The organism is Campylobacter ureolyticus (assembly GCF_027277485.1).
Classification (GTDB): domain Bacteria; phylum Campylobacterota; class Campylobacteria; order Campylobacterales; family Campylobacteraceae; genus Campylobacter_B; species Campylobacter_B ureolyticus_B.
On sequence record NZ_JAPXGQ010000001.1, the window covers coordinates 1 to 115,343 of the forward strand.

Below are 115,343 nucleotides of genomic sequence, written 5' to 3' on the forward strand. Positions count from 1 at the left end.
GTTATGAATTAGATATAGATGGTGAAACTTTAAATGTTAAAGATATCTCATCAAAAAGAATTAAATTTGATAGTATAGCTTACTATAAAACAAATACAGATACAAATCTATATGCAAGAGCAAGATTTATATATGAACTTGATGGTAAAAGTGGTATTTATGCACCTAATATGAATAAAGATATAGAAAGTACAACTAAAGGCTTTAGTGGTGGAGGTGAACTTGGTGTTATTTATAGTATAAAACCTCTATCAAATATAAGCTTTGGTGTTGGAGCAATGGGTGGTAAAATAGATGAACTTAGTGCAAATCTTAGATTTGTGTATGGGTGGTAGTAAATCTTTATTAAAACTCAAGAACCTTTAAAATATGATTTAAAGGTTCTTATATTTTTAAAGATTTAAAATTGCGATACTAGAAAATTTTCGATCTTATTTAGTAACCTCTTTTCCCATAAACCAAAGTCCAGTTACTAAAGCAACTCCAAAAGTTGCCATTATAATTGGCGGAACCTCAGCAGTTGGATTTATGGTGTTATTTGCCAAAGTATCAATTATTGCAGCAAATGGACCAACGGCGTTTGCAATATCGTTTGACCTATTCACTAAGTTCATCAAAATTTTTTTTAAGTTTTATTTAAAAATTGAATCTGCGCTCATATATAAAAAAGCTTCCATATTAGCATTTGGATAAACTTCTTTCATTAAATTTATAAACTCATCTTTATCTTTTGCAACATTTAAAATTTCTTTTGTTTTTTCAAGATATGAGATGGTGAATTCAACTCCATTTTGATCGATTGGCAATAAATGTGATGATAAAACTAGGCTATATTTTCTTAGCTTTTTCCATTTTTTAAGAAGTGATTTTACTTCATCTTTACTGTGAATTAAAAGATGAGAGTTGTTTGCAGCTAAATGTGTAAAATAAACTCCATAATCTTTAAAATCAATATCTATCTCAGGTGGAAAGCCCTCTTTATTTGCTTTAACATCTACTTTAATTCCTTCAATTTCGTTTTCTCCATCTTTTAAAAGATTAGTTGAAGTAATTGCTGATTTTATCATATCCTCACCAGCTCTTTGCTCGAATAAATCTATAAAAAATGAAATTTTTCCACTTTTTACAAACTCATCTAGAGCTTCAAAACCGTAAATTTTTAAACCATTGTAGCTATTATCAGCTATTGGATGAGTTGCTAAAATCACAGCTTTTAAAGGCTTATCTAAAGTTTTTATATAAGAATTTAAAGCTTTTGTTGATTTATATGTTTCTTGTGGGTCGATCAAAATTAAAAAATCATTAAATTCCAAAATATTTGAAACACTTCCTAAAGCTCCTGTAAATGGGTGAACTTTTAAGGTTTTGTTTTCTGCCTCAGAGGCAAAACTAAAAGTCGTAAAAACTAAAAATGTACTAATAAGTGCTAGTAAAATTTTTTTCATGAAAATCCTTTCTTTTAAAATATCTATTATTGTATAGGATTTTAAAGAATGTTTTATAAACATATTTAAAATTTTAAAATACAATCTTCAACATCACAAATCCAACTGAGCTTATCACAGCTGCTGCAGGTAAAGTTATAACCCAAGTTAATGCAATTGGTTTCATTAAAGCCCAATTTGCCTGTGCGTTTACCACACCAATTCCTAAAACTGCTCCAACTAAAATGTGAGTTGATGAGACAGGAAGTCCTAAAATTGATGCACTCATTACCACACTTGCTGCGGCTAGTTCAGCACAAAAACCAGATGCCGGATGAATTGTTGTTAAGCTTGTTCCAACTGTTTTTATAACCTCTTTTCCCATAAACCAAAGTCCAGTTACTAAAGCAACTCCAAAAGTTGCCATTATAATTGGCGGAACCTCAGCAGTTGGATTTATGGTGTTATTTGCCAAAGTATCAATTATTGCAGCAAATGGGCCAACGGCGTTTGCAATATCATTTGACCCATGTGAAAAGGCAAACCCAGCAGCAGTAAAAACTTGAAGCCAGGAAAACATTAAAAAGGTTGATTTTGATAAATCAGACCTTCTTAAAGTTTTTGCAAAGATAAACATTGCCATCCAAGTTGCTGCACTAATCATCGCTATTATCAAGTAATTTTGCAAATTTGAAAGACCCAACTCTAAATTTTTAAGCCCCTTAAATATAAACATACTTGAAATTATCCCAACACCAAAAGCAGCAATTGCAGGAATTCCCATTTCAAGTGCCTGATGGGATTTCAAAGATTCTTTTTTTGCGTCAAGTTCGTGTATTTTTTTAAAATACTCAGTATCTAAATCATTTGGATCAAAATTGGGATCTTTCATAGTGAAAATATCCATATTCATAGCTTCTGTGAATTTAACTTTTTCAGTCTCACTAAGCTCATCAAAAATTTTTTTATGTATTTTTTTTAGCTCTTTTTTCTTTTTTTTAATTTTTTCTATTTTAAGTTCTGCGATAGCATTATAATTTAAAATATATTTTTTAACAGACTTATAAAGCACAAAAGAACAAATTCCACCTAAAAGTGGTGATAAAAACCAAGATATTACAATTGAACCTATTTTTGACCATTTTACCAGTGATAAAACAGAAATTTCTTTTATATCAAGCATAAAACCAAGTGTTAAACTAGCTCCAACTATCGCTCCAACTATCGCATGAGTTGTAGAAACTGGCCAACCTTTTTTTGTGGCTAAAAATATCCAAATCGAAGCTGAAAATAAAGCACTTATCATTATATAAACAAAATCTATTGGTGAGGTTGATAAACTATTTAAATCTACTATGCCACTTCTAATTGTATCAGTTACATTTGCCCCTGCTAAAACAGCTCCACTTACCTCAAAAACAGCAGCTATTAATAGAGCTTGTGTCAGAGTTAAAGTCCCTGCTCCAACACTTGTTCCAAAAGAGTTTGCAACATCATTTCCACCGATATTAAAAGCCATAAAAAGACCAAATACCGAAGCACATAAAAAAATCATTGTATTTGTGGAGCCTACAAATTCATATCCCCAAACTATAAAAAACCAGCACGATAAGGCAAAAATTCCACCAAAAAAAAGGTTAAGCCTTGAAAACTTCATATTTTTCCTTGCTTCTAAAAGTATGCAAACTATTTTATCTAAATTTAGCTAAAATTTGGCTCTTTTTAAATTTAAAAGTTTTGTTTTATAAATTTTTAACTATAATGCTTTAAAAAGGAAAAAATTTTGAAACTAATTTCTTGGAATATAAACGGCATAAGGGCAGCTGTAAATAAAGATGCTTTTGCCTGGATAGAGGGTACAAAGCCTGATTTTTTGGCTCTTCAAGAGGTAAAAGCAGATCAAGAACAAATCCCAGCTGAAATTTATAACTTACCATTTAAAGAGATAAATTTAAACACTGCAAAAAGAAGTGGATATTCAGGCGTTATGAGTCTTTCAAATTTTGATACAGAGTGTTTTAAATCTCTTTTTAACAATGATGATGAGGGAAGAGTTTTAGAACACCGCTTTAAAAATGTAGTATTATTTAACATCTATTTTCCTAATGGACAAAAAGATGATGAAAGACTTAATTATAAGATGAAATTTTATGATGATTTTTTAAACTATATTGTAAATTTAAAAAATGAAGGAAAAGATATAATAATTTGTGGCGATGTAAATACAGCTCACAAAGAAATCGATCTTAAAAACCCAAAAGCAAACTCTCAAAGGAGTGGATTTTTGGATATTGAAAGAGCTTGGATTGACAAACTTATAAAAAGTGGATTTATAGATACTTATAGATTTTTAAACCCCGAAGACATAAAATACTCTTGGTGGACTTATAGATTTAACGCAAGGGCAAATAACGCTGGTTGGAGAATTGATTACTTTTTTATAAGCAATAGCCTAAAAGATAAATTAAAAAATGCCTTTATAATGAATGAAATTTATGGAAGTGATCACTGTCCTGTTGGCATTGAGATAGAAATTTAATGTAGAATTTTATAAATTTTATCTTTTTAAAATTAAATTTAAGATATAATCGTAATCTTTTAAAACAGAATTTAGGATTTTCATGCAAAATAAAAAACTTTGGAGCAATAAACTTACTTATATTTTAACTGCTGCTGGTGCAACTATCGGATTTGGCTGTACTTGGAGATTTCCGTATTTAGTTGGAGAAAATGGGGGTGGAGCTTATGTGCTACTTTTTTGTTTAGCGATGATTGTTCTTGGAATTCCTATGATTTTGGTTGAAAATGTAATTGGTAGAAATGCTATGAAAAATAGCGTAGATGCATTTTCAAAAAGCAAATTTTGGAAAATTACAGGATATTTAGCACTATTAGGGGCTTTTGGAATACTTGCGTACTATATGGTTTTAGGTGGATGGGTAAGTGCATATATAGCAAATATATTAGGTGGAAATTTTGACCTAGGAACTGCAATAACCTCAAAAGAATACACAGAAAATTTTTATATAAATCATATAGAAAAAAGCCCATTCATGATAGCGGTTTATACTTTTATATTTGTTTTAATAAACTGGTATATTTTAAAAAAAGGTATAATTGATGGAATTGAAAAATATGTTAAATTTTTAATGCCATTTTTATTTTTATGCTTTATAACTGTAATTATAGGAAATATTTTTTTAAGTGGCTTTGAAGAGGGAATTAATTTTTATTTAAGTGTTGATTTTTCTAAAATTGATGCAAAATTATTAATAAATGTTTTAGGGCAAGTTTTCTTTGCTCTTTCGCTTGGATTTGGCGTTATGATAACATTATCAAGCTATCTTTCAAAAGATGAGAATTTGATACAAACAGCAACTATCACAGGAGTTGTAAATACTGTAATTGCAATAATGGCCGGATTTATGATATTTCCTGCTATCTTTACAGCAGGACTTTCACCAGATAGTGGCCCAAGTCTTGTTTTTGTAACGTTGCCAGTTGCTTTTTCGCATATCCCATTTGGAAATTTGCTTGCCATTGTATTTTTTTTAATACTTTTGGTAGCTGCACTCACAACTTCACTTACAATTTATCAAGTAATAATTCAGGTTTTAGAAGAAAAATTTAATTTTTCAACTAAAAAAGCTACTGCCTTGACACTTTTTTTTATATTTATTTTTGGAAATCTCCCATCAATCTTAGCTTATGGACCATTTGAAGATATAAAAATTTTAGGGCGAAATATTTTTGATGCTTTTGACATGATAAGTGCAAATTTCTTTTTTGTTATAACTGCTTTTTTATGCTGTATTTATGTTGGTTGGGTTATGAAAGATGAAGCAGTATATGAAATAAGCAATGAAGGAAAACTTAAAAACCCATTTATAAAAATTTGGTTTTATTATGTTAAATTTATACTTCCACTTATAATTTTAGTTGTATTTTTATACGGACTTACTGCAATTTAATTTAAAATAACAGTTTTTTTTAATAAAACTTTAAAGTAAAAAATAGTAACATACCCATAAATTATTTTTTAATGATTTTAACTATCAATCAAAATGAGGACTTTATGAGAATAATTCTAACTATTTTTACACTTATTATCTCACTTTGCTTTGCAAGAGTTGATGATTATTTTAAAGAAACAGAAATCATCAAAGGCCTAATAGACCAAAGTATTGACATTTATGAAAATGGCGATAACCTAAAAGCAAAAAAACTTGTCGAAGATGCATATTTTCAACATTTTGAAAATATGGAAGGCACAATAGGTAGAAATGTTGGTCGCAAAGCCATTTCAATGGAAAGAAAATTTACAAATTTAAGAAGATATTATAAAGATAGTGCTGATATAAATAAAATAAAAGCTTTGATTGATGGGCTTTATTTTGATCTTGATGAAGTTACTCCAATTATTCAAGATGGCTTTAGACTAAAAGCTGAAGCAAGTGACTTAAACTACGATAAAGAAGCAGCTATAAAATCATCAATAGAAGCAAATGCTAAAAGAGAAGCAGAGGCAGATGATATATTTGCAATGCTTTTAGGAGAAAGCAATAATTCAAATAATGCGCTAGATAAAAATGAAACAAAAGATGAAAATATTCAAACAATAACACAAAATACAAATAAAAAAACATCAAATTTAAATGAAGATGATATAACCGCGCCAACCTCTAATGATGAAGTTGTAGCTAATCTACAAGCAGCTTCAGCCCTAAATCCTAAACTACAATCTTTACATGATGAATTTTCATTAAAGCTTGATGAGGCGGCTATTGCATTTAGAAATAAAAATTTACTTGAAACAAAAAGCCTTATAAACAAAGCATTATTTGATGATTACAGAAACACAAAGCTTGAAATTGCTATCTCAAATTTTACTAAACCAAAAACAGATCAACAAATTCAACAAGCTTTAAGAAACGTAATTAGATCTTTAGATGATGAAAATCTAACAGAACACGACATTAGAGAAAAATTTGAAAATATTAAAGATACTCTTTTTGATGCTATGCTTTTAATACCTGAAGAAAAAATAGCAGATATTAAAGTCAGTGGATTTAACGAAGATGAGTTTAAAAACAAAGACTACTCAAAAGTTGCAGATGATATAAAACTTGCAACTGATAATATCCTAAAAAATTATGATAAAATGCCAAAAGAGGCTTTAATTGATGAGCTTCAAAGTACTTATTTAGATATTTTTGAAGCATCTGGCATGGAAAATAAAATAGGAGCAGTTGATAGCACACTAAAATTAAATATAGAAAGTTTATTTACTCATGGTGTTGCGCTCATAAAAAGTGGAGCAAACAAAAAAGAACTAAAAGAAAATTTTGATAAATTAAATACATTATTAGTTGGCTCTCTTGATAAGGTCAGCAATACATCACCTTTATTCTTATTTTTAGCAGCGTTTGGAATTTTATTAAGAGAAGGACTTGAAGCACTAATTATCGTAGTTGCAATTGTTTCATATCTAATTCAAAGCGGAAATAAAAATAGGCTTAATATAGCATACTCTGCCTTATTTACAGGTGTCTTTTTAAGCTTCGTAACTGCATTTTTAATATATTACTTTTTTAGAGCTTATGCTGGACAATTTAGAGAATTATTAGAAGGAATTACATTTTTAATAGCAGTTGTATTGCTAATTTATGTAGGATTTTGGATGCTTCACAAAGCAAGAGATAAAAAATGGGCAACTGCTTTAAAAACAGGAGCAATGGATGCTATAAGCAAAAATTCAGCAAAAACACTATGGATAACAGTATTTTTGGCTGTATTTAGAGAAGGTGCTGAGACAGTATTATTTTATCAAGCACTTTTATTTGATGCTTCAACAAGTGCTGATTTTAGTGCTATTTTTGCAGGGCTTGGTGTTGCTATGATAGTTTTAATTGCACTATATTTCTTATTAAAAGCAGGAGCAGTAAGAATTCCTATCAAGCTATTTTTCAAAGTAACTTCATATGTTATATTTTATATGTGTTTTGTATTTACTGGAAAAGGTATAGCAGAACTAGTTGAGGGAAAGATTATAACCCCTACACTAATTACTCAAGAGTTTAAACCAATAACTTGGCTTGGTGTTTATCCTTATTACGAAACATTAATTCCACAATTTTTAGTTCTAATAATATTAATAATAGGTATTTTAATAACAAATAAACTTCAAAAAAAGGAGAAGACAAAATGAGAAAAAGTTTATTAAGTGTTGCACTAAGTAGTGCAGTTTTAACAAGTTTAGCATTTGGTGGTGAAGTTCCAATCGGAGATCCTATTGAAATGCACGGCATGGAGATAGCTGCTGTTTACCTACAACCAATTGAGATGGAACCACGTGGAATTGATCTTGCAGCAAGTCTAGCAGATATCCACCTTGAAGCCGATATTCACGCTCTTAAAGGTAATCCTAATGGCTTTCCTGAAGGTTTTTGGATGCCTTATTTAACAATTGCTTATCAATTAACAAATTTGGATAATGGTAAAGTTAAAAAAGGAACCCTTATGCCAATGGTTGCAGATGATGGTCCTCACTATGGTGCAAATATAAAAATGGATGGCGGAATTGGAAATTATGAGTTAGTTTATGCAATTCAAAACCCTGAAAAACAAGGTTTTGGTCGCCATGTTGATGAAGAAACTGGCGTTGGTAAATGGTTTGAACCTTTTACAGTTAAATATAACTTTAAATACACAGGTACACCTGATAAATAAACTAAGGGGGTAAAAACCCCTTAGAAAAGAGGTTTTATGAGTATATTTTTTGTTCACATATTGGATGCTTTTTTACCATTAGTTTTTTTTATAACACTTTTTTACTTAAAAGAAAAACTTATAAATTTAGTAAGCTTAGTTTTTAGTGCTTTTGTTTTTGGATATTTTGCATATTTCATTGCATTAAAATATCCATATGGATTAAGAAATTTGTATTTATTTACAAATTCAATGTTAGCTTTTTTATTTATAATAAGCCCTATCTTACTCTTTAAGATTCCTAAATTTATTAAATTTATAGTTCTGTTTTTGATTACTTTTGGTTTTGGTGTTAAATATTTTTATATAAGCAACGGATATGCAATATTTGATAATACTTTACTTGATAGCCTTGGGATTAAAAACTTAGGTTTTATTCTTCTTGGGATAGTATTTTTCTTTGTGTTTTATTTTTGTTTTAAATTTAGCAGAAAAAATATCAACAAAAAGGCTTTTTTAATACCAGTTGGAATTATTTTTATAATAATAAATTTATCATATTTTATATCTGAAGTTTTGCTCATATTAATGAGAAAAAATGTTATAGAAACCGATACCAATATTCTTTCCTTTGTTGCTAAATCACTTCATTATGAAAAATCATTTTGTTATTTTTATATAGCAGTTTTTATTTTATTTGGAATTTTAACTTTTTTTAAATTTATAAAAAATAGTAAAAAAACTAAAATTTTAGATATAAAATTTAGAAAAGAAAAAGCTTATAATAACTCTATAAAAACAAACTTTTTTTCCATAATCTTATCATCAATTATAGCTTTAACAACATTACTTTATTATGATTTACACGCTTCAAGACCCCTTATGATAGATGAGCCTACTATAATTGAGCCTAATGAAAATGATGAGTTTTCTTTTGACATAAATGAGCTAAAAGATAACAAACTCCACCGCTATGCTTATATAAGTGATGATGGAAAAACAATAAGATTTTTTTTGATAAATAAATATCCTGATAGACTAGTGCCAACTGCGGTTTTTGATAGTTGTATGATATGTGGTGATAAAGGATATGTAAAAAGAGGTGATGAGCTTATATGTGTTGCTTGCAATGTTAGGATTTTCCTTCCATCAGTTGGAAAAATGGGAGGATGTAACCCGATACCTTTTAATTTTAAAATAGAAAACAATAAATTGATAATTCCATTCAGTGAAATTATGCTTGGAGCAAACTATTTTAGCGAAGTAAGACAAAAACTAGTAACTGATCCAGTAAGCAAAAATAAAATTATAAATCTAAAAGCAAAATTTAACTATGTTTATGGGGATAAAACTTATTTCTTTGAAAGTGAAGAAAACAAAAAAGAATTTTTAAAAAATCCTGAAAAATATGTTAAAAAACTCACAAAAGCAAATTTTAGAATAGAAGGGTACAAGGAGGTTAAAAATGATTTTTAAAATAATTTTATCATCTATTAGAGGTGATATGAAATTCCTTTCATTTTTAACTATATTTTTAACCACTTTGCTTATCTCTTCAATGTTAAATATTACTTTAAGCATTGGAAATGTTGTATCAAAAGAATTAAGAAGCTATGGCTCAAATATATTAGTTTTACCAAAAGGTAATTCTTTAAGTATAGATGTTGGCGATAAAAAATTTCAACCCTTAAAAAATGAAAACTATATAAGTGAAAGCAACCTCCATGCTATTAAAGAAATTTTTTGGAGAAACAATATAATCGGCTTTGCGCCATTTTTAACAGCTACAATTGATGGAAAAAACATAGTTGGAACCTATTTTGATAAAAACGTAAAAGTTACTGATGAAGAAGACTTTACAACTGGTATAAAAACGATTTATCCATTTTTTAAAATTGATGGTAGATTTCCAAAAGATGATAGTTTAGATGAGGTTTTAGTTGGAAGTGATTTGGCCACAAAGCAAAATATTAAACTAAATGATGAAATAAATATAGAAAATTATAAATTAAAAGTGGTTGGAATTTTAGAATTTGGTGGAGAATTTTCCAATAAATTTATCACCTCTTTAAAATTTACTCAAGAGCTTTTGAATTTGCAAGATAAAGTTGAAAAAGTTGAAGTATCAGCTCTTACAATACCTGAAAATGACCTTGCTCTAAAAGCTAGAAAAAACCTTGATAGTCTAGATCAAGTAGAGTATGATTTATGGTATTGCACAGCTTATGTAAGCTCAATTGCATACCAAATAAGCGAAGATTTAAAAGGTGCAGATGCAAAAGCACAAACTCAAATAAGCGATGCTGAAAGTAGTGTTGTGACAAAAATTCAAGCCCTAATGCTTGTAGTAAGTCTTATTTCACTAATTGTTTCAAGCATAGCAATTTCATCACTCATGACATCTGAAATTTATAGAAGAACTAAAGAAATAGGACTTTTAAAAGCTCTTGGTGCAAACAATTTTCAAATTTATTTAAATTTTGCACTTGGAAGCGTTTTTGTTGCCATAATCTCATCCTTAGTTGGAGTTGCTTTTGGATATTTAGTTTCAGAGATTATTTCATATTTTATTTTTTCACATTTTATAAGCATATCTTTTATAGTCATACCAATAACTTTATTTTTTGCTGTTTTAATAGCACTTATTGGATCACTTTTGCCTATGAGAAATGTTATAAATCTACTTCCAGCGGAGGTTTTATATGGAAGAAAATAATAAATTTTTTCTAAGCTCTATTTTTAAAAGCTTAAAAGTTGGAAGTAAAAGAGTTTTTGTTATTTTTATAGCTATTTTTATTGGAACTTCTGTAAGTTCTGGGTTTTTAGGTATTTATTTTGATATTGACACAAAAATGAGTAAAGAATTAAAAGCATATGGAGCAAATTTTATTATAACTCCACAAAATGGAAATTATATAAAATTTAATGATTATGAAAAAACTATTAACAAAATAGATAAAAATTTACTTTTGGGAATAACACCATATTTATATGGATATTATAGTTTTGGCATTGGCAATGGAATCATCGCAGGAGTTGATTTTCAAGGGCTTAAAAAGACAAAACCGTTTTTAGAAGTTAGACAAGGAAGTATGAATTTAAGTGATTTTTCGCAAGACTCAGCTTTTCTAGGCATAAATTTAGCAAAAAGTTTGGAAGCTAAAATTAACCAAACCATCACTATAACAAACCCTAAAAACTTAGTTTCTAAAAATGTTATCGTAAAAGGGATATTTTACGGTGGCGATGAAAGTGATGAGCTTATGTTTGTAGATATTTCAGTAGCTCAAGCTCTTGATGAGGAAAAGATCATAAACTATGCAAACGCAGTTATAAATTTAAATTTTGATAAAATTTCAAATTTAAGTAAAGAATTAAGCAATGATTTGATAAATGCAAAACCAATAGCTCAAATTTCACTCTCAGAAGGGGCGATGCTTGATAAGATAAAAGGACTTATGGCATTAATTGGATTAGTTATTTTAATAATCAGCTCAACTAGTGTAAATACAACACTTAGTTCAATTATTTTCTCAAGAAAAAAAGAAATTGCTCTAAATTTGGCTCTTGGTGCAACAAAAAAAGATATTGTAAAACTTTTTGGAACCGAGATAGCAATAATTACTATTTTTAGTGCAGTTTTAGGTGCATTTAGTGGTTATATTCTAGCTCAAATTTTAGGAATGATGATATTTAAAGCAAGTATTGATTTTAGAATTTTATCAGTTATAATTGCAGTTTTAATTTCACTAATTTGTTCGTTTATAGCAGCATTTTATCCAATAAAAAAAGCTATTAAAATCAATCTTGCAGATACACTTAGAGGAGAATAAATGGAAAATGTAATAAGTTTAAAAAATATATTTAAAAGCTTTAAAGATGTTCATGCATTAGAGGATATAAGCTTTGATGTCCCTAAAAATCAATGGCTAAGCATAATGGGACCAAGCGGAAGTGGTAAAACAACTTTAATAAATATTTTATCACTAATGGATAATCCAACAAGCGGTATTTACGAGCTTTTAGGAAAAAATGTTGCAAATTTATCTCAAAATGAGCATTTAAAAATAAGACGTGAAACAATAGGACTTATTTTTCAACAATTTCATTTAATACCTTATTTAAGCGTTTTAGAAAATGTTATGCTTGCCCAATATTATCATTCAAGTGTTGAAGTTGAGGATGCAAAAGCTATGCTTGATATGGTTGGATTAGGTCATAGATTTACCCATTTGCCAAGTCAATTAAGTGGTGGTGAGCAACAAAGAGTTTGTATTGCAAGGGCCTTGATAAACAATCCTGAAATTTTAATAGCTGATGAGCCAACTGGGAACTTGGATGAAAAAAATGAAGGTGTAGTGCTTGAGCTTTTTCAAAAAATAAAAAAAGATGGAAAAACTATTATTTTAATAACACATAACCCAAGCTTAGGAAAACAAGGCGATAGAATGATAACCCTATCACACGGAAAACTTATCAATGATGAAAAAATTAATTAGCATTTTTTTAAATTTATTTTTTTTTAGCTTGATTTTATCAGGTTGCCAGAAAGATTCAAGTGCAGACATTGGAGAGATGGCACCTGAAATTTCAGCTACAACCATAAATGGCAAAAAGATGAGGATTCATCAACAAAATGATGTTAATAAAATAATTGTATTTTGGCAATATGGCTGTTTAAGCTGCACACAAATACTTCCAAATTTAGATGAGTTTTTAAAACAAAATCCGGGTGTTTTTAAAGCTTATGCAATAAATTCAGTAAATGATGAAAAGATTATCAAAAACTATTTTGATGAGATGAATTTTTCTTCTATTGTGGTTTTAAAAGATGATCTTAAAATAAGCTTTGATAGATACGGTGTAAAAACACTTCCAAGTATTTTTATAATAGATAAAAATGGCACTATAAAAGATAAAATTTATGGAGATATTGGTTGGAAAAATTTAAAAGCAAAATTATCTTATTTTTTATAATATTGTTTATTTGTGGATGCAATGATGGAATTTTAGCACTAAATTCAAAAGAACCATTTTATTTTAAATTTAAAAACAGCGAACTTACTCTTACAAATCATGATAGTTTCGGTCTTATTTTTATAACAAAAGAGTGTGGTGCTTGCAAGGAGCAACTTAAATATTTAAAAAATAGTAAATTTAATTTCATAGTTGTGCTTGGAGATGCAAAAGATATGAATGATGCTTTAAATTTCACAAAAGATAAAGATATCAATTTTCCACTTATTTTTGATAAAGATAGCGTTTTGTTTTTATCAAATGCAGTTGGTGGGATAAGCGGTGTTCCTGCAACTTTTATATACAACAAAGACAATAAAAAAAGATTTTTAGGACTTACTCCAAAAAGTGTTATAGAAAAAGAGTTTTAATAAACTTGAAAAATATTTTGATATAATCTAGCTTTTAAGGAAAAAAATGAAAAAAAAGCTAGTTATTTTTACTATTTTATTTACAGTTGTAGCTTTATTTTTATTAGTTTTTAATAAAAAAGAAAAAGATATAAAAACTGAATTTAGCCTGGACTGCTATTTAAATATAGAAAATTGTGAAATTTCATATAAAGATAAGCAGGTTTTATTTTCGTTTTCCAATAAACCAGTTCGTGCAATGACTCCAAACACTTTAAAAATTTCAAATTTAGAAGGAAATTTTACAAATTTAAATGCCAAAATAAAAGGCTTAAATATGAATATGGGAACCTTAAAAACAAATTTTATCAAAAAAGATGAAATTTATGAAGGTGAGTTAATTTTTAGTTCATGCTACAAGGATATGCTTTATGAAATTTCATTTTTTGATGACGAAAAACCTTTAAATTTGAAGGTTTTTGTAGTTATAACTCTTTAAATTAATAGGTAAAAATGGATAAAAAAGTCTCAAAATTTATAAGTTTTACAATCTTAACACTATCTCTTACAACAATTATGGCTGGTGCTGCAATAGCTCCAGCACTTGGGATGATAAGTGAACATTTTAATCAAACTAGTAAAATTTTAGTATCACAAATAGTTTCAATTCATAGTATATTTATTATTTTTAGTGCATTCTTATTTAGCTTTTTAACCAAATACTTAAATGCTAAAAATATAGCTATTTTAGGACTTTGTCTTTACATAATAGGTGGAGTTGGAGCATCATTTTTTGATAATATTTGGATAATTTTATTTTTAAGAGCAATTTTAGGAATTGGGGTTGGTTTCATTCAGCCACTTACAAACGGACTTATTGGTTTTTTATATGATGATAAAGACAAAGTAAAACTCCTAGGTTTATCATCAGCGATGTCAAGCCTTATGGGGTTAATAGCAGCACCACTTTCAGCCTATCTTGCTGCTATTTCTTGGAATTATAGCTTTTACATCTATTTTTTAGGTGTTTTTGTTATGGTTTTTGTAGTTTTGTTTTTGCCAACCGTTATACTTAGACAAAATAAAAATAAAACTACAAATTTAGAGGTTTTAAAACAAATCTATCCATTTTGTATAGCTGTTTTTTTAACTATGCTTACTTTTTATTCTTTTCCTACAAATTTTTCAATAAATATACTTGAAAAAGGTTTTGTAGAGCCAAAATATATTGGGCTTCTTATGGCTCTTCAACATTTTTTTGTTATTTTAGTAGGAGTGTTTTTCGCTAGAATATTAAAAATATTTAAGGAATATTCTAAATTTATTTTTGGTGTATTTTTTGGAACTGGATTTTTAATGCAATTTCTAGCATCAAATTTAAATTTTATATTTATAGGACTTTTGCTTGTTGGTCTTGGACATGGCTTTTTGATGCCATTTATAATGTCAAGAGTAAGTATTTATGTAAAAAAAGAAAATATGGCAATCGCAATGAGCTTAATGAGCATATTTTTATATTTAGGACAATTTGTAAATCCTTATTTGATTAAATTTATACTTATTTTATTTTCATCCAACTCTTCAAATTTAGCATTTTTAATGAGTTTTATTTTTAGTATAATTTTATTTTTATGGTTTTTTTATATAGATCGATTTTATTTTGAAAAATAACCTTTTTTAGGCACAAAACTAAAAAATTAGAGTATAATCCCAAAATTATTTCATTAAAAGGAAAAGTTTTGGAATTTAAAGTAAATGGTGTTGATTTTCATAAATTTAATATCGACACAAAACCTGTTATGGAAAAATATCTTCTTACTCTAGGTGAGGATTTGGAAGTTGATATAAGCGATTATACTTTTGCTGCAAATTACATTTGGCTGTCAAATGTAAGTGGATTTTACGCAATTATCGAAGATAGTTTTTGTCTTTTTGTAATGACTGGAACTGAACTTAGTATGCTTTTACCACCAATTGGAAAACTTAAAAATCTTAAAAACGCTATTTTAAAATGTTTTGAAATTATGAATCAAAACAACTCTTCTAAGTTTTTTTCTCATATTGACTATGTTGCTGAATGCGTGCTTGATAAATTTGCAAAATCCCTAGATGAAACAGCTGATATTTTCGATGTTTTTGAAGATTTTATTTTTGAAAAAAAACTTGCAGATTACATCTATAAAAGTGATGATTTGATAGAACTAAAAGGAAATGCCTACCATACAAAACGAACTGAAATCAACAAATTTAAAAAAACATATCCAAATTTTGAAGTTTTTCCATTAAACGTTGAAAAACATAAAAACGATATTTTAAATCTTACAAATTTATGGGCACAAGAGCGTATAAAATATATGCCAAGTGTTGCAAATGGTGAATTTATGGAAGGAATTTATCAAGAGCAAGCAGCAATAAAAAGAATGCTAAATCACTATAAAGAACTTGAATTAATAGGTATAGTTTTGTATATTGATGGCGTTTTAAAAGGCTTTACAGTTGGCGAAAAAATAAATGAAGGTGTTGCAAGTGTAATAATAGAAAAAACAGATTTTGAAGTTTTAGGTTGCGCGCAATTTATATTTAGAGAGTTTTCTAAAGTTTTAAAAGAGCATTTTGAATGTGATCTTATAAATGTCGGAGATGATATGGGCTTTGAAAATCTTAAAAAAGTAAAGATGAGTTATCGCCCTCACAAACTCGAAATAAAATACTCAATTTATCAAAAATAAAATGATAAGAAAAGCAACTAATAGCGATATAAAAGCACTTTTAGAGATAGAAAATGAAAGCTTTAATGAGTTTAAGCTAAGCAAATCTTCATTTTATTATCATATAAAAAGAAATTTTTTATATGTTTATGAGCTAGAAAGCGATAAATCTATTTTAAAAAAAAGGGAAATTCTAGGATATTGTTTAGTATTTTCATATCTTAAAATTCCTAGAATTTACTCAATCGCAGTTAGTAAAAAAGCTAGAAATTTAGGTATTGGTTCAGCTATGCTTGAGTTTTTAGCTCTAAAGTTTAAAACTCTAAGACTTGAAGTAAGAAGTGATAATAAAGCTATACATTTATATGAAAAATTTGGCTTTAAAAAGGTAAAAATTTTACCAAATTACTATGAAGATTGTGATGGGATTTTAATGATTAGATAAAATCCCAAATATTTTAATTCAAAAATTTCAAATAATTTAAAATTTGATTAGAAATTTTAGTATTTAAAATTTCCATCATTGTGTTAGTACTATTTGTGTTTTTATCGCTTTGAAAGTATAAATTTGTCTCATAAATCTCACCATCAATATTTATTTGAAGTGAAATTTCTGCATCATAAACATAGCTATTAGTAACTGATGAGTAATAGTCATCTAAGGCATCCAATCTATCGTATCCAAAATATCTAAAATTTATACCACTTACAACAAATGGATCAATATCTTTTATATAATTTCGTCTGAAAAAGTTTAAATTTCCTCTGATTTTGGTGGAAGCCTCACTTTTATCGCTGACTATCTCATAGCCATTTTTAGCTAAATTTAGTGAAACGGCCTGTGTTAGATTGCTATCGACACTACTTGTATTTGTAAAATTAACATAAGCCGAGTTGTTATTAGGAGCATTTTTTATAAAAATTGGTTTTGAACTTTTTACAACACTTCTATCGGTATAGGTTTTACCAGCACAACCAAAAAATAAAATAATGCTAAAAAATAAAATTATATATTTTTTCATAAGTTTAAATACCTTAAAATTTGATTTGAGACTTTTTCTTCAAGCTCATTTAAAGCACTTTCAAAAGAACTACCCTCTTTGCTTTGATAATTAAAAAGTGTTTGATAAGTTTTTATATCTTTTAGGCTTTTTACTTTTGCAAAAAAAGAAATTTGAGCTTCATAAGCAGCACTATCAAAAATATTAGCACTTGTTCCAAAACCAATACCAAAATTTGAAAAACCACTACCTAAACCAACGCCAATCCTAGGTGATGAGCCATTCGATAGATTTATTTTTTTAAAATAGTTTAAATTAATTTTTATAATAGTATCTGCAAGATTTTTATTATCTATTACACTATAACCATTTTGTAATAAACTCGAAGCAAGTTTTTTATCTAAATTACTACTAGTTTGGCTTGTATTTGTAAATTTGATATAAACTTTTTGGCTTTTTGGCTTTTCATCTATAAAAACAGGCTCGCTCTGACTTAAAATACCGGAATTTTGAGCTTTATTAGCAGCACAACCAATAAATAAAAATGACATTAAAAACAATATAATATATTTTTTCATCTTTTTATCCTTTTGTTATTTTAGATAAATTTTAGCATAAGTTATAAAATTTAAGAATATATTTTATTTTTAAATAAATTTAAGTTTTGGAAACTTTCGTCTCCAAAACTTTTTAATTAATATTTTGTAGCTGCGTTTCTTAAAGTAACCCTAGTTCTGTAAATGTTAGAAACCTCAGTTGCATCACCAACTAAAAGAGCATTTGTCGAGCAAATAGCCGCACACATAGGTATTTTACCCTCAGCTATGCGGTTTTGTCCATAAAGTTCTCTTTCTTCGTGTGAGTTAGTCTCTTCAGGGCCACCTGCACACATTGTACATTTATCCATTTCACCCTTTATCCCAAAAGCTCCATCTCTTGGAAATTGTGGTGCACCAAATGGACATGCATATAGACAATATCCACAACCTATGCAAGTCTTTTTATCATGTAAAACGATACCATCTTCTCTAACATAAAAACATTGAACTGGACAAACTTGTGCACAAGGTGCATCAGTACAGTGCTGACAAGCTATAGTTGTAGCTATTTCTTTCCCTGGAACACCCTCGTTTAAAAGTAAAACCTTTCGTCTATTTATACCAATTGGTACTTCATGGGCCGAAGAGCAAGCTACTTGACAACCATAGCAACCTATACATCTATCATTATCCACATAAAATTTTAATCTTGCCATAATGCTCTCCTTATGCCTTTTCTAATCTACATAAACCTGCATTAAACTCTGAAATTTGAGTAACAGGGTCAAAACCGTAGTTTGTTATTGTATTTGAACTCTCACCTATTATATAAGGCTTCGTTCCCTCAGGGTATCTGTGACTTAAATCAACTCCTTGCATAACTCCAGCAAAGTGATATGGTAAGCAGATATTATTTGGTGTTACTGAATAAGAATAGTAACATTTAACTTTTATCTTAGTTCCTTGCGGAGCGTGTATCCACATCATATCTCTATCTTTTATGCCGTATTTTGCAGCTAGACTTGGATGAACATGAGCAAACATTTCAGGTGTTATGGATGCAAGGTATTTAGAAGTTCTTTCTATCATTCCAGCTCCACTTAAATTTACAAATCTAAGTGAACTCATAACAGTTGGAAACTCTTTACTCCAATCTTTTTCTTGTTGCTCGCTTATAAACTTACTTGCAACACGGAAATTTCTTTCCTGATCTTCCCATGTTGGGTATTTTTGAACTAAATCCCATCTTGGTGAGTGAATCGGCTCTCTATGTTTTGGAATTTGATCGGCAAACTCCCAAACAATAGCCCTTGCTCTTGCATTTCCACATGGACAAACTCCAGCTTCTCTACATTTTTTAGCAATAATTCCACTATAATCATCACTCCAGCTAGATCCCATTTTTCTTTTTTCATCTTCTGTTAAAGTTATGCCTAAAACTTTTTCAATGTTTTCTTTTGTGATTTGTGGATATCCACCTTTTACTTTTGAACCAGGTAAAGTTATGCTCTCATCAGCTAGTTGATTTACCCCATTGTGCTCTAGCCCAAATCTATTTCTAAAGCCCATACCGCCCTCTGCATAAGGTTTAGAAACATCATAAAGTATTGGAGTTCCTGGATGCTTTTCATCCCAGCAAGGCCATGGAAGTCCGTAGTATTCACCCTCAACTGGACCTCTTCCCATTTGTGTATCAGGATCAAAGTTGTGCCAATTTTCTTGGTGTTTTCTAAGTCTTGCGGCAGTTCTTCCATTATTTCCTATACTTTGAGTATTTCTTGCTATCTCATCAGTTGCATCATCAGGCCACTTAAAGTCATCTTTAACTTGTTTTATCTCACCATCAACAATACCCATCTTCATACCGCGCACATACTCATCATAAAAGCCAAATTTCTTAGCAAACAAAAACATAACTTCTTGATCTTCTTTGCTCTCATAGATAGGCTTTATAATTTGAGTTCTCCACTGAGCGGCTCTATTTGTAGCTGTTACATAGCCCTCGCTTTCAAACTGAGTTGCAACAGGCAAAACATAAATTCCATCAGGTCTATCGCTAAGGATTGCAACTTCATTTAAGAATGGCTCTGCGACAACTAACATATCTAGCTTATCAACTGCTTCTTGAATTTTTACAGTATGAGCCATGGAGGTAATTCCTGTTCCTTGTACCCAAAGAACTCTTAAATTTCCACTTGAATATGTTTTTTCCTCTTTTAAGACACCTTGCCACCATTTTGCAAGTGAATATCCCTTTTCATTTCGCCAATTTCTATCTTCAGGATTTGCAGGATCGTGGTAAAAATACTCTTTAAAATTTGTTCCTTTAACTGGTTCGCCCAACTTCTCTCTAGGCTCTTTGGTTGAAACAGCAAATCTTTTTACAAACTCGTCAAAATCAACACCCCAGCCTTTGCAGTGATGTTTCCATGCGCTATCGCCTAAGCCATAATATCCTGATGTGCTATCAGCCAAACAGTTCATATCAGTAGCGCCTTGAACGTTATCGTGACCTCTAAGGATGTTTGTTCCGCCACCTTCTTTACCCATATTTCCCAATACTAATTGAAGTATTGATAAAATTCTTGTATTTGAGTGACCAACTGAATGTTGGGTGATACCAAGTGACCAAAACAAAGTTGCTGGTTTTGTAGTAGCAAACATTCTTGTAAATTGGATTAACTCTTCAGTTTTACAGCCTGTTACATTTGCGACTTCTTCAGGAGTCCAATGTTTTGCTTCTTCTTTTATCTCTTCAACACCATAAGTTCTAGTTCTAATAACCTCTTTATCTTCCCAACCATTTTTAAAGATAAGATGAAGCATTCCATAAATAAATGCTATATCAGTTCCAGGCCTTATTCTAATAAACATATCAGCTTTTGCAGCTGTTCTTGTATAAACAGGATCTACCACAACTAAAGTTGCGTTATTTCTATCTTTAGCTTGAAGAATGTGTTTCATAGCACCAACTGGGTTTGCAACTGCTGGATTTGCTCCAATTACTAACATCATCTTAGCATTTTTAGCAACATCTCCAACGTGATTTGTCATAGCGCCATAACCCCAAGTATTCGCCACACCGGCGACTGTTGCACTATGTCAAATTCTAGCAACGTGATCTATATTGTTTGTTCCCCAAAATGCTGCAAATTTTCTAAAATAAAATGCCTGTTCATTTGAAAATTTAGCCGAACCTAGAAACTCAACTGAGTCAGGTCCATCCTCTTGGCGGATCTTCATCATCTTATCGCCGATTTCATTTACAGCGGTCTCCCAGCTAATCCTCTCCCACTTGCCATTTACCTTTTTAAGTGGATATTTTAGCCTCATTTTAGACTTTGTTAAATCAATTTGATCAATTCCTTTTGAGCAATGACTTCCTTGACTTATTGGATGATCTATCGCCATATCTTGTCTTATCCAAGTATTTGACGCCTCATCCACCTCAGCAACAACTCCACATCCAGCTGAACAAATAGAACAAATTGTCTTTTTCATAACAGAGTTTGGAAATGGATTTTTAATCTCTTCAGAAGTTGCTTTTCTTAGTGTTTCATTTTTTCCAAAAGCACTCGTTGCCCCAACGGCTCCTGCACCAAGAGCTGCGAGTTTTAAAAAACTTCTTCTTCCTATATTTGTTTGACTCATATTTTATCCTTTAATGAGCAATTCTATAGTATTGTTCCCATAAGTTATTTTTCTTATAAAGAACCTCTTTTTTGACAGCTTTTCCACAAACCACGCCACTACTTGCACTTGTGGCACAATCATCTGATAAAGTTGTTGCACAATTTTTTAATCCCTCATTTGCAATCGCTGCTGTAGCGCCTGCAACTGCACCGATTTTTAGAGATTTTCTTAAAAAATCCCTACGATTTTCAGTCATAATCATCCTCCTTGCATGAAATTTTGATTTAACCAAATAAAGATATATGCTAAATTTGCATAATTTTATGTAAAATATTTTGAATCCTACGCTATATAGCACTATCCATTATATGCTATTTTAGCAGATTTGTAATTAAAAATATATTTTAATTATGCATTAAATAAATTTATTAAGCTTAATTTTATTATTCACCCCAATCAAATTTTTCTTTTGTGGTTTTTAAATTTGATAAATATGGCTGTTTTTCTATCATTTCTTTTGCTACGCTTGGTTTTATTTTTGGCTTTTCAACAGCTAGAATAGATCTTTCAAGCTCAAAAAAATTTTGCATTAAATTCGCCAAATGCAAGTAAAAATTAGATTCTTTACTCTCTTTTATAAAATTTATAAACTCATCTATAAACTCATTTATCACATTTATAAAAAGTTCTGTGCTTAAAAATGCGTTTGTATTTACTTCATCTTTTAAAAGTGATGACATTAGATAAAAAATAAATCCTATAAAATCCTCACTATCTTTGCAAAGCTCACTATTTTTTCTAAATTTACTCTTTCGCAAAGTATCTAAAACTAACTTTTTAGCAAGCCCCTCATCTCGCCCTTCTTTATAAAATGATGCAGTTAAAGGGATATTTGAGTAAGAATAATCATATAAAAGCCTATTTTGCTCAGCTCTAAACTCATCAAAACTAAACTTGCTAAGAGCTTTAAAATCATCTAAATTTTCATTAGCAATTGGGGAATTTTTTAAATAATCAAGCTGTTTTTTCCAAAGGTTAAATTTTTCATCTTTTTCACTGAAAAAAAACGGTATTGCAAAAAATTCATAATAATAACTTCTACCTAAAGTCATATTTTTATCTTTCATTTTGACTCCTTTAAATTTCATCTTGCATTTCTTTAGCTTCTTTAATCTGCTTTTGAATCATTATCTTTGCCTTACAATCCGCACAGCAATAAAGTGTTTTTATTCTATCTGTATCACTTCCAAAAAGTGGCGTCATCATATTTGCTATTTTTAAAATTGATTTTGTAGTAGCAAACTCTTTTCCGCACTCAATGCATTTAAAAAGCTCATCTTTTGCCAAAGTTTGATACTCAAAATACTCTTTTTTAAGCTCCATTTCACCACGTTTTAAAAATATTGTCTCTTTTTCAGCACAACTTTGTATGCAGTATCCACAAGTTGTGCAAAGTGAGGCGTTAAATTTGATAGAATTATCGCTCTCATCAGCAATTAGCGCACCAACATTACAGGCTCCAACACAGCTTAAACAAAGCGTACAGGTATTCTCATCAATGTTTACTTTTCCATATCTTACCCACTCGCCACTTTTTGCAACGCCAAGATCATCATCGCCTACAATATTCAAAACTCTTTTTGAAAAAATCTCTCTTTTTGATAGAGTTCGCTCATTTATGTGAAATTTAAGCCCATCTATAAATTTGAGTTCCTTTGCCTCTTTTCTAAGCTCAATCTCATCTTTTGCAACCAAAATCCCAACTTCGTTAAACTTAGCTTTTATTATTTGATTGACCAAATCTATAGACTCTTTAACTCCTGGTGCGATAACATCACTAAAAAAGATCAAATTTGCTCCACTTTCTTGCAAAAGTGTCATAAAATGAGTCTGGCTTAAAAACTTCTCTCCTTCTATGGCAAAGGGCAAAACTCCCTCATCAAGGGTAACATCACAGGTTTCCAGATCCATAATCCTTGGTGTTATAACTATTTTTTTATCTTTAAATTTCAAAGCCACATCATAAAAGGCCTCGCTTGGCATCTTTGCATAATCAATCGCCCCACTTGGACAAACACTCACGCATCCGCCACATCCAACACAATCAATATGTGAAAAAACTAGCTCTTTTTTTTCATCATCTTTTAAAATCGCAACCGTTGGGCAGATATCAACACATTTTGCACAGTGCTCGCTTCTTCTTTTGTGGTATTGACAAATTTTATCATCGTAAGTTATAGCGCTTTTATAGTGGTAAATTGGCGTTTTTTCATCTAAATATTTTAAAATTTCCTCATCTGTTAAAATGCCAATATCCAAAGTTCCACTTTGTCTTAGCATATACTCTTTTATCCCATCAACTAAAACAAAGTCGCTTTTTACCTCAAATTCGTCATTTGCACTCAAAACTGTTGTGTATAAATCGCCAATTTCGCCGTATAAAAACTTAACTTCAGCGTGAGTTAAGTTTATCACTTTATAGCCATTTTGCTTTAAAATTTCAGTCAAATTTGTGCGGTCTTTATCGCTTATTAAAATAATATTTTTTCCAACATTCTTTTCATAATCCATATCTTTTGCCAAATCAAAAACACTGGCTCTTGCTTTGTATAAAATGTTTAAATTTTTAGCTTTTTGTAAAACGCTATCTTTACTGTTTTTTAGATAAAAATCAATCTCAGGTGCGTAAATTTCAGCCTTTAAATTTGGTGAATTACTAACTAGATAGTGCTCATCATTTGGTGCTTTTAGCTCCTCTATCTCATCAGGAATCACAACTTCTAGCCCGCTATTTAAATATGCAAATTCTTTCATCTATCTTCCTTGATTGCAAATTAGACAATTTTATAATGATTGTTTTAATTTGAATTAAACCATAAATTAGTAGCTGCTAATAATCATAAATAATTTAGATCTTTATCCACGCAACATTTTCATAAATTTCTCTATCTTGCAGTGCGCCATCTACATCAAAACTGTAGCTTTTACCTAAATGGTTAAATCTATACCCAGTTATCTCACCAAACAAAGGCAGTTTTTTTATCTTTTTATAGTGATTTTTTACAACTTTTGAGATAAATTGGAGCTGTTTATCTAAACTTTTAAAAACCAACTCTTTTTTATCAAAATAAAGATATCGAACGCCTTGCATCATCGCTAGCATAAAAATAGGCTCGGTATTTCTTTTGAAATTTGTATCGATATAAATATAACTATTTTTATATTTATTTACCTCATCGTTTAGCTTTTTTGCCTGATTTAACTCATCTAAAATATCTAAGCCATAAATTTTGGCTAGTTTTAGAACTAAATTTTCAGAAGTGTAAAAATAGTCATAATACCCATTTTGCAAAAACTCATCCAGACTTTTTGCCTGTGCGATTTTTAAAAGAGCTTGATTGAGCTTATCTAAACTATAGTAACCTAATTTTTTAGCTAAATTTAAGCGCTCATCTAAATTTGTAAGATTTGTTTGAAGTGTTTTAAATATCATTTATTATCCTTTTTAAAATTTTCGCCGATACATTTTTTGCGATTAGTAATTATAGCTAAATTTTTTTATCTTTTTTAAAATAAAAATAAAATGATATAATCATATTTATGAAAAAAATAGTCTTAATTTTATTTATTTTTTCTTTATCTTTTTCAAAAGAGCAAGGAGTGTTATCCTCTTTTTGCCTAAGTGGAGCAAATGCCCAAATGGGCGAAAGCATTAGAAATTGCGCAAAGATGTATTTTGATGATTATAATTCAAAAAACAAAAATAAAATTAAATTTAATACTTTTGATGATGGGTTTAACTCAGATATTTTTAGAGAAAATATTTTATCAAATTTAGGTAAAAATACCTTTGTTTTTATGCCTTTTGACACGGCAAATTTAAGAAGTATTGCTCCTAAAATTATAAATAAAAATATAATTGTTTTTTCACCTGTTTATACACCAAATTTTTTAAATTTTAGCGTATTTAAGGGCGTTATAAAAACATTTCCTTCGTTTGATTATGAGATAGAAAATGCGATGAAATTTTTTGTAGATACAAAAAATCTAAGTAAAATTTCTATTATTTATCAAAGCGGAGAGCATGGGGAAGAGGCTTATAATAGCCTTGCAAAAGCCCTAATAAATAGAAATTTAAGCATATTTTCAAGCTCAAGCTATAAAAGAAACTCAAATATAATTGAACCGATTTTAGAAAATATTGATTTAAATAGTGAGCTTGTAGTTTTTGCACTTTTAGATAGGATTTCATTAGAAATTGCAAAAAAATTAAGTAAAAAAAATGAAAATATAAAATTTTTATTTCTAAGTTCTGTTAATCCAATTTATTTTAAAGAACTCAAAAATGCTTATGTTTCTTCATTTTCTCCAGTCTTAAAAGAAGATGATGAGCTTTTAAAACTATATAAAAACTTACTTGTTAAAAATAATTTAGATGAAAAAAATTGCTCTTATAATGCGTTTTTAAATGCATTTTTAGTCTCAAAAATATTTGAAAGCCTAAATTTCAAAGATAGCCCTAAAAATTTAGTAATAAATAGAGCAAATCTAATTATAAATAGATATAAATTTTATGAAAAGCAAAGAATAATTAAATTTAATGGTGGCAAAATAGAAATTTTATATGAGAATTAAATAATGAATTTATTAGTAGAACTTGTAAAAAAATTAGATTTTAGAAGAAATATAAATTTGCTTGTTATTACAATATTTGTTGCAATTTTTTCTATACTTTTAGTATTTATATTATTTATATCAAATTTGAAAAATGTAATAAATGATATATATCATTACAACATTTCACCAATTACAAGACTTGAAAACATAAGAGATATTTACAGCTCAAATATTGATTTTCTTATAACAAAATTTGATACAACTTACAATAAAACATATATCGAACTTACTCGTGACAGCATAAATCAAATAATTTTTGAATGGAACGAATATAAAAAAATACCAGAATTTAATGAAAACACACTAACTTTCAAAGAAAAACTAAAAAGAATTTTTTTTAAAACAAGTGAAAATTTTCCATATAACTACTATAAAGCCGACCTTGAGAATAAAATCACAAAAACCTTAGAAGAGGTTGAAAAAACTATTTTAATAGCTTGTGAAGTCGATATACCAGTAGCTGAAATGATGCATTTAAAAAAAGAGTTAATTAGCATAAACACAAACGCACATTTACTTTTAATCCATCACCTAAAAGAGATAAATAACAAAAAAACAAGAACTGATTACCGCTATATTCAAAGTCTTAAATTTCTATCTTTTTCACTAATTATTACTATAGTTTTCTTTTTTATGTTAGTTTTTGCACTTACAATAAATTCTAAAAAAATAAATGAAAAACTTGAAAAAAGCGTTAAAAGAAAAACAAAGGCTTTAAAAGAGCTAAATGAAAATTTGGAAAAAAGACTTGAAAAAGAGCTAATAATTTCTAGAAAAAAAGATCAAACCATTTTTTTACAATCCAAAAATGCAAGCTTAGGTGAAATGCTTGAAAATGTATCTCATCAATGGCGCCAACCTTTAGGAGCAATTTCTATGATAATACAAAGCTTTGAAACTAAACTTGAAAAAAATAAACTAACTCCTGAGTTTGTAAAAAGCCAAGTAAATGAGGCTATGATTTTAGCAAATGGAATGTCACAAACCTTGGAAGATTTTAGAAGTTTTTATAGCCCAACAAAAGCTAAAAAAACATTTGAATTAAATGAAGTTATAAACGATGCAATAAGACTTACTAAGTATTTACTTCAAAAAAAAGAGATTGAACTGATTTTTGATAAAAGTCAAGATATAACAATATACTCTTTTAAAAATGAGCTTTTGCAAGTTTTGATAAACATCATAAACAATGCAAAAGATGCAATAGATGAAAAAGAAGATATTAAATTTATTTGGATAAAACTTAAGAAATTTGAGAGTTTTGCTAGAATTGAGATTATGGATAATGGTGGTGGAATTGATGATATCATAATAGATAAAATTTTTGAACCATATTTTACTACAAAACATAAAAGTTTAGGAACTGGTATTGGGCTTTATATGAGTAAAAACATCGTTGAAAAGCACCTAAAAGGAAACTTATATGTAAAAAATGTTATACTTGGAAGAAGTAAAAAAGAGTATAAATGTGCAAATTTTATCATAGATTTGCCACTAAAGGATGAGTCATGAAAAAAAGAAATTTAGATATATTGTCAAATTTTGATATTTTATACATTGAAGATGAAACACATCTACTTCATCAAACAACAACTGTTTTAGAAGATTTCGTAAGAAATTTATATCCTTGCCAAAACTTAAAAAAAGCCTATGAAGTGCTTGAAAATAAAAATATTGATGCAATAATTAGTGATATTTTACTTGAAGAAGCAACTGGGATTGAACTTTTAAAAAATTTAAGAAAAGAAGATAACGATATTCCTATGATTTTCACCACAGCTTATACAGATACAAAATATCTTCTTGAGGCTATAAAATTTGGTGCAAATAACTACCTTGTAAAGCCAATAAATATAAAAGAACTCTTAAATTCACTTTATGATGTGCTTTTGCCAAAAATAAAAGATAAAGAAATTGATAAAAATAAAAATATTATAAGAATGGTGGCTTTGGTAACTGATACAAAAGCAGTTGAAGTAATAAAGTTTATTATTAATAATCTGGATGAAAACTTAGTATTTAACCACACATACAACGACATTATGGACAATATAGATGTTAGCAAACCCACCATTATAAAACTTTTTAAACAGCTTGGCGATTTAGAAGTTTTAGTAAAATTACAAAATGCAAAATATCAGTTTAACCCATCAAAATTAAACAATGTGGAGATTTAATGAAAATAGACTTACCAAAAGTGGATAAAATCGCAAATTTGGCTGAATTTAAAGACTATTTTTATCCACTTGTTTTAAATTTAACCAAACAAATTATCGAAAAAGAGAGAAAAAAAGCTCTTTTAAATTTAGAGTATAAAGATGAACAAGGCATTATTGAGGCGATAAAAAGTGAGTATGAAATTTATGAGAATTTAGAGCTAAAACCATTGATAAATGCAACTGGTGTTGTGATTCATACAAATTTAGGAAGAAGTGTTATAAATGAAGAGTTACTCAAAAGAGCCCAAAAAACAATAACTTCTTACTCAAATTTGGAATATGACTTAAAAACTGGAAAAAGAGGTCTAAGATACAACTACACAGCAAAGCTTTGCTCCATGCTTTTTGACTGTGAGGATGCTTTGATCGTAAATAACAATGCAAGTGCTGTTTTTTTAGTCTTAAATACATTTGCCAAAAATAGTGAAGTTATCGTTAGTAGAGGCGAGTTAGTTGAGATTGGTGGAAGCTTTAGAATACCAGAAGTTATGGCAAGCTCAGGTGCAATTTTGCATGAAGTTGGCACGACAAACAAGACAAATTTAAACGATTATGAAAAAGCTATAAATGAAAACACAAAATTGCTTATGAAGGTTCATCAATCAAACTTCAATATTCAAGGTTTTAGTCAAAATGTAAGTGCGGTTGAAATCTCAAATTTGGCTAAAAAGTGCGGTTTAATAAGCTATTATGACCTAGGAAGTGCTTATGTAAATGAGCTTCCATACTCTTTAAGCGCTCATGAACCACCACTTAAAAAGGTGCTTGAAAGTGGTATAAATTTAGTTAGTTTTAGTGGCGATAAGCTTTTTGGAAGTGTGCAATGTGGGCTGATTTTGGGTAAAAAAGAGTTGATAGATGAACTTAAAAAAAATCAACTCTTAAGAATACTACGAGTTGATAAGATAACTCTAAGTATCTTAAATGAAACCCTAAAAGCCTACATCAACAAAGAATTTAACCTCATCCAAACAACTCATCAAATTTACAAAGACATTGATGAGCTAACTGATATGGCAAATTTAGTAAAAGCAAATGTAGCCACGCCATCAAAAGTAGTAAAAACAAAAACTTTTATAGGTGGTGGAACGCTTCCTTGCAAAGAATATCCTAGCATTGCATTGGCTTTTTTGGGAAACCCGATAGAGTTAGAGCAAAAATTTAGAGAAAAAAGAGTTATTGGAAGAATTGAAAATGATAAATTTATGCTTGATTTTAGAAGCATAATGGATAAAGACTTGCAAAATCTAATCAAAATTTGCAACGAAATTTTTAGAGAACAGCCTTAAGGATATTTAATGCAAAGTATGATAATTGGCACCGCAGGACACATAGATCACGGCAAAACTTCACTCATAAAGGCGCTAAACGGATTTGAGGGTGATGAGATGAAAAGCGAGATAGAAAAAGGCATAACAATTGATTTAAGCTTTTCAAATTTAAAAAAAGGTGATGAAAATATCGCTTTTGTTGATGTTCCTGGACATGAAAACTTAGTTAAAACTATGATTTCAGGAGCCTATGCATTTGATGCGGCGATGCTAGTTGTAGCAAGTAATGACTCTCTTATGCCTCAAACTAAAGAGCATATCCAAATTTTATCGCTCCTTAATGTAAAAAGCTTGATTTTATGTATCACAAAGTGCGATCTAACAAGCAAGAGCGAGCAGGTTAGCGCCCAAAATGAAACCCTTAAATATATAGAAAATTTTAAAAACTTAGAAGTTTTAAAGACCTTTTTTGTAAGCATAAAAGATGAGCTTTCCATAGCTGAGCTTAAGAACTTTTTATTTACATTAAAGCCTAAAAAACGTGAAGAAAGTGCCTTAACAAGATACTATATCGATAGAGTTTTTAGCTTTAAAGGAGTTGGGACAATTGTCACTGGAAGCTTGATAGAGGGCACTATAAAAGAAAACGAGAGGCTTTTTTGCCTAGATATAAATAAAGAGTTTTTAGTAAAAAGCATTCAAGTCCATGATGAGTTTACCAAATTTGCCACCCATCCAAATAGAGTCGCGCTAAACTTGGCAAATGCAAAAACAAGCGAGCTTAAAAAAGGCTATATTTTAAGTAAAAAAGGCTTTTTTAGAGGCTTTAAAGAAATTGATACTGTCTTTTATGGAGAGATCTCTCATGCAAGTGAGGTTATTTTTTGTGTTGGAAGTAGGCAAATCGCGGCAAAAGCTTTGGTTTTAAGTACAAAAGAAGAGCAAAGTTTTGTAACTTTTAAATTTGAAAAAGAGCTATTTTTGAAATTTAACGAAGCTTTTGTAGTGCTTGAAAACTCACGTGTGATTGGTGGTGGAAGAGTTTTAAACCCAATTAGCGAACCACTTAAAAAATCTCAAAAAATAGAGTTTTTAATGCGCCTTTTAGAAAAAGATTTTAAAAAAGTTTTTGAGATTTTAACCGCCACTCACAAACACGGCTTTGGACTTATCTCATCATTTCAAAGATTTGATCTAACCCATGAAGAGGCTTTAGAAGTCGCAAACTCGCTAAATCAAGTATTTGTTGATAAAGAGGGGCTTTGTATTTACGGCCTTGAAGCTTTAAGCGATTTAAAAAAAATAATTAAGTTTATAATAGAAAAAAATAAATTTGCTGTTATTTCGGCTCAAAGTATTGCCATTAAAATAACCTGGACAACAAATGAGTTTGCAAATTTTGCTCTTGATGAGTTAGTAAAAGAAAAAATTTTAGAAAAAAACAATCTTTTATATGTTAAAAAAGGTGTTGAATTAAACAGCATTGAAGAGAATTTAACCGATAAAATTTTTAATATTTTAGAAAGCTCAAAACTCACTCCAAAAGCTCCTTATAATATATATGATGACTTAGATATTGATAAAATTGTAGGTGATAATATTTTCAAAAGCTTAACAAAATCTAAAAAAATAGTTCGCCTAGCTCATAATCTTTTTGTAACTTCATCAAATTTAAATCTTGCTATGAAAGAAATTAGAGAAATTATCAAAAAAAACGGCTTAGCAAATGTTCAAATTTTAAAAGAAAAACTTGGTCTTAGTCGTAAATTTGCAATAGCATATCTAGAATATTTAGATAAATTTGATGATATCAAAAATGTAGATAATGATAGAATGTTTATAAATTTTAATTAAATTGTTTAATATTTAATTATATAATCTAACAAAATTTTTAAAAAAAGGTGAAAAATGAAAAAAATAGTTTTAACTTCAATTATCGCAGCAAGCTCAATGTTTGCAGCAACTGATGCAGAAATTAAAAATTTCTTTGAGCAAATGGTACCAGGTCATGCTATGAGCGTAGAAGTAGAAAAGAGAACTCCAATCCCAGGATTAGATGGATTTGAAGAGGTTATTTATAAAGTAAGCCAAGGTGATTTTAGCCAAAAAGATGCAATTTATACAAAAGGTGATTTTATAGCCCAAGATCTTTTTAACATTAAAACAAAAAAAAGCTATAAAGAAGAGTTTATAAACGGTATGATAAATGAAAGTATTGCTGAAATCTATAAAAAAGAAGAGGCAAAAAATATAATCAAACTTGGAAATGATCCTAAAAAAGAAACTTTAATTATGCTAAGTGATGCGGATTGTCCATTCTGTAAAAGAGAAATAGCAAGCATAGAGAATAATTTAAAAGAAAATAATTATGAAATAATTATGACTTCTATCCACGGACCAGCTTCTCATGCAAAAAGTGCTAAAATTTACGAAGAAGTAGCTAAAGCAAAAAATGATGCTGAGAAAATAAAAGTTCTTAAAAAATACTATGCTGATAATATCCCAGCAGTTGAGGGAGTAGATCAAAAAGAAATCGATAGACTTAACTCTTTAGCTGAGAAATACTTCAAAGCTGGCGTTCAAGGCGTTCCATATATTGTAAATAAAAAAGAACTTGTAAAATAATAAAATATTAAAGTCCTAAATTTTAGGACTTTAAAAAACAACTAATGAGTTGGAATTTTAACTGCTTGAGTGCTATTTTGATCTTTTAAAAACTCGCTAAAATTTGTTTTATTGCTTTCATTTTTATTTGTATTGCTAACATTTAAATCACTTGTTGCAAAAATAAAGCTAAAAAATAGCGAAAATAAGATAATTTTTTTCATATTTTTTTCCTAATTTGGGTTAAAATTTAAAAGTCTTGCTTTTTTTAAAAACATATTTAAAGCTTTCTTTTCTTTTATGCTAATTTTATAACTTATATAATTTAAATACCATAAAATTTCAGATTTCTTGACACCTCTTGATTTGGCGTATTCGTTTAAAATATATTGAGGAATTTTTACTTTCTTTTTTAAAAATGAATTTGCTAAATTCTCATAAGCTTTTTTTGAGTCTATAAGGCAAAAAACAGCAAAAACAAATGGCAAATTTGTTTTTTCATGCCAAATTTTTCCCATATCATAAAATTTATCAAAACCCTCATCAAGATAACATTTTAATGCCCTATCGCCTATTACAACACTTCCATTTAAGCCTAAAACTTTGCTTAACATATTTGATGTCACAGAGGCTGGATCTAAGCTTTTAGCTGAGTTTTTTCTAACTAAAACACTTTTAACATCTTTTTTTGCGATAATTCCCATATTTAATTTTTTATATTTTTTTCGCCTGCTTTCAATACTTGATATAACAGCAGCATCAACACGCCTATTATAAAGCTTTTTACAAAGCACACTTGGGACATCTTTTTTAAACTCAATACCCTTTTTTACATAGCTTGGAAGCGGATATTTTTTTAAAAATACATGAAAAGGAAGTAAATTTAAATAATCAATCTTTCCAAATAGCATCTTACTCCTTATACGCTAAAACAAGGTTTATGGCAAAATTTCCGTAATATAAAATAGCTCTATCGCCATTTATTGAGATAGAAACTTCATCGCTTGATAAAATTTGGCTTTTTGGGTTTTTTCTTAAAAGTTTAAATTCATTAAAATTTGCATCTTTTAAAACCGCACTTTGAAATCCATCACTACTTCTAAGCTCTACCACAACACCATTTAAACCTATAAAATAAATAGCCTTTTGATTTTGTAAATTTAATGAGTCTTTAGAAGCACAACCAATAAATACAAAAATAAAAAAAGCTATAAAAAATCTCATACTAACTTAAGGTATTAAAAACCCTATCTCCAGCATCTCCAAGCCCTGGAACAATATAGCCCTTTTCATTTAAACCCTCATCTATAGCTGATACATATACATTAACATCCGGAAATTTTTCACTAAATTTCTTAAGTCCTTCTGGTGCTGCTATGATAGAGATAAATTTAATATTCTTAACTCCTTTTTGTTTTAAAAACTTAACTGCCTCAATAGCTGTTCCACCAGTTGCAAACATTGGATCGATTATAATTGCGGTTCTATTTTTATAATCGTTTGGAAGTTTTGCATAAAAGAAATTTGCTTCTAGACTTTTTTCATCTCTTTGAAATCCCAAAAATCCAACACTTGCATCAGGAATAATCTTAAACACTGCATCAAGCATACCAAGTGCAGCTCGTAAAATCGGGCAAATCATAACTTTTGTTTTTAGTTTTTTGCAATTTGCAGTTGAAACTGGTGTTGAAACTTTTACATCTTTTAATTCTAAATCTCTGCAAGCTTCAAAAATTAAAAGATATGTTATCTCATCAATAAGCATTCTAAACTGAAAAGGATCGGTTTTAACATCTCTTAAAAAAGTAAGTTTATGCTCTATTAAAGGATGAGTTATGTGCTTTATATTTTTCATATTTTTCCTTAAGCTTTATGATTGTTTATAATTTTTTCTCTTATATCCCATAGCTTTTGAGATAAATCTACTTTGTAACTTTGTGGTTTTATGTTTCTTAAATACTCTTCCCACATAGTTTTAAGCTCAGATTGTGTAAATTTAGCTATCTCTTTTACACTTTTTTTCTTGCCTACAAATTTGCCATCTATAAAAAGTGGTTTTAAAAGCTTTTTAGCATAAAAATTTGAAAGTTTTTTTCTCTTATATGTATAAAGTGGGTGAAAAATTTCTACTTCATTAATATCTTCTAATTTTTCATCATCTAAGGTTATAAGATCTGCTAAAGCTTTGTTTGTGTCTTTATCATAAAATCTATATACTTGTTTATATCCTGGGTTATTTATCTTTCTCGGATCATTTGAAATTTTCATTTTAGGCACAATGTTACCATTTTTTACAACCCCGCTTAATTTATAAACCCCGCCAAGCGATGCATCATCACTTGAAGTTATCATCCTTGTTCCAACACCCCAACTATCAATCTTTGCTCCACCATCTTTCAAATGTTGTATGCTATACTCATCAAGGTCATTTGAGCCAACAATAATAGCTTCTTTAAAACCAGCATTATCAAGCATAATTCTAGCCTCTTTACTCAAATACTCCAAATCTCCAGAATCTATCCTAATGCCAAGAGGCTTAAAACCTTTTTCTTTTAACTCTTTAAAAACTGTAATTGCATTTGGAACACCACTGCTTAAAGCATCATAAGTATCGACAAGCAAAAGAGCATTGTTTGGATAAATTTTTGCATAAGCCCTAAAACTTTCAAGTTCATTATCAAAACTTTGAACCCAAGAATGAGAGTGTGTTCCAGCTACTTTTATATCAAATTCTTTTGCAGCTTCAACATTTGAAGTTGCCACACAACCACCTACTATTGAAGCTTTTGCACCATAAAATCCAGCGCTTCTGCTTTGAGCTCTTCTTAGTCCAAATTCCATAACGCCATCACCTGCTGCACTTCTTACAATTCGTGAGCTTTTTGTAGCAATTAATGTTTGAAAATTTACAATATTTAAAATAGCAGTTTCAATTAGCTGAGCTTCTAAAATATTTGCTTTTACTCTAATGAGTGGCTCATGTGTAAATACAACACTTCCCTCTTCCATAGCATAAATTTCACCGCTGAATTTAAACTCTTTTAAATAATTTAAAAACTCTTTGCTAAAAGAATTTAAACCCTTCAAATACCTTATATCATCATCGCTAAATTTTAAATTTTTAATATAATCAACCACTTCATTTATACCACAAAGTATGGCATATCCACCATTGCTAGGATGTTTTCTAAAGTAAACATCAAAAATGGCTACGGTATCTTTTTTTTCTTCAAAATACCCTTGCATCATACTAAGTTGGTAAAAATCGGTAAAAAGAGCTAAATTTTTCATAGTTTTATTTTTTTAAGCTCTTCTTTATAAGCTTTTTCATCAAATTCTTTAATGCCGGCTACGCCACCCTCAAATGCAGCTTTTGCAACTGCTGGAGCAACAGCAAATAAAACTCTTTTATCAAAAGGATTTGGAATTATATAATCCCTTCCAAAAGAAATTTTATCTACACCTATCATCTTGCAAACTTCGCTTGTAACCTCTTCTCTTGCAAGTTTTGCTAATGCTTTTGCAGCTGCCATTTTCATATCTTCAGTTATATATCTTGCTTCAACATCCAATGCGCCTCTAAAAATATATGGAAAACCTAAAACATTATTTACTTGATTTGGATAGTCACTTCTTCCAGTTCCAACCATCGCATCATCTCTTACTTCTTTTACCTCTTCTGGATAAATTTCAGGCACAGGATTTGCAAGAGCAAAGATTATTGGATCTTTTGCCATTGATTTAACCATATCTTTTGTTAAAATTCCACCCTTGCTAAGTCCTAAAAACATATCTGCGCCATTTATCGCATCATCTAAAGTTCTAGCTTCTGTTTCAATGGCAAATTCTTTTTTCTCAGATGATAAATTATCTCTTTTACTATGAATAACACCTCTTGAATCAAGCATTAAAATGTGCTTTACGCCTACATTTTTATACATTTTAGCGCATGCTATTCCAGCTGCTCCACTTCCACTTACTACTATTTTTATATCTTCTGGTTTTTTTCCATTGATTTTTAAAGCATTTATTAACCCAGCTGTTGTAATAATGGCAGTTCCGTGCTGATCATCGTGCATTACAGGGATATTTGTGCTTGCTTTTAGCTCTTTTTCGACATAAAAACACTCAGGTGCTTTAATATCTTCTAAATTTATTCCACCAAATGTTGGAGAAATTGCTCTGCAAATTTCAACTAATTTTTTAGGATCTGTTTCATTAATCTCAATATCAAAAGCATCTATTCCTGCAAATTTCTTAAATAAAACAGCTTTTCCCTCCATTACTGGCTTGCTTGCACTTGCTCCAATATCTCCGAGACCTAAAACTGCAGTTCCATTGCTAATTACTGCTACTAGATTTTTTTTATTTGTATATTTATAAGATAGGCTTTCATCAGCTTCTATTTCTTTGCAAGGTTCTGCAACTCCTGGACTGTAAGCCAAAGTTAAATCGCTTGCACTTTCAAAAGGGGTTTTTACATTTATTTCAATTTTTCCACCAATATGATAATTTAAAGCTTCTTCTTTTGTGTATTTTGCCATTACTATAACTCCTTAGATTTGTTTATTAAATTTTTAATTCTTTGTTTTACCTCATCGCTTCCTAAAATTTCAAGCACTTCAAAAATAGATGGACTTACGCTATTTCCAGTTATTGCTATCCTTAATGGCTGAGCTAAGTCTTTTAGTTTTGCTTCATTTTTTTCTAAAAATTTATTTGTTAGCTCCTCGTATTCCAAAGCATCCATATCTTTATCTAAAATTTCAGAAAAACTTGCAAGCAATTTTAAACTATTTTCATTAATAAATTTTTTATAAGCTTTTTCATTATAGCTTTGTGGTTTTATAAGGATAGAATTTGCCATCTCTTTCATTTGTAAAAGTGTGACTGAGCGTTCTTTTATACTATCTATTAAAAGTTTTGCATGTTTTACCTCATCTAGGTTAAGGTCAAATTCTTTTAACTCATGAGACAATCTTTCAAAGCTTGCATTTTTTATGTAGTGTTGATTTAGCCATTCTAGTTTGCTTTGGTTAAAGCTACTTGAAGATTTTGAAAGATTATGTGGATCAAAAAGCTCTTTTAACTCTTTCATTGAAAAAATTTCATCATCACCATGACTCCAGCCAAGTCTTACTAAGAAATTTAATAAAGCCTCACTTAAATAACCCATTTTTTTATATTCCATAACATCTGTTGCACCGTGTCTTTTGGAGAGCTTTTGCCCATCAGGTCCGTTAATCATCGCAACATGATAAAAATTTGGAGTTTTAAAACCAAGTGCCTCATACAAAATAATTTGTTTTGGTGTATTTGAAAGGTGATCATCACCTCTAATTACATCAGTTACGCCCATTAATGCATCGTCAATTACAACTGTAAAATTATATGTAGGACTTCCATCACTTCTTGCGATTATAAAATCATCTAACATATCATCAACATTAAATTTAACTTCACCTTTTACGCCATCTTTAAATTCTATAGTTCCACTAATTGGAGCTTTTATACGAATTACTGGATCAATGCCTGCTGGAGGTGTTCCTTTAAAATCCCTATATCTTCCATCATATTTTGGACGAATTTTCATCGCTTCTTGACTTTTTCTAAGCTCATCAAGTTCGTCTTTAGTCATATAACATTTATAAGCTTTACCTTCATCTAAAAGTTTTTGTATATATTTTTTATATATGTCAAATCTATCACTTTGATAAACAAGCTCACCATCATAGTCAAGCTTGCACCATTTAAATGCTTCTATAATCGCATTTGTAGCTTCTATCTTATTTCTCTTTAAGTCAGTATCTTCAATTCGAAGTAAAAATTTTCCATTATTTGTTCTTGCATATAAGTAGTTATAAAGTGCCGTCCTAAGCCCACCGATATGAAGATATCCAGTCGGAGAAGGAGCAAAACGAGTTACAATCATAATTTTTCCTTTTATTTCCAAATTTGTAAAATATTTCGCTATAATTTGTCAATTATAGTCTTATAAGCTTAAAATAAAGGTTTTTTTATGAAAAAAAAGTTAATTTTTTTACTTATGCTTGGCTTTAGTGTGGCCAATGCAGGTATGGTAAATTGGGTTGTTGCAAAGGTAAATAATGAACCAATTACAAATTTTGAAGTTTTTGATACAATGAAAAAAATAAAAACTTCCAATCAAGATACAGCATTACAATTTTTAATAAATGAAAAACTAAAAGCCTCAGAAATTAAAAAAAGAGATATAAGAGTTGCACCTTACGAGGTTACAAATGCAATTGAAGAAATTGCTAAAAAAGAGGGAAAAACACCTGAAGAGTTTAAAAATACTCTTATAAAACAAGGAGTAAATTTCGATGAGTTTAGATCAAATTTGGCAAAAGATATACAAACTCAAAAACTTTTAGGCGGAATTTTTGCAAAAGCTGATAAAAAAATAACTCCTGAAAGTGTAAAGCAGTTTTATGAAAGCAATCCCATGCTTTTTATGAGTTTTGAATCAGTAAATGCAACTAGATTTGCCGCTAAAACAAAAAAAGAGATTGAAAATGTTATACGCGGAAAAGTAGGAGCATCTGTTTATTCTCATAAAATTACAATCCCAAAATCATCTCTTAATGAGCAAACTGCATTTGCTTTTTTAAATATGAAAAATGGTGAATTTACTCCTATTATGGACCATCCACAAGGATTTTATGAGGTTTTAAGAATTGATTCTAAAAATGGGGTTAAAAAAGTAGATTTTGAAACTGCAAAAGATCAAGTTTTTGAAATGTTTGCTAAAAATGAAAGACGAAAAACAGTTGATGATTACTTTGAAAAACTAAGAGCAAATGCCATCATAGAAGTTTTACCTCCTAGAAAATAAACCTAAAAGTCTGCTAAATATTAAAATTTTAAATAATATAAATTCTAAAAAGCCAAGTTGTTCTTGGCTTTTATTTTTCAAAATATCTTGCTAACGAAACACATCAAAGAAAAATTAATTTTGTTTTAATAAGGTAATGATATAATTTATCATTATTATTTTCAATTTAAAAGGAGTGTAAATGAACATGCGAAATCATATTCATTTTTCTTGGCAAGAGAATAAAATTTTCTCTTTAGTTTGTGCAGTATTTATTTGTTCTAGTTTAAATGCTTCACCTATTACAAATGAGTTATTAAAAGACCCAGAACCAACTGTAGTCTATAAAATTGGCGATTATAACAAAGTTAAAATTTTTAATGATAAATCTAACAGAGTACAAGGACTAATTAAAAATGGTGAAGTCACAAGCACTATAGATGGAAAACTTGAAGGTAAAAGTAAAACATTAACCATAAAAGGCAAAGAAGAAACAAAAAAATCTCCAGTTTATTTATATTCTACAACAATAGGTGCTAATGAAAATACAGAAGTAAATTTATATGGTTTAAAGGGACAACATTTTCTTATAGGTGGAAAAGGTATTATCAAAAAAGATGATAAAGGTGATAAATTTCTTGACTTTATGGCTTCAGATAAAAACGCCGTAGTAAATGTTTCATTTTTAGAAGCTAAACATAATCCAGCTAATAATTCATGGAGTGATTATTATAAAGATCAAAAAGCAGGTGTTTTTAATATAGATATATTAAATGGAACTTTGAATCTCAATACTGGCAATAAATCCCGTAGTAGAGCAACAGCTGAAAAAATAAATGTAATAGGTAAAAATTCTATATTAAATGCTAGGTTAAACCAACTATGTCTTTTTTGATAGATGAAGGTGGAAAAGCAAATTTTGCTGATACTTATGTCTATTCGCCTGAAATTTTAGTAAAAAACGGAAAGCTAAATGCTGAAAATGGAGGGATTTTACAAACACAAAAATTTAATGTAGGCAAAGACGGAGAAGCTAATATAAACAATGTCAAAATAAAAGGTACAAATAATAAAAGTGTAAATAATACCATAGATATAGATGGTGGAAAACTAAATGTAACAGACCCTAAAATACAAGCTAAAACTTTTAAAATAACAAACAATGGTGTTGTAAACTTAACTAGTGAAAAACCTGCTGATGAAAAACTCTTAAATGAGGACAAAGCAAAAGATGAAGCAGTATTTATAGAATATGGAGGTGGTATAAATGTAGATAGCGGTAAATTTATAGCAAAAAACCTACCTTTATTCAACAAAGGCAGCATAATAATAAAAAATGGAGAACTTGATATAAAAGATTCAAAAATATCAACATCTCAAAATTTCTATGTAAAAGAAGGCGGAAAAGCTACCCTAGATAATACAAAATATACGGGACAAATGGGAATTAATGTAGAAAAAGGCGGTGAATTTAAAGCAAAGAATAAATCAAATATAAATTTTACAAATGAACAGAGTAAAATAAGTGGAAAGGCAATATTTGATGATTCTACTATTAATTCAGCTACTATTTTCATAAGAGATGGTGGAGAGTTTATAGTTAAAGATTCAACTGCTAAGATAAAGCAAGTAACCGCCCAAAAAGGAGGTAAAGCTGAGTTTTTAAACAGCATCATAGAAAAAAAAGGGAGTTATTCTTGGAGTGCCGATGGTGGGGATATTAGTTTTATAAATTCAAATATAAACAACATCAGTAGCCTAAGTGCAGAAAAAGACGGAACTATAAATTTAGTTAATGCAAAAATAAATGATATTGGCGGAATCTTCGTACATGACGGAAAATTTAATGCTATAGATTCTGTTATAAATTTAAAAAATCACTTTGTAATAAGAGATGACAAAGGAAAAGCCATTCTTGATAATTCCAGCTTAAAAGCTAGTTCCTTAGGCGGACATATAGATTTAAAAAATAAAGTTACTCTCGATATAGAAAAAGATAAATACACATATAGATCTAACGGGGCAGATCATTCTATAGACATTTATGCAAATGTAGAAAATGCAACCGATATCATTAAAAAAGGTAAAAGTAATCTTACATTTAAAGATTATAAGGATAATTTTAAAGGAAATTTAAATATAGAAGATGGTAGTTTGACTTTAGATGGTGATTTTACATTAGCAAAGGATAAAACTTTATCAATGAAATATCAAGGTAAAAATGATGGTATTTTAAAAGCTAATAAAATGGACTTAAAAAATGGAAATCTTTTTGTAAATTTACAAAATGATGCAAGTGGCGATGAAACCACAATAGCAAAAACCAAAAATGGTTTATCTTTTGACAAAAGCAAGGCGAAGTTAGAGGATAATAGCTTAGATAGTGCTTACTCCCTAATTCAAAAAGACAATGATCTTATCCTAACAAAAAAAGCTCTTGATGGTGGGCTAAAACTAAGCGAGCTTGACCATGTCATAAAAAAGGATTCAAAAGTATATGTTGATAATGGTCCTAATTATATAGATGATGCACATAAGAATAGTCAAAATGACAAAAACGAAAAAGGTCAAATAGTTAAGGTAAAAACAGAAGGTGCAAAACTTGTAATAGCAGATGTAAATGTAAAATCAAAAGGTGAAGGTGAAAATAAAGATAATGAATCTTTTGATATAACAAAAGACTCATATCTTCTTATAAATAATTCTAAAAGTAAAGTTGATGGGCTTAATATCTTAGAAAACTCCACTTTAAAACTTCAAGAAGAAAGCGATATCACAGCTACAAATTTATATGTAGATAAAACCTCAAAAATGAGTATGGAAAAAAGAGACTCCGCAGGCAGAGATGACAAAGTTAATATGAGAGTAATAAACGCAAAGCTAGATGGCATAGCAAATATAGGCAAAGATTCAACTTTTAAAGCCGAAAATTTAAATCTCGGTCAAAATTCCAAAATAGATAGTAAAGGCACACTTGAAACTAAAAACTTAAATTTGACTGGTTCAAACATCGAAGCTTTAAATTTAAAAATAGATGAAAAAGCAACTATGAGCGGTGGTAATCTTAATATAGAAAATGCAGAATTTAATGGAGAGATAACAATAGATAATAATACAAATTTAAAAGCTAATATTTTTAAAGCTGAAAATGGAAACCTTAACATTAATGATGCAAATATTGACTTAAAAGACGCAACTATAAATAGCAAAGTAGATGTTAAAAATTCAGCTATGAAAACTGAAAGATTAAGTCTTGCAGGAAATAGTACATTTGATAATGTAAAATACACAACTAAACATTTTGAGTTTAAAGATGGCAACCTTCTTATAAAAAACTCGGTGTTCAATACAACAGGAGATAGTTCTTTTATAGTATCAGGTGATGCAAATATAGATAACTCACAAACTAGCCACATCAATATGACATTAGGCAAAGATAGTAAAACAACAGCCACTATAGATAACAAAACAACTTTAACTGTTAAAAATACTCTAACTTTTGGACCTATTGATGCAACTTTAAACTTAAACAATGATGCCATTTTAAAAGTATCAAAAATAGCAAAAGGTACAGGTGGATCTCACAATATAAATGTAACAAATTCCACAGTTGAACTTCTTGATGGTGGAGAATTGTTTAGTGACTTTAATGACAATGATTTAAATTTTAAAATTAAAAATGCTATTTTTAAAACAGATGGTGAAAAAACAATAAACCACTCTATAAGTGGTGAAAATTTCACAAAAATTGGTAAAGGCACTATAAAAACTCCTTTTAAAAACTGGAAAAATACAAAAGTAAAAGAAGGAGTGTTAAACTTCACTGATAATGTAGTTTTTAAAAATGAAAAATTGGCTATTTCAAATGGTGCAATAGTTAAAGGCGATAAAGACGTAACTTTTGAGAAATCATCAACACTGGAAATAGGAGCAAAAGGCGATGGTATAAAAAATATCCAAACTGGAAAATTAATCGCCAATACATTAAAAATAGATGGTGCAACTCTTAGTGTAAAAGATGAAGCAGTAAAAAATTTAAAAAATGGCAATATTATAAAACGAAATAAATTTTTAAAACATCAAACACTAAATGGTTGGTTTAATCCTACTATTTTAGAAGATCTTGCTTTTTATGATTTGAGCTTCACTAAAGAGAAAGATATTTTAATAGGCGTGGTTCCAAGAGCAAAAGATATGCTTTTAAATGCAGGAATGCATAGACTTGGGGGACTTGGTGATATTATTGATGCTGGATTGATAGATAATACACTTGGTGATATTATGTTTAAAGATAATATTACTGCAAATGACTTAAAAACTATTCAACCGCTTATATCAGGTGCTGGCATACAAGTAATTTCTGATGCAGGAAAAATTTCAAGAGATGCAATTTTATCTAGCAGTACATATAAAAGTGATAAAAATTTCTGGGCTAAAGCAATAGGAAGTTTTAGTCACAAAAGTTCAACTAATGATGGAACTTTAGGGTATGATGCGGATCATTATGGAACCATTATAGGTTTTGATGGTGAAATAGCAGATAATGCTCGATTAGGTTTTGCTGTTTCTTATACAAAAAGCGATATTGATGGTGATATAAATCAAAATATAAAAAGTGATACATATCAAGCTTTAATTTATAGTGATATTTATGCAATAAATGATTTAAGAATTAATCTTTTAGCAGGTGTTGGTTTTTCAGAAAATGAAGGTGATAAAACAGTCTCTATTATAGATAAAACCATAAAATCAAAATATGATAGCAAATTCTATCAAGCTGGATTTGGAATATATAAAGATGTAAGTTTAAGCAATTCTTTTTCTTTAACACCATACTTCAGAGCTGACTATATACATGTAAAAAATGATGCATACACAGAAAATGGTGACGAATTCTTAGCTTTAAGCGTAGACAAACAAGACTTTGATAGTTTAGAACTTCAAGCTGGACTTGAGTCAAAATACCTTATAAATGATAAGTTTTCTTTATTTGGAAAAGCTGGACTAATCGTAGAAACTATGGATGATGAAACAAAAATAGACTTCTCACTCATATCAAATCCTAGTAAAAAAGCTCAAATCAAATCTGATGCAAAAAATGATTTGCTCGGCGTAGTTGGGGTTGGTTTTGATTATATGCCTACAGATTCTTTAAAATTAGAATTTAAATATAATGGAAAATTTGGCGATGACTACAATAATCAAATTATTGGGCTAGGTCTTAACTATAGATTTTAAACTAGATTAAGCCGATATCAACATCGGCTTAATCTTAGTAATATTTTGTCAGATAATTTGTATCAAATTTATTATTTGCAAAATCAGCACTTTCCATCATATTCAAATGGAAATTTCTAGTTGTTTTAATGCCTTGAATAATAAGCTCATCCAAAGCAACTCTCATCTTAGCAATTGCTTTTTGCCTAGTGTCTGCATGGACTATAAGTTTTCCTATCATACTATCATAAAATGGGGGAACACTATATCCTTCATAAATATGACTATCAAACCTAACATTTCTACCATTTGGAGCTATAAATTTAGTTATTTTTCCAGGATTTGGCGCAAAACTTTTTGGATCTTCAGCTGCTATTCTGCACTCTATTGAATGCCCTCTAAATTCTATTTCATCTTGACTAGGAAGTTTTTCACCTTGAGCTATTCTTATCATCCACTCAACCATATCAAGACCACTTACCATTTCACTTACGCAGTGTTCAACCTGAAGTCTTGTATTCATCTCTATAAAATAAAACTCTTTTGAATCTTGATCGTATAAAAACTCAAAAGTTCCAGCACCATAATAACCTATAGCCTTAGTTGCTGCTATCGCAGTTTCATGAAGTTTTTCTCTTGTTTTTTCATCTAAAATTGTAGCAGGAGTTTCTTCGATTAATTTTTGATGGCGGCGTTGCATAGAACAATCTCTTTCGCCAACATGAATTACATTTCCATGCTCATCACCTAAAATTTGAACTTCAACATGACGAGGATTTGTAATATATTTTTCAATATACATTGAGCCATTTCCAAAAGCACTTAATGCCTCACTTTCAGCTGCCCAAAAATTTTTTTCTAAATCTTCACCTTTTGTAACCAGTCTCATTCCTCTTCCGCCGCCACCAGCTGCTGCTTTTAAGATAACTGGGTAACCCATTTCATTTGCTAATTTTCTAGCCTCTTCAACGTCTTTTAAAACGCCATCACTTCCAGGAATTACAGGAACTCCTGCTCTTTTCATAAAGCTTTTTGCCTTTGATTTATCACTCATGAGTGCCATGGCTGATAAATTTGGTCCTATAAATTTAATGCCTTCTTTCTCGCAAATTTCAACAAAGGTTTGATTTTCACTCAAAAAACCATACCCTGGGAAAATAGCATCTGATTCGCTAATTTGAGCTGCTGTCATAATCGCAGGTATATTTAAATAGCTATCACTACTTCTAGCAGGCCCAATACAAATACTTGCATCAGCATATTTTACATAAAGCGCATCTTTATCCGCGGTTGAATAAACAACAACAGCTTCTTTTCCCATTTCTTGTATGGTTCTTAAAGCTCTTAATGCTATCTCACCGCGATTTGCAATAAGAATTCTTTTAATCTCCATTATAATTTCTCCACCTCAATAATTGCCATACCAAACTCAACTGGCTGGCCATCGGCAACTAATATGTTTGAAATTCTACAGTCAAACTCAGCCTCTATTTCATTCATTATTTTCATGGCTTCGATTATGCCAACAACATCACCTTTTCTAACAGTTTGTCCAACTTTTACAAAAGGCGCTTCACCAGGACTTGGCGCAATATAAAAAGTTCCTACCATTGGCGAGTTTATAGTATCTTTTGAGGATTGTTGTTTATTTTGTTCACTATTTACAACAACATTGATTGGTGGTTGCGGTGCTGGTGTTGGGCATGCTTCAGGTGTAGCATCATTTGACTCACAAGTTTTTCTAAGTTCTATCTCAAAATCGCCCTCTTTTAATCTCATACGACCAATTCCTGTACTTTCAAAGTACTTCATAAGTTCTTTAATTTCTTCTGTTTTCATAATTTTACTCCAAATTTAAATTTAATGGTAATTTCTATTTTATCTAATTTTAGTGAAATTTAATATTAAATTTAGATAAACAATATTTTTAAGATTTAAATTTAGTATTTTTATAAAAATTAAATTTTGCTATAATTAACTTTTAAATTTGATATTTAAGGGTAGAAATGGGACTTAAAAGCGATAAATGGATAAAAGAAAAAAGCTTAAAAGATGAGATGATAAAGCCATTTTGCGAAGAAAATGTTGGACTTGGCGTAATAAGCTATGGACTTTCTAGCTATGGATATGACATAAGAGTTGCAAATGAGTTTAAGATTTTTACAAATATCGGTGGAACGGTTGTTGATCCAAAAAATTTTGATGAAAAAAATGTGGTTGATTTCGTAGGTGATATCTGCATAGTTCCACCAAATTCATTTGCACTAGCTAGAACAGTTGAGTATTTCAAAATGCCTGAAAACGTTTTAGCAATATGCCTTGGAAAAAGTACATATGCAAGATGTGGAATAATAGTAAATGTTACTCCATTTGAGCCTGGATTTGAAGGACATATAACAATTGAAATATCAAACACAACCCCACTTCCTGCTAAAATTTATGCAAATGAGGGAATTGCTCAGGTGTTATTTTTAGAAGGCGATGAGCCGTGCGCTGTAAGCTATGCTGATAAAAAAGGAAAGTATCAAAACCAAAAAGGAATAACTCTTCCAAGAATTTTAAAATAGATTAAAAAATTTTGAAAATATTTTAAATTTAAAAACTAGTGAGACGGTTTGTAAAATCTGACTTTTTTAAAATAAAATTAATCTTTTTTGCATATACTAATGGGAAAATTAAAAATTTAGGGTTTGAATATGAAAAATTTAGTTATCGTTGAGTCTCCTGCAAAAGCAAAGACTATAAAAAAATTTTTAGGAAAAGACTATGATGTTATCGCATCAGTTGGGCATATACGAGATCTTCCAAAAACAACTTTTGGAATAAAAATAGATGGAAATAAATTTGAACCCGAATATAGAATTAGCAGCGATCACTCAAAAGTCGTTAAAGAGATAAAAGAAAAAGCAAAAAAAGCAGAAAAAATTTACCTTGCAACTGATGAGGATAGAGAAGGTGAAGCTATTGCATATCATATAGCAATGGCAATTGGAAAAGATCCATTATCACTTCCAAGAATTGTTTTTCACGAAATTACAAAAGATGCTATTTTAAATGCTGTTAAAAATCCAAGAACTGTTGATATGGATAGTGTAAATGCTCAACAAGCTAGAAGGCTTTTGGATAGAATCGTAGGATATAGACTAAGTCCACTTTTAAATCAAAAAATTCAAAAAGGACTAAGTGCTGGTAGAGTTCAAAGTGCCTCTTTAAAATTAGTTGTTGACAAAGAAAGAGAGATAAAAGCCTTTAAGCCAGTTGAATACCACAGCATCGACGCTATTTTTAAAGAAGATTTAGAAAGTGAGTTTATCGAGTTTAATGGCAAAAAAATGGAAAAATTAAGTGTTAAGAATGAAAAAGAGGCTAAAAATATAGTTGAAATTTGTAAAAACGAAACATACAAAATAAGAGAAATTGAAAGCAAACAAAGAAAAACAAATCCACAGCCTCCATTTATGACCTCAACTTTACAACAAACCGCGAGTTCAAATTTAAGCTTTAGCCCAAGAAAAACTATGATGATAGCTCAAAGTCTCTATGAAGGAGTTAATACTCCAAATGGCGGAGCGATAACATATATGAGAACTGATAGTTTAAATTTATCAAAAGAAGCTGTTTTTAAAGCAAGAGATTTAATAAAAAAGGATTTTGGAGATAAATACTTACCAAAAAAGGCAAACATTTATACCACTAAAACAAAAGGAGCTCAAGAAGCTCACGAGGCTATTCGCCCAACTGATTTAAGCTTTACACCGCAAATGGCAAATCAAACTCTTCCAAAAGATGAAGCAAAGCTTTATGAGCTTATTTATAACCGTTTTTTAGCCTCTCAAATGACACCAAGTGTTAGCGAGATACAAAATGTTTTTGTATCTGGTAAAAAAACCGAGTTTAAAATAAATGGTAGAAAAGTATTATTTGATGGATTTTATAAAGTTTATGGAGCAAGTGATAAAGATAAAATTTTACCAAATTTAAAAGTTGGAGATGAAATGTTTTTACAAAAAATTTCATCAAAACAAAATTTTACTGAGCCTCCTGCAAGATATAGTGAAGCAAGTTTAATTAAAAAACTTGAAAGCCTGGGCATTGGCAGACCTTCAACTTATGCCCCAACTATTTCACTTTTATCATCTAGAAAGTATGTAGAAGTTCAAAAAAGACAACTAATTCCAACTGAAATAGCATTTAAAGTAATAGAAGTTCTAGAAGAGAATTTTGAAAGTATCGTTGATAGTAAATTCACCTCACAAATGGAGGAAAAACTTGACAATGTAGCAGATGAAAAAAGTGATTGGCAAGAAATTTTAGCAAATTTTTATTATCCTTTTATGGAAAAAATAGAAGATGGTAAAAAGAATATAAAAAGTCAAAAAATAGCTATCCCAATAGATGAAAAATGCCCTGATTGTGGCGGTGAACTTGTAAAAAGAAGTGGAAGATTTGGTGAGTTTATAGCATGTTCAAATTTTCCAAAATGTAAATATAGTAGAAATTTAAGCACCGATAAAAAAGAAAAAAAAGAGCCTGTTAAAATAGGCGTAAAGTGTCCAAAATGCGGTGGAGAAATCGTAGAAAGATTTTCAAAAAGAGGCAAATTTTATGGATGTCTTAACTATCCAAAATGTAAATTTATAAGCAATTACGAACTCACAAATGAAGCATGCCCAAATTGTGATAATAAACATTTAATTAAAAAAGAACTTAAAAGCGGAACATTTTTAGAATGCACTGAGTGCAAATATAAAAGAAAAATTGATGCTTAAACTAAAAATTTTTAAATTTTAGGATAAAAATGCAAGCGGTTTTAATACTTTTGGCACTTTCCTTTGTGATATTTGCCTCACCCTATATATCGGCTTTAATCAAGGTTCCAATTTCAGCAACTGAGATAATTTTAGGGATTTTACTTGGAACTTTGGGATTTTTACCACCAAATGAGTTATTTAAAGATGTGGCAGATATAGGATTTTACTACCTTATGTTTTTAGCTGGAACAGAAGTTGATCTTAAAATTTTTATAAATGCAAAAAAAGGTGTTCTTAAAAATTCTACTCTATTTTTAGGACTTCTGTATATTTTCTCTATAATTGCAGTTTATACTTTTGGATTAAGTGAGCTATTTATAGTAATAATTCCAGTGATGAGTGTAGGAATTCTCTCAACATTATATAAAGAGTATGGTAAAAATGAAAATTGGTTAAATTTAGCAATGCTTGTTGGAGTTATAGGAGAGGTTTTAAGCATAGCAATTTTAACACTTTTAAACGCTTATACAAAATACGGCCTTGATATAAAATTATTTGTAAATTTAGGTGCTTTAGCTGGATTTTTAATAGTAACCACACTTATTTTTAGATGGTTAGATGTTCTTTTTTGGTGGTATCCAAATCTTAAAAAAATAATAATGCCACAATTTGATAAAAATGAAAAAGACATAAGATTTTCTATCGCTATGCTTTGTCTAGTTATCGCGGTTGTAGTTATTTTGGATATAAAAATAATAATTGGAGCATTTATAGCAGGAACTTTTATACCGACATTTTTTAGCCACAAAAAAGATCTTCCTGAAAAACTCTCATCTTTTGGATATGGCTTTTTAGTCCCAATATTTTTTGCTTATATTGGCTCAACTGTAAATTTGAATGCGCTTTTAATCCCAGGGGTTGTTAAAAATGTAATATTTTTAACTATTTTAATGATTGTAGTTAGGCTTTTAAGTTCTGTTGTAATGGTAAAAAACCTAGGCTTTAAACAAAGTTTTTTATTTGGAATTTCTTTATCAATTCCTCTAACCTTGCTCATTGCAACTGCAACAATTGGGCATGAAACAAACTATATAAGTGATAAAATTTACTACGCTTTAGTCCTAACAAGTATATTTGAAGCAATAGTTGGAATAACTCTAATAAAAATTATAAAAAATATTTATTCATTAAAAAAATAATTTTTTAATGAGAATTTAGGTATCATTTACAAAATTAAATTTAAGGAGCAAGGATGTCAAATACCGTAACACTAACTGACAATAGAAATGGTAAAAGCTATGAATTTAATGTCCTTGATGGCACGCTTGGTCCATCAGTTATAGACATTTCAGATTTATATAAAAAAACAGGGCTTTTTACATTTGATAAAGGCTATACTTCAACTGCAATGTGTAGCTCAGAAATAACATTTATAGATGGAGAAAAAGGCATTTTAAAACACCGTGGATACGATATTGCATGGCTTGCTGAAAACAAACTTTTTTTAGATGTAATTCATCTTCTTTTGCATAAAAAACTTCCTAACGAAGATGAACTTAATGCTTTTAGAAAAAAACTAAAAACAAAATCTTTTATAAATGAAAGAATGATAGCTTTATTTGATGCATTTCCTGACAAAGCCCATCCTATGGCAGTTTTACAAGCCTGTATAGCAACACTTAGCACATATTATAAAAGAGATATGAACTATGATGATCCAGATGAATATATGGAATTAGCTGAAAGACTTGTAGCTAAAATGCCAACATTAGCAGCATTTTATCACCGTCACGCAATGGGATATCCACTTATCTATCCAGATCTAGATCGTGGTTTTACAGAAAATTTCCTTTATATGATGAGAGCCTTTCCGCACTCACATGTTGATATAAAACCAATAGAAGTAAAAGCTTTAGATACAGTTTTAATGCTTCATGCAGATCATGAACAAAATGCTTCAACTACGACAGTTAGAACAGTTGCATCAACTCATTCTCATCCATATTCTTGTATAAGTGCGGGCATTGGTGCTCTTTGGGGACACGCTCATGGAGGAGCAAATGAAAGTGTTATAAGACAGCTTGAAGCCATTGGAAGTGTTGACAATGTGGATAAATATATAAAAAGAGCCAAAGATAAAAATGATCCATTTAGATTAATGGGCTTTGGTCATAGAGTTTATAAAAGCTATGATCCAAGGGCCAAGGTTTTAAAAGGCTTAAGAGATAAATTGATGAATGAGCTTGACATCGACTCAAATTTAATTAAAATTGCCAATAGGATAGAAAAAATTGCGCTTGAAGATGAATATTTTGTAAGTAGAAATTTATATCCAAACGTTGATTTTAACTCAGGTCTTATCTTAAGGGCATTAAAAATTCCAACCGATATGTTTGCAGTTATGTTTGTTATCGGTAGAGCACCTGGATGGATGGCTCAATGGATGGAATTAAAAGAACAAACAAGTAAGATTGTTCGTCCAAGACAGCTATACTTAGGCGAGACAGATGCTTTAAAAACTCATCATGAAAATTTACAAAAAACAAAAATTGAATATTCAGGAAAACAGTAATTTTGAATAAATTTGTAAATTTAACGCAATTAAAAGCTAGGAAAAAGCATGAATGAGCTTTTAAACCTAGCTAAAATTGCTGCATTAAATGCTGGAAAAGAAATACTAAAACACTACAATGATTACAAGGTTATTAAAAAACCTGATAACTCTCCGTTAACTTCAGCTGACCTTGCTGCAAATGAAGCTATTTTTAAAATTTTAGGAAAAACTGGGATTGAAATTTGTTCTGAAGAAAGTATTTTAGAAGCAGATAAAATGGGAGAAAATGACACTTTTTGGCTTGTTGATCCATTAGACGGAACACGTGATTTTATCGCAAAAAATGGTGAGTTTTGTGTCTGTATCGCACTTATAAAAAACTCTCGTCCAATTTTATCTGTAATTTTTATACCAACTAAAAATGAACTGTTTTATAGTGCTGGAGACAATAAGGTATTTATAAATGATGAACTTATAAAACCAAATTCAAACTATATAACTCCAAATGTACTTCTACTTGGAAGAAGTGGAATGGGAAAAAGACGCATAGCTTTAGCAAAGAATTTTGGACTCAGCTTCAAAAGAGTTGGCTCAGCAATTAAGTTTTGCCAAATTGCAAAAAGCCAAGCTTTGCTTTATCCACGCTTTGGAGACAGCTATCTTTGGGATATTGCAGCGGGAGATTTTTTAGTTGTGCAAAGCGGCGGAATAATACTTGACTTAAAGACTAAAAAAAAGCCGCTTTATAATGGCAAAAAGCTCCTAAACTCACCATTCATTGCGATTGATAAAAATAGCATTCATTTAAAAGAGCAAATTTTAAAAAAAATTGATGAAATTCTTGCAAAAGAAAAATCTAATAATAATGCCACTTTTTAAAGTTTTTTCAAGCTTTTAGCAGCTAGCTAGATTTAAAAAACTATTCTTTAAAAACTGTTGTGACTACAAAATCTTGAATTTTTACTGTAAAATCTTCCTTTTTATAAGTTAAATTTCCACCCATTTGCATACATTCATCTTTTTCTGACTCAGTTAAAATTTTAGCTTTAATATCAGTTAAATTTATACCTAAAACTCGCTCAATATAGCGTAAAATTGCATGCTCACTGAAAATTATCTCATTACCAGAAATTAATTTTTCAAGCCTTTCGTCAATATTTTTTATCTTTGAATTTAGACTTGTTAATTCATCTTGTTTTTCTTTTGTAACCTTTTTTAAAATTTCTCTTTGTGAGACTAATTTTTGCCTTTGAGTTTGAAGATATTTTAATTCATTTGATTTTTTTATGCTTTTATTTGACATCGTTTTTATATCCTAAATTTTGAAGTTTTTTCATAGAATTTTGATCACCCAAATATTTAAATGTCATATATAGGTAGTTTAAATTATTAGGATTAAGTCCTTTTTCGACTACTTTTTCAGTTAAATTTAGCCAAAAAGCGCAGTGTGTTTTATATTTTTGTGAGTTTAGTAGATTTATAAGCTCTTTTGAGCGTGGAGTTTTGATATTTAAGGCTATATTTTCATCTCTAAAAATCTTGGTAAAACAAAACCAAATATCCATTCCAAGGCGATCATATATAGAGCAATTTTTATCAAGCAGATACTCAAAAACTTTAATTTCATTATTTGCTAAAGCCAAATTTAAAAGCCCATTATCCTCGTAGAAAAAAATTGTCTCTTTACCCAAACCCTCATCAAAAAGCTGATTTAAAATCTCAATAGTTTTACTCTCGCTTATGTTTTTATTATTTATAACAAAAGCTGCATAAATACCAAATTTAAAGACTCTTTCATCGGCGCAAAAAAGCATATCTTCTATCAAGATATTATTTGTAGTTCTGTAGTTTTCCGTAAGAGGACTAATGCCTTTGATATCGTTTTTAAAACTAAGTGATCTATTACTTCCCAAAATCTCCAAAATTCTGTTCTCATCATTATTTTCAATAGCTTTATTTAAATCATCTACGCTAAATTTATGACTGCTTTTTCTAAACTCATATTTGGAACAATTAATATCTTCAAAATATAAACTTTTAAGTTCATCGTAAGTAAAAGCATTTAAATTTAGAGTTAGAAAAATTAAAAGCACTATCTTTTTCACAATATCACAACCTCAGTTTCCAAATTTACACCAAAGTTTTCAAAAACTCTTTTTTTAGCTAAATTTATCAAATATAAAACCTCATCAAATGTGCCACCACCATAGTTAATAAGAAAATTTGCATGCTCTTGGCTAAACCCACAGTTTCCGATTTTATAGCCTTTTAAACCACATTCATCGATTAATTTACCAGCGCTTAATCCTACTGGATTTTTAAAACAACTTCCAAAACTATTTCCACGCGGTTGATTTGCTCTTTTTTTTGAAATTTCAACGCTTAAATTCTCATCAAAGCCTTTTAAAATTCTAAATTTGGCACTTTTTATAACGCCTTTTATCTTGCTTTTTCGATAAGAAAATTCTAATTCATCTTTTTTAAACTCACTAAAATTTGTCAAAACACTTATTAAATTATTAGAAATTTCATATCCTAAAAGTCCGGCATTCATGGTTATTAATCCACCTAATGTTCCAGGAATTCCTTTTAGAAACTCAAAATTTGCTAAGTTATTTTTTTTTGCAAAATTGTAAATTTTAGCACTTTTTGTCAAGGCACCAATTTCTAAAATTTCACCATCAAATTGAATGTAATCAAATTCGCTGCTTAAAATACCTAACCTTGGTGGATTTTGTGAGATTAAAATGTTATTTGCACCACCAATTATAACTCCATTAAACTCATCAAAATCTCCACTTAAAACTTCTACTTTAAAAACTCCACCTATTTTAATAGAACTAAATTTACTAAAGTCAATTTTTTTAACTAGCAAAATCTAAAATCTCTATATTCAGTTGGTATTAGCGAAGCAAATGCATCAACTTTTTCTTTATAAAATCCGTACTTATAGCCTATCTCAAATAGTTTATTTACAGCTTTTAACTGAATTTCACTCATTGAAACTGAAGTATCATTTGCATATAAATTCAGATATTTATCTAGCTTTTTATCATCAACTCTAACCAAATTGCGTTCAATCAGCATTTTGCTTAAAAGAGTTTTATGCTTTGTGGCAATTTCAACCGCCTTTGTTAAAACTCTTTGACACTCTATGGCATCTGTTAAAGGCAAACTTCTTCTAAGTGCCATTCCACCAAGTGGCAAAGGTAAATTTTCATCACCTCTTAGCTCCTGCCAAATGTCCCAAATTTCTCTTTCAACTTCTAAATTTTCATTAAATTCTAAAATACTTTCATGTATCAAAACTCCGGCATCAACTTCACCATTTAAAACTGCATTTTCAATCTCTAAAAAGTTTTTATAAACCGGTCTAGCATCTGGATAAGCTATTTTAAAAAGTAAGGCATTTGTAGTATGCTCACCACTTAGTGCAACTTTAAAGTTTTTTTTAAGTTTTATTCCTTTTTTCTTTATGAGTTTTGGACCATATCCCTCACCAAAACTAACCGCTGTTTTTAAAAGTGCATAGTCACTTACAATCAACGGATAAGTGCTAAAACTTATCGCACAAACATCATATTCGCCATTTAATGAAGCTTTATTTAAAGTCTCTATATCATCGGCCTTGTTTTTAAAACTTAAAATTTCACTATCAACCCAGCCAAATTTAATAGCCATATACATAAAAATATCATCTGCATCCGGAGAGTGTGCTACGGATATATTTTTTAACATAAAAAAATCCTTTATTAGTTTTAAACTAGTATAATATATTTTTACTTACCTTAAAGTAAAATTTCATTATAATACGTAAATTTAATAAAAAGGCAAACAAATGGATGAGAAAAAGAAAAAAGCACTTGATTTAGCCCTGAAGCAAATCGATAAATCATTTGGCAAAGGCACACTTCTGAGGCTTGGAGATAAAGAAGTTGAGCCAATTGATAGTATCTCAACAGGATCTCTTGGACTTGATATAGCTCTTGGAATTGGTGGTGTTCCAAAAGGTAGAATAATCGAAATTTATGGACCAGAAAGTAGTGGTAAAACAACTCTTACACTTCACATTGTAGCTGAGTGCCAAAAACAAGGTGGAGTTTGTGCATTTGTTGATGCAGAACACGCTCTTGATGTAAAATATGCTGCAAATTTAGGCGTAGATACTGAAAATTTATATGTTTCACAGCCTGATTTTGGTGAGCAAGCCCTAGATATAGTTGAAACACTAGCAAGAAGTGGCGCTGTTGATTTGATCATTGTTGATAGTGTCGCAGCACTTACTCCAAAGACTGAAATTGAAGGAGATATGGGCGATACTCATGTTGGACTTCAAGCAAGACTTATGTCTCAAGCCCTTAGAAAGCTTGCTGGAGTTGTGCATAAAATGGGCACAACTGTTGTATTTATAAATCAAATTAGAATGAAAATAGGAATGGTAGGCTATGGTTCACCAGAAACTACGACAGGCGGAAATGCACTTAAATTCTACTCATCTGTAAGACTTGATGTAAGAAGAATAGCAACTTTAAAACAAAATGATCAAAGTATAGGAAACAGAGTAAGAGTAAAAGTTGCAAAAAATAAAGTAGCTCCACCATTTAAACAGGCTGAATTTGACATAATGTTTGGTGAGGGAATTAGCAAAACTGGTGAAATAATTGATTATGGTGTAAAGCTTGACATCATTGACAAAAGTGGTGCTTGGTTTAGCTATAAAGCCGATAAACTCGGTCAAGGAAGAGAGAACGCAAGAAATTTCTTACTACAAAATCCAGAAATTTCAAAAGAGATAGAAAATCAAATTTTAGAACACTTGGGAGAACAAGGAATTCTATCAAGTGGCGATGATGACGAAATACAGGAGCAAAATGATGATTAGTATAAGTGATGTTTACGCAAACGAAGTTTTAGATAGCAGGGGAAATCCAACTGTCAAAGTAAGTATTTACCTAAGCGATGGAACAAAAGCCGATGCAATCGTGCCAAGTGGTGCAAGCACAGGTAAAAAAGAAGCGCTTGAATTAAGAGATGGTGATAAAAAAAGATTTGGCGGCAAAGGTGTTTTAAAAGCGTGTGAAAATGTTAAGACTACAATTGCTGATGGCATTATAGGACTTGATCCTTTTGATCAAGAGTTTTTAGATTCAGTTTTACTTGAACTAGATGCTACAAAAAATTACTCAAAACTAGGAGCAAATGCAACTTTAGGTGTATCTATGGCCGTAGCAAAAGCAGCGGCAAAAAGCTTAGATTTACCACTTTATAGATACTTAGGTGGTGTAAATGCTAGTATTTTACCAACTCCAATGTTTAATATCATAAATGGTGGAGCTCATGCAAATAATAGTGTTGATTTTCAAGAATTTATGATAATGCCTTTTGGATTTAAAACTTTTAATGATGCCCTAAGAGCTGCTGCTGAAATTTATCAAAATTTGAAAAAACTACTTAATGATCTTGGACACAGTACTGCAGTTGGTGATGAGGGAGGATTTGCTCCAAATTTAAAAGACAATGAAGAGCCTATTAAATTAATACTAGAAGCTATTAAAAAATCAGGCTATGAGCCTGGAAAAGAGATAAAAATAGCTCTTGATGTTGCCTCAAGTGAACTTTTTAAAGATGGTTTTTACCACTTAGAAAATAAAAAATTTACATCAGATGAATTAATAAGTAGATATGAAGATTTATGTAAAAAATATCCGATTTACTCTATAGAAGATGCACTTGATGAAGATGATTGGGAAGGTTGGAAAAAACTTACTAAAAAACTTGGAGATAAAGTTCAACTTGTTGGAGATGATCTATTTGTAACAAATGAAGAGATTCTAAGAAAAGGTATAGAAGATGGTGTTGCAAATGCAATATTAATAAAACCAAATCAAATTGGCACTTTAACTCAAACTCTAAAGGCCATAAGATTAGCCCATAGAAATGGTTATAAGACCATTATAAGCCATAGAAGTGGTGAAAGTGAGGATAGCTTTATAGCTGATCTTGCAGTAGCTGTAAATGCAGGCCAGATAAAAACAGGCGCAACAGCAAGAAGCGAAAGAAATGCTAAATATAACCGCCTGCTTGATATCGAAGAGATAACAGATGAATATCTAGGAGATAAAATTTAAAATTTTATGAAATTTTATAAAATTAAACTTATTTGCAAGGTATTTGTAGCCGTTATTTTAGTGATAGTACTTGGTATTCATATAGGAGATGGACTATTTGGCAATCGTTCTTATATAGTTTTAAAAAATCTCCAAAGCCAAAAAGCTTTTCTTTATAAAGACATTATAAGACTTGAAGAAGAAAACGCAAAACTTCAAAAAATCTATTTAGAAAGGGCTTCTTTAAGCCCTGATTATAATTTATAGGGGTTTTATGAAAACTATTTTAATAATAGCAGGAAGTGATAGTGGTGGTGGAGCAGGCATCCAAGCAGATATTAAAACAGCTGAATATTTTAAAGTTTTTAGCACAACAGCTATCACAGCAGTTACAGCTCAAAACAGCCTTGGAGTAGAAGCCGTTTTTGATATACCTACTGATTTTATACAAAAACAACTAGATGCTATTACAAAAGATTTTAAAATAAATGCCGTTAAAATAGGAATGCTCTCAAATAAAGATGTAATTGATCTAACCTATGAGTTTATAAAAGATCTTAAAATTCCTATTGTATTAGATCCTGTTTTTATCTCAAAAGCTGGTTCAAAGCTAATGAGTGATGAAAACATAACTCATTTAAAAAAGCTTTTTAAATTTACAACAATTTTAACACCAAATCTACATGAGGCAAAGAAGCTTTTTGAACAAGATTTTAACAACAAGTTGGAATTTCAAATACCATGCAATACAGTTATAAAAAATATTAAAGATAATGATTTAAGCATAGATAAGCTTTATTATAAAAATGGTTTAATTAAAGAATTTAAAACTAAATTTATAGATAGTACAAACCTACATGGGACAGGGTGTTCGTTTTCAACTGCAATTGCTGCAAATTTAGCTCTTGGAAAAAATATAGAAGAAGCGATTTTATTGGCTAAAAACTACATTTATAATGCTATAAAATTTGCTCCAAAACTAGGAAATGGAAAAGGTCCAATAAGACATAATCTAAATGGATTTATGTCTTAAAATTTAAAAATTCTTACTACTAAATTTGATAAATTTATATTACCTCTATATGTAAATTTTGCATCACTTTAAAAGCCATCTCTTGCATTTTCAAATTTGCTGATGATGTAGCTTTTTTATCAACTAAAATTTTACTTTTTGGACTTGCAGCTTTTGCAATAATTGCATTTGATATCACGCAAATATCACTTACAAGACCACAAATTTCAATACTTTCATAAGTAAAAGGTTTATTTTCTATAAAATGCAAAAGTTCTTTTGAGGCAAAAGTTTCTTTCTCAATACAGGGATAGTTTTTAGAAATTTCTTTTATCTCTCCATAAATTTCATGCCCAAAAGTGCCTTTTACGCAGTGTTTTATAGGAAGATACTCACCTTCAATTGTGCTTAAATAATCATCCTCATGAGTATCTAAAGTAAAAATAATATCATCATTTTTATACTCATTTATTTTTTCTAATATAACTTTTTCTAACTCTTTAGCCTTTTCAAAGCCCAAACTTCCACAAACAAAATCATTTTGAAAATCAACAACAACTAATAATCTTTTCATTTTTATTCCTTTTTTCAAAATTTTATATAAATTTACCAAAATTTTATAAATACTTCTTACAAAACATCTTGCTTTTCAAAAGTCTTACTTATATTTAGATTAAATGCTTTTGAGCTTATTGTTATTTCATCTCCAATTTTAAGTCCAAGATCACTTGCTAATGCAACTTGTGTAATTTGCTGACCAACTGAAACAGTGGCTATAAAAATTGTATCAATTTTTTCTAGATTTAACAGGGTACCTGAAAATGCAAATTTTTGACTTCCACTTGTTTTTAGTAAAATTTCTTTTGGAGTGCCCTTTTTAATGATTTTTCCATTTTTTAAAACAAACATATAATTTGCAAGTTTATAAATTTCATTTGGATCATGGCTTACTAAAATAGTGGTTGTTTTAAACAAATCTTGAATTTTTGAAATTTCATCTTGAAGTCTAGCTCTAAGATGTGGATCAAGTGCTGAAAGTGGCTCATCAAGAAGCAAAAGCTTAGGCTTTCTCATCATTGCCCTACCAAGCGCAACGCGTTGCTTTTGTCCTCCACTTAAATTTGTAGGATATCTATCTTTTAAACTCATAAGCCCCAACATATCTAAAAGCTTATTGCAATGATTTATATCTTTTTCTACAAACAAAAAATTATCTTTTACGCTTAAATTCTCAAATAAGGCATAATCTTGAAAAACAAAGCCAATTCTTCTTTTTTGTGGGCTTAAAAATATCTTTTCATCTTGCCAAATTTCATTATCAACTTTTATAAAACCATTTGCTTTTTCAAGTCCAGCAAGGCATCTTAAAATAGTTGTTTTACCACTCCCACTTTCTCCGCTTAAAGATATAAAACTTCCACTTTTAAAGCTAATTTTTACATTAAGCTCCATATTTTCATTGACACCAAAAAGCTCTTTTTTTAAACTAAACTCTATCATTTTTTAGCCTTTTGATTAAACAAATATACACTTAAAAGCACTATAAAACTCATAACTAACATTATAAAACTATAAATATGAGCTGATTTAAAATCTAAAATTTCACTAAACTCATATATAGCTATGCTAGCTACTTTAGTCTCTCCGCTTACTCCGCCCCCAACCATCAAAACTATACCAAACTCTCCAATTGTGTGAGCAAAAGTAACAACTAACGCTGTCAAAAGAGATGGTTTTATGTTTGGCAGAGCTACTTTAAAAAGTGTTGTAAATTTACTTTTTCCACTCAAATATGAAGCTTCGATAACATTTTTATTTAAACTTTCAAAACCACTTAAAAGTGGTTGAAACATAAAAGGAAGTGAATAAATACAACTTGCAAAAACAAGTCCCAAAAAAGTAAAAACTAACTGAATTCCAAAATGTTCGTATAAAAAGCCACCTATGAGGGAATTTTTTGAAAATGCAAAGAGGATGTAAAAGCCCATAACCGTAGGTGGCAAAACTAGTGGCAACGCACAAATACTTTGAATAAGTGGCTTAAATTTACTTTTACTTTGGCTTAAATTCCAAGCAAAAGGAAGAACCACGAAAAAAAGCACTATGGTTGTGATCAAAGCTAATTTTAAAGAAACTATAAAAGGAGTAAAATCTAACCCTTGCATAATTTTATCCTTGAATTTAAACTTTTAAATCTCATTAGCTCACACCACAAACATATCTGTTGCTTTTACTAAAAAAGTAGCCTCATCGCCACTTTTTAAATTTAGTCTTTTGGCTGAGTTTGTAGTTATTAAACTTATTATCTCAACATTACTGTTTTTGTAAATGCCACAAATTTTAGTTAAAATGTCACCAATTTCAACCAAATTTATAATTACTTTTATTTGATTTGAATAGCTTAAAGTATCGCATTTACCGACTAAAACTGCAACAACGCTTTCTTTAAAGCCTATCTCAATCTCATCACCTATATCAAAATCAGCGCTTAACATTACAAGACTAAGACTTCCTATGCAAGTATCTAAAAAGAGGTGAGATAAATCCCCACACTCTTTTATCTTGGTAACTTTTGCTTTTATTTTATTCATTTTTATTCGTAGCCAAACTCGGCAAATATAGCTTTTGCTCTATCGCTTTGGATAAATTTAAAAAACTCTTTTGCCAACTTATCGTTTTCATGCCCTTTTAATAAAATCATACCTTGATCAAGTGGTGTATAAAGTGCTCTATCAACCTCTACGAAATTTTCATCTTTTTTATACTTATCTTTTCCCACCAAGCCTGATTTTGGGATAAAGCCAATATCAGCTGCACCTGAAATAACATGTGGCATAACACCTGATATACTTTGTGCATAGACAAGTTTTTTCTCTATATCATTGTAAATTCCAGCATTTTCAAATGCCTCTTTTGCTGCAATTCCATAAGGTGCGGTTTTTGTATTGCCAACTGAGATTTTTTCTATACTTTTATCTTTTAAAAGATTCATAACATCGCTTAAATCTCTTTTTTTATCACTAAATGCAACTAAAACACCTCTTGTATAAGGAACCGCTTGGCCACTTGCACTAAAACCTTTTTCATTCAAGTCATTTGCAAATTTCATATTTGCCGCCATAAAAATAGCATAGTCCGCACCTGCTTGAATTTTTGCACTAAGCTGACCACTACTTCCAAGATCTGCTACAACATTATCGCCTTTTCTATCTTTTAAAAACTCTGTTTTTAGTTCCTCAAAAACATAGCCGATATTTGCCGCAGCAGCTATTTTAATCTCAGCTGCACTCAAAATACAAACACTAAAAGCTAACACTAAAAATTTTTTCATCTCTATCCTTTCTTATTAGATATTAAAATTTATAAGTAATTTTGCAAAATTTACAAATAAACCAATTATATTTTACTCCACACCAACCATAACTTCGCTTGATTTTATAACAGCACTTGCCTCATTGCCTACTTTTAAATCAAGTTTTTTAACTGAGTTTAAGGTAATAATTCCTGTAATTATCTCACCATCACCTAAATCAAGGCAAACTTCTGCATTAACTTCGCCTTTTTTAATTGAAACAATTTTTCCTTTTAATACGTTTCTAGCACTGATTTTAAGCTCACCCAAACCAAACATTATCGAGCTTGATTTAATAATGGCAAAAACTTCATCATTTGGTTTTAAATTTAGATTTAAAGCTGAATTTTTTGTGATGATAGATGTTATCTTTGCACCATTTGATAGCTTTAAAACAACTTCTTCATTAACAGCTCCAGGAGTTAAACTCTCTACTTTACATTTAAGTATATTTCTAGCACTAATTTTCATCTTAAATTCCTTTTTAAACTTAAAATTTATTTAAGTTAGTTTAGCTAAAAATATCTTAACTTTAAATTAAAAGTTGATTATATTTAAGTAAATTTAAACTTTTTAGATGAAATTTTAGTTAAATTAGATTTTAGTTCTTATAATTGGTAATTTAATTTTTGGAAAGTTTTCGTCATTTGTTATTATTGCGCTTGAGTTGGTGTTTTTAGCGCAAATATATTGTTGCAAATCTTCAAAATCAGCTTTTTGTTTTCTTCCAGCATATTAATTGCTTCTAAAATGTCTTTATTTTTTATCTCATAAACTTCAAAAAGATCAGTTTTGTAAAAGTCTTTTATAAAACTATCTATCTTTTTTGCTGTTGCTTTGCTAAAAACTCTATCTTCAAAAAGCTCATCAAGTAAGATATTTGTATCTAAAAATAGTTTTTTATTTGCCATATTTTTTTTCTAAATATAAATTATATTCGTACTCATCACCACTACCTGATATCTTATGTCTATGTTTTTTTGCAAATTCTAATCTATTGTTTATCTTTTTACTTGTTGGGCTATCATTAGATAAAGTTTTAAATTTTTTAGCTTTTTCTAAAAATAAATTTGCTATATCGATAAGATCTTTTTCATCACTTGGCAATTCAAATGAAAATTTTATCATAGCTTGCATTTCATCTCCTTATCTTTAAGTTTATTATATCAAAGTCTATTAAAATTTATATTTAAATTTTATTTTTTACATAAGGGTATGTAAAGTGAAATAAAATTTAAGGAGAAAGCCATGAAAAAAGGTTTTACAATGATTGAGTTGATCTTCGTGATCGTAATTTTAGGTATTTTAGCAGCAGTTGCTATTCCAAGACTAGCAGCTACAAGAGATGACGCAGAGATAGTAAAAGTAGGAACAAATATGACTACTATCATAAGTGACTTAGGTTCATACTATACTTCTCAAGGTAAGCTTTCAACCGACATTAAAGAAATGACAAACGTTCAACTTGCTAATGCTAAAGGTCTAGAAGGTGATTTAATGACAGCTGGAAAAGCTTGCATTCACTTTAAAGCAACAGATTATGATGAGAAAACAAAGAAACCAGCTACTTTAGCAGTTACAAAAGGTAAAGGTTCAGCTGAGAAAATTTGTAAAAAAGTATATGATTTAGCTTCAATTAATGCAATCTTAGAAGGTAAGTTTAAATATCCTGCATACAATGCTACTACTCAGGAATACACAGATACAGATAGTGGTAAAGGTGAAGTTGCTATCAGTGGTATAGGTGTAAAATTCTAAGTCTAGTTCTTAACTAGCTTTAAAACCTCGGGAGCTTTCTCGAGGTTTTTTTAATTAATCAATTAAAAAATATAAATATCATATATCTTTCAAAGTATTTTAAATTTTTACTTTATTTAATTTTTGCTATTACAGACTAATTTCATAAATAAATATTTTATCTTAGTATTTTGTGACAAAATTTTAAAGATTTTCATTGTTTAAAACAACTATTAAATTTAACAAGTTTTTATTTATAATAAAAGTAATTAATTAGTATTCGAAAGTTTTAATATTTTAGTTTAAATTTAAGAAAGCCCCGAGAAATCTCTCGAGGCTTTAAAAGTTTAGATAATAAACTTATCTAACTACTGGAATACCGCTTACGATTAATCCAGGAACAGTTGCTGATGCACCAGTAGCATTATCTATATAGCTAGCTGTAGCACTAGTTAATGCAGTAAATGCTGGATCAGCTTGTATCTTAGCACATAAACCAGTTGTATTTGTGCCATTTGCTACTGTAATATAAGCTGGAACAGTACCAGTAGCACCAGTAGCAGGAACATCTGGAACCAATGTTACACTAATGCAAGGTTGACCACCAGCATTCATAGCTGATGTTAAGCCAGTAGGAGTTACTAGTTGAACATTTGTCATATCAGCTAAGTTTGCTGCAAATTGTCCTTGTGAAGTATAGTATGAACCAACATCTGAAACTAATGTATTAATATTAGTTACAGCTTTTGCAATCTCTGCGTCATCTCTTGTAGCTGCTAGTCTTGGGATAGCAACTGCTGCTAAAATACCTAAAATTACGATCACGAAGATCAACTCAATCATTGTAAAACCTTTTTTCATGGCTTTCTCCTTAAATTTTATTTCACTTTACATACCCTTATGTAAAATGTTGAAAGAATTGTAGCACATTTTTAATCTAAATGCAAATTTTAGCTTTAAAATGCCATAAATAGGTATTATAAAATTTTTTATTTATTTAAAGTTTACAAAAATTTTTAAAAATTCATAACTTTTTCAAGTGCTAAAATCTCTTTTTTATCAAAAAAATAGTGCGAGTATGTTTGGTGGATTTGAGTTAAGTTTGAGTGACCTAAATTTTTTGCTATAAAAATTGGAGAAATGTTGTTTTTAAGTAAAATTGTAGTGTAATAATGCCTTGTTATATGCAAACCAAAACTCCTAAATTTAAGCTTTTTAAGAAGTTTTTTAAATTCATAATAAATTTGAAAATAATCCTTTGTAAAAAGTGTATCGCTTTTTAAATTTAAAAGATCTATTTTTAAAAAATCTTTTAACTTTTTTGGGATTAAGACTACTCTTTGGTTTCCATTTTTTGGACTTGTGAGTTCATAACGCGTTTTGTTTTTATTAATACTTATATATGAGTTTTTTAAATTTAAATCTTCTCTGTTTAGTGCAAGTATCTCACCACTTCTAGCACCTGTATAAAAGGCAATATATAAAAAGCGTTTAAGCTCGCTAGTTGCGTTAGATAGAAGTGTTTTTATCTCGTTTATGGCTGGTAGGCTTTTTTGTTTTTTATAAAGTTTTGGCTTTTTTATAAGAGTTAGTGGGTTTTGCGTGATTAGATGAAGTGCTTGAGCTTTTTTAAAGGCAAGATTTAAATACGAGATTATTAAATGGATAGTTTTGGGCGATAAAGAAGCTTTTTGCATTTTAAAAATTGCAGTTTGAAGCTCATCTGGCAAGTAGGACGCAATAGCCTTATCACTTATAAAATCAAAAATTCTTTTATATGCATAAGATGCTGATTTAATGGTAGTTTGTTTGGAGCAAAGAGATAAATTTTGCATAACTTTAAGGCAAATTTGACTAAGTAGTTTTGAGTTATTTTTCGTTGGTTTGCTTTTTGAAATTTGCTTTAACGGGGATTTTATTTTAATTAAATAAAGCTTTTGAAATATTGGCAAAAGCGTGCTTTGTGCATATTTTAAGTTTTCTTTATTATATGTAAGGTTTAGGGATTTTTTAATTATTTTTGAATTTGATAAAAATTCTAAATAAATTGTGTCGTTGTGGTTGATAAGTTGCATTTTATTTCCTTATTTTGGTTTTTTAAAAGTGTGAATTTTAGCTTAAATTTTAGTGATTTTTATGGTTTTTACATAAGGGTATGTAAAGTGAAATAAATTTTAAGGAGAAAGCCATGAAAAAAGGTTTTACAATGATTGAGTTGATCTTCGTGATCGTAATTTTAGGTATTTTAGCAGCAGTTGCTATTCCAAGACTAGCAGCTACAAGAGATGACGCAGAGATAGTAAAAGTAGGAACAAATATGACTACTATCATAAGTGACTTAGGTTCATACTATACTTCTCAAGGTAAGCTTTCAACCGACATTAAAGAAATGACAAACGTTCAACTTGCTAATGCTAAAGGTCTAGAAGGTGATTTAATGACAGCTGGAAAAGCTTGCATTCACTTTAAAGCAACAGATTATGATGAGAAAACAAAGAAACCAGCTACTTTAGCAGTTACAAAAGGTAAAGGTTCAGCTGAGAAAATTTGTAAAAAAGTATATGATTTAGCTTCAATTAATGCAATCTTAGAAGGTAAGTTTAAATATCCTGCATACAATGCTACTACTCAGGAATACACAGATACAGATAGTGGTAAAGGTGAAGTTGCTATCAGTGGTATAGGTGTAAAATTCTAAGTCTAGTTCTTAACTAGCTTTAAAGCCTCAAGAGATTTCTTGGGGCTTTTTAAAATCTGCTATTCATAAACAATTTGCTTTATCTCTCTTTTTATAAAAATAAAATTTTAAATACACGAAAACAAAATTAACCTTTCAAAATAACAATTAAATTTTTAAGAATTTCCATTTAATCACAACAAGTCTTTAATTAGTAAATATATGTCTTTTAATCAAAAAATATCTAATTTGCATTTTGACTATAAGCTTATATTTTACGCTAAAATATTTTAAATTTATAAAAGGAAATTCTATGCAAACAATACCTTAAAAACAAATGATGATTTTTTTAAAATAGTTGAAACTATAAAAATCTAGCTAAAAAAGAAAATGCATTATTTTTTAAGGATGAAAACGATGGATTAAACGTTGAAGATACAGCGAAATTTGAAAGTATTTTGGATAAATACTATAAGGGAAAATTAAAATCCATAAGCAAAGATAAACTCTCTGAAAAACTAGCAAAAAATGGCCATGTTTGGTAATAATATATAAATAGATTTAATTTAGAGCTAGAAAATATACTTGATTTTATTTCTTTAGGTAAATATTACTAGAGCCAACAAATTTGCAAATGATCTAAAATCTAAAATCCACACGATCAATTTTGTGTCTTACCACCTTCCTAAAAACAATTTACAAATAAAGAAAATATTAGAAATTTGATATTTAAAGACTATATCGTGCCATTTATTACCAGCTATAAAAATATAGAAATTTTAGGAATTTATAAACAAAATTTTCCAGAAGTCTTAAAAAATTAAAACATAAAAAAGCCAAAATTTTTAAATTTCAGCTTTTGAATTTTATAAATTTATTTTTTATCCAAAAAGTGACTTTAGATCTTTTACTAAGTCCTGACTATCATCAACTATTTTTTTACCATTTTCAACAAGCTGTATTTCAAGTCCTGTTATCATTGAAGCTAGGCGGATATTAATACCATCTTTTCCTATGGCTTTACTTTTTTGGTCGCTGTTTAAATGAACCATTGCTTTATTGCCATCTATTCTAACTGAGCTAATTATCGCAGGTGCCATGGCCCTTGATAGCATTATTTCAGGCTGAGCTGAATACTCTATAACATCAATATTTTCATTTTTTATCTCTTTACTTACTGCATCTATTCTTACACCTTTTACGCCAACTGTTGCACCTATTGGATCAATATTTGGAGATACGGAAGATAGTGCTACTTTTGCTCTACGTCCTGGAATTCTTGCACTTGCTTTTACTATAACACTTCCATCTTGAATTTCTGGAACTTGTGATTTTAGAAGTGCTTCTAAAAATTTTGGACTTGTTCTTGAAATTTCGATTCTAACGCCTCTTTTTTTATCTATAAAAACTTTTCTTATAACTGCTCTTACAACATCGCCTACTTTGAATTTTTCATCTTTTATTCTGTTTTTTCTAGGCATAAAAGCTCTTAAATCATCAAATTCTATATAAGTAGTCTCTTCCTCATCTATAAAAACAACATTTCCAAAAATTAAACTATCTACTTTTTGACTATATTTTTCATAGGCTTTTTCTTCTAAAAGCTTGTCTATGTGATAGTTTAGCTCTTTTGCTAAATTTGCAGATGCGGTGCGACCATAACTTTCTATATCTATTTGCGAGCTTAATTCATCACCTACTTCGGCACTATTGTCTATTTTTTTAGCATCACTTAATGAAACTGTGTGTGAGTCACCTTTATATTCACTATCTGCTACTATTAAAATTTTTTGAAAAAGATCTATTTTTTTAGAAGACTCATTAAAAATAGCATCATATTCATAGTTTTCTCCAAACATTCTTTTAGCCGTATTTATAAATGCAGTTTGAACTGTTTCTTTTACATCTTTTATCTCTAAATTTTTTTCATTTGCGATTGACTCGATTATATCGCCTATTTTTTCCATATTATTCCTTTTTTAACACTTATATTTCTTTGATTTAATTTTGAAAGGGTTCTAATTATACTATTTTTACTCTTTTGTTTTGTTTAAACGAAATTTTACATAAAATTTGATATACTCACAAATTCAAAATAGCAAAGGCAAAAAGTAAAAGGAGTTAAAATGGAGTTAAAAATAGCAAGAAGCGAGCTAAGCAAAGCTCCTAATAATATATCTTTAAGTGATATTGAAAAAGAAGTCGCCAAAACAGGTCAAAGAATATTTTATTTTGATAGAGAAAACCAACACAAAGACTTAATCGCTTTAATAGAGCATTTTAAGAAAAAAAATATGAGTGCTTATCTAAGAACTGTAAAATATGGTCTTGATGAAAATGAATTTATGTATGAGGTCCATATACTTTGAGTAAATTGCTGTTTATTCAAACTCTAGGTTGTGCGATGAATGTCAGAGACTCTGAACATATCATCGCAGAACTTAAAAAAGAAGATGATTATATTTTAACAGATGATATTTCAAAAGCGGACTTAATACTCATAAATACTTGTTCAGTTAGAGAAAAGCCTGTCCATAAGCTTTTTAGTGAAATTGGAGGGTATGAAAAAGTAAAAAAAGATGGAGCTAAAATTGGAGTTTTAGGCTGTACTGCAAGTCATTTAGGAAAAGAAATTTTTAAAAGGGCTCCGTATGTTGATTTTGTTTTAGGAGCCAGAAACACATCTAAGATTACAAAAGCTATAAATTCCCCAAAATTTATAAGCACAGATATTAATTATGATGATAGTGAGTATGCCTTTGGTGAGTTTAGAAGTAGTCCATATAAAGCTTACATTAACATAATGATAGGGTGTGATAAAAAATGTACCTATTGTATCGTCCCACAAACTAGAGGCGATGAAATCTCAATACCTTTAAATTTAATCTTAAATGAGGTAGAAAAAGTTGCAAGCAATGGTACAAAAGAGGTATTTTTACTTGGACAAAATGTAAATAATTATGGAAAAAGATTTTCAAGCTCTCATGAAAAGATTGATTTTAGTGATTTATTAGTAAAAATTAGCGAAGTTAAAGGAATTGAAAGAATTCGCTTTACAAGTCCACATCCGCTTCACATGGATGATAAATTTTTAGATGTTTTTACAAATAATAATAAAATATGTAAATCCATGCACATGCCTTTACAAAGTGGATCAAGTGCTATTTTAAAGGCAATGAAAAGAGGATATACAAAAGAGTGGTTTTTAAACAGAGCTTTAAAACTAAGAAAAATATGCCCTGAAGTTAATATAAGCACCGATATAATCGTAGCATATCCTGGCGAAAGTGATGCAGACTTTAACGATACAATGGAAGTTGTAAATGAAGCCCAATTTGAGCAAATTTTTTCATTTAAATTTAGTCCTCGTCCATTAACTCCAGCTGCCAATTTACCTCTAATTGATGATGAAATAGCTAGCAAAAGACTAACTTTTTTACAAAATAGACATAATAAAATTTTAGATAAAACAATGCAAAATCAAGTTGGAAAAATATTTGATGTTTATTTTGAAGAGCTTCGCCCAAATATGCAAGTAAGTGGTAGAAGTTTTTCAAATTTTAATGTTTTAGCTAATGGCACGGAAGAGCTTCTAGGTAAAACAAAAAAAGTTTTGATTAAATCTGCAAAAAGAATGGCTTTAGATGGCGAAATCATCTCTTAAGCTTTTTTTTATTAAATGGATAGCTTATCTCGTTATTTGGATAATCTATCTAACTTGCAAAAAAAAATTTACTCCTACAAATTTGCCCTCAAAACCTTGCGTAGTTGTTTTTTGGCATGGAAGACTTGCTATGATGAGCTTTGCTTATAGACATTGGTGGAGTAAAGCCTTTAATAAACAAAAGCAAGGCAAAGTTATCATTTCAGATCACAAAGATGGTGAGATCATCACTCAAATCATATCTAAATTTGGAATTGGTGCTATTAGAGGAAGTAGTTCAAAAGGTGGAGCAAGAGCTTTGATAAATGCTTTTAAAGAAATAAGAAATGGAGTTGATGTTATCATAACTCCAGATGGCCCAAGAGGTCCAAAACACAGTGTTGCCGATGGTGCGGTCATCATAGCTCAAAAACAGCACCTTGAAATTTATGCACTTAATTACGAAGCTAGTAGGTTTTGGCAGTTTAAAAGTTGGGATGAGATGATACTTCCAAAACCGTTTTCAACTATTTATTATAGTCTAAGTAAGCCTTTTAGCGTACAAAATTTAGAAATTGATATGGCAAAAGAAAAGATTAAAAATGAGCTTTTTAAACTGGCTGGAAAGTAAAAAATTTTTGATATAATACATAAAAAAGGGGAATTGTTATAAAAAATGGTGATGAAGCTTTTTTAAATGTCTTAAAAGCTATTGCAAAACTTTACCCAAAAGTTGAAATAAAACAAATTTCTTATGAGGACAAAATTCTCTCTATCCACGAAAAAACCATTAAAGACTATAAGGCTGGAAATATAAAAGCTTATGATAACATAAAAGATTTAAGAGCCTCACTTGATGAAATATAAAATCATCTACTCTAAAAATTTTAAAACATCTTTTAAAAAATTAACCGCGCAACAAAAAGATTTAACAATAAATTTATTAGAAAAACTAGCAAAAGATGAAACTTTAGATAAGAAATATAAAGACCGCCAATTAAAAGGAAAACTAAAAAATTTTAGAAATTGCCATATAATGTCAGATTTAGTTTTAACCTTTAGGCAGAAATCCCAACTGCTTTAGCGGTTGGGCTGAATGCCACACAAAGCATTAGTAAGTAACTTATCCTTGATTTTCTATATAAGCCTTGATTGTTTCAGGATTTGCTTCTCCTATGCTACAAGCAAAAAATCCATCAGTCCAAAAAGTTTTTTCTTTCCAAAAATGTTTTCTTAGAAAAGGTTCAAATCTAGTATCTCTCCAAACATAAAAAGTAGTTATTTGTTTTATTTTTTGAATAATAGAGCTTATACTAACTCGTGGTAAATATTGTATCATCAGATGAATGTGATCTACATCACTCTCCATAGCTAAAATTATAAATTCTCCACTCTTACTAATTTCATTAATTTTAGTCTTGATAAAATAATTCAAATTTCCTTTTAGAAGCTTTTTTCTATATTTACAAACTAAGATTATATGTGCTTTTAGATTGTGTTTAGAGTGATTTGTAGAAATATATCCGCGTAGTTTATAATTATTTTTTTTCATAATTTGAACTCATTATTTATATTTTTATGCTACAATTATACAATAATAACAAAACAAGGAAAATTAAAACTTGTTAAGTGCAGTAAAATATAGAATTTATCCTACTAAAGCTCAAAAAGAGTTATTGCATAAACATTTTGGCTGTGTAAGAGTAGTATATAACTATTTTTTAGATTATCGTCAAAAACAATTTAGTAAAGGGATAAAAGAAACATATTTTACTATGCAAAAAAAGCTTACTATTTTAAAAAAGCAAGATAAGTATAAATATCTTAATGAATGTGCATCACAATCTTTGCAAATGTCACTTAGGCAATTGGTTACAGCTTTTGATAACTTTTTTGCTAAAAGAGCTAAGTATCCAAATTTCAAATCAAAGAAAAACACAAAGCAAAGTTATGCTATTCCACAAAATATAAAACTAAGTGATAATAGAGTATTTGTTCCAAAATTTACAGAGGGGATAAAAACTAAAATCCATAGAAAGCTTGATAATAATTGTGTAATAAAACAAGCTTTTATTTCAAAAATAGCTGATGAATACTATATATCAATTAGCTATGAAAACAATAAATCTACACCTAAGCCAAAAGTAATAAAAAATGCTGTTGGTTTAGATATGGGTTTAGCAAATCTTATCATTAGAAGTGATGGCATTATTTATAAAAATCATAAATTCTTACAAGATAAAGAAAATAAACTTATAAAACTACAAAGACAACTTAGTAAAAAACAAAAAGGCTCAAACAATAGAGCAAAAGCTAAAATAAAAATAGCCAAAGCTCATCAAAAAATTACAAGAGCAAGAGATGATTATTTACATAAAATAAGCGATGAAATTACAAATTTGTATGATTTTATAGCAGTTGAAAATCTAAATATCAAAGGACTAATTAAAAATAAACATTTATCTAAATCTATTACTAATGCTAGTTGGGGTAAATTTATTAATTTTCTAAAATATAAAGCTGAAAACAAAGGCAAAACATTAATGCAAATTGATAAATTTTTCCCTAGTTCTCAAATTTGTAGTCATTGCGGAAGTAATACAGGTAAAAAGCCACTTCATATTAGAAGCTTTATTTGTCCGCATTGTCATACTAAACACGATAGAGACTTAAATGCTAGTATAAATATAAGAAATTATGCACTAGGTATAATTGATGATAGATATAAAATAAAATTAGATAAATCTAGGGTAGGAATTACCCAAAGTTACGCTTGTGGAGATAGCACTAGCATGGTATCAAAATATGGTTACATACTTGATACTAGTTACCTATCATTGAAGCAAGAAGCCCACTTGCTTTAGCAGGTGGGTGATTCACTATATAAAAAAGATGATGATATTTTAATTCTAGAAGCTATCGATATAGGAAAACATTCAAAATTATTTTAAAGACTTAGTGTTTTTAAGTGTATAATTTTAAACTAATAAATTTTAACTTATTGTATAGGTAATCATATAAAAATTTGAAATTAATAAAATTTATTATTGCCAAGTATTTACCTATTTCAAATATAATTTTGACTTAAGTAATAAAATCATATTTGAACTTCCTTTTGACTTCTAAGAAAAATTTTCTTAGAAGTTTTTATTTACCAAAACCTTGTTTTTTAGGCTCTTTGGTTAACACTTAGCAACAAAATAGCCACAAAATGGCAAATTTAAAATAACTTTAAGCAAATTTTTTAAATTTTTATGCTACTATTACACCTAACAATTTATTTTAATTGAAAAAAGGAGTTCTAAATGAAACTAGTTAAACTTAGTTTAATCGCCGCAATGGCAACAGGTATTATGGCTACTACTGCTTCAGCTACCCCACTAGAAGAAGCTATCAAAGATGTAGATGTAGGTGGAATGCTAAGAGTAAGATACACTAACGACAGTAGCAAAAATGCTAATGAAAACAGAACAGGAGACAGCAACTGGAATTTCAAAGGTGAGCTTAACCTAAAAACAAAAATTGATGATAACTTTTTTGCAGTTGCAGGTATAAGATATCTAGATACTGATAGATCAACATCATTAAGTGGAAAAGATACAAGAGGTGATGGATTTGATTTAAATAGAGCATACTTCGGATATGCAGTAGGAAATACTGTTGTTCAAGTTGGTCGTCAAGATGTTGGAGCATTCTTCACAGATGATATGTTTGGCGATGGTATAAAAGTTTTAAATAGCGATATTGAGGGCTTAACTCTTGCTGCTTTATGGATGGATGCCTTAGAGAGAGATAGTGATATCGGAACATTAGGAATAAGAGATGGTAAACAAAAAGAAGTTACAGATCACAACCTTTATGGTGTAGCAGCTCTTGGTAGCTATGATCCAGTAAGCTTCCAAGTATGGTATGCTATACTTGAAGATGTAACTGATCTTTTCGCAGTTGAACTTGCTACTTCATTTGATGTTAACGATGATGTAAATCTTAATGCAAAATTCCAATATGCTTTTTCTGATATTGATAGCTCTTTCAAAAAGGACTTGAATAATATTGTAGATGATGCAGATTTTTATGGTGTTGAGGTTGGAACAAAACTATTTGGTGCAGATTTAACAGCTGGTTATGTTGACTTCTCAACTAAAAAAGACAAAACATCTTTAGTATCATTTGAGGATAGCGGTAGCTTTATAAAACCAGGTGAAGAGTTAGTTGACTACACTATATTCAATGGTAAAAATAACTATTGGTTTGTAACAGCTGGATATACTATCCCTGATACTGGCGTAAGAATCGGTGCTGACTATCTTGATGGTAAAAATAAAGTTGTTGACGAAAAAACAAAAATGAAAGAAATTGTTGGTAGATTAGAATATGCTCACTCAGACAAACTTAAATTCAAAACATGGTATTCACATGTAAAAGAGGGTGATGAGAAAAACGACAGAGTTAGATTTGAAGCTAAATATTCATTCTAATCTTTCTTATTCAAGTGAGAGTTTTAAGCTCTCACTTTACAAACTCTTAACTTAAATTTAGGATAATCTATGAAAAAACTACTTAAACTTTCATTTTTAGCATGTCTTTTTATCTCTTTTTGCGATGCAAGTGATGAAACTTACATATTTGAAGCAAAAGGTGAGTTTGCGAAAGAGTTAAAAGCTTTAGTTGAAAAACATTCTAAAGATGAAGGTGTTGAAGTTAATGTTTATAATACAACACCGAATGTTGGTGATAGCAGATTTTTAGGTGTAGGCATTAATAAAAACATTGATTATTCTGCCGAACAAGGCAAAAAAATATATAATAAAAAATGTCTTGAATGTCACGGCGAAAAAGGCAATAAGAGATCTTACGCAGGAGTTAGAAAACTATCTAAAATGAGCGGCAAAGAGATTTATTATTCATTTCAAGCATACTATAATGATTCAACTCATGGAAAAGCTGGCAGAATTACAATGCAACCAATTGCTGCTTCAACATCGAGTGAAGAGTTGGGATATATCATAGCTTATTTAAAAGGTGAAGATGATTTTATATTTAAAGATAAAGCTATGGAAAATACAAATATTTCAAGAAATCCAACAAGCCAAGGAACTTATCTAAAATAAGTTTCCATTTATAAAAGCTTAAATTTGAGCTTTTATAATTTTATTTTAACTGTTTTGCCTATCTGAAAATTTATTAATCCTCACTCAAACTAGTGTTTTATGTCATGCCGGATATTTAGGTGTTTATATCTGAAAGCTTATTAATTTTCAAACTGCATAACAGTAATTTTTATTTAAATATTTAGTTATTTATGGAAAATATTTTAATTTTCCTCTACTTTAGGATCTCCAAAAAGTCTAGTTAGCTCTTTTAGCTTCTTAGTTTCTTTACTTTCTTTAAAATTATTTGAACTTTTTAGCTCATCTAATAGTGATTTGTTTTTTTCTTCTAAGTTATTTGAGCTTAAGCTTTTTTTTAAATCACTAAATTTTTTTAAATTTGCAAGATCTTTCTTAAACTCATCATCAAGGTTTGAATTATTTAAGCTATCGTAGTTTATTTGAAAATCTTTATTTTCTAGGTTTTGTGTTTTATGATAATTTTTATTTAAATTATTCTCTTTTTCTATAGATAAATCTTTACTAAAATTTTCTATAGTTACTTTATTAATATTATAATTTTGATTTATAGTTTTAGAATCTTTATTTTGTAAATTTTTATCTTTATCTAACTTAGAAATTTTTATTTTACTATCTTTATTAAAGGTTTTTCTTAAAATTTCCATTATAACTTTTGATGATTTTCTTAAAAACTCACTATCGGACTTATCACCAAATGATGTTACAAATAAAGTATTATCTTTAAAATCATTAAATTTAACGCTTCTTTTAAAACATTCACCAAGCTCATAGCTTCTATCATATATATTTGTTAAATAGTCATCATATGGAGTTTTTGTTGTTTTTATTTCTGGTATCAAATCTTTTTTATTTTTTTCTAATTTTTTTGAATCATTTAAAATATTATCTTGCTTTAATTCTTTATTTGAAATTTCGCTCATGATATCATCTATGCTTTTTAAGCTCATTGACTCTATCATCAAAAATAAAGTCATAGCTATAGTAAATCCATTATCGCTCCCCATATTTAACATACTTTTAGCTTCACTTAAAACTCTAAAAAACCTCTCATACATAAAAATATTAAATTTTGGATCTTTGCTTAGAAATTTATCTTTTAAGTTCAAGGTAAGCTGATCAATTATCGAATCTGCTTCATAACTACTCAACTCATCAAGTATGCTTACAACACCTTCCCTATCTCTTTTTAAGATAATGCTTAAAATTTCATCTATTTTTACAGGATCTACAAGATCAAGCATAGAAGCAACTTCTTTTGCATTAACACTACCATTTGTAAAGCTTATACTTTGATCAAGCAAGGTTATGCTATCTCTTAAAGAGCCTTCTCCGCTTCTTGCAATTATTTTCAAAGCCTCATTTTCAAAAGAAATACCCTCTTTATTTAAAATATTTGCTAGATGATTCATCACTAGATTTTGAGGAATTGGCTTAAATCTAAAATGCTGAGTTCTTGATAAAATTGTAGCTGGGAGCTTTAATGGATCAGTTGTAGCAAGAATAAATTTAATATGCTCAAGTGGTTCCTCTAAAGTCTTTAGAAACGCATTAAACGCCTCTTTTGTAAGCATATGAACTTCATCAATGATAAATACTTTATAGCGTGAAATTGATGGATATGTTTTTGTGCGCTCAATAAGCTCTCTAATATCATCTATTTTTCTTCTACTTGCTGCATCCATTTCTATAATGTCAATATGAGCATTTTCATTTGCCATTTTACAACTATCACAAACTTCACAAGGATGACTTGTTGGACCATTTTTACAAAGCATAGATTTTGCTAAAATTCTAGCACTACTTGTTTTTCCACTTCCTCTAAGCCCGCTAAAAAGATAAGCATTTGCCAAACGCTTACTATCAAGCGCATTTGAAAGACTTCTTGAAACTGCTTCTTGACCTATAAGCTCATCGAAATTTTTAGGACGATACTTTAAAGATAAAACTTGATACATATATTTTACTTTAAGTTAAATTTAACTTTTACACTAGCGCCAACTGAGATTACACCATCTAAATTTCCAAAACTATCAGCAGCATTTAGACTTTTTGCATTCATAAAATAGTTTTGTGAATTTGCACTAAGTTCTTCAACCTCTATAATTTCACCTAGGTCTTTATTTGAAGCTTCGGCTAGCTTTAAAGCCTTTTGCCTAGCCAAATTCAAAGCTTCTTTTAAAGCTTTGTTCTCATAGGCTTTTATCTCATTATTTTCATAACTTATATTGATATTTGAAATTCCTGCACTTATCAATGCATCTATTAGTGAGTGAGTTTTATTTATATCATTTATGCTAATTTTTGCATTTTTAGATACAGAGTAAATTTTGCCGGCAGCTTCGCCATTTTTGTTATATTTATCGCGTGAGCTTATAAAAGCTCTTTGTATCTGAATACTGTTTTTTGAGATGTTTTGTTCTTTTAATAAATCATTAGTTTTTTTTGTGATTTTATCATTTTGTTCTTTTACACTTAGCAAATTCCCACCATCTGAGTAGATATCTAAATTTAAAACTGCACTATTTGGCGAAAGAGTTAAATTTGAGTTTCCATAAACTGTTACAAAACCATCAGCCAAAACAAAATTTAACAAAACAAACATTAAAAATAAAACTTTTTTCACTTCAAATTCCTTTTTACTCATTCATTATAGATAAAAGTTCTTCATTGTTTTTAGTTGTAAGCATTTTTGAATATAGAAATTTAAGCGCTTCTACATCATCCATTGTTCCAATTGCTGAACGCAAAGCCCAAACTTTTTGAAGCATATCAGGAGTTTGTAAAAGTTCTTCTTTTCTAGTGCTTGATTTTAGGATATTAATTGCTGGGTAAATTCTTCTTTCGCTTATATTTCTATCAAGGAGAATTTCACTATTTCCAGTTCCCTTAAACTCTTCAAATATAACCTCATCCATTTTTGAACCAGTATCAATTAAGGCAGTTGCTACTATTGTAAGACTTCCACCCTCTTCTATATTTCTAGCTGCTCCAAAAAATCTTTTTGGTTTGTGAAGTGCATTTGCATCAACACCACCACTTAATACTTTCCCACTACTTGGAGTAACTGTGTTATAAGCCCTTGCTAGACGAGTTATACTATCAAGCAAAATTACAACATCTTTTCCCATTTCAACAGCTCTTTTGGCCTTTTCTATAACAAGCTCACTAACTCTTACATGATTTATTGCCGGCTCATCAAATGTTGAGCTAAATACTTCACCTTTTACTGAGCGTTGCATATCAGTAACTTCTTCTGGTCTTTCATCAACCAACAACACCAAAAGCTCAACCTCAGGATGATTTTTAGCAATTCCATGAGCAAGCTCTTTCATAAGTTCGGTTTTACCACTTTTTGGTGGAGCTACTATAAGTCCTCTTTGACCTTTGCCAATTGGAGTAAAAAGATCAAGCACTCTTCCGGTTAGTTTCATTGCATCATATTCTAGTTTAAGCTGCTTTGTAGGAAAAAGTGGGGTTAAGTTATCAAAAAGTGGTCTTTGTCTAGCTTCTGCTATTGTTTTATAATTTATCGCTTCTATTTTTAAAAGTGCATAATATTTCTCTTGATCTTTTGGCTCTCTAACCTGACCTGTTACGATATCTCCAACACGAAGAGCAAACTTTCTAATTTGGCTAAGGCTTACATACGCATCATTTACGCTATCACTTAAATTTGCATCAATTCCTCTTAAAAAGCCATATCCTTCACTTGTAATTTCCAAAATTCCAGTAAATAAAATAAACCCACCCTGCTTTGTTTGTGTTTTTAAAATTTCAAAAATAAGTTCTTGTTTTCTAAATTCTCTTGGATTTTCTATACCCATTTCAGTTGCCATTTGAGCCAAAGACTCAATATCCATTATCCTTAAATCTTCTATTTTATGCCCATCAACAGGTATATGTGTTCGCGTGTGCTGTTTTTTATTATTAGTATTATTTTCCATCTGTCCTTCTTTAAAATCAGAATATAAATTTATGTAGATTTTCAATATAATTGAAGTTTGCATTTTTTACAATGCAAGTTTTATTTTAGTCAAATTTAACTTAATACTTTCTTTATAGGCTTTAAAAAGGCTTTGCCTAAAGACCTAAATAAAACAAAAAAGTAACACTTAGTGAAAAGATAAATCTAGTTTGAAGTGGAATTCTAACATCGCTTGATAGAAAAAATTTTATATCATCTTTTAATTCACCTTTTGAAATTTTTGCACAAAAATAAGCTTTACATAAACTATCAAAAAGATATAAGAAATAAAGTGTTATTAAAATGGGGCTTTTTAAATTTAAGCAAAAAATACAAAAACTTAAAAATAAAAAATTAAACTGAATTGTTAAAAATAAAAATGGAGATTTTTGCCATTTTTTAGCATAGCTTAAAATCAAACCTTGTAAATTCTCGCTTTTATTTAAAAAAATATCTAAACATTCAAAAATAAAAAATATAATTACTAAACTTTTCATAAATTTACCTCTTTATAATATTAGCATATATTGAATTTAAAGGCTATAATTTGTAAAATATAAAACTAAATTTGGAATAAATTTGTAATAAAAATGGAAAATAAATGGAAAAATGTAAACACTGCCAACTAAGTTTTAATGAAAACGAGCTTATTACCGATGAGTTTGGAAATAAATTTTGCTGTAATGGTTGTAAAGAGGTTTTTTATCTTCTAAACAGTGAAGGATATGCTGAATTTTATGAAAAACTTGGCAAAAATAAACTAGATCCTGTCTCAAGCTTGAAAAAATTTACAAAAGAAAACACCGAGAATTTTTATAAAAATTATGTTAAAAAAACAGATGATGGCTTTAATGAAATTTATATAATAATAGAAGGAATTCATTGTGCTGCATGTGTTTGGCTAAATGAAAAAGTCCTTTTTAACCATCCTGGAATTATCGAAGCTAGTATAAATGCCTCAACTCATAAAGCAAAAATAATCTGGGATGAAAACACCACAAACTTAGCAAATATTTTCAATCTTATTAATTCAATCGGCTACAATGCTTTTGCTTATGATCCAAAAAGATCTCAAAAAAGAATGGATGCAAAAAGAAGAGAGTATTACTCAAAACTCTTAGTGGGAATTTTTGTAACTATGAATATAATGTGGATAGCAGTGGCACTTTATAGTGGATATTTTAGTTCAATCTCGCAAGCAAACAAGGATCTACTTCATTTTGTGGAGTTTATTTTAGCAACGCCAGTTATTTTTTATACAGGAAGTGTTTTTTTTAAAGGAGCAAAAACTTCTATAAAAACAAGAGTTCCAAATATGGACTTACTTGTTATAACTGGAGCTTTGACGGCTTATTTTTACTCAGTTTATGTAATGCTTACAAGAAGCGGGGAGGTTTATTTTGAAAGTGCTGCGATGATAATTACCTTTGTCTTTGGTGGAAAATATTTAGAGCTTTTAGCACAAAAAAAAGCTGTAGATAGGCTTGATAGTTTTTCAAATTTATTAAATAGCGAAGTCATGGTAAAAAATGGAGATAATTTTGAAGCCAAAGATCTAAATTTAGTAAAAAAAGGTGATATTATTTTAATTAATAGTGGTGATAAGGTATTAGTTGATGGTAAAGTAATTAGTGGATCTGGAAGCTTTGATTATGCAAGTTTAAGTGGTGAAAGCTTGCCACTTTTTAAAGAAAAAAATTTATCTGTTGATAGTGGTGCGATATGTCTTGATGGAAGCCTTACGTATGAAGCAAGTTGTGATTTTAAAAGCTCACTTTTAAATAAAATAATAACCTTGCTTGAAAATGCTTCGTTTAAAAAATCTAAAATAGAATTTCTTACAACTAAAATTTCAGGCTATTTTTCAGCAGTTATTTTATCACTTAGTTTAATAACTTTTATTTATTGGATGATTTTTAATTCAGATTTACAAAAATCAATCTTAGTTGCAGTAAGTGTTTTAATTGTAGCTTGTCCATGTGCACTAGGACTTGCAACGCCTGTTGCAACCCTAGTCGGACTTAGCATAGGACTTAAAAATAAAATCATTTTTAAAGAAGCTGCTATTTTAGAAAGTGTTGCTGGATGTGAAAATATAGTTTTTGATAAAACTGGAACTCTTACAAAAGGTGAATTTGAAGTTATAAATTTTACTAAATTTAAAGAATTTGATGAAAATCTACTTTTAAATTTAGTTAAAAAATCAAACCATTTAGTAAGTAAATCTATTTTTAAATTTATAAATGATAAGGTTAAATTTAACGAACTTAAATTTAGCGAATTTAGCGAAATTGCAGCAAAAGGCGTAAAAGCAAAATATCAAAATTTTGATTTAATAGGTGGAAATTTTAAGTTTTTAAATGAGTGCGGTATAGAGTGCAAAAAAAGTGATTTAACAAACTACTTTTTTGCTATTGATGGTGAAGTTGTAGCAAAATTTGAGCTTGAAGATATGCTAAAAGACGATGCTAAAATGCTTATTGAAAACATTAAAAATCTTGGATTAAAACCATATATTTTAAGTGGCGATAATGAAAAAGTTGTAGAAAATGTGGCAAAAAAACTTGGAATAAATGATTATAAGGCTAATTTTTCTCCACTTCAAAAAGCTGATTTTGTAAAAAATCTTAAAAAAGTTATAATGGTTGGTGATGGCATAAATGATGCAAATGCTCTAAGCATAGCAACTGTAGGTATTGCAATGGGAAATGGCGCTAGTATAAGTGTTGAAAAAAGCGATGTAGTTTTAATGGATGATAGTTTAAAAAGTCTTTATGAGATGATAATAATTTCTAAAAAAACATTAAAAACCATTAAAGAAAATTTAGCAATATCATTTTTTTATAATGCCATAACAATTCCACTTGCTGTGTTTGGGTACATAATACCACTAATTGCAGCACTTTCAATGAGTCTAAGTTCACTTGCCGTAGTGCTAAATAGTGTAAAAAATTTAAAGGATTAAAAATGACTGGAATCATAGCTTTAATGATGTTTGTATCAATACTACTTGGAATGTGTGCATTATTTGGGCTCTTATGGGGAATAAAAACAAAACAATTTGAGGATTATTCTAAATTTCTAGATGGAACTAAATTTGATAGCGAAGATGCATTAAATGATGCATATAAAATGGAACAAAAGAAAAAAGAGGCTTTGAAAAACAGAAAAGATAATAAAGATTTAGAAAAAGATAAAGGCTACAGACCACCTGATTAATTATGTAAATTTATAAGATAAATAAAATAATTTTTTTAAAAAATATAGTAAGTTAAAATGAGGGGAATTTCCCCTCGAAGTACTATTTTAAAGTTTGAATATATTCAACTACAGCTTTCATATCATCTTCACTTAGAGTTGCCATTTGACCTTTCATAATAGCACCCATATTGTAAAGACCTTTTCCGTTTTCGCCCATTTCACCAGCTTTATATTTAATCATATTTTGAACCATTTCTTCTGGATCAAGTGTTTTTAAAGCAGGTATTTTATTTAGATAAACTTTTTCAGCTTTTGGGCCGTGACAGGCAATACATTTTTTATAAACAGTTGCACCATCAGCTGCAAAAGCTCCGCTAAAAGCAACTCCTAATACTACTAAACTTAATGCAAGTTTTTTCATTTTTATTCTCCTTATTTTTACTTTTTAGTTATATAAAACTACATTTAAAGTCTTACAAAAAACTAAACTCTATATAATAGATGTACATATTATAAAACTATTTTTTAAATCATTATTTAATAAAAAATATTAATTATGATTTAAAATTAGCGCTCTTTATATGCTCCAATGTTTAGAATTTTTTCCATTCTTTTTTCTAAAAGCTCATCTACACTTAACTTTTCAAGCTCGCTAAGTTCTTTTAAAAAATACTCGCCAACTTCTTTTATAGCACTTTCTTTATCTCTATGCGCTCCTGTTTTAGGCTCTTGTATAACATCATCTATGAGTTTATGTTCTTTTAACTCACTAGCTGTTATTTTCATAGCCTTTGTTGCAAGCTCACTTTTAGTAGGATCATTCCACAAAATTGCAGCACAACCCTCAGGTGAAATAACTGAAAAAATAGAGTTTTGCATCATGGCAAGCCTATCACTAACGCCAATAGCTAATGCCCCTCCACTTCCACCTTCACCAATTACAACAGAAATCATAGGAACTTTTAAAGAGCTAAACTCATATAAATTTTTTGCTATTGCTTCGCTTTGACCTCTTTCTTCTGCACCAACACCTGGATAAGCACCTGGAGTGTCTATTAAAAACAAAATTGGGAGATTAAACTTTTCAGCCATTTTTGCAACCCTTAAGGCTTTTCTATAACCTTCAGGATTTGGCATACCGAAATTTCTTTTTATTTTATTTTTAGTGCCTCTTCCCTTCTCCTCGCCAATAATCACAACTTTTCTATCAGCCATATAGCCTATAAAACAAACTATCGCAGGATCATCTCTAAAGGCTCTATCTCCGTGAATTTCATATCCATCTTTTAAAAGAAGCTTTATATAATCAAGTGAATATGGGCGATCAGGATGACGAGCTAATTGAAGTCTTTGGTATTCTGAAAGATTTTTATAAGTTTTTACAACCTCTTTTTCCAAATTTTTATTTAAAATTTCAACAGCATCATCATCGCCCCTAATTTTTGCACTTGAAATTTCTTCATCAATTTGCTTTATTCCTTTTTCAAAATCCAAATAATTAGCCATTTTTATATCCTCCTAAAAATTACAGAACCGTTTGTCCCTCCAAAGCCAAAAGAATTACTCATAACTACTTTTAAATCAGCCTTTCTAGCTACATTTGGAACATAGTCTAAGTCGCACTCTTCATCTTTTTCAATCTGATTAATTGTAGGTGGGATAATTCCATTTTCCATAGCCATAATAGAAATAACTGCTTCAGTTGCACCAGCTGCACCTAAGCAGTGTCCTGTTTGACCTTTAGTTGAGCTAACTGCTGGAACATTATCTTTTCCAAAAAGTTCCTTTAAAGCATTTGTCTCATTTCTATCATTTATGGCTGTTGAGGTTCCGTGAGCGTTTATATAATCAATCTTTGGACTTCCTGCCATTTCGTAAGCTTTTTTCATAGCTCTTAAAGGACCTTCAAGTGTTGGAGAAGTTATGTGAAACGCATCACCACTTTCGCCAAAGCCAATTATTTCTGCATAAATTTTTGCACCTCTTTCTTTGGCCTCTTCATACTCTTCTAAAACAAGTGCAGCAGCACCCTCGCCCATCACAAAACCATTTCTACCTTTATCAAAAGGTCTTGAAGCAGTACTTGGGTCATCATTTCTTTCAGATAAAGCTTTCATTGCAGCAAATCCACCAATTCCAAGCTCGCAAATAGCAGATTCAGCACCAACAACAAGCATCTTTTTAGCCTCACCTATCATTATGCTTTTTGCACCTTCACAAATAGCATGAGTTGAAGCTGCACATGCAGTTACGCTTGATAAATTAGGACCTTTTAAACCGTGCGCAATTGACACCATTCCACCAAGCATATTAACAAGTGCTGATGGTATAAAAAAAGGAGAAATTCTTCTAGGGCCTCTTGTTGAGCACACAATAGCATTTTTTTCAATATTTGGAAGTCCACCTATACCAGAAGCTGAACTAACACCAAACTCATCACCATCAAAACTATCAAATTTGGCATCTTCCATAGCTTCAGCTGCGGCTTTTAAGCCAAGCTGGATAAATCTATCCATTTTCTTTACCTCTTTGCCGTCTTCTACAACGCTAAGAGGATCAAAGCCTTTAACTTCGGCAGCTATTTGAACAGGAAGTCTACTTGCATCAAATGAAGTTACTTTACCAACACCTGTTTTGCCATCACAAATAGCCTTAAAAGAGCTGTCTTTGTCAAGACCTAGTGCATTTATCATGCCTATACCTGTTACTACCACTCTTTTCAAAATATCTCCCTTAACAATAAAAATTAAAGTTTTTCTATATAATCAACTACATCTTTTATGCTAAGTAGTTTTTCAGCATCGCTATCTGGAATTTCAACATCAAATTTCTCTTCTAAAGCCATAATAAGCTCAACAACATCTAAGCTATCAGCACCTAAATCTTCTACGATTTTAGAATCAAGCTTTACAGCATCCGCATCTACACTAAGTTGTTCTACAACTACATCTCTTACATCTTCAAAAACTGCCATTTCAGCACTCCTTAATAAAAATATTTAATATTTTACAATATTTAAGCTTTTGTTTTAGTTAAAACAATTTTTAATTATATCATATTTAGCTTATATCATATATAAAATTATAAGCTTTTATTACATATATAATCCACCATTTACTTTTAAGACTTCTCCTGTAATATAGCCTGCATCATCGCTTAATAAAAAAGCAACTGCATTTGCTATATCTTTTGGATCTCCAAGTCTTTTAAGTGGAATTGCATTGATATATCCTTGTTTGATTTCATCGCTTAAAACATCTGTCATATCAGTAGCGATAAATCCAGGAGTTACACAATTAAAACGAATTCCTCTACTAGCTCCTTCTTTGGCAAAACTTTTACTCATAGCTATCATTCCACCTTTGCTAGCTGAGTAATTAACTTGACCAGCATTTCCCATCTCACCAACAATTGAAGCAATGTTTACAACTGAACCAAAGCGTTTTTTACTCATAACTTTTAAAGCTTCTTTACTTCCTATAAATGCAGATGTTAAATTTGCATTTATTACACTTGTAAAATCTTCAAGTTTCATTCTAATAGCTAGCTTATCATTTGTAATGCCTGCATTATTTACCAAATAGCTTAGCTCACCATCTGAGTCAATTATAGTTTTTATAGCCTCTATAAAATCATCTTCATTTGTTGCATCGAATTTAATAACCGCTGCTTTAAAGCCATTTTTGGTAATCTCTTCGCATAGAGCATCAGCAATTTCTGGCTTTGAGCGATAATTTATCCAAACTTTAAGACCTTTTGAAGCTAAAGTTTTAGCAATTTGGGCACCAATACCACGACTTGCTCCTGTAATTAAAACATTTTTACCGCTAAATTCCATACTAAATCCTTAATATTTAAATCAGCCGTAATTTTATAATAAAAAAGTAAATTTATAAATTGAATAGTTTAAATTAATTTTATTTAAAGAGTTTAATAGTTTAATTTTAGAAATTTTTAATTATTTGCCGCCAAATTTAATAAGAGCAGATCCCCAAGTAAATCCTCCACCAAAAGCATCAAGCAAAAGCAAATCTCCATTTTTTAAATTGTTATTTTCATAAGCATAATTTAATGCCATTGGAATAGAGGCAGAGCTGGTATTTCCAAATTTATCAACCGTTACAACGCACTGATTATCACTTAAATTAAGTCTATCTTTTACTGCATTTATTATTCTTAAATTTGCTTGATGAGGAACAAATAGGTTAATTTTTTCACTTGAAATTTTATTTTTTTCTAAAATTTTTAAAACATCATTTGTAAGAGTATTAATGGCTGTTTTAAAAACTTCATTGCCTTTCATGTGAATAAATTGCAAGTTATTTTCAAGAACAAATTTAGAAGTAGGATTTTTTGATCCACATCCTGGAGTTATAAGCAAATCACCCTTACTTCCATCACTTGAAGTGTGTGTGTCTATAATGTAGTTTTCATCCTTGCTTTCTGAAATAATAGCCGCACCTGCACCATCGCCAAATAAAACACAAGTCGTTCTATCATTCCAATTAACAATTGAGCTAAGCTTTTCAGCTCCAATTATTAAAATATTTTTTTTAAGCCCGCTTTCAACCATGCTTTTTGCTATTTCGATTAAATAGATAAATCCACTACAAGCAGCACTTATATCAAATGCCATAATATCATTGATGCCTAAAAGATCAGCTATCCTACATGCAGTTGATGGCATGCAAAGATAATCAGGCGAAATAGTAGCACAAATAATACAATCAATATCATCTATGGTCAAATTTGCTCTTTTTATAGCAAGTTTTGCAGCTTTATATCCTAAATCACTCGTAACTTCATCTTTGGCTATATGTCTAGTTTTGATGCCAGTTCTTTTTGTAATCCAATCATCACTTGTTTCTACCATTTTTTCTAAGTCTTGATTTGTTAAAATATATTCAGGCGCATAGGCTGCAATAGATATCATAGATGCTTTTTTCATTTATCTTATAACCTTATTTATCTTTTTTAAACTTTTCAAGTTCATTTACAACATCGCAAGTAATGTCTGATTTTGCAAAATCAATTGCTTGAAAGATAGCATTTTTAATAGCTTTTGATGAACTTTTTCCATGGCTTATGATAACGCACTTTTTAATGCCTAAAAGTGGTGCTCCACCATACTCTGCATAATCAGTTTGTTTTTTGATATTTTTAAATCCAGACTTTAAAAGAAGCCCCCCAAGTTTTGCCAAAAATGAGTTTTTAATTTCATTTTTTATAAGCTTACTTATAGCAGTTGCTACACCTTCGCTTGTTTTTAAAACGATATTTCCAACAAACCCATCGCAAACAACAACATCAACCGAGCCATCAAAAATTTGAGCCCCTTCGACATTTCCAATAAAAGAATCTAATCTTTTTAAAAGTTTAAAGGCTCCTTTTGTTGGTTCGTCACCTTTGCTTTCTTCTTCTCCGTTTGATAAAATTCCTATTTTAGGATTTTTTATATCCATAATATTTCTTGCATAAGCAAGTCCCAAAACCCCAAATTGAAAAATATGCTCTGCTTTGCAATCAACATTTGCCCCAACATCAAGCAAAAGAGTTTTGCTTCCTTCTTTGCTACAAGGCATAAATGTAGCAATACCTGGTCTTAAAACTCCACTTAACCTACCAATTTTAAGAGTTGCCAAACTCATAGTTGCGCCGCTATGTCCAGCAGATACAATAGCTTCACAAACTCCATCTTTTACCAACTCAATAGCTTTGTAGATGCTTGTATTTGGTTTTTTAAAAGCACTTGTAGCTTCCTCTTTCATGGTTAGAATTTCATCAGCTTGAACAAATCTAACTTTATCCATAAACTCATTAGGGATAAATTCCTTTATGGCCTTTTCATCACCTACTAAGAAAGGTTCAAATTCCCTTTGTTTTAAGGCTTCTACAACACCTTTTACAATAGGCTCACAGCCAAAATCCCCACCCATAGCATCTACTGCTATCTTTATCATTAGTATTCGCCGGTTGTTTTATTTGCGCGGTGTGGTATTTTCCAGCTACCGTCTTTATCTTTTACAGGAATAGGAAGTTTTACACTATAGTGTGTTCTTCTTTTCGCTGCTCTAGTTTTACTAACGCGTCTTTTTGGAACTGCCATTTTTTCTCCTTTATAAATTTATTACTGTTTTGAGCACTCATCACAGTAAAAATAGCCACTTTTAAAAGATTCAACTTCGCTTTGAATAACTTCATCAAAGTCTATTTTACCGTCAAAAAACTCTATAACATTATCAAGTGTTTGCAAGTTATAAACTCCGTTGCTTAAAATTATATCTACATTTTCATCTAAGCTTAAAGTGATATCTTTGCCACATCTATTGCAAATATATGGAATCTCTCCAAAAATATGTGCGTTTAAATTTATAACTTTGTCACTAACTTTTTCTAAACTTCCTTTTAAATTTACACCATTATAAGAAGTTTCTACAAAAGAAATTTTTTGATTTAAAAAATCTATTTTCAATTTTTTAGCAAATCTCTCTTTGCGCGAAGAAAAATGCTATTTCTGTTTTTGCATTTTCCAAGCTATCACTTCCATGAACTGCATTTGCATCAATGCTTTCAGCAAAATCAGCTCTAATTGTTCCTTTTGCTGCTTCTTTTGGGTTTGTTGCTCCCATAAGCTCTCTATTTTTAGCAACTGCATCATTGCCTTCTAAAACCATAACAACAACAGGACCACTTACCATAAAATCAACTAACTCACCAAAAAAAGGTCTTTCTTTATGAACTGCATAAAATGCTTTTGCATCACATTTGCTAAGTTTAACTTTTTTCATAGCAGCAATTCTTAATCCATTTGATTCAAATCTATCAATTATTTTTCCAATAACGCCTTTTTTTACAGCATCAGGTTTTATTATAGATAGTGTTCTTTGCATAAATTCTCCTTAAAAATAGTACAAATTATATGAAATTTATAAAGTTGTGATAATATCTAAAATTTGATTAAAAAAAGTTTAAGCCCAAAATGAATTGGGCCTAGTGATTAATCTACCACAGCTACGCTGTCATCTCTTTGATCGTTTGGAATTTCTTCTCTGTATGGTTGACCATCAACAACTTCACTCCAAACAATACATCCATCAGTTGGACACGCATCTGCACAAGCTGGTGAGTCATTATGACCTACGCACTCAACACATTTATCAGCATAAACATAATAAATATCTTCTCCATTTGGGTTATCGCTATCATCTACAATAGCCTCAACTGGGCACTCATCTATACATGAACCACAGCTTATACAGGTATCAGTAATCTTAACTGCCATTTTTTCTCCTTTATCGATAATTTTAAAAGTTGATAATATCATAATTTGAATTAATAAAAAGTAAAATTTACTTTGAAATTTATAAAAAAAATAATGAATTTATTACTTTAAGATAAATTTAGATTTGATTAACTCAAATGCTTTATAATATTGCGAACAAAAATTAATTAAGAGGAGAAAAGATGCTAGTAACAAAAAAAGCACCTGATTTTACAGCTACAGCTGTATTAGGAAATAACACAATAGTTGGAGATTTTAATCTCTATAAAAATTTAGGTAAAAACGGCGCGGTAGTTTTTTTCTACCCAAAAGATTTTACATTTGTTTGCCCTAGTGAAATAATTGCTTTTGATCACAGATATAATGATTTTAAAGAAAGAGGAATTGAGGTTATTGGAATTAGCACTGATAATGAGTTTTCTCATCTTGCTTGGAAAAACACTCCAGTAAATAAAGGTGGAATCGGAAATATCAAATATCCTTTAGTGTCAGATATCACAAAGCAAATTTCAAGAGATTTTGATGTACTTTATGCTGATGCAGTTGCACTTAGAGGTTCATTTTTACTTGATAAAGATGGCACTGTAAGACACATGGTTTTAAACGATGATGCACTTGGTAGAAACATAGATGAGATGCTAAGAATGGTTGATACTATGTTATTTACAAATGAGCACGGAGTTGTTTGTCCAGCTGGCTGGAACAAAGGCCAAGAAGGTATGAAAGCAAATCCTGATGGTGTTGCTGATTATCTAGGCAAAAACGCAGATAAACTATAATCTCAATGGGGAGTTTTCCCCATTTTTTTAAAACTAAAAAACTTCTAAATTCTTACTATTTTTATAAAATTTTATTTACAAATTTTAAATTTTTATCTATTTTTATAGTTATTATGGTTAAAATAGATTGATTTTAAAATGAAATTTAAGGCGAAAAATGGAAAAAAACTTAATTCTTGGCATAGAAAGTAGTTGTGATGATAGCTCAATTGCTTTAATAGATATAAAAACCTATAATTGCATAGAATATCTAAAAATATCTCAAGAAAAAGAGCATTGCGAGTTTGGTGGAGTTGTGCCTGAACTTGCAGCAAGGCTTCACACAGCTGCACTTCCTAAACTACTTGAAAAAATAAAAAATCATTTTGATAATATCGCTGCCATTGCAGTTACTAATATGCCAGGTCTTAGTGTGAGTTTGGTTGGTGGTGTAAGTATGGCAAAGGCTTTAAGTGTGTCTTTAAACATTCCATTAATTGAAGTAAATCATCTTTTAGGACATATTTACTCACTTTTTTTAGACTGCGAGGCTAAATTTCCACTTGGAGTTTTGCTAGTTAGTGGCGGACACACAATGGTTTTAGATATAGATAAAGATAAAAATATAAAAATAGTAGCAAAAACCGGAGATGATAGCTTTGGTGAGAGCTTTGATAAAGTAGCTAAAATGATGAATTTAGGCTATCCTGGTGGCGTAGTAATAGAAAATTTAGCAAAAAACGGTACGAGCAAATATAACTTTACAATACCACTTTTACATGATAAAAGAGTAGAATACAGCTTTTCAGGACTTAAAAATCAAGTAAGATTAGCCATAGAAGAGTGTGGGGATTTGAGTCAAACCGATAAAGAGAATATAGCTTTTTCATTTCAAAAAGCAGCTATTTCACATATAATGGATAAATTAAGTAAAATTTATGAAGTTAAAAAATGGAAAAATTTTGGTGTTGTTGGGGGAGCTAGTGCAAATTTAGTTTTAAGACAAAATTTAGAAAATTTATGCAGCAAATTTAATGCAAACCTTTTAACCGCACCTCTTAAATACTGCTCAGATAATGCTTTAATGATAGCAAGAATTGGAGTAGAAAAGTATAAAATGGGTAAATTTATAAGCTACCAAAATTTAGAAATAAAACCTAAAATTGATAAGCTTTGCTTATGAAATTTTAAAACATCCAAAAAATGCAATAAATTAAATTTTAAATTTAGCGACTAAAACATTAAAACTAATTTATTGCAGTATCTAAAAAAGACTTAGCTATCAAATAAAGTATTGATTAAAGCGTAGGTATAAATTTAGCTAATGCATTTATCTCATCATCACTTAACTCGCTTGCCGTTCTGTGCATTGTGGCTTTTAGATTTCCACCATAATTTATATCGTTTTTATATCCCATAAGATCTGCTTTTATCTGATTTTCATCAAGCTCATTTATAATTTTACTGGCTTTTAAAGCGCTTTTTTCACCATATCTACCATGACAAGATGCACACTTAAAATCAAAATATTCATCAACACTTTTGCCGTTAAAAATATTTATATTTTTAGTGATTTTTTCATTAGTTTGTGAAGTTTTAACTGTATTTTTTACTTCATTGTCTTTTACTTCATTTTCGGTTTTTGCGTCTTGAGTTTTTTCATCAGTTTTTTTACTATCATTTGAGCATCCTAATAAAAAAAATGAGATAAAACAGGCCAAAATAAATCTCATCATAAATCCTTTTTAAAAAAATTTATGAAATTATACCAAAAATTTATGAAATTATAAAAATTATTAATTAGTTACTTTTTTAAAGAAAAGCCCAAAATTTTTGGGCTTTTATAGATTAATATGTTATGATATCAACATTTACGCGTCTATTTGGTGCAAGACACTCAATAAGTTTATTTTTAACAAGACTTGAGTCACACTCTTTAACAGGCTCGCTTTCACCAGCTCCTTTAGTTGTGATTTTGCTACTTAATATTCCGTTTTTAACAAATTCACTTTTAACTGAATTTGCTCTTTTTTGCGAAAGGATAAGATTTGATTTATCACTTCCAATTAAGTCTGTATGACCTACAACAAAAATAGTTTTTATGTTTTCTTTACCAAATTTATTTACTAAATTTGAAATTTCATTTTTTCCATTTTGACTTAAATTAGCACTTGCAAACTTAAATAAAAAATCACTTGATAGCTCAATGCTTTGTGTTTTTTTGTTTTTATTTACAAAGTCCTCGCACTCCTTAGTGTTCCAAAACAAACTAGCTGCTTTATATGTATCAAAGTCATAAACTACTTTATACTGACAAATCATATCTTTATCGCCAGCTTTTTCTTTAAGATTAAAAAGATAGTCCCACTCAACTACATACGCAAATCCAGCTGGAAAATGTGGAACTCCGATAAGTTTTCTTATCTCGTCTTTACTCATTCCAACTTCGATTTTTCTTATATTTTCCAAATTTACACCCAAAGCTTTATTGTAAATGCTTTTTTCTGGTTTTGGAAAAGTAACTTCATCTTTTGTCATTATGCCATTTCTTGGCACTTTTGTACTTGTTTTTGTAGTACAACCTTGTAAGAAAAGCATCCCCACAACTGCTAAAACTACTAAAAAAATTTTTTTCATATTTTTATCCTTTTTATAATATCAAAAAAGAAAGAGCATAAGCTCCTTCTTTTAATTAAAAATGAAATCCTACAGATAAAGCAGCTCCTGCTTTTTCTTGTGAATCATAACTTGCGCTACCTTTAAATACCCATTTTCCACTATCGCTCATTTTTGATAAGCCTATCGCCATAGCTGACTCACCATCATAAAAGCCACTTCCTAAACTAACCATTCCCTTTCCTGGGATTGTTGCTTGTGGAAGATTTCCTACTGCTAGAGCTGAAGCTGTTCCAGCACTAGCATCTTTTTTATACTCGCCAAGCTTTCCATAAACATCGTTTAATCCAGCTCTTAGTTGTCCCATAGTAGCAGCATCTGAGTCCAGAACACCAGGGGCAACATTGCTTATAGTTCTTTGAGTTACTGTACCATCTTTATTTAACCCACCAACAGATACTGTGTTTGGTCTTTCAACTACTTTTCCATTTGACACAACTTTTGTATTTGAACCAGCACCAATAGCAACTGAGTTTACACCTTTTGCTTCTGCTGGAATGTTATTATCTACAATTTCACCATTTTTGTCAAATTTACGATTATCTGCTGCTATCCACTGAGCACTTTGACTAACTCTTTGAACTGCTTTTAGTTGAGCAACATTTACTGCATCTGAGTCCTCTGTACCAGCTGCAACACCTGTAATTTGACGAGAGGCTATAAGTTTTTCTCCATCAAATTCCCCAACCGAAACAACTCCTAAGCTTCCTTTTGATGTTTCTTTTATAGCTTTTTCTTGCTCAGCAGTTGCACCAGTAGGTATATAGCCTTTTAAATTTGTTGTTCTGTTTGCAACTGAACCACTTCCAAGAGCTACACCACCAGCAACACTTGTTATAGAATTTGTTCCTATAGAAACTGCATTTTCGGCGTTATTGCTCACTTTTGCTTGCATTCCTATAGCTACACCACCTTTAGAATCTGCGCTTGAGTCATGCTCATCTAATTTACCTGTTCCCTTGGCTTGACCATCATTAACATGGAAAAATCTTGTTCCTTGGGTGTTAATATTTTTGATAGAATTTACTATCATATCAATAGCCCCAGCTCCATCAGCAACTACTTGTTTTTGACCAGAAGCTGAATTTGTAACTAAATCTTTTTTGATTTTATCTAAATCTATTGTTTTGTTTCCATTAGCATCATCTTTAATATATGTATTTCCTATAATATTATTGATATTGGTTGAAACATTGACTATCTTTCCATCAACAGTTGCAAGATCACCGATAGTAGCAGCGTTATGTTTATACTTTTCCTTTTCAGAATCACTTAATTCTTTATAATCGGCTATGGTACCATCTTTTCCATTTTTACCTAAACCATCCAAGCCACTCTTTAATCCAGTGATTTGCTTATCATTCATAGCAATACCATCTGCTGTTATGCTAGGTCCTTTTGTTCCATCAACTTGGGTAATTGTCAAACCATCATTTCCAAGTCTTGTCTTAATTTCGCCATCTTTTCCAAGATTAATCTCATCGTTCAAGGCTACTTTTACTTCGCCGTTTTTAACTGAAGTTGTGATATTTTTACCATCTCCGTTGATATTAAGAGTTTCGGTTTTTAAATTTACACTTCCTTTAGTGCTTTTATCTCCTTCTATATTTAAATTAACACTACCAACTTGGGTATTAATTTGTTTTACAGCTTCTTTAAGGTCTTTATTTGTAACTACATTTGTATCTGCGTCTTTATTCTTTCCATTATCAAATGTGTATATTTCATCTCCAGCATTAATTACTAAATTGCCACCTTTTTCAGTAGTGATTGAGTTGATGTTTTTAAGATCTTTTGATAAGCCTACAACAATATTATTGCCATTTATATTTGTCATAATGTTTTTGCCACTATCAAAGTTAGCCCAATCGGTATTTGCAGTAGCACCTTTAATTGAAATTTGTGTACCAAGTTTTGCAGTGTGTTCACTACCTGCGTTGGCATTGAATTTTAGACCTTTATCGGTTAGGCTTGTGCTGATAGTATCAGTATAGTTTTTAACTGCATCAGCTTGAACTAACTTAGTTCCACCATTAGCAATATCATCTGTTCCTACATTTTCACCAAGTTTTGATTTTTTATCTTCTTTATCTTTTATGTTATCACCATCTATTTTTAAATAATTTTCATCTAGACCTTTAGTAGCTAACTCTTTAACTTTGGTTTCATTGAGCGATAAAGTAAATTTACCGTTTTCAGCTTTTGTAGTAATACCTGAATTAGCACCACCTACAACACTAAGACCATCTTTAAGTGTTACTTCGCCATTTCCACTATCACCTGTTATAGCAAATTTTGAATCACCTACAACTTTGGTTACTTTAGTAGTCAAATCTTTATTTGTAATAACACTTGTATCTACTAAATTTGTATCTCCAAATGTGTATTGCTTATTATCTCCAGCATTAATTGTTAAAGTGCCTTTGTCCTCAGTAGTGATTGAGTTGATGTTTTTAAGATCTTTTGATAAGCCTACAACAATATTATTGCCATTTATATTTGTCATAATGTTTTTGCCACTATCAAAGTTAGCCCAATCGGTATTTGCAGTAGCACCTTTAATTGAAATTTGTGTACCAAGTTTTGCAGTGTGTTCACTACCTGCGTTGGCATTGAATTTTAGACCTTTATCTGCAAATGATTTTAGTTGAGCGACATTGACTGCATCAGTGTCTTTAGTTCCTGCTGCAAGATTTGTGATTTGGCGAGTAAAAGGCTCTACTGGATCTGAATTTTCATCAAGTCCATCTATTTCAGAGCCAACTGATATAGCACCTTTTGTATTCGCAACTGTTTTTGCAACAGCTTCATTATCACCCAAATAAACTTCTTTTTTTGTAGTATCATCAAGAGCTTTTGTAGTTGCTTGTGAGTATAGTCCTAAAGCTACAGAGTCATCTTCTAGTGCTTTTGATCTGTACCCTAAAGCTAGTGATTGTTTTCCATTAGCTTCTGACCTAGCTCCAATAGCTGTGGAATAATCTTTGTTTGCTTTACTACTATATCCTACTGCTGTTGATAGACTACCATCAGCTCTTGCCTCAGCACCTAGTGCTGTGGATCTAATTTTCTTAGCCTCTGCCCCTCTTCCAATGGCTGTTGCATCTTCTTCTAAAGCTATTGCTTGATGTCCTAAAGCTACTGATTGAAATCCTAAAGCTTCTGCTTTTGCTCCTATTGCTACGCTTCTTGAATGTCTTTTTCTACTATCATTTTCCTGATAGCCAGTTGCTTTAGCACCTTGACCTATAGCTATAGCACCGGTTCCATTAGTATCTGCATTTTGTCCAATAGATATGGCTCCTTGGGAGCGAGTTATTGTATTTGTACCAAGGGCTATTGCATAATCACCTGTTACCTTTGAATTTACACCTATAGCTATAGAACCATCGCCATTTTGTCCTCTAGCACCATTATCGGCTTTAGTTGCTACTGCCTTTTCTCCAATGGCTATGGAGCTAACACCTTTTGCGCCATCATTATTATAGTTTGAGCCAGTATCCTTATTAGATGAGTTTATGCTTACATAATGAATTTTTGAATTTTCTAATTTTTCATTTATATCAACTGTTTTAGCATAGTCATCTAAATTTACATTAACTTTATATATAGTTTTTCCAGGTGTAGTGGTAGAATCAGTATCAACTGTTGTGTTTTTTCCTTTTTCTACTACAACAGATTCTTGAGCTAGCTTTTTAATTTTAGTATCACTTATGCCAAGTTTTTCTTTCCATACATCAGCATATGTTTCATTAGCTGTATTGCCTGTTTTATTGCTTAAATTTTTTGCATCTAAATCGGCTTTTGCTTTTAACTGAGCGACATTGACTGCATCAGCGTCTTCTGTTCCTGCTGCGACATTTGTGATTTGGCGAGTAAAAGGATTTACTTTATTTCCTTTTGCATCAAGTCCTTCTATTGTAGAGCCAACAGAAATAGCACCTTTTGTGTTTACGACTGTTTTTGCAACAGCCTCATTATCACCCAAATAAACATCTTTTTTTGTAGTATCATCAAGAGCTTCTCTGTTTGCTTTTGAGTATGAGCCAAGGGCTACAGCATCTGTTACTTTCTCGTCACTTATACCACTTCCAAAACCAATAGCAACACCATTTTCTGAATTTACAAGTATGCCACTACCTAAAGCTATTGACCTTACTCCATTTGCTGAAGTTGCTGTATAGTATGTAAGCTTAGATTGCTCATCGTAGCTGTAATTATAAGCTGAGCCTATAGCTATGGCGCCATTTGCACTAGCTCTTGTGGCGGTTCCTATAGTAATGGTGTCATTTAAGGCATCATCTTCTCCATATACCTTAGCAGGATTGTGAACATATTGATTTCCAATAGCTATATTTCTATTGCCTTTGGTGATTTCGTTCTCACCACTACCTTGTTGATCTTTTAGGTTTCTAGCGCCATCGCCTAAGAAAATATTTTGAGAACCTTGATGCTTAAAACCTGCATCTGAGCCTAAATAAAGATTTCCATCTCCTTTTGAGCCTTTTCCTGCATCTTGTCCGATATATACAGCTCCCCAATTTTCCACACTTTGAGGGTCTAGTACATCTGAATCTTTTCCAGCGTTTCTACCTATAAAGATAGATCCATTGCCATTTCTAAGACTAGTTTTACCGGCACTTTCGCCGATAGATACTACATTTTGAGATTTTGCTTGAGCGTTTGGTCCGATAGCTATAGCATTTTCGCTTTTTGCGCCGTCATTATAATAGTTATCTTTGATAGTTGATGATTTTATACTTACATAATGAGTTTTTGAATTTTCTAATTTTTCGTTTAATTGTCCTAAATTTACAGCTTCATCATCATAAATTGCTCTAGCGACATTGCCAAGGCGAATATTTCCATCTTTGTTATCTCCGACTTTTCTACCATTTGGTATTTTGCCATTTGTTTTATCAGCTTGTTTGTATATTTGTGGAGTTGTGTTTATACCGTCTTTTCCGACCAGGCTAAGACGCTCCGGTTTGCTCAACATAAATTCATCGCCTATTTTTGTTCCTAATGGAAATTCAACTTTTGCGAATACAGTTTCTGATTTTATTTTATAATAACCATCTATCATTTCAGGATTACCAATACCATCCTTATCTTTTGGATTAGTTGTTGGTATTCCTGCTAAATAATTCCAAGTGGCAAAACCGAACTCGCCATTTTCCTTTTTTCCATAGTATAGTTTTCTACCCTCTTTTATTAAAGGAGATGTTTCCGCATGATTATGCATATACCATTTTTTTTCTTGCGCGTCATATTGAACAACTTCTCTATCAAGATTTAACAAGGGATCAAACTTTCCTTCGGCTTTATACTCTCCGAAAGTCTTACCACGCCAATTACCATTGCCATCCTTGACCACTTCAAAGAAAATAAAGTCTTTTTCTGTCAGTTGGCTTTTATCTTTTAGTAATGATCCTGTCGGTATAACAAAATGTCTTCCACCTATTTCTACTACACCATTACTATCAATTCTATCTATAATGGACTTATCAAATCTGCCTTTAAATCCTATACTTCCATCAGGATTTACAACCTTTTCCATTCTATAGCCGTCATTGCCAGTATAAACTGTTGTGCCGTTATTTTGAATTTTTGCTATTTCTTGAAGGCCCTCTATTTCTTGTTTACTTGGAGCAGCTTTCAGATCACCTACAAACACTCCGCAAAATAGAGTTGCTGCAAATAGCCCTTTTAGTAAAAAGCCATTATTTAAAACAACTGAATTTCTTAAATCAAAAAAGTTTTTTAAAACCTCAACTTTAGTTTTTGCTGATACTGTGCCACTTCCTTTACTTGAGCTCACACATGAAGCATTTTCAGCTATGGCTACCCAACCAATGCCATCTTTATAGACATGTCTATAAGCTTTGTTCATATCCTATCCTTTTTGTATGAATTTCTTGCCATTCTACCAAAAAATTATTGTTATATAGCTTAAATATTAATAAATTTATAGAATTTATGTAATGATATTTTAAAATAAAATTAAGAATAGTGTGATGTTTAAAACTAAAAATAACATTAAGGTAAATTTGATATAATTTTGGCTTAATAAAAAAAGGTGAATTATGAAAAAAATAGTTTTGATTTTAGTGATGCTTTTATCTGCTTTTGGAAATATACTAAATGAGGCTGATAAGGCGTATGCTAAAAAAGAGTATAAAACTGCAATTAAGCTTTTGCAAAATGCGTGCGATAAAAATATGGCAGTTGGATGCCATAACTTAGCTTTAATGTATCTAAATGGCAATGGAGTGGAGATAAACTTAGAAAAAAGTGCTCTGTTTTTTCAAAAAGCTTGTGATAAAAAAATAGTCCAAAGTTGTCAAAATTTAGGACTTTTGTATGAAAAAGGACTTGGAGTAGAACAAAACTACTTTAAAGCACTTGAAATGTATAAAAAATCTTGTAATGATAAAAAATTAGTTGGGTGTGAGAATTTGGCTTATATGTATGAAAATGGTCTTGGAGTAAGACAGGACTTTAAAAAAGCTAATGAAATTTATACAAAAATGTGTGATAAAAACAATTCAAAAGGGTGTTATAGGCTATATGAAATTTATATGGAAGCAAAATTTATCGAAAAAGATACTAATAAAGCAATAGAGTTTTTAGAAAAATCTTGTCTTGGTGGAAAAAGTGATGCTTGTAGGGAAATGGGCGTTATATATACAGAAGGCGTTTTTATAAAACAAAATTTTGCAGAGGCAAAGGAGTATTTTGGAAAAGCGTGTGATTTAGAAGATATGAAAGGTTGTGAAAGTTATAAGCTACTAAATGAAAGTGGGTTTTAATAAAAACTTTTAAATGTTTTATTAAAACAGCGTTAAACCACTTTTAAATATCTTTTTTTACAAATTTAATAAAAAATATTTTTACTCTTCATCATCTTTATTTTTTTCTTTTTTAATTGCTTTTAGTGTTTGGATGATGTTTCCATCCATTTTTAAAACTTCGTAGATGAAATTTTCATCTTCTGTTTTATCGCCTGCTTTTGGAAGTCTTCCAATTAGGTTAAAAACATATCCACCAATTGTGATCTCTTCTATATCATCATCAAAATCAACACCGGTAATTTCTTCAAAATCTTCTATCTCATAAGTTCCAACAAGCTCATAAATTCCATCTTTTATAGATTTAAATTTAACTTCACTTTCATCGTGCTCGTCGTTGATATCGCCTAAAACTTCTTCAATGATATCTTCCATTGTGATAAGTCCTGATGTTCCGCCGTACTCATCTATAACTAGGGCTGCGGAAATTCTTTCTTTATTCATCATTGATAGTATTGAGGCGATTGATGAGTTTTCAGGGACTATTAAAATTTTTCTAACTATTTTGTTGAAGTCTTTTTTATCGCTTTGTAAAATATCTCTTATATGAATCATCCCTAAAACACTATCTTTACTTCCATCGATATATGGAAATCGTGTGTATTTTGAATCAATAACTTTTTTATAGTTTTCTTCATAGCTTTTTTGAGCATTCAAACAAACCATCTGTTTTCGTGGCGTCATAATTTCTTTTGCAACAGTATCACTAAAATCAACTGCATTTTTAATAATTTGTGTTTCGATAGAATCTAAAACTCCACCTTTTAGACTTTCTGCAACTATTATTTTTATTTCTTCTTCTGAGTGAGCTATCTCGCTTTCTCCAGCTGGTCTTATGCCAATAAGCTTTAAAATTCCTCCAGCTAAAAAATCAAATACTGTAATAAATGGTTTAAATATCACCCAAAAAGCATGAAGAGGCTTTGCTACAAAAAGCACTGATTTTTCAGGTGTTGCTATAGCTACTGACTTTGGAACAAGCTCTCCTAAGACAACATGCAAAAGAGTAATAAAAGTAAATGATATGATAAATGAAACTGAGTGAATGACTGTGGCATTAGCCTCAAAAATAGAATTTATAGGTTTTTCTATAAGCATCGCAACTGCTGGTTCGCCTATCCAACCAAGCGCAAGTGAGCTTATAGTAATGCCAAGCTGTGTTGCACTAAGATAAGAATCAAGCGAATTTGTTATCTCGTAAGCCATTTTGGCATTTTTAACACCATCTTTGCTAAGCTCTTCAAGTTTGCTTTTTCTTATCTTAACAATAGCAAACTCAGATAGCACAAAAAATGCATTTAAAAGCACAAATACAAAAGCTAAAATTAACATTAAACCCGAACTGTCCGTGTCCAAAAGTGTTCCTTTAAATTTATAATGAATAAAAAGCGATTATACCAAAGTTTAGTAAATCGCTTTTTATTTTTAAATCTTTTTAGAGTTCTCGTAAAGTGGCATTACTTTTTGAGCAATTTTAGTTAAATTTGCTATTCTATTATCATGTGATGGGTGAGTTGATAAAAACTCTAAAGGTTGTTTTTGGCTTAGACTTTTCATTTTTTTCCACACGTTAATAGCGGCATTTGGGTTATAACCGGCTCTTGCCATAAGTTCAGTTCCCATATTATCAGCTTCTGTTTCTTGCTCTCTTGAAAATGGAAGTGATACTGCATAAGTTGCTGCCATATTTGCCAAATTTGCTATTTCATTACTTCCAGTAAGAGCTCCAACTGCAAAAATTCCTATATTTTTTGCATAATCACGACTTGCCTTTTCACGACTATGCTCTCTTAAAGCGTGTGACATTTCATGTCCAATAACAGCTGCAAGCTCAGCATCACTTAACTTAAGCTTTTCGATAATGCCTGTATAAACAGCAATTCTTCCACCTGGCATACACCAAGCATTTACTGTATTTTCTTTTATAACATTTACTTGCCAATCCCAGTTTTTTGCATCAGTTCTAAAAACTCCAACTTCTTTTATAAGTCTTTTTGAGATGTTAGTAACTCTTTTTGTTTGGATTGGATCTGTGTTTAAAGTCCTACTAGCTTTTGCTTTTTTTAAAGTACTTGTATATGCAAGTGCGGCACCTTGATCCATTTCTTTTGCACTTACTAAAAGCATTTGTGATCTTGCAACTCCAACTACCCCTGGATTTGTAGTGGTAGCGCAACCTGTTATTAAAAATAATGTTGTAAAAATCGCGGTTAAAATTTTATTCATCACTATTCCTTTGGCTTTAGTTTATTTTCTTCTATTTTTTCTTTTGTAGCCGTATAGGCACGGTTTGAAATTTCTTTAGTTTCATCACTATTTTTTTCAGCTTTTTTACTTTTAAATTTTCCAAAAAACTTTTTTTCTAGTTCATCGATATCTTTTTTTAAGCTTGAAAGCTTGTCATATAGTTCAAAATCATCTATAAATTTAGAACTTTTTGCGGTGATTTCTTTTTTTATATCATCAAATTTATTAATGGCAAGTTTGCTAAATTCTTTATAATTTTGACTAATTGTACTATCTTCAAATTTTGATTTTATCTGAGAAATCATATCACTTGATAGCTTTTTCATCTTAACGATATAGTTATCATACTCTTTTTTTAATATCTCATTAAGAACTTCTTGTGCTGGGTTTTGGGTAGTCGCAGCTAAATTTTTTACTACCAAAACAAACTCTTCTTCCAAATTTGAAAGCTCGTTTTCTAAAATTTGAGCTTTTTGGCTTAGCTCATCAGGTGCAAATTTAAACTCATTTTGAAATTTTTCCATGGATTTTATAATGCCATCATTTACACCTAAAACCGCACCTTTTAAAAGATCTTTTGCATAAATTTTGCTAATATTTGCAACATTTATAGCACGTAATATTATCGTTTTTGAAATTTCTAAAATTCTATATCTTTGAAACTCGCCCTCATTTATGCTTTTATAAGTTAAATTTTTACAAAACTCATATGAGCCTTCAAAAATATCACTTTTTGACTCAATTATGCTTAAAAATACATTTTCACTTATTTCTTTTATAATATCTTTTAAATCGACAGCATCGATTAAGGCTTCATTTATAGCTGATAAAATTTCATTTTTATTTGAGATGTCTTTTGACTTAACCTCATCTTCGATATTTTTCAAATCACTATAAATTTGCTCTCTAAGCTCTTTGCTTTGAAGACCTATGTTTTTTTTAAGCCTTTCAACTTCGTATAAAAGATCATAAATTTCATCTTCTTGTTTTTTATTAAGAGTTTTTTTAAGAGCATAAATTACGCTTTTTACTCTTTCTTTATTTAGTAAATTCTCATCTTTAAGAGCATTTATAAACTCAAAAAAAAGCTCGTTTTTGTTAATTTCTTTTTTATTTTTTAAAATTTCACTAACACTATCACAAACGCTGTTATAAATAATCCCATTTAAATTTTTATTTTCTAAATTTTGTTTTAAAACTTCTTTAAATTTTTCCATAATTAACCTTTATAATACAAATTTTGAAATTTTGCTTAATTTTTGAAAAATTTCATCTCTTTCTTGCTTGGAATTTACCATTAAGCTAACTTTGTAGCTCTTTAAATTAGCTGTTTTATTTGATGGCGAAATATCGGCATCAAGTCCTTCTAAAGCCTTTTTGATAATTTTTTCATCACCATTTAAAATAACCCTATAACTCCATAAAGTTGGATATGAAATTTCAGGACTTTTTTTAAGATCGCACATACTCGCCACTTTTTCCTCCACTTTTATTTAAAAGCATAATCTCATCTATAACCATAGCTTTATCAATAGCTTTTACCATATCATATATCGTTAAAAGTCCTACGCTAACGCCGGTTAGTGCTTCCATTTCAACGCCTGTTTTTCCAGTTATTTTAACAGTAACAAAAAGCTTAAAAGCATTTTTAAGTTCTTCAATATCAACTTTTACCGAACTTATTAAAAGTGGGTGACACATCGGTATAAGTTCGCTTGTTTTTTTAGTCCCCATTATAGCAGCTACAACAGCAGTTTGAAGAACAGGCCCTTTTTTAGCGGTATTTTCCTTAATTGCTCTAAAAGCTTCTTCGCTCATTCTTATAATACCGCTTGCTTTTGCAATCCTTAAAGTTTCATTTTTCAAACTTACATCAACCATTTTTGGCTGATTGTTTTCATCTAAATGTGTAAGCATAAATTTCCTTTTTTAAATTAAACGAATTTTAGCTAAATTTGCTAAATAAATAAAATATTTTGTGTTTTTGGGGTGAATTATTTTAAAAATTTGAAAGTTTAGGGTGCTTAGAAGCACCCATTTTCTACAAAAAGGAGGTTTTTATCTTGTTGGACAAGGAAATAATACACTTTTGTGATAAATTAGATATTAACTTTTTTTAAATACAAATTAACAAGACAAAATTAGTCTTATTTAATTTTATGATTTTATTTTAATATATGGCGGGCAGAAAGGGATTCGAACCCTTGGTAAGTTGCCCTACACACGCGTTCCAGGCGTGCTCCTTCAACCACTCGGACATCTACCCAAATAAATTTAAAAATTAAAACCTTGATTTTAACATAAATTTTATTTTTATGCTAATCTCAAGGTTTAAAGCTTACCTAATCAAGCCACATGTGATCAGTTACTTTTAATTTTATCTCTTTGTTTTGATTTTTTAAAATAGCAACTTTGTCTTTTAAGCAAATACTTATGTTATTTTTATTAGCTAGGCAAATGTCAGTTTTAGATGGCTTTTTAAACAAAGAAAAAGCATCACCTTTATCATCTTTTAAATACGCACTTTCCCAACTATCAAATGTTGCAAGTTCAAATTTAGATGAGTTTTCATCTTTTAAAATAACTCTTTGAGTTATTCCAAGAGGTTCATGTTTTGCAAAATGTGCACAGCCTGATAAAAACAAAACTCCAAAAATAACCGATACTACATTTTTTATCATTTTATAAGCCTTTATTTATAGTAAACTTTCAGCAATTTTTGCTACATTTGTATCACTAAAACCAAAATACTTAAACAAATCCCCAGCTTTACCACTTTCACCAAAGGTTTGCATACCCAAAACCTCATCTGCAAATTTATACCATTCTAAGCCACTTGCTGCTTCAACAGCTAAAACTTTTCCTCTTAAAATTCTATCTAAATAGCTTTTTTCTTGCTTACATAAAATTTCAAAACAAGGCACACTTACAACATTGGTTTTTATATCTTTGCTTTCGAGTAAATTTGCTGCCTTTAAGCAAAGCTCTACCTCGCTTCCACTTGCAATTAAAGTAATTTTTGCATCACTACTTTCTTTTATTAGATATCCGCCATTTTTAGGCTCTCCAAAAACTGGCTTTGGAAGTGGCTCTAAACCTTGTCTTGATAAGACAAAAGCTGAAGGCGCATCTAGACTTAAAGCTATTTGCCAGCATTTTACATTTTCATTTCCATCTGCTGGGCGGAAAGTGTAAAAACCAGGCATAGCTCTAAAAGTGCTAAGTTGCTCGATTGGTTGATGAGTTGGGCCATCTTCGCCAACGCCAATACTATCGTGAGTAAATATAAAAAAATGCTTTAATTTCATTAAAGCCGCCATTCTAGCTGAGTTTTTAAGATAATCACTAAATATAAAAAATGTAGCTGAAAATGGTACAAAAAGACCATATCTTGCAATAGCGTTATTAATAGCCGCCATTGCATGCTCTCTAATACCAAAGTGGATATTTTTTCCATCTGGGAAAGTTCCTGCATCATTTAGCGTTGTTTTATTTGACGGGGCAAGATCTGCACTTCCTCCTAAAAATGATGGGACTGCTTTTGAGATGGCATTTATAATTTTACCGTTACTATCTCTTGTTGCAAGTTTTTGCCCACTAAAATCAGGATATTCAACTTTGCTAAAATCAGGATTTAAAAGTGAGTTTAAAAGCTCTTTTTTTTCACTTGTTAAACTTTCTAAACTTTTTTTCCATAATGCCTCTTCTAAATCACCTTTTTCAACTGCTGCTCTTGTTTGAAATAAGACATCTTCACCAACAAAAAAATGTTTATCTGGGTCAAATCCAGCCTCTATTTTTGCTCTTTGTATTAACTCCTCACCAAGTGGAGCACCGTGAGATTTGGAAGTGTTTTCAAGCTCTAAAGCACCTTTTGCAATTTTTGTATTTGCTATGATTAAATATGGCTTTGTTTTATTTTTAGCCTCACTTAGGGCAAATTCAATCTGAGTAAAGTCATGCCCATCGATTCTAGCAACTTCAAAACCTTGCGCTTCAAATCTTGCTTTTACATCCTCACTCCACGCTAAATTTGTACTTCCCTCAATTGTGATGTTGTTTGAGTCATAAATTATGACTAAATTATCAAGCTTGTGAAATCCTGCTAAAGCACATGCTTCATAACTAATACCCTCTTCTAAATCCCCGTCCCCACAAAAACAATAAACTTTATGATTAATTACTTTTGTTTTTTCATCATTTAATAAATTTGCAGCGTATTTACTAGCAAGCGCAAAGCCAACTGCATTTGCAATGCCTTGTCCAAGTGGTCCTGTTGCTATCTCAACTCCATTTGTAGTAATTTCAGGGTGGCCTGGGGTGCGTGAGTGAAGTTGTCTAAAATTTTTAAGATCATCAAGACTTAAATCATATCCACTTAAATATAAATAGCTATAAACTAAAGCACTAGCATGTCCACCTGAAAAAACAAGCCTATCTCTATTTAGCCATTTTGGATTTTTTGGGTTGTGCTTTATAAATTTCATTAACACGCTCATAATGTCGCTAAGCCCCATAGGAGCACCAGGATGTCCTGAGTTTGCTTTTTGAACCATATCGGCACTTAAAAACTTAATCGTATTTGAAATTTTTGTATTCATAACTATCCTTTTAGGTATTTTTGTATTAAAAAATTTAATAATTCTTTGATTTTTAAATCATCTACTTGATTTAAAATTTTATTTGCTAAATCATCTCTAAATTCTCTTGATTTAGCAACTCCAAGCAAATTTACAAATGAGTTTTTAACCTCATCGTGATTTGTTGGCTTTCCGGCTTCTTCTTCAGTCTTAACAGCATCTATTATGTCATCATTAATTTGAAATAAAAGACCTAAATCAACTCCTATTTTATAAAACTCATCACATTTTTCATCATCTAAACCAGCAATTATTGCTCCCATTTTAAAGCTTGCTGCTATTAATGCTCCGGTTTTATGGTTGTGTAAAAAAATAAGCTCATCAAGATCTAGTTTCTTTTTTTCAAAATAGCAATCAAGTGCTTGCCCTAAAACCATATCACAGGCACTTTTTGATAAAGTTTGAGAGCATTTTACTTTTATTGTGTCATTTAAATTTGCATTTGAAATTTCATAAAAAGCTTGTGAGTTTAGAGCATCTCCAACCAATAAAGCTGTAACTTCGTCAAATTTTTTATGAGTTGTAATAACGCCACGTCTTAAATCAGAATCATCCATAATAGGCAAATCATCATGAATTAGTGAGTAAGTATGTATCATCTCAATTGCTAAAGCAACTCTAAATGCATCTTTTAATTTTTCCTCATTTAAAGCTTTTACAACACCTAAAATAAGCTGTGAACGAAAATATTTCCCGCCATTTGAAAGCATATAATTAAGTGCTTTTTCATAGTATGGATGATAGCTTTTTGCTTTGATTAAATTTGATTTTAAAAAATTTTCAAATTCATTTTTTAAGCCGCTCATCACAAGCTCATTCACGAATTTTCTCCACCTAAATTTCCAAATCCACCAAAGCCACCAAGCATCTTAGAAGCTAGGTTTTTTTTCTCATTTTCTATAAGTTTTACAGCATCATTCATAGCTGAAATAAGTAAAATTTGAAGGCTTTCTTTATCTTCAAATAATTCATCATCGATATTTAAATCAAGAATTTCACCTTTTCCATTTATCTTGATCTCAACCATTCCACCGCCACTTTTTACGCTAAATTCTTTATTGTCATTTTCAGCTTCAATTTCTTTTGCTTTTTTTTGCATCTCTTCAACTAAAGAGCCCATTTTTGAAAAATCAATTCCCTCAAACATACTTTTCCTTTAATTAATTATTTCATTTTGTGAGTTTACTTGCACGATTGTTGGCTTATGTGTATTTGCCTCTTCATCACTCATCAAAGCATAACTTACAATTATTACAATATCTCCAACACATACTTTTCTAGCTGCAGCTCCATTTAAGCAAATTTCGCCTTTTTTAGAACCTTTTATGATATAGGTTGCAAATCTTTCGCCATTATTAACATCTAAAATTTCAACTTTTTGAAATTCTTTTAAATTAGCAGCTTTTATCAAATTTTCATCAATTGTAATTGATCCAACATAGTTTAAGTTTGCATCTGTTACAGTTGCTCTGTGAATTTTACTTTGTAACATTTGTATTTGCATATTTTACCTTTTTATTACTATTTGATTTTTAAAATTTCTTTTACTACAAGCTCATCTGAAAATGGATGTTTTACACCATTTATCTCTTGATAAGTCTCATCACCTTTTCCTAAAATTACAACCATTTCACCATTTTTGGCTAAATCTAGAGCTTTTTTTATAGCTTTTTTTCTATCAGGCTCAACGATAGCGCGCTCTTTATTTTCCATGCCTTTTAAAATATCATCTATGATGTCATTTGGATTTTCACTTCTTGGATTGTCACTTGTAACAATGTAAATTTTTGCAAAATGCTCTACCATGGCTCCCATTAAAGGGCGTTTTGTATGATCTCTGTCTCCGCCTGCTCCAAAAACCACTATAAGCTCATTGTTTTTTAAAGCGTTTAAAACTTTTTCAATTCCATCAGGTGTGTGAGCAAAATCAACTATAACTTTTGGATTATCATTAACAACCTCGACTCTGCCTTTTACACCTGCAAAATTTGATAAAGCTTTTGAAATTTCATCTAAACTTTTCTTAGTTAAAATCTCAACAGCACTAAAAGCAGCAAGTAGGTTGTAAAGGTTAAACTCACCAACCAAATCACTTGAAATTTTTACTTCTTCTTTTGGTGTTTTTATAACAGCTTCTATGCCATCTTTTATGGAGTATGCCAAAATACTAAAAGTTGCTGGAGATTTTAGAGCATAAGTATAGGCATTTTTATAATTAAATTTTATATGAGAATCATCTTTATTAATCAGTTTTGGGGTCTCATCAGCAAAAAAACTACTTTTTACTCTTGCATATTCATCCATAGTTTTGTGATAATCAAGATGATCAACTGATAAATTTGTAAAAATTTTAAGAGCAAATTTTAAATCTTCGATTCTATTTTGGGCAATTGCATGAGAGCTTACCTCCATAACAAAAAAATCACATTTTTGCTTTGTGGCAGTAAGTAAATAGCTTAATGTTTTCATAGGTGAGCTTGTTGTAAGGCCTTTTTCATCAACCATTTTTTCATTTACAAACGCTCCTCTTGTGCCACTTAAAAATACACTATATCCCAAATCAAGTAACATTGAATAAATTGCAGCGGCGGTTGTAGTTTTACCGTTTGTACCTGTAATGCCCACTATTTTAATATTTTCATCAACATTTAAAAGTTTTTTTGCTTCTTTTAAGGTTATTAAATTTGCACCTTTTGCTTTTGCATCTTCCCAAAATTTAGCATTAAAATCACACTTTAAAAAGTAGCAATTTTTAATGCATTCGTTTGAATTATCTGTAATAAAATTATTTTTTAGATCTATTTTCATAATCTTTTATCTTCTGTGCTATAAATTTGGCTTTTGGATATGCTGAGCCATTAATCTGTAAAAAGCTTTCAAAATATTCAACACCTGTGCTCTCAAGCCCATTATCAAGTAAATGTTCTATAAAGTCCAAAAAACTTTGAGTATTTTGAATAATAAGCTTAGTTGATACCATAACGCCTTCCAAGCCATCTTTAAAATTAACTTTTTTTAAAACTATATTTTTAAACTCATCATAAGTTACAGCATCTTCTGATTTTATAATATTATCAATACTATCTTCAAAAGAGGTGTGCTCTATCTCATCAAAAATTGAGTTTAACTCTTCTAGGTTAAGCTCATCTTTTGAAAACATATAAAAATCAAATAGCATACGCGCTTCTTTATTTTGACTCTTTGCAAGTTCGCATAAATTTATTAAAAAGTATATTTCTTCTTTGTTTGTTTTATTAATAGCAAGTGAGAAGTAGAGTTTTGCATTTTCAAAATCTAAAGCTTTGAAAGCACTGTATCCTAAATCTTTATAATTTATCAATATTAAAATCCTCGCCAATTGGTATATTTACTACGCTTAAATCTGGATGAATGTCGATTTTAAGCTGTCTTTCTATAGCATACTTTAGTGTTTGATCGCTTGCTGGACAGCCGTGGCAATGTCCTGTAAGTCTTACATATACGACTCCATTTTTAATACCTAAAAGTTTTAGCCCTCCACCATCTCTTTCAAGCATTGGAGTAACAACTTGTAAGCTTTCTAAAACAGGGTCAATTAACTCTTCATCACTAAATGGAAGCATTTCATATCCTTAAGTTTTTTAACCATTTTAGCGTAAATTTGATAAATTATAAATTTAAATTTTGTAAATGAGCTGAAAAATTCAGCTCAAAAGATTTTTAAATAAGCTCTATATAAGCCATTTGTGCCGCGTCACCGCGTCTAAGTCTAGTTTTTACTATCCTTGTATAACCACCGTTTTGGTCTTTGTATTTTGGAGCAATCTCTTCAACAAGTCTTTTTGTAGTAACTTTATCTTGAATACTAGCAAAAACAACTCTGTGAGCATTAAAATCTCCAACTTTTGCTTTTGTTATAAGTTTTTCAACATAACTTCTAAGTTCTTTTGCTTTTGGAAGTGTTGTTTCTATTTTGCCATTTTTTGTAATGGCTATGGTTAAATTTTTTAGCGTTGCGGCGCGGTGGCTTGACGATCTGCCAAGTTTTCTATAACCATGTCCGTGTCTCATATTTTATCCTTCATTCTTTTCATTTTTTAATTCTTGTATTTTTTCATTTAATTGCTTTTTATGACTTTGAAGCTCAGGTGCATCAACTGGATAGCCTATTTCTTCCATCACAGCTTTAATCTCTTCAAGAGATTTTTTACCTAAATTTTTAATATCTTTTAAAATACTTTCTTCCATTAAAGCAAGCTCGCCGATAAATTTAATACCAGCTTTATCTAAACAATTAAAGCTTCTTGCACTTAAATTTAGATTTTCAATACTTTCAAAAAGCTTTGCATATTCTGAATTTTGAGAAGATGAAGATTTGCCAACAGGTTTTTCAACATCAACTATGTTTTCAAAAACGCCAAGTTGTCTATGCATTGTTTGAAGTGCATTTTGGAAAGCCTCAATAGGTGTAACTTGACCATTTGTTGTAATTGTAAAAACTATTTTCTCATAGTCAGGGTTATCATCAACTAAGGTATTTTCTATATCGTAAATCGCTCTTTTTACTGGTGTAAAAAATGCATCTAATGCCATAAAATCGCTACTAATATAGTCTTTTAACTCTTCGCTTGGGATATAGCCTATGCCTTTTTCTACAATAATAGTAAATTTTAAATCTGCATCTTCATTTAAAGTAGCAACATGTTGGTCAGGATTTACGATATCAACTATATCATTTATTAAATCACTTCCCTTTAAATCTTTTGGTCCTTTAAATTCATACTCTACTATCTCTCTTGCTGAGTTGTTTTTTAATTTAAATCTCAAATTTTTAAGATTCATAATAAAAATAGCAACATCTTCAAGCATTCCGGCAATGCTATCAAACTCGTGTGCCACGCCATTGATTTTAACACCTGTTGGTGCAAAGCCAATACTACTTGTATATAAAAGTCTTCTAAGTGGGTGAGCAACTGTTACAGCATATCCAGTTTCAAATGGATATGCTATTATTTTAGCTACATTTTCACTTACTTTTTCAACTCTTATCTCAGTTGGCGTATGGGCTGAAGTGGTGATTGTTTTCATTAATATCCCCCTTATTATTTTGAGTAAAGCTCTACGATAAATCTCTCTTCGATTGGGATTTGAATTTCTTCTCTTTCAGGAATTCTTGTAAATAATCCAAATTTTTTATCTTTTTCAACATCTACCCAAGGAGCCAAACCTGTTTGCGCTGTTAAATCAACTGCTCTAGTGATTTGTGGGTTTTCTTTACTTTTTTCTATAATTTCTATTTTTTGTCCTGGAAATACTCTATATGATGGAATATCAACTCTTTTTCCATCTACTAAAATATGTCCGTGGCTAACAAGCTGTCTTGCAAAGCGTCTAGTTGTTGCAAAGCCCATTCTATAAACAACATTATCAAGTCTTTGCTCTAATAATTGAACAAAAATAGAACCTGTGTTTCCATCTTTTCTTGATGCTTCTTTAAACAAATTTCTAAATTGTTTTTCGTTTAATCCATACATAAATTTAGCTTTTTGTTTTTCACGAAGTTGTAGTCCATACTCGCTTATTTTAGCTCTTCTTTGTCCATGCTGTCCTGGTGCAAAAGGTCTTTTACTAAGTGCATCTTTTCCTGCTAATCTTCTTTCACCTTTTAAACCTAAATCAGCCCCTAATCTTCTTTCTAATTTTTCAACTGGTCCTGTATATCTTGCCATATTCTACTCCTTACACTCTTCTTCTTTTAGGAGGTCTGCAACCATTATGAGGAAGTGGAGTTATATCTTTAAAATATGTTACTTTAATGCCCTCGATCGCACCAACACTTTTTACAGCTGTTTCACGACCACTTCCAGGTCCTTGAACCTTAATACCAACTTCTTTTATACCATGTTCTTTTGCTTTATTGATAGCATCTTCAACTGCTTGCTGAGCTGCATAAGGAGTTGATTTTTTACTACCTTTAAAGCCAAGTGCACCTGCACTACTCCAAGATATTACATTTCCCATTTCATCAGTTACAGTTATCATAGTATTATTAAACGAAGCACTGATAAAAACAATTCCTTTAGCTATACTTTTTTTAGCTACTTTTTTTCTAATTACTTTTCTTTTTGCCATTATCTAACTCCTACTACTTTGCAGCTGCACCGACAGTTTTACGCTTACCTTTTCTAGTTCTAGCGTTTGTCTTTGTTTTTTGACCTCTTACAGTAAGACCTTTTCTATGTCTTAAACCTCTGTAACTTCCTAAATCCATAAGTGCTTTGATATCCATCGCAACACTTTTTCTAAGATCACCTTCAACCATATAGTGTTCTTGGATCTCTTTTCTAATTGCTGCTGCTTCATCTTCGCTTAGCTCATGAACTCTTTTATCGTAAGAAATTCCAACTGCGTCAAGGATTTTTCTTGATGAAAAAAGCCCTATGCCATAAATGTAGGTTAGACCATACTCGATTCTTTTTTTCTTTGGTAAATCAACACCTGCAATACGAGCCATATTTTATCCTTGTCTTTGCTTATGTCTTGGGTTATCGCATATAACGAAAACTATGCCTTTGCGTTTAACAATTTTGCAATTGTCACATATCTTCTTTACAGAAGGACGAACTTTCATATCTGTCTCCAAAAAAATTATTCCACTTTTTTGCTATGACTGCACTTAGGCTAAAAGATGTCCTAAATTTAGGCGAATTTATTTTAGCCAACTGTTTTTAAAACAGTGGTAATTTTAAAAACACTTCTTCACACAGTTTGTTGCAAGCCGTTATTTTATCTAAAAAAGCTTTAAATTTACTTATACCTATAAGTAATCCTGCCTTTATCAAGGCTATAAGGTGTAAGTTCAACTTTTACTCTATCACCAGGCATAATTTTTATATAGTGCATTCTCATCTTGCCTGCGATATGACATAAAATAACATGTTTATTATCAAGTTCTACTTTAAAAGTAGCGTTTGGTAAAGCTTCTATAACATTACCATCTATTTCAATAACATCATCTTTTGCCACATTTTCTCCTTTCTTTTTTATTTTTGCATTGAATTTTTGATTTTACCATAAATTATTTAAAATGCGTTTAATGAATTTCTCAAAATTGTATTTTTAATAAATTTTTAATGCGTTATGACATAAATTATTAGTGCATATAAATTTCTCAACAAAACTTACTTGGATTTTTAATGTAGAGTGTATGTTTAAAAAAATAGAAATTAAATAGCTTAGAATTAAAACTTAAATTTAAAGGGTTTCCTTTAAATTTAAGCAATACTTAAAATTTCAGCTTTTCCATTTACTACAGCGATGCAGTGTTCGTAGTGACTTGTTCTAAGACCATCTTTGCTAGTTACTGCCCAACCATCACTTGCTACAACAGCTTCGCCACTTTTTTGACAAATCATAGGTTCAATACAAAAAACCATTCCATTTTTTATCTTTGGACCTTGTTTTGGATTTTTTCCTGTTAAATAATTTGGAATTTCTGGCTCTTCGTGAGGCTTTTTACCAATGCCATGACCACAATATCCCTCAAGTGGAACATATCCCCTATCAAGAATGAAATTTTCTATTAAAAAGCTAAGTTCTTTAAAATGCATCCCTACTTTTATATTCTTAATAGCAAAATAAAGTGCATCTTTACTACAATTAATTAAATCCTCATCGCTTTTTGAAATTTCACCAATCCCAAAAGTTCTAGCGCTGTCACCATAATATCCATTAAGCCTTGTTCCAATATCCACACCTAAAATATCACCTTCTTTTAAAATAGTGTTATCTGGAATACCATGGATACATACTTCATTTAGTGATAAACAAGCTGCATTTGGAAAATTATAAAGTCCTTTAAATGCTGGATAAGCTCCATTTTTAGTTATAAAATCATCTATTTTTTTATCAACTTCTAAAAGCGTCATACCAGCTTTTAAAAACTCTTTTGTATAATCAAGTGTTTGAGCGACAAGTTTGTTTGCCGCTCTTAAGTGTTTAATATCATCAACACTTTTTAATGAAATTGCCATTTTTAAAGTCCTACTGCACTTAAAGTTTGGAATTTATTCATATAAATTTGTGCTTCAATTTTTCTCATAGTGTCTAATGCAACTGAAACAACAATCAAAACTGAAGTTCCTCCAAAAGCAAAAGGCACACCTAAAAATTTAACCAAAAGCCAAGGAAGCGTTGATATAAGTCCTAGATAAATAGCACCCCAAAAAGTAAGTCTTCCAGCAACATCGTTTAAAAAAGTAGCAGTATTTTCACCAGGTCTAACTCCTGGAATAAATCCACCTTGTTTTTTCAAATTCTCGCTAATATCTTTTGAATTAAATGCAATTGTTGCATAAAAATATGCAAAAAATACAACACATAAAAACATTAAAATTTGAAACATATAGCCGTTCGGACTAAAAAAGTCATTTATTTTTAGCATTATAGGATTTGAACTTGCTTGGAACATAGTAAGTGGAAACATCAAAACAGCACTAGCAAAAATTGCAGGAATTACTCCACTTAAATTCACTTTTACCGGAATATAGTTCATTATCCTTTTATGTTGATTTTGCAT

At 30.1% G+C, this 115,343-nt stretch carries 121 protein-coding genes, 1 tRNA gene and 3 pseudogenes (1 of these 125 running past the window's edge); 47 read left to right on the top strand and 78 right to left on the bottom strand.

All coding sequences use genetic code 11. The annotated features are described in order from the left end of the window. Positions 1 to 335, top strand: a pseudogene (locus tag O6B72_RS00005) (autotransporter outer membrane beta-barrel domain-containing protein); the annotation flags it as partial. A gap of 105 nt (positions 336 to 440) precedes the next feature. Here the strand turns inward: O6B72_RS00005 and O6B72_RS00010 are convergent. The 3 genes and pseudogenes from O6B72_RS00010 to O6B72_RS00020 all read right to left on the bottom strand — a co-directional run. Continuing rightward, a pseudogene (locus tag O6B72_RS00010) lies at positions 441 to 605 on the bottom strand (inorganic phosphate transporter); the annotation flags it as partial. A gap of 27 nt (positions 606 to 632) precedes the next feature. After that, the gene (locus O6B72_RS00015) at positions 633 to 1,445 is read right to left on the bottom strand and encodes a hypothetical protein (RefSeq protein WP_269491876.1); all 813 of its coding nucleotides are present in this window, start codon (positions 1,443 to 1,445) and stop codon (positions 633 to 635) included. Between the two features lie 73 nt (positions 1,446 to 1,518). After that, complete coding sequence (locus O6B72_RS00020; protein WP_269491877.1) at positions 1,519 to 3,081, bottom strand: inorganic phosphate transporter; 1,563 nt, start codon at positions 3,079 to 3,081, stop codon at positions 1,519 to 1,521. Positions 3,082 to 3,207: 126 nt separating this feature from the next. Between O6B72_RS00020 and O6B72_RS00025 the strand changes: the two genes are divergently transcribed. From O6B72_RS00025 to O6B72_RS00090, 14 genes are all read left to right on the top strand, one after another. Then, positions 3,208 to 3,963, top strand: coding sequence for an exodeoxyribonuclease III (locus O6B72_RS00025; RefSeq protein WP_269491878.1), 756 nt, complete (start codon positions 3,208 to 3,210; stop codon positions 3,961 to 3,963). Between the two features lie 82 nt (positions 3,964 to 4,045). After that, positions 4,046 to 5,395, top strand: a complete 1,350-nt coding sequence (locus O6B72_RS00030) for a sodium-dependent transporter (RefSeq protein WP_156847562.1) — start codon at positions 4,046 to 4,048, stop codon at positions 5,393 to 5,395. 104 nt (positions 5,396 to 5,499) lie between these two features. Further along, the gene (locus tag O6B72_RS00035; RefSeq protein WP_269491879.1) at positions 5,500 to 7,632 is read left to right on the top strand and encodes an FTR1 family iron permease; all 2,133 of its coding nucleotides are present in this window, start codon (positions 5,500 to 5,502) and stop codon (positions 7,630 to 7,632) included. Continuing rightward, positions 7,629 to 8,153, top strand: coding sequence for an iron transporter (locus O6B72_RS00040; protein ID WP_016646072.1), 525 nt, complete (start codon positions 7,629 to 7,631; stop codon positions 8,151 to 8,153). Before O6B72_RS00035 ends, O6B72_RS00040 begins: the two co-directional genes overlap by 4 nt. Positions 8,154 to 8,189: 36 nt before the next feature. Further along, entirely contained in the window at positions 8,190 to 9,608 is a 1,419-nt protein-coding gene (locus tag O6B72_RS00045; RefSeq protein ID WP_269491880.1) for a Fe-S-containing protein, read from the top strand. Beyond that, positions 9,598 to 10,848, top strand: coding sequence for an ABC transporter permease (locus O6B72_RS00050; RefSeq protein WP_258299331.1), 1,251 nt, complete (start codon positions 9,598 to 9,600; stop codon positions 10,846 to 10,848). Before O6B72_RS00045 ends, O6B72_RS00050 begins: the two co-directional genes overlap by 11 nt. Beyond that, positions 10,835 to 11,965, top strand: coding sequence for an ABC transporter permease (locus O6B72_RS00055; protein ID WP_269491881.1), 1,131 nt, complete (start codon positions 10,835 to 10,837; stop codon positions 11,963 to 11,965). The genes O6B72_RS00050 and O6B72_RS00055 overlap by 14 nt, the downstream gene beginning before the upstream one ends. Continuing rightward, positions 11,966 to 12,631: an ABC transporter ATP-binding protein gene (locus O6B72_RS00060; protein ID WP_156847557.1), complete on the top strand. Its 666-nt coding sequence runs from the start codon at positions 11,966 to 11,968 to the stop codon at positions 12,629 to 12,631. Beyond that, a complete protein-coding gene (locus tag O6B72_RS00065) occupies positions 12,615 to 13,109 on the top strand; it encodes a TlpA family protein disulfide reductase (protein WP_258299334.1) in 495 nt (164 codons plus the stop codon). Before O6B72_RS00060 ends, O6B72_RS00065 begins: the two co-directional genes overlap by 17 nt. Then, positions 13,070 to 13,519, top strand: coding sequence for a TlpA family protein disulfide reductase (locus O6B72_RS00070; protein ID WP_101636364.1), 450 nt, complete (start codon positions 13,070 to 13,072; stop codon positions 13,517 to 13,519). Before O6B72_RS00065 ends, O6B72_RS00070 begins: the two co-directional genes overlap by 40 nt. Positions 13,520 to 13,565: 46 nt before the next feature. Continuing rightward, positions 13,566 to 13,997 (top strand): hypothetical protein, encoded by a 432-nt coding sequence (locus tag O6B72_RS00075; protein WP_156847555.1) that lies wholly within the window; start codon positions 13,566 to 13,568, stop codon positions 13,995 to 13,997. Between the two features lie 14 nt (positions 13,998 to 14,011). Then, on the top strand, positions 14,012 to 15,169 hold the full coding sequence (locus O6B72_RS00080; protein ID WP_269491882.1) for an MFS transporter: 1,158 nt from the start codon (positions 14,012 to 14,014) through the stop codon (positions 15,167 to 15,169). Positions 15,170 to 15,237: 68 nt separating this feature from the next. Continuing rightward, entirely contained in the window at positions 15,238 to 16,227 is a 990-nt protein-coding gene (locus O6B72_RS00085) for a DUF2156 domain-containing protein (protein WP_101637327.1), read from the top strand. A 1-nt stretch (position 16,228) separates the two neighbouring features. Beyond that, positions 16,229 to 16,651 (top strand): GNAT family N-acetyltransferase, encoded by a 423-nt coding sequence (locus O6B72_RS00090; protein ID WP_269491883.1) that lies wholly within the window; start codon positions 16,229 to 16,231, stop codon positions 16,649 to 16,651. Between the two features lie 13 nt (positions 16,652 to 16,664). Here the strand turns inward: O6B72_RS00090 and O6B72_RS00095 are convergent, their stop codons facing one another. The 9 genes and pseudogenes from O6B72_RS00095 to O6B72_RS00130 all read right to left on the bottom strand — a co-directional run bounded on the left by O6B72_RS00095 (position 16,665) and on the right by O6B72_RS00130 (position 24,872). Continuing rightward, positions 16,665 to 17,228: a hypothetical protein gene (locus O6B72_RS00095; protein ID WP_269484511.1), complete on the bottom strand. Its 564-nt coding sequence runs from the start codon at positions 17,226 to 17,228 to the stop codon at positions 16,665 to 16,667. Continuing rightward, a complete protein-coding gene (gene traT, locus O6B72_RS00100; RefSeq protein ID WP_269484512.1) occupies positions 17,225 to 17,785 on the bottom strand; it encodes a complement resistance protein TraT in 561 nt (186 codons plus the stop codon). The genes O6B72_RS00095 and traT overlap by 4 nt, the downstream gene beginning before the upstream one ends. Before the next feature lie 116 nt (positions 17,786 to 17,901). Further along, positions 17,902 to 18,462, bottom strand: coding sequence for a formate dehydrogenase FDH3 subunit beta (gene fdh3B, locus O6B72_RS00105; RefSeq protein WP_156847549.1), 561 nt, complete (start codon positions 18,460 to 18,462; stop codon positions 17,902 to 17,904). 10 nt (positions 18,463 to 18,472) lie between these two features. After that, on the bottom strand, positions 18,473 to 21,157 hold the full coding sequence (locus O6B72_RS00110; RefSeq protein ID WP_415271057.1) for a formate dehydrogenase subunit alpha: 2,685 nt from the start codon (positions 21,155 to 21,157) through the stop codon (positions 18,473 to 18,475). A gap of 12 nt (positions 21,158 to 21,169) precedes the next feature. After that, positions 21,170 to 21,397, bottom strand: a pseudogene (locus tag O6B72_RS09565) (twin-arginine translocation signal domain-containing protein); the annotation flags it as partial. Between the two features lie 10 nt (positions 21,398 to 21,407). After that, positions 21,408 to 21,635, bottom strand: a complete 228-nt coding sequence (locus O6B72_RS00115; RefSeq protein ID WP_018712521.1) for a twin-arginine translocation signal domain-containing protein — start codon at positions 21,633 to 21,635, stop codon at positions 21,408 to 21,410. 187 nt (positions 21,636 to 21,822) lie between these two features. Next, the gene (locus O6B72_RS00120; RefSeq protein ID WP_258299343.1) at positions 21,823 to 22,506 is read right to left on the bottom strand and encodes a molecular chaperone TorD family protein; all 684 of its coding nucleotides are present in this window, start codon (positions 22,504 to 22,506) and stop codon (positions 21,823 to 21,825) included. 10 nt (positions 22,507 to 22,516) lie between these two features. Then, on the bottom strand, positions 22,517 to 24,193 hold the full coding sequence (locus O6B72_RS00125) for a 4Fe-4S dicluster domain-containing protein (protein ID WP_269491885.1): 1,677 nt from the start codon (positions 24,191 to 24,193) through the stop codon (positions 22,517 to 22,519). A 94-nt stretch (positions 24,194 to 24,287) separates the two neighbouring features. Beyond that, positions 24,288 to 24,872: a hypothetical protein gene (locus O6B72_RS00130; protein WP_269491886.1), complete on the bottom strand. Its 585-nt coding sequence runs from the start codon at positions 24,870 to 24,872 to the stop codon at positions 24,288 to 24,290. A gap of 107 nt (positions 24,873 to 24,979) precedes the next feature. Here O6B72_RS00130 and O6B72_RS00135 point away from each other — a divergent pair, with 107 nt between their 5' ends. The 6 genes from O6B72_RS00135 to O6B72_RS00160 are packed head-to-tail and all read left to right on the top strand — an operon-like array spanning position 24,980 to position 32,171. Then, positions 24,980 to 26,014, top strand: a complete 1,035-nt coding sequence (locus tag O6B72_RS00135) for an ABC transporter substrate-binding protein (RefSeq protein ID WP_269491887.1) — start codon at positions 24,980 to 24,982, stop codon at positions 26,012 to 26,014. Positions 26,015 to 26,017: 3 nt separating this feature from the next. Beyond that, the gene (locus O6B72_RS00140) at positions 26,018 to 27,568 is read left to right on the top strand and encodes a sensor histidine kinase (RefSeq protein WP_269491888.1); all 1,551 of its coding nucleotides are present in this window, start codon (positions 26,018 to 26,020) and stop codon (positions 27,566 to 27,568) included. Then, positions 27,565 to 28,233: a response regulator gene (locus O6B72_RS00145; RefSeq protein ID WP_269491889.1), complete on the top strand. Its 669-nt coding sequence runs from the start codon at positions 27,565 to 27,567 to the stop codon at positions 28,231 to 28,233. The genes O6B72_RS00140 and O6B72_RS00145 overlap by 4 nt, the downstream gene beginning before the upstream one ends. Next, a complete protein-coding gene (selA, locus tag O6B72_RS00150) occupies positions 28,233 to 29,564 on the top strand; it encodes an L-seryl-tRNA(Sec) selenium transferase (protein WP_269491890.1) in 1,332 nt (443 codons plus the stop codon). Before O6B72_RS00145 ends, selA begins: the two co-directional genes overlap by 1 nt. Positions 29,565 to 29,573: 9 nt before the next feature. Then, entirely contained in the window at positions 29,574 to 31,400 is a 1,827-nt protein-coding gene (gene selB / locus O6B72_RS00155) for a selenocysteine-specific translation elongation factor (RefSeq protein ID WP_269491891.1), read from the top strand. Between the two features lie 54 nt (positions 31,401 to 31,454). After that, positions 31,455 to 32,171 carry a thioredoxin fold domain-containing protein gene (locus tag O6B72_RS00160; protein ID WP_269491892.1) on the top strand — a complete coding sequence of 239 codons (717 nt, stop codon included), beginning with the start codon at positions 31,455 to 31,457 and terminating at the stop codon, positions 32,169 to 32,171. Positions 32,172 to 32,212: 41 nt separating this feature from the next. Here the strand turns inward: O6B72_RS00160 and O6B72_RS00165 are convergent, their stop codons facing one another. The 7 genes from O6B72_RS00165 to gltX are packed head-to-tail and all read right to left on the bottom strand — an operon-like array spanning position 32,213 to position 38,097. Continuing rightward, on the bottom strand, positions 32,213 to 32,374 hold the full coding sequence (locus O6B72_RS00165; protein ID WP_200900132.1) for a hypothetical protein: 162 nt from the start codon (positions 32,372 to 32,374) through the stop codon (positions 32,213 to 32,215). A 9-nt stretch (positions 32,375 to 32,383) separates the two neighbouring features. Continuing rightward, a complete protein-coding gene (locus O6B72_RS00170) occupies positions 32,384 to 33,061 on the bottom strand; it encodes an MqnA/MqnD/SBP family protein (protein WP_269491893.1) in 678 nt (225 codons plus the stop codon). Position 33,062: 1 nt separating this feature from the next. Then, a complete protein-coding gene (locus O6B72_RS00175; RefSeq protein ID WP_016646100.1) occupies positions 33,063 to 33,374 on the bottom strand; it encodes a hypothetical protein in 312 nt (103 codons plus the stop codon). A 1-nt stretch (position 33,375) separates the two neighbouring features. Beyond that, the gene (upp, locus tag O6B72_RS00180; RefSeq protein WP_156847531.1) at positions 33,376 to 34,005 is read right to left on the bottom strand and encodes a uracil phosphoribosyltransferase; all 630 of its coding nucleotides are present in this window, start codon (positions 34,003 to 34,005) and stop codon (positions 33,376 to 33,378) included. A gap of 8 nt (positions 34,006 to 34,013) precedes the next feature. After that, positions 34,014 to 35,441: a nicotinate phosphoribosyltransferase gene (locus tag O6B72_RS00185; RefSeq protein WP_156847530.1), complete on the bottom strand. Its 1,428-nt coding sequence runs from the start codon at positions 35,439 to 35,441 to the stop codon at positions 34,014 to 34,016. Next, entirely contained in the window at positions 35,438 to 36,694 is a 1,257-nt protein-coding gene (locus tag O6B72_RS00190; protein WP_050333544.1) for a malic enzyme-like NAD(P)-binding protein, read from the bottom strand. Before O6B72_RS00190 ends, O6B72_RS00185 begins: the two co-directional genes overlap by 4 nt. Positions 36,695 to 36,696: 2 nt before the next feature. Next, positions 36,697 to 38,097: a glutamate--tRNA ligase gene (gene gltX, locus O6B72_RS00195; protein ID WP_269491958.1), complete on the bottom strand. Its 1,401-nt coding sequence runs from the start codon at positions 38,095 to 38,097 to the stop codon at positions 36,697 to 36,699. Between the two features lie 72 nt (positions 38,098 to 38,169). On the opposite strand from gltX, the gene O6B72_RS00200 reads away from it, so the two are divergent. The 3 genes from O6B72_RS00200 to O6B72_RS00210 all read left to right on the top strand — a co-directional run bounded on the left by O6B72_RS00200 (position 38,170) and on the right by O6B72_RS00210 (position 44,223). Further along, a complete protein-coding gene (locus O6B72_RS00200) occupies positions 38,170 to 39,006 on the top strand; it encodes a SurA N-terminal domain-containing protein (protein ID WP_269486942.1) in 837 nt (278 codons plus the stop codon). 181 nt (positions 39,007 to 39,187) lie between these two features. After that, the gene (locus tag O6B72_RS00205; RefSeq protein ID WP_269491894.1) at positions 39,188 to 39,880 is read left to right on the top strand and encodes a hypothetical protein; all 693 of its coding nucleotides are present in this window, start codon (positions 39,188 to 39,190) and stop codon (positions 39,878 to 39,880) included. Then, complete coding sequence (locus O6B72_RS00210; protein ID WP_269491895.1) at positions 39,868 to 44,223, top strand: autotransporter domain-containing protein; 4,356 nt, start codon at positions 39,868 to 39,870, stop codon at positions 44,221 to 44,223. The genes O6B72_RS00205 and O6B72_RS00210 overlap by 13 nt, the downstream gene beginning before the upstream one ends. Positions 44,224 to 44,257: 34 nt before the next feature. Here the strand turns inward: O6B72_RS00210 and O6B72_RS00215 are convergent, their stop codons facing one another. Both O6B72_RS00215 and accB read right to left on the bottom strand, forming a co-directional pair. Next, on the bottom strand, positions 44,258 to 45,595 hold the full coding sequence (locus O6B72_RS00215) for an acetyl-CoA carboxylase biotin carboxylase subunit (RefSeq protein WP_016646107.1): 1,338 nt from the start codon (positions 45,593 to 45,595) through the stop codon (positions 44,258 to 44,260). Beyond that, positions 45,595 to 46,041 (bottom strand): acetyl-CoA carboxylase biotin carboxyl carrier protein, encoded by a 447-nt coding sequence (gene accB / locus O6B72_RS00220; RefSeq protein ID WP_050333537.1) that lies wholly within the window; start codon positions 46,039 to 46,041, stop codon positions 45,595 to 45,597. Before accB ends, O6B72_RS00215 begins: the two co-directional genes overlap by 1 nt. 167 nt (positions 46,042 to 46,208) lie before the next feature. Between accB and dcd the strand changes: the two genes are divergently transcribed. From dcd to O6B72_RS00245, 5 genes are all read left to right on the top strand, one after another. After that, a complete protein-coding gene (gene dcd / locus O6B72_RS00225; protein WP_269479409.1) occupies positions 46,209 to 46,769 on the top strand; it encodes a dCTP deaminase in 561 nt (186 codons plus the stop codon). Positions 46,770 to 46,898: 129 nt separating this feature from the next. Next, positions 46,899 to 48,971, top strand: a complete 2,073-nt coding sequence (gene topA / locus O6B72_RS00230) for a type I DNA topoisomerase (RefSeq protein WP_269491897.1) — start codon at positions 46,899 to 46,901, stop codon at positions 48,969 to 48,971. A gap of 29 nt (positions 48,972 to 49,000) precedes the next feature. Beyond that, entirely contained in the window at positions 49,001 to 50,152 is a 1,152-nt protein-coding gene (locus O6B72_RS00235; RefSeq protein WP_050333505.1) for a cation:proton antiporter, read from the top strand. 53 nt (positions 50,153 to 50,205) lie between these two features. Further along, positions 50,206 to 51,525: a citrate synthase gene (locus O6B72_RS00240; RefSeq protein WP_024962663.1), complete on the top strand. Its 1,320-nt coding sequence runs from the start codon at positions 50,206 to 50,208 to the stop codon at positions 51,523 to 51,525. A 48-nt stretch (positions 51,526 to 51,573) separates the two neighbouring features. Beyond that, positions 51,574 to 52,386 carry a 3'(2'),5'-bisphosphate nucleotidase CysQ family protein gene (locus O6B72_RS00245; RefSeq protein WP_269491898.1) on the top strand — a complete coding sequence of 271 codons (813 nt, stop codon included), beginning with the start codon at positions 51,574 to 51,576 and terminating at the stop codon, positions 52,384 to 52,386. A 40-nt stretch (positions 52,387 to 52,426) separates the two neighbouring features. Here O6B72_RS00245 and O6B72_RS00250 read toward each other — a convergent pair whose 3' ends face one another. From O6B72_RS00250 to O6B72_RS00265, 4 genes are read right to left on the bottom strand one after another with little or no spacing between them, the layout of a single operon-like run. After that, on the bottom strand, positions 52,427 to 52,810 hold the full coding sequence (locus O6B72_RS00250) for a hypothetical protein (RefSeq protein WP_101637291.1): 384 nt from the start codon (positions 52,808 to 52,810) through the stop codon (positions 52,427 to 52,429). Continuing rightward, positions 52,800 to 53,612: a hypothetical protein gene (locus O6B72_RS00255; RefSeq protein ID WP_269491899.1), complete on the bottom strand. Its 813-nt coding sequence runs from the start codon at positions 53,610 to 53,612 to the stop codon at positions 52,800 to 52,802. Before O6B72_RS00255 ends, O6B72_RS00250 begins: the two co-directional genes overlap by 11 nt. Further along, positions 53,609 to 54,382 (bottom strand): UDP-N-acetylmuramate dehydrogenase, encoded by a 774-nt coding sequence (locus tag O6B72_RS00260; protein WP_269491901.1) that lies wholly within the window; start codon positions 54,380 to 54,382, stop codon positions 53,609 to 53,611. Before O6B72_RS00260 ends, O6B72_RS00255 begins: the two co-directional genes overlap by 4 nt. Continuing rightward, entirely contained in the window at positions 54,376 to 55,245 is an 870-nt protein-coding gene (locus O6B72_RS00265) for a menaquinone biosynthesis family protein (RefSeq protein WP_269491902.1), read from the bottom strand. The genes O6B72_RS00260 and O6B72_RS00265 overlap by 7 nt, the downstream gene beginning before the upstream one ends. A gap of 100 nt (positions 55,246 to 55,345) precedes the next feature. On the opposite strand from O6B72_RS00265, the gene recA reads away from it, so the two are divergent. The 4 genes from recA to thiD are packed head-to-tail and all read left to right on the top strand — an operon-like array spanning position 55,346 to position 58,647. Beyond that, the gene (gene recA, locus O6B72_RS00270; protein ID WP_114675104.1) at positions 55,346 to 56,389 is read left to right on the top strand and encodes a recombinase RecA; all 1,044 of its coding nucleotides are present in this window, start codon (positions 55,346 to 55,348) and stop codon (positions 56,387 to 56,389) included. Then, a complete protein-coding gene (gene eno / locus O6B72_RS00275; RefSeq protein ID WP_269491959.1) occupies positions 56,382 to 57,635 on the top strand; it encodes a phosphopyruvate hydratase in 1,254 nt (417 codons plus the stop codon). Before recA ends, eno begins: the two co-directional genes overlap by 8 nt. Positions 57,636 to 57,641: 6 nt before the next feature. Next, positions 57,642 to 57,881 (top strand): hypothetical protein, encoded by a 240-nt coding sequence (locus tag O6B72_RS00280; RefSeq protein WP_269488646.1) that lies wholly within the window; start codon positions 57,642 to 57,644, stop codon positions 57,879 to 57,881. Positions 57,882 to 57,888: 7 nt separating this feature from the next. Then, a complete protein-coding gene (gene thiD, locus O6B72_RS00285; protein WP_269491903.1) occupies positions 57,889 to 58,647 on the top strand; it encodes a bifunctional hydroxymethylpyrimidine kinase/phosphomethylpyrimidine kinase in 759 nt (252 codons plus the stop codon). 34 nt (positions 58,648 to 58,681) lie between these two features. Here thiD and O6B72_RS00290 read toward each other — a convergent pair whose 3' ends face one another. The 8 genes from O6B72_RS00290 to O6B72_RS00325 all read right to left on the bottom strand — a co-directional run bounded on the left by O6B72_RS00290 (position 58,682) and on the right by O6B72_RS00325 (position 63,115). Then, positions 58,682 to 59,200 (bottom strand): cysteine hydrolase family protein, encoded by a 519-nt coding sequence (locus O6B72_RS00290; protein ID WP_269486958.1) that lies wholly within the window; start codon positions 59,198 to 59,200, stop codon positions 58,682 to 58,684. Positions 59,201 to 59,256: 56 nt separating this feature from the next. Then, positions 59,257 to 60,126: a sulfate/molybdate ABC transporter ATP-binding protein gene (locus tag O6B72_RS00295; protein ID WP_114675102.1), complete on the bottom strand. Its 870-nt coding sequence runs from the start codon at positions 60,124 to 60,126 to the stop codon at positions 59,257 to 59,259. After that, positions 60,123 to 60,791, bottom strand: a complete 669-nt coding sequence (gene modB, locus O6B72_RS00300; protein ID WP_114675101.1) for a molybdate ABC transporter permease subunit — start codon at positions 60,789 to 60,791, stop codon at positions 60,123 to 60,125. Before modB ends, O6B72_RS00295 begins: the two co-directional genes overlap by 4 nt. A gap of 39 nt (positions 60,792 to 60,830) precedes the next feature. Further along, entirely contained in the window at positions 60,831 to 61,217 is a 387-nt protein-coding gene (locus O6B72_RS00305) for a TOBE domain-containing protein (RefSeq protein ID WP_114675021.1), read from the bottom strand. A 2-nt stretch (positions 61,218 to 61,219) separates the two neighbouring features. After that, positions 61,220 to 61,957: a molybdate ABC transporter substrate-binding protein gene (modA, locus tag O6B72_RS00310; protein ID WP_114675100.1), complete on the bottom strand. Its 738-nt coding sequence runs from the start codon at positions 61,955 to 61,957 to the stop codon at positions 61,220 to 61,222. A gap of 72 nt (positions 61,958 to 62,029) precedes the next feature. Then, positions 62,030 to 62,449 carry a TOBE domain-containing protein gene (locus O6B72_RS00315; RefSeq protein ID WP_114675022.1) on the bottom strand — a complete coding sequence of 140 codons (420 nt, stop codon included), beginning with the start codon at positions 62,447 to 62,449 and terminating at the stop codon, positions 62,030 to 62,032. Between the two features lie 182 nt (positions 62,450 to 62,631). Further along, a complete protein-coding gene (locus O6B72_RS00320) occupies positions 62,632 to 62,889 on the bottom strand; it encodes a hypothetical protein (RefSeq protein ID WP_114675023.1) in 258 nt (85 codons plus the stop codon). Next, positions 62,879 to 63,115 carry a hypothetical protein gene (locus tag O6B72_RS00325; protein WP_114675024.1) on the bottom strand — a complete coding sequence of 79 codons (237 nt, stop codon included), beginning with the start codon at positions 63,113 to 63,115 and terminating at the stop codon, positions 62,879 to 62,881. The genes O6B72_RS00320 and O6B72_RS00325 overlap by 11 nt, the downstream gene beginning before the upstream one ends. Positions 63,116 to 63,226: 111 nt before the next feature. On the opposite strand from O6B72_RS00325, the gene O6B72_RS00330 reads away from it, so the two are divergent. Then, the gene (locus O6B72_RS00330; RefSeq protein ID WP_114675097.1) at positions 63,227 to 63,736 is read left to right on the top strand and encodes a type II secretion system protein; all 510 of its coding nucleotides are present in this window, start codon (positions 63,227 to 63,229) and stop codon (positions 63,734 to 63,736) included. Between the two features lie 339 nt (positions 63,737 to 64,075). On the opposite strand, the gene O6B72_RS00335 is transcribed toward O6B72_RS00330, so the two are convergent. Further along, on the bottom strand, positions 64,076 to 64,576 hold the full coding sequence (locus O6B72_RS00335; protein WP_269491904.1) for a type II secretion system protein: 501 nt from the start codon (positions 64,574 to 64,576) through the stop codon (positions 64,076 to 64,078). A 155-nt stretch (positions 64,577 to 64,731) separates the two neighbouring features. Beyond that, positions 64,732 to 65,790 carry a tyrosine-type recombinase/integrase gene (locus O6B72_RS00340; protein ID WP_114675098.1) on the bottom strand — a complete coding sequence of 353 codons (1,059 nt, stop codon included), beginning with the start codon at positions 65,788 to 65,790 and terminating at the stop codon, positions 64,732 to 64,734. A gap of 113 nt (positions 65,791 to 65,903) precedes the next feature. Between O6B72_RS00340 and O6B72_RS00345 the strand changes: the two genes are divergently transcribed. Further along, entirely contained in the window at positions 65,904 to 66,413 is a 510-nt protein-coding gene (locus O6B72_RS00345) for a type II secretion system protein (RefSeq protein ID WP_114675097.1), read from the top strand. Between the two features lie 860 nt (positions 66,414 to 67,273). Here O6B72_RS00345 and nusA read toward each other — a convergent pair. Then, complete coding sequence (nusA, locus tag O6B72_RS00350) at positions 67,274 to 68,359, bottom strand: transcription termination factor NusA (RefSeq protein WP_269491906.1); 1,086 nt, start codon at positions 68,357 to 68,359, stop codon at positions 67,274 to 67,276. 159 nt (positions 68,360 to 68,518) lie between these two features. Here nusA and O6B72_RS00355 point away from each other — a divergent pair, with 159 nt between their 5' ends. The 4 genes from O6B72_RS00355 (at position 68,519) to O6B72_RS00370 (ending at position 71,119) form a co-directional block, all read left to right on the top strand. Continuing rightward, a complete protein-coding gene (locus tag O6B72_RS00355) occupies positions 68,519 to 68,761 on the top strand; it encodes an HP0268 family nuclease (protein WP_016646130.1) in 243 nt (80 codons plus the stop codon). After that, positions 68,758 to 70,056: a tRNA (N6-isopentenyl adenosine(37)-C2)-methylthiotransferase MiaB gene (miaB, locus tag O6B72_RS00360; RefSeq protein WP_269491907.1), complete on the top strand. Its 1,299-nt coding sequence runs from the start codon at positions 68,758 to 68,760 to the stop codon at positions 70,054 to 70,056. Before O6B72_RS00355 ends, miaB begins: the two co-directional genes overlap by 4 nt. Then, positions 70,037 to 70,666 carry a lysophospholipid acyltransferase family protein gene (locus tag O6B72_RS00365; protein ID WP_269491908.1) on the top strand — a complete coding sequence of 210 codons (630 nt, stop codon included), beginning with the start codon at positions 70,037 to 70,039 and terminating at the stop codon, positions 70,664 to 70,666. Before miaB ends, O6B72_RS00365 begins: the two co-directional genes overlap by 20 nt. 225 nt (positions 70,667 to 70,891) lie before the next feature. Then, on the top strand, positions 70,892 to 71,119 hold the full coding sequence (locus O6B72_RS00370) for a type II toxin-antitoxin system RelE/ParE family toxin (protein WP_269491910.1): 228 nt from the start codon (positions 70,892 to 70,894) through the stop codon (positions 71,117 to 71,119). A 39-nt stretch (positions 71,120 to 71,158) separates the two neighbouring features. Here the strand turns inward: O6B72_RS00370 and tnpA are convergent, their stop codons facing one another. Beyond that, entirely contained in the window at positions 71,159 to 71,587 is a 429-nt protein-coding gene (gene tnpA, locus O6B72_RS00375) for an IS200/IS605 family transposase (protein WP_269491912.1), read from the bottom strand. Between the two features lie 70 nt (positions 71,588 to 71,657). Between tnpA and O6B72_RS00380 the strand changes: the two genes are divergently transcribed. The 3 genes from O6B72_RS00380 to O6B72_RS00390 all read left to right on the top strand — a co-directional run bounded on the left by O6B72_RS00380 (position 71,658) and on the right by O6B72_RS00390 (position 75,146). Then, positions 71,658 to 72,899 carry an RNA-guided endonuclease InsQ/TnpB family protein gene (locus O6B72_RS00380; RefSeq protein WP_269491914.1) on the top strand — a complete coding sequence of 414 codons (1,242 nt, stop codon included), beginning with the start codon at positions 71,658 to 71,660 and terminating at the stop codon, positions 72,897 to 72,899. Between the two features lie 441 nt (positions 72,900 to 73,340). After that, positions 73,341 to 74,513, top strand: a complete 1,173-nt coding sequence (locus O6B72_RS00385; protein WP_269487706.1) for a major outer membrane protein — start codon at positions 73,341 to 73,343, stop codon at positions 74,511 to 74,513. Between the two features lie 69 nt (positions 74,514 to 74,582). Continuing rightward, positions 74,583 to 75,146, top strand: coding sequence for a c-type cytochrome (locus tag O6B72_RS00390; RefSeq protein ID WP_269491915.1), 564 nt, complete (start codon positions 74,583 to 74,585; stop codon positions 75,144 to 75,146). Between the two features lie 203 nt (positions 75,147 to 75,349). Here O6B72_RS00390 and O6B72_RS00395 read toward each other — a convergent pair whose 3' ends face one another. The 4 genes from O6B72_RS00395 to O6B72_RS00410 all read right to left on the bottom strand — a co-directional run bounded on the left by O6B72_RS00395 (position 75,350) and on the right by O6B72_RS00410 (position 79,628). Next, positions 75,350 to 77,122: a DNA polymerase III subunit gamma/tau gene (locus tag O6B72_RS00395; protein WP_269491916.1), complete on the bottom strand. Its 1,773-nt coding sequence runs from the start codon at positions 77,120 to 77,122 to the stop codon at positions 75,350 to 75,352. Between the two features lie 5 nt (positions 77,123 to 77,127). Continuing rightward, positions 77,128 to 77,790 (bottom strand): SIMPL domain-containing protein, encoded by a 663-nt coding sequence (locus O6B72_RS00400; RefSeq protein ID WP_269486971.1) that lies wholly within the window; start codon positions 77,788 to 77,790, stop codon positions 77,128 to 77,130. A 13-nt stretch (positions 77,791 to 77,803) separates the two neighbouring features. Then, on the bottom strand, positions 77,804 to 79,111 hold the full coding sequence (rho, locus tag O6B72_RS00405) for a transcription termination factor Rho (protein WP_018712591.1): 1,308 nt from the start codon (positions 79,109 to 79,111) through the stop codon (positions 77,804 to 77,806). Positions 79,112 to 79,247: 136 nt separating this feature from the next. Next, positions 79,248 to 79,628, bottom strand: coding sequence for a hypothetical protein (locus O6B72_RS00410; RefSeq protein WP_269491917.1), 381 nt, complete (start codon positions 79,626 to 79,628; stop codon positions 79,248 to 79,250). Positions 79,629 to 79,732: 104 nt separating this feature from the next. Here O6B72_RS00410 and O6B72_RS00415 point away from each other — a divergent pair, with 104 nt between their 5' ends. Continuing rightward, complete coding sequence (locus tag O6B72_RS00415) at positions 79,733 to 82,096, top strand: heavy metal translocating P-type ATPase (protein WP_269491919.1); 2,364 nt, start codon at positions 79,733 to 79,735, stop codon at positions 82,094 to 82,096. A gap of 2 nt (positions 82,097 to 82,098) precedes the next feature. Beyond that, complete coding sequence (locus O6B72_RS00420) at positions 82,099 to 82,350, top strand: cbb3-type cytochrome oxidase assembly protein (protein ID WP_024962631.1); 252 nt, start codon at positions 82,099 to 82,101, stop codon at positions 82,348 to 82,350. 82 nt (positions 82,351 to 82,432) lie between these two features. Here O6B72_RS00420 and O6B72_RS00425 read toward each other — a convergent pair whose 3' ends face one another. The 11 genes from O6B72_RS00425 to O6B72_RS00475 all read right to left on the bottom strand — a co-directional run bounded on the left by O6B72_RS00425 (position 82,433) and on the right by O6B72_RS00475 (position 89,614). Continuing rightward, the gene (locus O6B72_RS00425) at positions 82,433 to 82,753 is read right to left on the bottom strand and encodes a c-type cytochrome (RefSeq protein WP_018712594.1); all 321 of its coding nucleotides are present in this window, start codon (positions 82,751 to 82,753) and stop codon (positions 82,433 to 82,435) included. 146 nt (positions 82,754 to 82,899) lie between these two features. Then, positions 82,900 to 83,838: an acetyl-CoA carboxylase carboxyl transferase subunit alpha gene (accA, locus tag O6B72_RS00430; protein WP_269491921.1), complete on the bottom strand. Its 939-nt coding sequence runs from the start codon at positions 83,836 to 83,838 to the stop codon at positions 82,900 to 82,902. A 2-nt stretch (positions 83,839 to 83,840) separates the two neighbouring features. Then, positions 83,841 to 85,055 carry a beta-ketoacyl-ACP synthase II gene (locus tag O6B72_RS00435; protein ID WP_258299033.1) on the bottom strand — a complete coding sequence of 405 codons (1,215 nt, stop codon included), beginning with the start codon at positions 85,053 to 85,055 and terminating at the stop codon, positions 83,841 to 83,843. A gap of 23 nt (positions 85,056 to 85,078) precedes the next feature. After that, positions 85,079 to 85,306, bottom strand: coding sequence for an acyl carrier protein (acpP, locus tag O6B72_RS00440; RefSeq protein WP_024962628.1), 228 nt, complete (start codon positions 85,304 to 85,306; stop codon positions 85,079 to 85,081). A gap of 120 nt (positions 85,307 to 85,426) precedes the next feature. Then, positions 85,427 to 86,170, bottom strand: a complete 744-nt coding sequence (gene fabG, locus O6B72_RS00445; RefSeq protein WP_156847104.1) for a 3-oxoacyl-ACP reductase FabG — start codon at positions 86,168 to 86,170, stop codon at positions 85,427 to 85,429. 120 nt (positions 86,171 to 86,290) lie between these two features. Next, a complete protein-coding gene (locus O6B72_RS00450; protein ID WP_269491923.1) occupies positions 86,291 to 87,280 on the bottom strand; it encodes a beta-ketoacyl-ACP synthase III in 990 nt (329 codons plus the stop codon). Positions 87,281 to 87,293: 13 nt separating this feature from the next. Further along, a complete protein-coding gene (gene plsX / locus O6B72_RS00455; RefSeq protein ID WP_269491924.1) occupies positions 87,294 to 88,292 on the bottom strand; it encodes a phosphate acyltransferase PlsX in 999 nt (332 codons plus the stop codon). Beyond that, complete coding sequence (rpmF, locus tag O6B72_RS00460) at positions 88,292 to 88,438, bottom strand: 50S ribosomal protein L32 (RefSeq protein ID WP_016646150.1); 147 nt, start codon at positions 88,436 to 88,438, stop codon at positions 88,292 to 88,294. The genes plsX and rpmF overlap by 1 nt, the downstream gene beginning before the upstream one ends. Before the next feature lie 21 nt (positions 88,439 to 88,459). Then, positions 88,460 to 88,804 carry a DUF177 domain-containing protein gene (locus O6B72_RS00465; RefSeq protein ID WP_016646151.1) on the bottom strand — a complete coding sequence of 115 codons (345 nt, stop codon included), beginning with the start codon at positions 88,802 to 88,804 and terminating at the stop codon, positions 88,460 to 88,462. 4 nt (positions 88,805 to 88,808) lie between these two features. Continuing rightward, positions 88,809 to 89,222 (bottom strand): nucleoside-diphosphate kinase, encoded by a 414-nt coding sequence (ndk, locus tag O6B72_RS00470; protein ID WP_018712599.1) that lies wholly within the window; start codon positions 89,220 to 89,222, stop codon positions 88,809 to 88,811. A gap of 107 nt (positions 89,223 to 89,329) precedes the next feature. Next, positions 89,330 to 89,614, bottom strand: a complete 285-nt coding sequence (locus O6B72_RS00475; RefSeq protein ID WP_018712600.1) for a DUF362 domain-containing protein — start codon at positions 89,612 to 89,614, stop codon at positions 89,330 to 89,332. Positions 89,615 to 89,796: 182 nt separating this feature from the next. Between O6B72_RS00475 and O6B72_RS00480 the strand changes: the two genes are divergently transcribed. Both O6B72_RS00480 and tsaD read left to right on the top strand, forming a co-directional pair. Beyond that, complete coding sequence (locus O6B72_RS00480; RefSeq protein ID WP_018712601.1) at positions 89,797 to 90,393, top strand: peroxiredoxin; 597 nt, start codon at positions 89,797 to 89,799, stop codon at positions 90,391 to 90,393. A gap of 157 nt (positions 90,394 to 90,550) precedes the next feature. Then, on the top strand, positions 90,551 to 91,555 hold the full coding sequence (gene tsaD, locus O6B72_RS00485; protein WP_269491925.1) for a tRNA (adenosine(37)-N6)-threonylcarbamoyltransferase complex transferase subunit TsaD: 1,005 nt from the start codon (positions 90,551 to 90,553) through the stop codon (positions 91,553 to 91,555). A gap of 115 nt (positions 91,556 to 91,670) precedes the next feature. Here the strand turns inward: tsaD and O6B72_RS00490 are convergent, their stop codons facing one another. The 3 genes from O6B72_RS00490 to O6B72_RS00500 all read right to left on the bottom strand — a co-directional run bounded on the left by O6B72_RS00490 (position 91,671) and on the right by O6B72_RS00500 (position 98,941). Then, on the bottom strand, positions 91,671 to 92,105 hold the full coding sequence (locus O6B72_RS00490) for a c-type cytochrome (protein ID WP_269491926.1): 435 nt from the start codon (positions 92,103 to 92,105) through the stop codon (positions 91,671 to 91,673). Between the two features lie 115 nt (positions 92,106 to 92,220). Continuing rightward, the gene (locus O6B72_RS00495) at positions 92,221 to 93,009 is read right to left on the bottom strand and encodes an OmpA family protein (protein WP_269491928.1); all 789 of its coding nucleotides are present in this window, start codon (positions 93,007 to 93,009) and stop codon (positions 92,221 to 92,223) included. A gap of 55 nt (positions 93,010 to 93,064) precedes the next feature. Beyond that, complete coding sequence (locus O6B72_RS00500) at positions 93,065 to 98,941, bottom strand: YadA-like family protein (protein ID WP_269491929.1); 5,877 nt, start codon at positions 98,939 to 98,941, stop codon at positions 93,065 to 93,067. A 193-nt stretch (positions 98,942 to 99,134) separates the two neighbouring features. On the opposite strand from O6B72_RS00500, the gene O6B72_RS00505 reads away from it, so the two are divergent. Beyond that, positions 99,135 to 99,860, top strand: coding sequence for a tetratricopeptide repeat protein (locus O6B72_RS00505; RefSeq protein WP_269491930.1), 726 nt, complete (start codon positions 99,135 to 99,137; stop codon positions 99,858 to 99,860). An 81-nt stretch (positions 99,861 to 99,941) separates the two neighbouring features. Here the strand turns inward: O6B72_RS00505 and O6B72_RS00510 are convergent, their stop codons facing one another. The 23 genes from O6B72_RS00510 to secY all read right to left on the bottom strand — a co-directional run. Continuing rightward, a complete protein-coding gene (locus O6B72_RS00510; RefSeq protein ID WP_269491960.1) occupies positions 99,942 to 101,231 on the bottom strand; it encodes a hemolysin family protein in 1,290 nt (429 codons plus the stop codon). A 93-nt stretch (positions 101,232 to 101,324) separates the two neighbouring features. Further along, positions 101,325 to 102,125, bottom strand: a complete 801-nt coding sequence (locus O6B72_RS00515; protein WP_050333429.1) for a M48 family metallopeptidase — start codon at positions 102,123 to 102,125, stop codon at positions 101,325 to 101,327. Positions 102,126 to 102,127: 2 nt separating this feature from the next. Further along, complete coding sequence (locus O6B72_RS00520) at positions 102,128 to 103,363, bottom strand: hypothetical protein (protein WP_269491931.1); 1,236 nt, start codon at positions 103,361 to 103,363, stop codon at positions 102,128 to 102,130. Between the two features lie 9 nt (positions 103,364 to 103,372). Further along, on the bottom strand, positions 103,373 to 103,612 hold the full coding sequence (locus O6B72_RS00525; protein ID WP_269491406.1) for an HP0495 family protein: 240 nt from the start codon (positions 103,610 to 103,612) through the stop codon (positions 103,373 to 103,375). Next, positions 103,599 to 104,063: a cyclic pyranopterin monophosphate synthase MoaC gene (moaC, locus tag O6B72_RS00530; protein ID WP_156847115.1), complete on the bottom strand. Its 465-nt coding sequence runs from the start codon at positions 104,061 to 104,063 to the stop codon at positions 103,599 to 103,601. Before moaC ends, O6B72_RS00525 begins: the two co-directional genes overlap by 14 nt. A 261-nt stretch (positions 104,064 to 104,324) precedes the next feature. Continuing rightward, positions 104,325 to 104,412: transfer RNA gene (locus O6B72_RS00535), tRNA-Ser, on the bottom strand. 76 nt (positions 104,413 to 104,488) lie between these two features. Beyond that, positions 104,489 to 104,827 (bottom strand): hypothetical protein, encoded by a 339-nt coding sequence (locus O6B72_RS00540; RefSeq protein ID WP_269491187.1) that lies wholly within the window; start codon positions 104,825 to 104,827, stop codon positions 104,489 to 104,491. Between the two features lie 15 nt (positions 104,828 to 104,842). Continuing rightward, on the bottom strand, positions 104,843 to 106,747 hold the full coding sequence (tkt, locus tag O6B72_RS00545) for a transketolase (RefSeq protein ID WP_269491932.1): 1,905 nt from the start codon (positions 106,745 to 106,747) through the stop codon (positions 104,843 to 104,845). Between the two features lie 2 nt (positions 106,748 to 106,749). After that, on the bottom strand, positions 106,750 to 107,592 hold the full coding sequence (locus O6B72_RS00550) for a polyprenyl synthetase family protein (RefSeq protein WP_269491933.1): 843 nt from the start codon (positions 107,590 to 107,592) through the stop codon (positions 106,750 to 106,752). A gap of 11 nt (positions 107,593 to 107,603) precedes the next feature. After that, on the bottom strand, positions 107,604 to 107,933 hold the full coding sequence (locus tag O6B72_RS00555; RefSeq protein WP_018713495.1) for a YbaB/EbfC family nucleoid-associated protein: 330 nt from the start codon (positions 107,931 to 107,933) through the stop codon (positions 107,604 to 107,606). 9 nt (positions 107,934 to 107,942) lie between these two features. After that, positions 107,943 to 108,290 carry an aspartate 1-decarboxylase gene (gene panD / locus O6B72_RS00560; RefSeq protein ID WP_269491934.1) on the bottom strand — a complete coding sequence of 116 codons (348 nt, stop codon included), beginning with the start codon at positions 108,288 to 108,290 and terminating at the stop codon, positions 107,943 to 107,945. 17 nt (positions 108,291 to 108,307) lie between these two features. Next, positions 108,308 to 109,594, bottom strand: coding sequence for a UDP-N-acetylmuramoyl-L-alanyl-D-glutamate--2,6-diaminopimelate ligase (locus O6B72_RS00565; protein ID WP_269491935.1), 1,287 nt, complete (start codon positions 109,592 to 109,594; stop codon positions 108,308 to 108,310). After that, on the bottom strand, positions 109,572 to 110,126 hold the full coding sequence (locus O6B72_RS00570; protein WP_269491936.1) for a hypothetical protein: 555 nt from the start codon (positions 110,124 to 110,126) through the stop codon (positions 109,572 to 109,574). The genes O6B72_RS00565 and O6B72_RS00570 overlap by 23 nt, the downstream gene beginning before the upstream one ends. Next, positions 110,113 to 110,388 (bottom strand): NifU family protein, encoded by a 276-nt coding sequence (locus O6B72_RS00575; protein ID WP_016646173.1) that lies wholly within the window; start codon positions 110,386 to 110,388, stop codon positions 110,113 to 110,115. The genes O6B72_RS00570 and O6B72_RS00575 overlap by 14 nt, the downstream gene beginning before the upstream one ends. A gap of 97 nt (positions 110,389 to 110,485) precedes the next feature. Beyond that, entirely contained in the window at positions 110,486 to 110,836 is a 351-nt protein-coding gene (gene rplQ, locus O6B72_RS00580; protein WP_018713499.1) for a 50S ribosomal protein L17, read from the bottom strand. A gap of 3 nt (positions 110,837 to 110,839) precedes the next feature. After that, positions 110,840 to 111,853 (bottom strand): DNA-directed RNA polymerase subunit alpha, encoded by a 1,014-nt coding sequence (locus O6B72_RS00585; protein ID WP_018713500.1) that lies wholly within the window; start codon positions 111,851 to 111,853, stop codon positions 110,840 to 110,842. Positions 111,854 to 111,867: 14 nt separating this feature from the next. Beyond that, positions 111,868 to 112,494, bottom strand: coding sequence for a 30S ribosomal protein S4 (rpsD, locus tag O6B72_RS00590; protein WP_269485783.1), 627 nt, complete (start codon positions 112,492 to 112,494; stop codon positions 111,868 to 111,870). Between the two features lie 10 nt (positions 112,495 to 112,504). Further along, positions 112,505 to 112,897 (bottom strand): 30S ribosomal protein S11, encoded by a 393-nt coding sequence (gene rpsK / locus O6B72_RS00595; RefSeq protein WP_016646177.1) that lies wholly within the window; start codon positions 112,895 to 112,897, stop codon positions 112,505 to 112,507. A gap of 13 nt (positions 112,898 to 112,910) precedes the next feature. Then, positions 112,911 to 113,279 (bottom strand): 30S ribosomal protein S13, encoded by a 369-nt coding sequence (gene rpsM / locus O6B72_RS00600; RefSeq protein WP_016646178.1) that lies wholly within the window; start codon positions 113,277 to 113,279, stop codon positions 112,911 to 112,913. Between the two features lie 3 nt (positions 113,280 to 113,282). After that, on the bottom strand, positions 113,283 to 113,396 hold the full coding sequence (rpmJ, locus tag O6B72_RS00605; RefSeq protein WP_081617952.1) for a 50S ribosomal protein L36: 114 nt from the start codon (positions 113,394 to 113,396) through the stop codon (positions 113,283 to 113,285). Positions 113,397 to 113,572: 176 nt separating this feature from the next. Beyond that, on the bottom strand, positions 113,573 to 113,791 hold the full coding sequence (gene infA / locus O6B72_RS00610; protein ID WP_005869854.1) for a translation initiation factor IF-1: 219 nt from the start codon (positions 113,789 to 113,791) through the stop codon (positions 113,573 to 113,575). A 248-nt stretch (positions 113,792 to 114,039) separates the two neighbouring features. Continuing rightward, positions 114,040 to 114,798: a type I methionyl aminopeptidase gene (gene map, locus O6B72_RS00615; RefSeq protein ID WP_269486990.1), complete on the bottom strand. Its 759-nt coding sequence runs from the start codon at positions 114,796 to 114,798 to the stop codon at positions 114,040 to 114,042. A 2-nt stretch (positions 114,799 to 114,800) separates the two neighbouring features. Further along, a protein-coding gene (gene secY, locus O6B72_RS00620; RefSeq protein ID WP_244078117.1) for a preprotein translocase subunit SecY crosses the window boundary here: on the bottom strand, positions 114,801 to 115,343 show its 3' end. Its footprint extends 708 nt past the window's final position; the window shows 543 of its 1,251 coding nt (coding positions 709-1,251); the start codon falls outside the window, past its right edge; its stop codon occupies positions 114,801 to 114,803.

Excerpts from the sequence above, each read along its gene's own strand:
- O6B72_RS00015 (WP_269491876.1), bottom strand. The coding sequence starts at position 1,445 with ATGAAAAAAATTTTACTAGCACTTATTAGTACATTTTTAGTTTTTACG.
- O6B72_RS00020 (WP_269491877.1), bottom strand. The coding sequence starts at position 3,081 with ATGAAGTTTTCAAGGCTTAACCTTTTTTTTGGTGGAATTTTTGCCTTA.
- O6B72_RS00030 (WP_156847562.1), top strand. The coding sequence starts at position 4,046 with ATGCAAAATAAAAAACTTTGGAGCAATAAACTTACTTATATTTTAACT.
- O6B72_RS00035 (WP_269491879.1), top strand. The coding sequence starts at position 5,500 with ATGAGAATAATTCTAACTATTTTTACACTTATTATCTCACTTTGCTTT.
- O6B72_RS00040 (WP_016646072.1), top strand. The coding sequence starts at position 7,629 with ATGAGAAAAAGTTTATTAAGTGTTGCACTAAGTAGTGCAGTTTTAACA.
- O6B72_RS00045 (WP_269491880.1), top strand. The coding sequence starts at position 8,190 with ATGAGTATATTTTTTGTTCACATATTGGATGCTTTTTTACCATTAGTT.
- O6B72_RS00050 (WP_258299331.1), top strand. The coding sequence starts at position 9,598 with ATGATTTTTAAAATAATTTTATCATCTATTAGAGGTGATATGAAATTC.
- O6B72_RS00055 (WP_269491881.1), top strand. The coding sequence starts at position 10,835 with ATGGAAGAAAATAATAAATTTTTTCTAAGCTCTATTTTTAAAAGCTTA.
- O6B72_RS00060 (WP_156847557.1), top strand. The coding sequence starts at position 11,966 with ATGGAAAATGTAATAAGTTTAAAAAATATATTTAAAAGCTTTAAAGAT.
- O6B72_RS00065 (WP_258299334.1), top strand. The coding sequence starts at position 12,615 with ATGAAAAAATTAATTAGCATTTTTTTAAATTTATTTTTTTTTAGCTTG.
- O6B72_RS00075 (WP_156847555.1), top strand. The coding sequence starts at position 13,566 with ATGAAAAAAAAGCTAGTTATTTTTACTATTTTATTTACAGTTGTAGCT.
- O6B72_RS00080 (WP_269491882.1), top strand. The coding sequence starts at position 14,012 with ATGGATAAAAAAGTCTCAAAATTTATAAGTTTTACAATCTTAACACTA.
- O6B72_RS00090 (WP_269491883.1), top strand. The coding sequence starts at position 16,229 with ATGATAAGAAAAGCAACTAATAGCGATATAAAAGCACTTTTAGAGATA.
- O6B72_RS00095 (WP_269484511.1), bottom strand. The coding sequence starts at position 17,228 with ATGAAAAAATATATAATTTTATTTTTTAGCATTATTTTATTTTTTGGT.
- traT (WP_269484512.1), bottom strand. The coding sequence starts at position 17,785 with ATGAAAAAATATATTATATTGTTTTTAATGTCATTTTTATTTATTGGT.
- fdh3B (WP_156847549.1), bottom strand. The coding sequence starts at position 18,462 with ATGGCAAGATTAAAATTTTATGTGGATAATGATAGATGTATAGGTTGC.
- O6B72_RS00115 (WP_018712521.1), bottom strand. The coding sequence starts at position 21,635 with ATGACTGAAAATCGTAGGGATTTTTTAAGAAAATCTCTAAAAATCGGT.
- O6B72_RS00120 (WP_258299343.1), bottom strand. The coding sequence starts at position 22,506 with ATGAAAGATAAAAATATGACTTTAGGTAGAAGTTATTATTATGAATTT.
- O6B72_RS00125 (WP_269491885.1), bottom strand. The coding sequence starts at position 24,193 with ATGAAAGAATTTGCATATTTAAATAGCGGGCTAGAAGTTGTGATTCCT.
- O6B72_RS00130 (WP_269491886.1), bottom strand. The coding sequence starts at position 24,872 with ATGATATTTAAAACACTTCAAACAAATCTTACAAATTTAGATGAGCGC.
- O6B72_RS00135 (WP_269491887.1), top strand. The coding sequence starts at position 24,980 with ATGAAAAAAATAGTCTTAATTTTATTTATTTTTTCTTTATCTTTTTCA.
- O6B72_RS00140 (WP_269491888.1), top strand. The coding sequence starts at position 26,018 with ATGAATTTATTAGTAGAACTTGTAAAAAAATTAGATTTTAGAAGAAAT.
- O6B72_RS00145 (WP_269491889.1), top strand. The coding sequence starts at position 27,565 with ATGAAAAAAAGAAATTTAGATATATTGTCAAATTTTGATATTTTATAC.
- selA (WP_269491890.1), top strand. The coding sequence starts at position 28,233 with ATGAAAATAGACTTACCAAAAGTGGATAAAATCGCAAATTTGGCTGAA.
- selB (WP_269491891.1), top strand. The coding sequence starts at position 29,574 with ATGCAAAGTATGATAATTGGCACCGCAGGACACATAGATCACGGCAAA.
- O6B72_RS00160 (WP_269491892.1), top strand. The coding sequence starts at position 31,455 with ATGAAAAAAATAGTTTTAACTTCAATTATCGCAGCAAGCTCAATGTTT.
- O6B72_RS00165 (WP_200900132.1), bottom strand. The coding sequence starts at position 32,374 with ATGAAAAAAATTATCTTATTTTCGCTATTTTTTAGCTTTATTTTTGCA.
- O6B72_RS00170 (WP_269491893.1), bottom strand. The coding sequence starts at position 33,061 with ATGCTATTTGGAAAGATTGATTATTTAAATTTACTTCCTTTTCATGTA.
- O6B72_RS00175 (WP_016646100.1), bottom strand. The coding sequence starts at position 33,374 with ATGAGATTTTTTATAGCTTTTTTTATTTTTGTATTTATTGGTTGTGCT.
- upp (WP_156847531.1), bottom strand. The coding sequence starts at position 34,005 with ATGAAAAATATAAAGCACATAACTCATCCTTTAATAGAGCATAAACTT.
- O6B72_RS00185 (WP_156847530.1), bottom strand. The coding sequence starts at position 35,441 with ATGAAAAATTTAGCTCTTTTTACCGATTTTTACCAACTTAGTATGATG.
- O6B72_RS00190 (WP_050333544.1), bottom strand. The coding sequence starts at position 36,694 with ATGGCAAAATACACAAAAGAAGAAGCTTTAAATTATCATATTGGTGGA.
- O6B72_RS00200 (WP_269486942.1), top strand. The coding sequence starts at position 38,170 with ATGAAAAAAAAGTTAATTTTTTTACTTATGCTTGGCTTTAGTGTGGCC.
- O6B72_RS00205 (WP_269491894.1), top strand. The coding sequence starts at position 39,188 with ATGAACATGCGAAATCATATTCATTTTTCTTGGCAAGAGAATAAAATT.
- O6B72_RS00210 (WP_269491895.1), top strand. The coding sequence starts at position 39,868 with ATGTCTTTTTTGATAGATGAAGGTGGAAAAGCAAATTTTGCTGATACT.
- O6B72_RS00215 (WP_016646107.1), bottom strand. The coding sequence starts at position 45,595 with ATGGAGATTAAAAGAATTCTTATTGCAAATCGCGGTGAGATAGCATTA.
- accB (WP_050333537.1), bottom strand. The coding sequence starts at position 46,041 with ATGAAAACAGAAGAAATTAAAGAACTTATGAAGTACTTTGAAAGTACA.
- dcd (WP_269479409.1), top strand. The coding sequence starts at position 46,209 with ATGGGACTTAAAAGCGATAAATGGATAAAAGAAAAAAGCTTAAAAGAT.
- topA (WP_269491897.1), top strand. The coding sequence starts at position 46,899 with ATGAAAAATTTAGTTATCGTTGAGTCTCCTGCAAAAGCAAAGACTATA.
- O6B72_RS00235 (WP_050333505.1), top strand. The coding sequence starts at position 49,001 with ATGCAAGCGGTTTTAATACTTTTGGCACTTTCCTTTGTGATATTTGCC.
- O6B72_RS00240 (WP_024962663.1), top strand. The coding sequence starts at position 50,206 with ATGTCAAATACCGTAACACTAACTGACAATAGAAATGGTAAAAGCTAT.
- O6B72_RS00245 (WP_269491898.1), top strand. The coding sequence starts at position 51,574 with ATGAATGAGCTTTTAAACCTAGCTAAAATTGCTGCATTAAATGCTGGA.
- O6B72_RS00250 (WP_101637291.1), bottom strand. The coding sequence starts at position 52,810 with ATGTCAAATAAAAGCATAAAAAAATCAAATGAATTAAAATATCTTCAA.
- O6B72_RS00265 (WP_269491902.1), bottom strand. The coding sequence starts at position 55,245 with ATGTTAAAAAATATATCCGTAGCACACTCTCCGGATGCAGATGATATT.
- recA (WP_114675104.1), top strand. The coding sequence starts at position 55,346 with ATGGATGAGAAAAAGAAAAAAGCACTTGATTTAGCCCTGAAGCAAATC.
- eno (WP_269491959.1), top strand. The coding sequence starts at position 56,382 with ATGATTAGTATAAGTGATGTTTACGCAAACGAAGTTTTAGATAGCAGG.
- O6B72_RS00280 (WP_269488646.1), top strand. The coding sequence starts at position 57,642 with ATGAAATTTTATAAAATTAAACTTATTTGCAAGGTATTTGTAGCCGTT.
- thiD (WP_269491903.1), top strand. The coding sequence starts at position 57,889 with ATGAAAACTATTTTAATAATAGCAGGAAGTGATAGTGGTGGTGGAGCA.
- O6B72_RS00290 (WP_269486958.1), bottom strand. The coding sequence starts at position 59,200 with ATGAAAAGATTATTAGTTGTTGTTGATTTTCAAAATGATTTTGTTTGT.
- O6B72_RS00295 (WP_114675102.1), bottom strand. The coding sequence starts at position 60,126 with ATGATAGAGTTTAGTTTAAAAAAAGAGCTTTTTGGTGTCAATGAAAAT.
- modB (WP_114675101.1), bottom strand. The coding sequence starts at position 60,791 with ATGCAAGGGTTAGATTTTACTCCTTTTATAGTTTCTTTAAAATTAGCT.
- O6B72_RS00305 (WP_114675021.1), bottom strand. The coding sequence starts at position 61,217 with ATGAATAAAATAAAAGCAAAAGTTACCAAGATAAAAGAGTGTGGGGAT.
- modA (WP_114675100.1), bottom strand. The coding sequence starts at position 61,957 with ATGAAAAAATTTTTAGTGTTAGCTTTTAGTGTTTGTATTTTGAGTGCA.
- O6B72_RS00315 (WP_114675022.1), bottom strand. The coding sequence starts at position 62,449 with ATGAAAATTAGTGCTAGAAATATACTTAAATGTAAAGTAGAGAGTTTA.
- O6B72_RS00320 (WP_114675023.1), bottom strand. The coding sequence starts at position 62,889 with ATGGCAAATAAAAAACTATTTTTAGATACAAATATCTTACTTGATGAG.
- O6B72_RS00325 (WP_114675024.1), bottom strand. The coding sequence starts at position 63,115 with ATGCAAGCTATGATAAAATTTTCATTTGAATTGCCAAGTGATGAAAAA.
- O6B72_RS00330 (WP_114675097.1), top strand. The coding sequence starts at position 63,227 with ATGAAAAAAGGTTTTACAATGATTGAGTTGATCTTCGTGATCGTAATT.
- O6B72_RS00335 (WP_269491904.1), bottom strand. The coding sequence starts at position 64,576 with ATGAAAAAAGGTTTTACAATGATTGAGTTGATCTTCGTGATCGTAATT.
- O6B72_RS00340 (WP_114675098.1), bottom strand. The coding sequence starts at position 65,790 with ATGCAACTTATCAACCACAACGACACAATTTATTTAGAATTTTTATCA.
- O6B72_RS00345 (WP_114675097.1), top strand. The coding sequence starts at position 65,904 with ATGAAAAAAGGTTTTACAATGATTGAGTTGATCTTCGTGATCGTAATT.
- nusA (WP_269491906.1), bottom strand. The coding sequence starts at position 68,359 with ATGGAAAAAATAGGCGATATAATCGAGTCAATCGCAAATGAAAAAAAT.
- O6B72_RS00355 (WP_016646130.1), top strand. The coding sequence starts at position 68,519 with ATGGAGTTAAAAATAGCAAGAAGCGAGCTAAGCAAAGCTCCTAATAAT.
- O6B72_RS00365 (WP_269491908.1), top strand. The coding sequence starts at position 70,037 with ATGGCGAAATCATCTCTTAAGCTTTTTTTTATTAAATGGATAGCTTAT.
- O6B72_RS00370 (WP_269491910.1), top strand. The coding sequence starts at position 70,892 with ATGAAATATAAAATCATCTACTCTAAAAATTTTAAAACATCTTTTAAA.
- tnpA (WP_269491912.1), bottom strand. The coding sequence starts at position 71,587 with ATGAAAAAAAATAATTATAAACTACGCGGATATATTTCTACAAATCAC.
- O6B72_RS00385 (WP_269487706.1), top strand. The coding sequence starts at position 73,341 with ATGAAACTAGTTAAACTTAGTTTAATCGCCGCAATGGCAACAGGTATT.
- O6B72_RS00390 (WP_269491915.1), top strand. The coding sequence starts at position 74,583 with ATGAAAAAACTACTTAAACTTTCATTTTTAGCATGTCTTTTTATCTCT.
- O6B72_RS00395 (WP_269491916.1), bottom strand. The coding sequence starts at position 77,122 with ATGTATCAAGTTTTATCTTTAAAGTATCGTCCTAAAAATTTCGATGAG.
- rho (WP_018712591.1), bottom strand. The coding sequence starts at position 79,111 with ATGGAAAATAATACTAATAATAAAAAACAGCACACGCGAACACATATA.
- O6B72_RS00410 (WP_269491917.1), bottom strand. The coding sequence starts at position 79,628 with ATGAAAAGTTTAGTAATTATATTTTTTATTTTTGAATGTTTAGATATT.
- O6B72_RS00415 (WP_269491919.1), top strand. The coding sequence starts at position 79,733 with ATGGAAAAATGTAAACACTGCCAACTAAGTTTTAATGAAAACGAGCTT.
- O6B72_RS00420 (WP_024962631.1), top strand. The coding sequence starts at position 82,099 with ATGACTGGAATCATAGCTTTAATGATGTTTGTATCAATACTACTTGGA.
- O6B72_RS00425 (WP_018712594.1), bottom strand. The coding sequence starts at position 82,753 with ATGAAAAAACTTGCATTAAGTTTAGTAGTATTAGGAGTTGCTTTTAGC.
- accA (WP_269491921.1), bottom strand. The coding sequence starts at position 83,838 with ATGGCTAATTATTTGGATTTTGAAAAAGGAATAAAGCAAATTGATGAA.
- acpP (WP_024962628.1), bottom strand. The coding sequence starts at position 85,306 with ATGGCAGTTTTTGAAGATGTAAGAGATGTAGTTGTAGAACAACTTAGT.
- fabG (WP_156847104.1), bottom strand. The coding sequence starts at position 86,170 with ATGGAATTTAGCGGTAAAAATGTTTTAATTACAGGAGCAAGTCGTGGT.
- O6B72_RS00450 (WP_269491923.1), bottom strand. The coding sequence starts at position 87,280 with ATGAAAAAAGCATCTATGATATCTATTGCAGCCTATGCGCCTGAATAT.
- plsX (WP_269491924.1), bottom strand. The coding sequence starts at position 88,292 with ATGATAAAGATAGCAGTAGATGCTATGGGTGGGGATTTTGGCTGTGAG.
- rpmF (WP_016646150.1), bottom strand. The coding sequence starts at position 88,438 with ATGGCAGTTCCAAAAAGACGCGTTAGTAAAACTAGAGCAGCGAAAAGA.
- ndk (WP_018712599.1), bottom strand. The coding sequence starts at position 89,222 with ATGCAAAGAACACTATCTATAATAAAACCTGATGCTGTAAAAAAAGGC.
- O6B72_RS00475 (WP_018712600.1), bottom strand. The coding sequence starts at position 89,614 with ATGGCAGTTAAGATTACTGATACCTGTATAAGCTGTGGTTCATGTATA.
- O6B72_RS00480 (WP_018712601.1), top strand. The coding sequence starts at position 89,797 with ATGCTAGTAACAAAAAAAGCACCTGATTTTACAGCTACAGCTGTATTA.
- tsaD (WP_269491925.1), top strand. The coding sequence starts at position 90,551 with ATGGAAAAAAACTTAATTCTTGGCATAGAAAGTAGTTGTGATGATAGC.
- O6B72_RS00490 (WP_269491926.1), bottom strand. The coding sequence starts at position 92,105 with ATGAGATTTATTTTGGCCTGTTTTATCTCATTTTTTTTATTAGGATGC.
- O6B72_RS00495 (WP_269491928.1), bottom strand. The coding sequence starts at position 93,009 with ATGAAAAAAATTTTTTTAGTAGTTTTAGCAGTTGTGGGGATGCTTTTC.
- O6B72_RS00500 (WP_269491929.1), bottom strand. The coding sequence starts at position 98,941 with ATGAACAAAGCTTATAGACATGTCTATAAAGATGGCATTGGTTGGGTA.
- O6B72_RS00505 (WP_269491930.1), top strand. The coding sequence starts at position 99,135 with ATGAAAAAAATAGTTTTGATTTTAGTGATGCTTTTATCTGCTTTTGGA.
- O6B72_RS00510 (WP_269491960.1), bottom strand. The coding sequence starts at position 101,231 with ATGTTAATTTTAGCTTTTGTATTTGTGCTTTTAAATGCATTTTTTGTG.
- O6B72_RS00515 (WP_050333429.1), bottom strand. The coding sequence starts at position 102,125 with ATGAATAAAATTTTAACCGCGATTTTTACAACATTATTTTTAATAACA.
- O6B72_RS00520 (WP_269491931.1), bottom strand. The coding sequence starts at position 103,363 with ATGGAAAAATTTAAAGAAGTTTTAAAACAAAATTTAGAAAATAAAAAT.
- O6B72_RS00525 (WP_269491406.1), bottom strand. The coding sequence starts at position 103,612 with ATGTGCGATCTTAAAAAAAGTCCTGAAATTTCATATCCAACTTTATGG.
- moaC (WP_156847115.1), bottom strand. The coding sequence starts at position 104,063 with ATGCTTACACATTTAGATGAAAACAATCAGCCAAAAATGGTTGATGTA.
- O6B72_RS00540 (WP_269491187.1), bottom strand. The coding sequence starts at position 104,827 with ATGATAAAAAATGTAGTATCGGTTATTTTTGGAGTTTTGTTTTTATCA.
- tkt (WP_269491932.1), bottom strand. The coding sequence starts at position 106,747 with ATGAATACAAAAATTTCAAATACGATTAAGTTTTTAAGTGCCGATATG.
- O6B72_RS00550 (WP_269491933.1), bottom strand. The coding sequence starts at position 107,592 with ATGAGCGGCTTAAAAAATGAATTTGAAAATTTTTTAAAATCAAATTTA.
- O6B72_RS00555 (WP_018713495.1), bottom strand. The coding sequence starts at position 107,933 with ATGTTTGAGGGAATTGATTTTTCAAAAATGGGCTCTTTAGTTGAAGAG.
- panD (WP_269491934.1), bottom strand. The coding sequence starts at position 108,290 with ATGCAAATACAAATGTTACAAAGTAAAATTCACAGAGCAACTGTAACA.
- O6B72_RS00565 (WP_269491935.1), bottom strand. The coding sequence starts at position 109,594 with ATGAAAATAGATCTAAAAAATAATTTTATTACAGATAATTCAAACGAA.
- O6B72_RS00575 (WP_016646173.1), bottom strand. The coding sequence starts at position 110,388 with ATGCTTCCATTTAGTGATGAAGAGTTAATTGACCCTGTTTTAGAAAGC.
- rplQ (WP_018713499.1), bottom strand. The coding sequence starts at position 110,836 with ATGAGACACGGACATGGTTATAGAAAACTTGGCAGATCGTCAAGCCAC.
- O6B72_RS00585 (WP_018713500.1), bottom strand. The coding sequence starts at position 111,853 with ATGAAAACAATCACCACTTCAGCCCATACGCCAACTGAGATAAGAGTT.
- rpsD (WP_269485783.1), bottom strand. The coding sequence starts at position 112,494 with ATGGCAAGATATACAGGACCAGTTGAAAAATTAGAAAGAAGATTAGGG.
- rpsK (WP_016646177.1), bottom strand. The coding sequence starts at position 112,897 with ATGGCAAAAAGAAAAGTAATTAGAAAAAAAGTAGCTAAAAAAAGTATA.
- rpsM (WP_016646178.1), bottom strand. The coding sequence starts at position 113,279 with ATGGCTCGTATTGCAGGTGTTGATTTACCAAAGAAAAAAAGAATCGAG.
- rpmJ (WP_081617952.1), bottom strand. The coding sequence starts at position 113,396 with ATGAAAGTTCGTCCTTCTGTAAAGAAGATATGTGACAATTGCAAAATT.
- map (WP_269486990.1), bottom strand. The coding sequence starts at position 114,798 with ATGGCAATTTCATTAAAAAGTGTTGATGATATTAAACACTTAAGAGCG.